This is a genomic window from Prevotella sp. HUN102 (genome assembly GCF_000688375.1).
In the GTDB taxonomy this organism is placed as follows: Bacteria; Bacteroidota; Bacteroidia; order Bacteroidales; family Bacteroidaceae; genus Prevotella.
On record NZ_JIAF01000004.1, the window covers coordinates 1,152,249 to 1,266,472 of the forward strand.

General features: G+C 45.5%; 117 protein-coding genes, 5 tRNA genes and 3 pseudogenes (2 of these 125 cut by a window edge). 98 read left to right on the plus strand and 27 right to left on the minus strand.

Going from position 1 to position 114,224, the window contains the following annotated elements:
- Both P150_RS0109810 and P150_RS0109815 read right to left on the minus strand, forming a co-directional pair.
- On the minus strand, positions 1-363 hold the beginning of the coding sequence (locus P150_RS0109810; protein WP_028897527.1) for a S8 family peptidase. The gene continues 1,872 nt to the left of window position 1, outside the view; only the first 363 of its 2,235 coding nucleotides appear in the window; it begins with the start codon at positions 361-363; the stop codon falls past the left edge of the window.
- A gap of 878 nt (positions 364-1,241) precedes the next feature.
- Positions 1,242-3,293 (minus strand): HD family phosphohydrolase, encoded by a 2,052-nt coding sequence (locus P150_RS0109815; RefSeq protein ID WP_028897528.1) that lies wholly within the window; start codon positions 3,291-3,293, stop codon positions 1,242-1,244.
- Between the two features lie 102 nt (positions 3,294-3,395).
- Between P150_RS0109815 and gltX the strand changes: the two genes are divergently transcribed.
- Genes gltX through trpS form a run of 4 tightly spaced genes read left to right on the plus strand, consistent with a single transcriptional unit; the run spans position 3,396 to position 7,926 of the window.
- Positions 3,396-4,913 (plus strand): glutamate--tRNA ligase, encoded by a 1,518-nt coding sequence (gltX, locus tag P150_RS0109820; RefSeq protein WP_028897529.1) that lies wholly within the window; start codon positions 3,396-3,398, stop codon positions 4,911-4,913.
- 40 nt (positions 4,914-4,953) lie between these two features.
- Positions 4,954-6,189: a 3-deoxy-D-manno-octulosonic acid transferase gene (locus tag P150_RS0109825; protein ID WP_028897530.1), complete on the plus strand. Its 1,236-nt coding sequence runs from the start codon at positions 4,954-4,956 to the stop codon at positions 6,187-6,189.
- Positions 6,186-6,794 (plus strand): hypothetical protein, encoded by a 609-nt coding sequence (locus tag P150_RS16925; RefSeq protein ID WP_051617621.1) that lies wholly within the window; start codon positions 6,186-6,188, stop codon positions 6,792-6,794. Before P150_RS0109825 ends, P150_RS16925 begins: the two co-directional genes overlap by 4 nt.
- Positions 6,795-6,840: 46 nt before the next feature.
- Positions 6,841-7,926: a tryptophan--tRNA ligase gene (gene trpS / locus P150_RS0109835; RefSeq protein ID WP_028897531.1), complete on the plus strand. Its 1,086-nt coding sequence runs from the start codon at positions 6,841-6,843 to the stop codon at positions 7,924-7,926.
- A 489-nt stretch (positions 7,927-8,415) separates the two neighbouring features.
- Here the strand turns inward: trpS and P150_RS0109840 are convergent, their stop codons facing one another.
- The 4 genes from P150_RS0109840 to P150_RS0109855 all read right to left on the minus strand — a co-directional run bounded on the left by P150_RS0109840 (position 8,416) and on the right by P150_RS0109855 (position 13,742).
- Positions 8,416-8,640: a hypothetical protein gene (locus P150_RS0109840; protein WP_028897532.1), complete on the minus strand. Its 225-nt coding sequence runs from the start codon at positions 8,638-8,640 to the stop codon at positions 8,416-8,418.
- 34 nt (positions 8,641-8,674) lie between these two features.
- Positions 8,675-11,461: a TonB-dependent receptor gene (locus P150_RS0109845; RefSeq protein WP_028897533.1), complete on the minus strand. Its 2,787-nt coding sequence runs from the start codon at positions 11,459-11,461 to the stop codon at positions 8,675-8,677.
- A 246-nt stretch (positions 11,462-11,707) separates the two neighbouring features.
- A complete protein-coding gene (locus P150_RS0109850) occupies positions 11,708-12,871 on the minus strand; it encodes a MalY/PatB family protein (RefSeq protein WP_028897534.1) in 1,164 nt (387 codons plus the stop codon).
- A 25-nt stretch (positions 12,872-12,896) separates the two neighbouring features.
- Positions 12,897-13,742: a DUF3737 family protein gene (locus P150_RS0109855; RefSeq protein WP_028897535.1), complete on the minus strand. Its 846-nt coding sequence runs from the start codon at positions 13,740-13,742 to the stop codon at positions 12,897-12,899.
- Between the two features lie 770 nt (positions 13,743-14,512).
- Between P150_RS0109855 and P150_RS0109860 the strand changes: the two genes are divergently transcribed.
- From P150_RS0109860 to P150_RS0109875, 4 genes are all read left to right on the plus strand, one after another.
- On the plus strand, positions 14,513-15,139 hold the full coding sequence (locus tag P150_RS0109860; protein WP_028897536.1) for a hypothetical protein: 627 nt from the start codon (positions 14,513-14,515) through the stop codon (positions 15,137-15,139).
- Positions 15,140-15,172: 33 nt separating this feature from the next.
- On the plus strand, positions 15,173-15,724 hold the full coding sequence (locus P150_RS0109865) for an RNA polymerase sigma-70 factor (RefSeq protein ID WP_028897537.1): 552 nt from the start codon (positions 15,173-15,175) through the stop codon (positions 15,722-15,724).
- Positions 15,721-16,659, plus strand: a complete 939-nt coding sequence (locus P150_RS0109870; protein WP_028897538.1) for a FecR family protein — start codon at positions 15,721-15,723, stop codon at positions 16,657-16,659. Before P150_RS0109865 ends, P150_RS0109870 begins: the two co-directional genes overlap by 4 nt.
- A gap of 90 nt (positions 16,660-16,749) precedes the next feature.
- Positions 16,750-19,449, plus strand: a complete 2,700-nt coding sequence (locus P150_RS0109875; protein WP_028897539.1) for a carboxypeptidase regulatory-like domain-containing protein — start codon at positions 16,750-16,752, stop codon at positions 19,447-19,449.
- A 679-nt stretch (positions 19,450-20,128) separates the two neighbouring features.
- On the opposite strand, the gene P150_RS0109885 is transcribed toward P150_RS0109875, so the two are convergent.
- The 3 genes from P150_RS0109885 to P150_RS0109895 all read right to left on the minus strand — a co-directional run bounded on the left by P150_RS0109885 (position 20,129) and on the right by P150_RS0109895 (position 22,529).
- Positions 20,129-20,518, minus strand: coding sequence for a hypothetical protein (locus P150_RS0109885; protein WP_028897541.1), 390 nt, complete (start codon positions 20,516-20,518; stop codon positions 20,129-20,131).
- A gap of 280 nt (positions 20,519-20,798) precedes the next feature.
- On the minus strand, positions 20,799-21,185 hold the full coding sequence (locus tag P150_RS0109890) for a hypothetical protein (RefSeq protein WP_155952994.1): 387 nt from the start codon (positions 21,183-21,185) through the stop codon (positions 20,799-20,801).
- A gap of 351 nt (positions 21,186-21,536) precedes the next feature.
- The gene (locus P150_RS0109895; protein WP_028897543.1) at positions 21,537-22,529 is read right to left on the minus strand and encodes a malate dehydrogenase; all 993 of its coding nucleotides are present in this window, start codon (positions 22,527-22,529) and stop codon (positions 21,537-21,539) included.
- Between the two features lie 322 nt (positions 22,530-22,851).
- On the opposite strand from P150_RS0109895, the gene P150_RS0109900 reads away from it, so the two are divergent.
- The 19 genes from P150_RS0109900 to rpoC all read left to right on the plus strand — a co-directional run bounded on the left by P150_RS0109900 (position 22,852) and on the right by rpoC (position 44,101).
- Positions 22,852-24,633 (plus strand): aminopeptidase P family protein, encoded by a 1,782-nt coding sequence (locus P150_RS0109900; protein WP_028897544.1) that lies wholly within the window; start codon positions 22,852-22,854, stop codon positions 24,631-24,633.
- Positions 24,634-25,005: 372 nt separating this feature from the next.
- Complete coding sequence (locus tag P150_RS0109905; protein WP_028897545.1) at positions 25,006-28,224, plus strand: S41 family peptidase; 3,219 nt, start codon at positions 25,006-25,008, stop codon at positions 28,222-28,224.
- A 1,177-nt stretch (positions 28,225-29,401) separates the two neighbouring features.
- A complete protein-coding gene (gene rpsU / locus P150_RS0109920; RefSeq protein ID WP_009012368.1) occupies positions 29,402-29,593 on the plus strand; it encodes a 30S ribosomal protein S21 in 192 nt (63 codons plus the stop codon).
- A 72-nt stretch (positions 29,594-29,665) separates the two neighbouring features.
- Positions 29,666-30,550, plus strand: a complete 885-nt coding sequence (xerC, locus tag P150_RS0109925) for a tyrosine recombinase XerC (protein WP_028897547.1) — start codon at positions 29,666-29,668, stop codon at positions 30,548-30,550.
- A 23-nt stretch (positions 30,551-30,573) separates the two neighbouring features.
- Positions 30,574-30,873 (plus strand): ribosome hibernation-promoting factor, HPF/YfiA family, encoded by a 300-nt coding sequence (gene hpf / locus P150_RS0109930; protein WP_028897548.1) that lies wholly within the window; start codon positions 30,574-30,576, stop codon positions 30,871-30,873.
- A 98-nt stretch (positions 30,874-30,971) separates the two neighbouring features.
- Positions 30,972-31,045, plus strand: a tRNA-Thr gene (locus tag P150_RS0109935).
- Positions 31,046-31,066: 21 nt separating this feature from the next.
- Positions 31,067-31,148: transfer RNA gene (locus P150_RS0109940), tRNA-Tyr, on the plus strand.
- 71 nt (positions 31,149-31,219) lie between these two features.
- Positions 31,220-31,292: transfer RNA gene (locus P150_RS0109945), tRNA-Gly, on the plus strand.
- Between the two features lie 9 nt (positions 31,293-31,301).
- Positions 31,302-31,373 (plus strand) — tRNA-Thr (locus tag P150_RS0109950).
- A gap of 77 nt (positions 31,374-31,450) precedes the next feature.
- Entirely contained in the window at positions 31,451-32,641 is a 1,191-nt protein-coding gene (gene tuf / locus P150_RS0109955) for an elongation factor Tu (RefSeq protein WP_028897549.1), read from the plus strand.
- A 55-nt stretch (positions 32,642-32,696) separates the two neighbouring features.
- Positions 32,697-32,769 (plus strand) — tRNA-Trp (locus tag P150_RS0109960).
- 15 nt (positions 32,770-32,784) lie between these two features.
- Positions 32,785-32,976 (plus strand): preprotein translocase subunit SecE, encoded by a 192-nt coding sequence (secE, locus tag P150_RS0109965; RefSeq protein ID WP_028897550.1) that lies wholly within the window; start codon positions 32,785-32,787, stop codon positions 32,974-32,976.
- Between the two features lie 12 nt (positions 32,977-32,988).
- Positions 32,989-33,534, plus strand: a complete 546-nt coding sequence (nusG, locus tag P150_RS0109970) for a transcription termination/antitermination protein NusG (RefSeq protein WP_028897551.1) — start codon at positions 32,989-32,991, stop codon at positions 33,532-33,534.
- A 56-nt stretch (positions 33,535-33,590) separates the two neighbouring features.
- Positions 33,591-34,028: a 50S ribosomal protein L11 gene (gene rplK, locus P150_RS0109975; RefSeq protein ID WP_028897552.1), complete on the plus strand. Its 438-nt coding sequence runs from the start codon at positions 33,591-33,593 to the stop codon at positions 34,026-34,028.
- Between the two features lie 24 nt (positions 34,029-34,052).
- Positions 34,053-34,745, plus strand: coding sequence for a 50S ribosomal protein L1 (gene rplA, locus P150_RS0109980; protein WP_028897553.1), 693 nt, complete (start codon positions 34,053-34,055; stop codon positions 34,743-34,745).
- An 18-nt stretch (positions 34,746-34,763) separates the two neighbouring features.
- Entirely contained in the window at positions 34,764-35,282 is a 519-nt protein-coding gene (gene rplJ, locus P150_RS0109985; protein WP_028897554.1) for a 50S ribosomal protein L10, read from the plus strand.
- A gap of 57 nt (positions 35,283-35,339) precedes the next feature.
- On the plus strand, positions 35,340-35,723 hold the full coding sequence (rplL, locus tag P150_RS0109990; protein WP_028897555.1) for a 50S ribosomal protein L7/L12: 384 nt from the start codon (positions 35,340-35,342) through the stop codon (positions 35,721-35,723).
- Positions 35,724-35,903: 180 nt separating this feature from the next.
- Entirely contained in the window at positions 35,904-39,713 is a 3,810-nt protein-coding gene (gene rpoB / locus P150_RS0109995; RefSeq protein ID WP_028897556.1) for a DNA-directed RNA polymerase subunit beta, read from the plus strand.
- A gap of 26 nt (positions 39,714-39,739) precedes the next feature.
- Positions 39,740-44,101, plus strand: a complete 4,362-nt coding sequence (gene rpoC / locus P150_RS0110000) for a DNA-directed RNA polymerase subunit beta' (protein ID WP_028897557.1) — start codon at positions 39,740-39,742, stop codon at positions 44,099-44,101.
- A 249-nt stretch (positions 44,102-44,350) separates the two neighbouring features.
- On the opposite strand, the gene P150_RS0110005 is transcribed toward rpoC, so the two are convergent.
- The 4 genes from P150_RS0110005 to P150_RS0110020 form a co-directional block, all read right to left on the minus strand.
- Positions 44,351-44,944 (minus strand): hypothetical protein, encoded by a 594-nt coding sequence (locus P150_RS0110005; protein ID WP_231477599.1) that lies wholly within the window; start codon positions 44,942-44,944, stop codon positions 44,351-44,353.
- Positions 44,934-45,347, minus strand: a complete 414-nt coding sequence (locus tag P150_RS0110010) for a protein-export chaperone SecB (protein ID WP_028897559.1) — start codon at positions 45,345-45,347, stop codon at positions 44,934-44,936. Before P150_RS0110010 ends, P150_RS0110005 begins: the two co-directional genes overlap by 11 nt.
- Before the next feature lie 9 nt (positions 45,348-45,356).
- Positions 45,357-45,620, minus strand: a complete 264-nt coding sequence (locus tag P150_RS0110015) for a hypothetical protein (RefSeq protein WP_028897560.1) — start codon at positions 45,618-45,620, stop codon at positions 45,357-45,359.
- 161 nt (positions 45,621-45,781) lie between these two features.
- Complete coding sequence (locus P150_RS0110020; RefSeq protein WP_028897561.1) at positions 45,782-47,866, minus strand: hypothetical protein; 2,085 nt, start codon at positions 47,864-47,866, stop codon at positions 45,782-45,784.
- Positions 47,867-47,905: 39 nt separating this feature from the next.
- Here P150_RS0110020 and P150_RS17625 point away from each other — a divergent pair, with 39 nt between their 5' ends.
- Positions 47,906-48,079, plus strand: coding sequence for a hypothetical protein (locus P150_RS17625; RefSeq protein ID WP_155952995.1), 174 nt, complete (start codon positions 47,906-47,908; stop codon positions 48,077-48,079).
- Between the two features lie 200 nt (positions 48,080-48,279).
- Here P150_RS17625 and P150_RS0110035 read toward each other — a convergent pair whose 3' ends face one another.
- Positions 48,280-49,014: a helix-turn-helix domain-containing protein gene (locus tag P150_RS0110035; RefSeq protein ID WP_028897562.1), complete on the minus strand. Its 735-nt coding sequence runs from the start codon at positions 49,012-49,014 to the stop codon at positions 48,280-48,282.
- A gap of 589 nt (positions 49,015-49,603) precedes the next feature.
- Here P150_RS0110035 and P150_RS0110040 point away from each other — a divergent pair.
- From P150_RS0110040 to P150_RS0110220, 37 genes are all read left to right on the plus strand, one after another.
- Positions 49,604-49,795: a hypothetical protein gene (locus P150_RS0110040; protein ID WP_028897563.1), complete on the plus strand. Its 192-nt coding sequence runs from the start codon at positions 49,604-49,606 to the stop codon at positions 49,793-49,795.
- A gap of 174 nt (positions 49,796-49,969) precedes the next feature.
- Positions 49,970-51,907, plus strand: a complete 1,938-nt coding sequence (locus P150_RS0110045; RefSeq protein ID WP_155952996.1) for a hypothetical protein — start codon at positions 49,970-49,972, stop codon at positions 51,905-51,907.
- A 410-nt stretch (positions 51,908-52,317) separates the two neighbouring features.
- A complete protein-coding gene (locus P150_RS0110050; protein ID WP_028897565.1) occupies positions 52,318-52,641 on the plus strand; it encodes a DUF3467 domain-containing protein in 324 nt (107 codons plus the stop codon).
- A 269-nt stretch (positions 52,642-52,910) separates the two neighbouring features.
- On the plus strand, positions 52,911-53,294 hold the full coding sequence (gene rpsL, locus P150_RS0110055; RefSeq protein ID WP_004335835.1) for a 30S ribosomal protein S12: 384 nt from the start codon (positions 52,911-52,913) through the stop codon (positions 53,292-53,294).
- Between the two features lie 233 nt (positions 53,295-53,527).
- Positions 53,528-54,004, plus strand: a complete 477-nt coding sequence (rpsG, locus tag P150_RS0110060; RefSeq protein ID WP_028897566.1) for a 30S ribosomal protein S7 — start codon at positions 53,528-53,530, stop codon at positions 54,002-54,004.
- A gap of 35 nt (positions 54,005-54,039) precedes the next feature.
- Positions 54,040-56,157 (plus strand): elongation factor G, encoded by a 2,118-nt coding sequence (gene fusA, locus P150_RS0110065; RefSeq protein ID WP_028897567.1) that lies wholly within the window; start codon positions 54,040-54,042, stop codon positions 56,155-56,157.
- 94 nt (positions 56,158-56,251) lie between these two features.
- Positions 56,252-56,557, plus strand: a complete 306-nt coding sequence (gene rpsJ / locus P150_RS0110070; protein ID WP_028897568.1) for a 30S ribosomal protein S10 — start codon at positions 56,252-56,254, stop codon at positions 56,555-56,557.
- 53 nt (positions 56,558-56,610) lie between these two features.
- Positions 56,611-57,225, plus strand: a complete 615-nt coding sequence (gene rplC / locus P150_RS0110075; RefSeq protein WP_028897569.1) for a 50S ribosomal protein L3 — start codon at positions 56,611-56,613, stop codon at positions 57,223-57,225.
- Positions 57,225-57,854: a 50S ribosomal protein L4 gene (gene rplD, locus P150_RS0110080; protein ID WP_028897570.1), complete on the plus strand. Its 630-nt coding sequence runs from the start codon at positions 57,225-57,227 to the stop codon at positions 57,852-57,854. The genes rplC and rplD overlap by 1 nt, the downstream gene beginning before the upstream one ends.
- Positions 57,855-57,875: 21 nt before the next feature.
- The gene (rplW, locus tag P150_RS17140; protein ID WP_028897571.1) at positions 57,876-58,319 is read left to right on the plus strand and encodes a 50S ribosomal protein L23; all 444 of its coding nucleotides are present in this window, start codon (positions 57,876-57,878) and stop codon (positions 58,317-58,319) included.
- 7 nt (positions 58,320-58,326) lie between these two features.
- Positions 58,327-59,154 (plus strand): 50S ribosomal protein L2, encoded by an 828-nt coding sequence (rplB, locus tag P150_RS0110090; RefSeq protein ID WP_028897572.1) that lies wholly within the window; start codon positions 58,327-58,329, stop codon positions 59,152-59,154.
- Between the two features lie 22 nt (positions 59,155-59,176).
- Positions 59,177-59,443 (plus strand): 30S ribosomal protein S19, encoded by a 267-nt coding sequence (gene rpsS, locus P150_RS0110095; protein ID WP_028897573.1) that lies wholly within the window; start codon positions 59,177-59,179, stop codon positions 59,441-59,443.
- 32 nt (positions 59,444-59,475) lie between these two features.
- Positions 59,476-59,883 (plus strand): 50S ribosomal protein L22, encoded by a 408-nt coding sequence (gene rplV / locus P150_RS0110100; RefSeq protein WP_028897574.1) that lies wholly within the window; start codon positions 59,476-59,478, stop codon positions 59,881-59,883.
- Between the two features lie 11 nt (positions 59,884-59,894).
- Positions 59,895-60,632: a 30S ribosomal protein S3 gene (gene rpsC / locus P150_RS0110105; RefSeq protein ID WP_028897575.1), complete on the plus strand. Its 738-nt coding sequence runs from the start codon at positions 59,895-59,897 to the stop codon at positions 60,630-60,632.
- A 14-nt stretch (positions 60,633-60,646) separates the two neighbouring features.
- Positions 60,647-61,075 carry a 50S ribosomal protein L16 gene (gene rplP, locus P150_RS0110110; RefSeq protein ID WP_028897576.1) on the plus strand — a complete coding sequence of 143 codons (429 nt, stop codon included), beginning with the start codon at positions 60,647-60,649 and terminating at the stop codon, positions 61,073-61,075.
- Positions 61,076-61,080: 5 nt separating this feature from the next.
- Positions 61,081-61,275, plus strand: a complete 195-nt coding sequence (gene rpmC, locus P150_RS0110115; RefSeq protein WP_028897577.1) for a 50S ribosomal protein L29 — start codon at positions 61,081-61,083, stop codon at positions 61,273-61,275.
- Between the two features lie 2 nt (positions 61,276-61,277).
- Positions 61,278-61,544, plus strand: a complete 267-nt coding sequence (gene rpsQ / locus P150_RS0110120; protein ID WP_036932187.1) for a 30S ribosomal protein S17 — start codon at positions 61,278-61,280, stop codon at positions 61,542-61,544.
- Positions 61,545-61,546: 2 nt separating this feature from the next.
- Positions 61,547-61,912 (plus strand): 50S ribosomal protein L14, encoded by a 366-nt coding sequence (rplN, locus tag P150_RS0110125; RefSeq protein ID WP_028897579.1) that lies wholly within the window; start codon positions 61,547-61,549, stop codon positions 61,910-61,912.
- A 21-nt stretch (positions 61,913-61,933) separates the two neighbouring features.
- The gene (rplX, locus tag P150_RS0110130) at positions 61,934-62,251 is read left to right on the plus strand and encodes a 50S ribosomal protein L24 (protein WP_028897580.1); all 318 of its coding nucleotides are present in this window, start codon (positions 61,934-61,936) and stop codon (positions 62,249-62,251) included.
- A complete protein-coding gene (gene rplE, locus P150_RS0110135; RefSeq protein WP_028897581.1) occupies positions 62,251-62,805 on the plus strand; it encodes a 50S ribosomal protein L5 in 555 nt (184 codons plus the stop codon). The genes rplX and rplE overlap by 1 nt, the downstream gene beginning before the upstream one ends.
- 6 nt (positions 62,806-62,811) lie before the next feature.
- Positions 62,812-63,114: a 30S ribosomal protein S14 gene (gene rpsN, locus P150_RS0110140; RefSeq protein ID WP_028897582.1), complete on the plus strand. Its 303-nt coding sequence runs from the start codon at positions 62,812-62,814 to the stop codon at positions 63,112-63,114.
- A 115-nt stretch (positions 63,115-63,229) separates the two neighbouring features.
- Positions 63,230-63,625, plus strand: coding sequence for a 30S ribosomal protein S8 (gene rpsH / locus P150_RS0110145; RefSeq protein ID WP_028897583.1), 396 nt, complete (start codon positions 63,230-63,232; stop codon positions 63,623-63,625).
- A 14-nt stretch (positions 63,626-63,639) separates the two neighbouring features.
- Entirely contained in the window at positions 63,640-64,206 is a 567-nt protein-coding gene (gene rplF, locus P150_RS0110150) for a 50S ribosomal protein L6 (protein WP_028897584.1), read from the plus strand.
- Between the two features lie 20 nt (positions 64,207-64,226).
- Positions 64,227-64,571 (plus strand): 50S ribosomal protein L18, encoded by a 345-nt coding sequence (gene rplR, locus P150_RS0110155; protein ID WP_028897585.1) that lies wholly within the window; start codon positions 64,227-64,229, stop codon positions 64,569-64,571.
- 6 nt (positions 64,572-64,577) lie between these two features.
- The gene (gene rpsE / locus P150_RS0110160; RefSeq protein WP_028897586.1) at positions 64,578-65,090 is read left to right on the plus strand and encodes a 30S ribosomal protein S5; all 513 of its coding nucleotides are present in this window, start codon (positions 64,578-64,580) and stop codon (positions 65,088-65,090) included.
- Between the two features lie 20 nt (positions 65,091-65,110).
- Entirely contained in the window at positions 65,111-65,287 is a 177-nt protein-coding gene (gene rpmD, locus P150_RS0110165; protein ID WP_028897587.1) for a 50S ribosomal protein L30, read from the plus strand.
- A 25-nt stretch (positions 65,288-65,312) separates the two neighbouring features.
- Positions 65,313-65,759, plus strand: coding sequence for a 50S ribosomal protein L15 (rplO, locus tag P150_RS0110170; protein ID WP_028897588.1), 447 nt, complete (start codon positions 65,313-65,315; stop codon positions 65,757-65,759).
- Positions 65,760-65,763: 4 nt separating this feature from the next.
- On the plus strand, positions 65,764-67,095 hold the full coding sequence (gene secY, locus P150_RS0110175; RefSeq protein ID WP_028897589.1) for a preprotein translocase subunit SecY: 1,332 nt from the start codon (positions 65,764-65,766) through the stop codon (positions 67,093-67,095).
- 23 nt (positions 67,096-67,118) lie between these two features.
- Entirely contained in the window at positions 67,119-67,919 is an 801-nt protein-coding gene (gene map, locus P150_RS0110180; RefSeq protein ID WP_028897590.1) for a type I methionyl aminopeptidase, read from the plus strand.
- A gap of 3 nt (positions 67,920-67,922) precedes the next feature.
- On the plus strand, positions 67,923-68,141 hold the full coding sequence (gene infA, locus P150_RS0110185; RefSeq protein ID WP_004335772.1) for a translation initiation factor IF-1: 219 nt from the start codon (positions 67,923-67,925) through the stop codon (positions 68,139-68,141).
- Between the two features lie 12 nt (positions 68,142-68,153).
- Entirely contained in the window at positions 68,154-68,270 is a 117-nt protein-coding gene (rpmJ, locus tag P150_RS0110190; RefSeq protein WP_004335771.1) for a 50S ribosomal protein L36, read from the plus strand.
- Positions 68,271-68,367: 97 nt separating this feature from the next.
- Entirely contained in the window at positions 68,368-68,748 is a 381-nt protein-coding gene (gene rpsM, locus P150_RS0110195; RefSeq protein ID WP_004361628.1) for a 30S ribosomal protein S13, read from the plus strand.
- A gap of 79 nt (positions 68,749-68,827) precedes the next feature.
- Complete coding sequence (gene rpsK / locus P150_RS0110200) at positions 68,828-69,217, plus strand: 30S ribosomal protein S11 (RefSeq protein WP_028897591.1); 390 nt, start codon at positions 68,828-68,830, stop codon at positions 69,215-69,217.
- 37 nt (positions 69,218-69,254) lie between these two features.
- Positions 69,255-69,863, plus strand: coding sequence for a 30S ribosomal protein S4 (gene rpsD / locus P150_RS0110205; protein ID WP_028897592.1), 609 nt, complete (start codon positions 69,255-69,257; stop codon positions 69,861-69,863).
- Positions 69,864-69,877: 14 nt separating this feature from the next.
- Complete coding sequence (locus P150_RS0110210; RefSeq protein WP_028897593.1) at positions 69,878-70,876, plus strand: DNA-directed RNA polymerase subunit alpha; 999 nt, start codon at positions 69,878-69,880, stop codon at positions 70,874-70,876.
- 29 nt (positions 70,877-70,905) lie between these two features.
- Positions 70,906-71,391, plus strand: coding sequence for a 50S ribosomal protein L17 (rplQ, locus tag P150_RS0110215; protein WP_028897594.1), 486 nt, complete (start codon positions 70,906-70,908; stop codon positions 71,389-71,391).
- Positions 71,392-71,538: 147 nt separating this feature from the next.
- Positions 71,539-72,354 (plus strand): hypothetical protein, encoded by an 816-nt coding sequence (locus P150_RS0110220; RefSeq protein ID WP_028897595.1) that lies wholly within the window; start codon positions 71,539-71,541, stop codon positions 72,352-72,354.
- Positions 72,355-72,792: 438 nt separating this feature from the next.
- Here the strand turns inward: P150_RS0110220 and P150_RS0110230 are convergent, their stop codons facing one another.
- Positions 72,793-74,229 (minus strand): hypothetical protein, encoded by a 1,437-nt coding sequence (locus P150_RS0110230; RefSeq protein WP_028897596.1) that lies wholly within the window; start codon positions 74,227-74,229, stop codon positions 72,793-72,795.
- Between the two features lie 733 nt (positions 74,230-74,962).
- Here P150_RS0110230 and P150_RS0110240 point away from each other — a divergent pair.
- From P150_RS0110240 to P150_RS0110260, 5 genes are all read left to right on the plus strand, one after another.
- A complete protein-coding gene (locus tag P150_RS0110240) occupies positions 74,963-76,456 on the plus strand; it encodes a dynamin family protein (RefSeq protein ID WP_197018082.1) in 1,494 nt (497 codons plus the stop codon).
- 59 nt (positions 76,457-76,515) lie between these two features.
- On the plus strand, positions 76,516-78,561 hold the full coding sequence (locus P150_RS0110245) for an ankyrin repeat domain-containing protein (protein WP_028897598.1): 2,046 nt from the start codon (positions 76,516-76,518) through the stop codon (positions 78,559-78,561).
- 2 nt (positions 78,562-78,563) lie between these two features.
- On the plus strand, positions 78,564-80,792 hold the full coding sequence (locus tag P150_RS0110250; protein WP_028897599.1) for a dynamin family protein: 2,229 nt from the start codon (positions 78,564-78,566) through the stop codon (positions 80,790-80,792).
- Entirely contained in the window at positions 80,789-81,445 is a 657-nt protein-coding gene (locus tag P150_RS0110255; RefSeq protein WP_028897600.1) for a hypothetical protein, read from the plus strand. Before P150_RS0110250 ends, P150_RS0110255 begins: the two co-directional genes overlap by 4 nt.
- 103 nt (positions 81,446-81,548) lie before the next feature.
- Positions 81,549-82,076 (plus strand): hypothetical protein, encoded by a 528-nt coding sequence (locus tag P150_RS0110260; protein ID WP_036932357.1) that lies wholly within the window; start codon positions 81,549-81,551, stop codon positions 82,074-82,076.
- Positions 82,077-82,139: 63 nt separating this feature from the next.
- On the opposite strand, the gene P150_RS0110265 is transcribed toward P150_RS0110260, so the two are convergent.
- The 4 genes and pseudogenes from P150_RS0110265 to P150_RS18025 form a co-directional block, all read right to left on the minus strand.
- Positions 82,140-82,802 (minus strand): septal ring lytic transglycosylase RlpA family protein, encoded by a 663-nt coding sequence (locus P150_RS0110265; protein WP_028897602.1) that lies wholly within the window; start codon positions 82,800-82,802, stop codon positions 82,140-82,142.
- 77 nt (positions 82,803-82,879) lie between these two features.
- A complete protein-coding gene (gdhA, locus tag P150_RS0110270) occupies positions 82,880-84,223 on the minus strand; it encodes an NADP-specific glutamate dehydrogenase (RefSeq protein ID WP_028897603.1) in 1,344 nt (447 codons plus the stop codon).
- A gap of 824 nt (positions 84,224-85,047) precedes the next feature.
- Positions 85,048-85,809 carry a cytochrome c biogenesis protein CcsA gene (ccsA, locus tag P150_RS0110280; RefSeq protein WP_028897604.1) on the minus strand — a complete coding sequence of 254 codons (762 nt, stop codon included), beginning with the start codon at positions 85,807-85,809 and terminating at the stop codon, positions 85,048-85,050.
- A pseudogene (locus P150_RS18025) lies at positions 85,806-86,075 on the minus strand (cytochrome c biogenesis protein ResB); the annotation flags it as partial. The pseudogene P150_RS18025 and the gene ccsA, both read right to left, overlap by 4 nt.
- Before the next feature lie 331 nt (positions 86,076-86,406).
- Here P150_RS18025 and P150_RS16380 point away from each other — a divergent pair.
- Positions 86,407-86,651, plus strand: a pseudogene (locus P150_RS16380) (hypothetical protein).
- Between the two features lie 388 nt (positions 86,652-87,039).
- Here P150_RS16380 and P150_RS0110295 read toward each other — a convergent pair.
- Both P150_RS0110295 and P150_RS0110300 read right to left on the minus strand, forming a co-directional pair.
- Positions 87,040-87,732 (minus strand): hypothetical protein, encoded by a 693-nt coding sequence (locus P150_RS0110295; RefSeq protein ID WP_028897606.1) that lies wholly within the window; start codon positions 87,730-87,732, stop codon positions 87,040-87,042.
- A gap of 13 nt (positions 87,733-87,745) precedes the next feature.
- Positions 87,746-88,390 carry a S24 family peptidase gene (locus P150_RS0110300; protein ID WP_028897607.1) on the minus strand — a complete coding sequence of 215 codons (645 nt, stop codon included), beginning with the start codon at positions 88,388-88,390 and terminating at the stop codon, positions 87,746-87,748.
- Positions 88,391-88,542: 152 nt separating this feature from the next.
- Here P150_RS0110300 and P150_RS0110305 point away from each other — a divergent pair, with 152 nt between their 5' ends.
- The 15 genes from P150_RS0110305 (at position 88,543) to P150_RS0110375 (ending at position 96,730) form a co-directional block, all read left to right on the plus strand.
- Complete coding sequence (locus P150_RS0110305; RefSeq protein WP_028897608.1) at positions 88,543-88,914, plus strand: hypothetical protein; 372 nt, start codon at positions 88,543-88,545, stop codon at positions 88,912-88,914.
- 12 nt (positions 88,915-88,926) lie between these two features.
- On the plus strand, positions 88,927-89,520 hold the full coding sequence (locus P150_RS0110310; RefSeq protein ID WP_028897609.1) for a hypothetical protein: 594 nt from the start codon (positions 88,927-88,929) through the stop codon (positions 89,518-89,520).
- A gap of 9 nt (positions 89,521-89,529) precedes the next feature.
- A complete protein-coding gene (locus tag P150_RS0110315) occupies positions 89,530-91,521 on the plus strand; it encodes a hypothetical protein (protein WP_028897610.1) in 1,992 nt (663 codons plus the stop codon).
- Between the two features lie 25 nt (positions 91,522-91,546).
- A complete protein-coding gene (locus P150_RS0110320) occupies positions 91,547-92,422 on the plus strand; it encodes an AAA family ATPase (protein ID WP_028897611.1) in 876 nt (291 codons plus the stop codon).
- A 2-nt stretch (positions 92,423-92,424) separates the two neighbouring features.
- A complete protein-coding gene (locus P150_RS0110325) occupies positions 92,425-92,658 on the plus strand; it encodes a hypothetical protein (protein WP_028897612.1) in 234 nt (77 codons plus the stop codon).
- The gene (locus P150_RS0110330) at positions 92,655-93,290 is read left to right on the plus strand and encodes an ATPase AAA (protein WP_028897613.1); all 636 of its coding nucleotides are present in this window, start codon (positions 92,655-92,657) and stop codon (positions 93,288-93,290) included. The genes P150_RS0110325 and P150_RS0110330 overlap by 4 nt, the downstream gene beginning before the upstream one ends.
- Positions 93,291-93,310: 20 nt before the next feature.
- Entirely contained in the window at positions 93,311-93,544 is a 234-nt protein-coding gene (locus P150_RS16385) for a hypothetical protein (RefSeq protein ID WP_051617622.1), read from the plus strand.
- A gap of 5 nt (positions 93,545-93,549) precedes the next feature.
- Complete coding sequence (locus P150_RS0110340; RefSeq protein ID WP_028897614.1) at positions 93,550-93,786, plus strand: hypothetical protein; 237 nt, start codon at positions 93,550-93,552, stop codon at positions 93,784-93,786.
- A gap of 18 nt (positions 93,787-93,804) precedes the next feature.
- Positions 93,805-94,104, plus strand: a complete 300-nt coding sequence (locus P150_RS0110345) for a hypothetical protein (RefSeq protein WP_036932360.1) — start codon at positions 93,805-93,807, stop codon at positions 94,102-94,104.
- Positions 94,062-94,535, plus strand: a complete 474-nt coding sequence (locus tag P150_RS0110350; RefSeq protein WP_028897616.1) for a hypothetical protein — start codon at positions 94,062-94,064, stop codon at positions 94,533-94,535. Before P150_RS0110345 ends, P150_RS0110350 begins: the two co-directional genes overlap by 43 nt.
- Positions 94,536-94,728: 193 nt before the next feature.
- Positions 94,729-95,292: a host-nuclease inhibitor Gam family protein gene (locus P150_RS0110360; RefSeq protein ID WP_028897617.1), complete on the plus strand. Its 564-nt coding sequence runs from the start codon at positions 94,729-94,731 to the stop codon at positions 95,290-95,292.
- Positions 95,289-95,483, plus strand: a complete 195-nt coding sequence (locus P150_RS18030) for a YuiA family protein (RefSeq protein WP_076169408.1) — start codon at positions 95,289-95,291, stop codon at positions 95,481-95,483. The genes P150_RS0110360 and P150_RS18030 overlap by 4 nt, the downstream gene beginning before the upstream one ends.
- Before the next feature lie 14 nt (positions 95,484-95,497).
- Positions 95,498-95,779 (plus strand): hypothetical protein, encoded by a 282-nt coding sequence (locus P150_RS16390; RefSeq protein ID WP_014708767.1) that lies wholly within the window; start codon positions 95,498-95,500, stop codon positions 95,777-95,779.
- Complete coding sequence (locus tag P150_RS0110370; RefSeq protein ID WP_028897618.1) at positions 95,739-96,296, plus strand: phage virion morphogenesis protein; 558 nt, start codon at positions 95,739-95,741, stop codon at positions 96,294-96,296. The genes P150_RS16390 and P150_RS0110370 overlap by 41 nt, the downstream gene beginning before the upstream one ends.
- Positions 96,293-96,730 carry a hypothetical protein gene (locus P150_RS0110375; RefSeq protein ID WP_014708769.1) on the plus strand — a complete coding sequence of 146 codons (438 nt, stop codon included), beginning with the start codon at positions 96,293-96,295 and terminating at the stop codon, positions 96,728-96,730. The genes P150_RS0110370 and P150_RS0110375 overlap by 4 nt, the downstream gene beginning before the upstream one ends.
- A gap of 152 nt (positions 96,731-96,882) precedes the next feature.
- On the opposite strand, the gene P150_RS18035 is transcribed toward P150_RS0110375, so the two are convergent.
- From P150_RS18035 to P150_RS0110405, 6 genes are all read right to left on the minus strand, one after another.
- Complete coding sequence (locus P150_RS18035) at positions 96,883-98,148, minus strand: phage minor head protein (protein ID WP_231477600.1); 1,266 nt, start codon at positions 98,146-98,148, stop codon at positions 96,883-96,885.
- A 122-nt stretch (positions 98,149-98,270) separates the two neighbouring features.
- The gene (locus P150_RS0110385; RefSeq protein WP_028897619.1) at positions 98,271-99,602 is read right to left on the minus strand and encodes a DUF935 family protein; all 1,332 of its coding nucleotides are present in this window, start codon (positions 99,600-99,602) and stop codon (positions 98,271-98,273) included.
- Between the two features lie 5 nt (positions 99,603-99,607).
- On the minus strand, positions 99,608-100,027 hold the full coding sequence (locus tag P150_RS0110390) for a phage protein Gp36 family protein (protein WP_028897620.1): 420 nt from the start codon (positions 100,025-100,027) through the stop codon (positions 99,608-99,610).
- Between the two features lie 13 nt (positions 100,028-100,040).
- Positions 100,041-100,271 (minus strand): hypothetical protein, encoded by a 231-nt coding sequence (locus tag P150_RS0110395; protein ID WP_028897621.1) that lies wholly within the window; start codon positions 100,269-100,271, stop codon positions 100,041-100,043.
- 68 nt (positions 100,272-100,339) lie between these two features.
- Positions 100,340-101,902: a hypothetical protein gene (locus P150_RS0110400; protein ID WP_028897622.1), complete on the minus strand. Its 1,563-nt coding sequence runs from the start codon at positions 101,900-101,902 to the stop codon at positions 100,340-100,342.
- A 9-nt stretch (positions 101,903-101,911) separates the two neighbouring features.
- Entirely contained in the window at positions 101,912-102,385 is a 474-nt protein-coding gene (locus P150_RS0110405) for a terminase (protein ID WP_028897623.1), read from the minus strand.
- Between the two features lie 162 nt (positions 102,386-102,547).
- Between P150_RS0110405 and P150_RS0110415 the strand changes: the two genes are divergently transcribed.
- The 12 genes and pseudogenes from P150_RS0110415 to P150_RS16405 all read left to right on the plus strand — a co-directional run.
- On the plus strand, positions 102,548-103,495 hold the full coding sequence (locus P150_RS0110415) for an HK97 family phage prohead protease (protein WP_028897624.1): 948 nt from the start codon (positions 102,548-102,550) through the stop codon (positions 103,493-103,495).
- A gap of 37 nt (positions 103,496-103,532) precedes the next feature.
- On the plus strand, positions 103,533-104,594 hold the full coding sequence (locus P150_RS0110420) for a hypothetical protein (RefSeq protein ID WP_028897625.1): 1,062 nt from the start codon (positions 103,533-103,535) through the stop codon (positions 104,592-104,594).
- A 28-nt stretch (positions 104,595-104,622) separates the two neighbouring features.
- Positions 104,623-104,907 carry a hypothetical protein gene (locus P150_RS0110425; RefSeq protein WP_028897626.1) on the plus strand — a complete coding sequence of 95 codons (285 nt, stop codon included), beginning with the start codon at positions 104,623-104,625 and terminating at the stop codon, positions 104,905-104,907.
- Positions 104,900-105,367, plus strand: a complete 468-nt coding sequence (locus P150_RS0110430; protein ID WP_028897627.1) for an N-acetylmuramoyl-L-alanine amidase — start codon at positions 104,900-104,902, stop codon at positions 105,365-105,367. The genes P150_RS0110425 and P150_RS0110430 overlap by 8 nt, the downstream gene beginning before the upstream one ends.
- 20 nt (positions 105,368-105,387) lie before the next feature.
- Positions 105,388-105,718 (plus strand): annotated as a pseudogene (locus P150_RS18205) (hypothetical protein); the annotation flags it as partial.
- Between the two features lie 252 nt (positions 105,719-105,970).
- Positions 105,971-106,201 (plus strand): hypothetical protein, encoded by a 231-nt coding sequence (locus P150_RS18045; protein ID WP_231477602.1) that lies wholly within the window; start codon positions 105,971-105,973, stop codon positions 106,199-106,201.
- Positions 106,198-106,701 (plus strand): hypothetical protein, encoded by a 504-nt coding sequence (locus tag P150_RS0110445; protein ID WP_014708782.1) that lies wholly within the window; start codon positions 106,198-106,200, stop codon positions 106,699-106,701. The genes P150_RS18045 and P150_RS0110445 overlap by 4 nt, the downstream gene beginning before the upstream one ends.
- The gene (locus P150_RS0110450) at positions 106,701-107,180 is read left to right on the plus strand and encodes a hypothetical protein (protein WP_028897629.1); all 480 of its coding nucleotides are present in this window, start codon (positions 106,701-106,703) and stop codon (positions 107,178-107,180) included. Before P150_RS0110445 ends, P150_RS0110450 begins: the two co-directional genes overlap by 1 nt.
- Positions 107,181-107,218: 38 nt before the next feature.
- Positions 107,219-107,410: a hypothetical protein gene (locus P150_RS18210; protein WP_028897630.1), complete on the plus strand. Its 192-nt coding sequence runs from the start codon at positions 107,219-107,221 to the stop codon at positions 107,408-107,410.
- Between the two features lie 4 nt (positions 107,411-107,414).
- On the plus strand, positions 107,415-111,782 hold the full coding sequence (locus P150_RS0110460) for a hypothetical protein (protein ID WP_028897631.1): 4,368 nt from the start codon (positions 107,415-107,417) through the stop codon (positions 111,780-111,782).
- 2 nt (positions 111,783-111,784) lie between these two features.
- A complete protein-coding gene (locus P150_RS0110465; RefSeq protein WP_028897632.1) occupies positions 111,785-112,249 on the plus strand; it encodes a hypothetical protein in 465 nt (154 codons plus the stop codon).
- A 20-nt stretch (positions 112,250-112,269) separates the two neighbouring features.
- A protein-coding gene (locus P150_RS16405) for a hypothetical protein (protein WP_036932189.1) crosses the window boundary here: on the plus strand, positions 112,270-114,224 show its 5' portion. The gene runs 877 nt beyond the window's last position; only the first 1,955 of its 2,832 coding nucleotides appear in the window; its start codon is at positions 112,270-112,272; its stop codon lies beyond the right edge, outside the window.

Consider the following 114,224-nt stretch of genomic DNA (forward strand, 5'->3'; position numbering starts at 1 on the left):
AAAAGCCTCTTGCGACACATCTATGTTTCTAACTTCCTTGAAAGAAGCGATTGTACGAACATAGTTTAAAGGAACTTCGGCTGTAACCATCTCGCCGGAATGTATTACAGACGTGATTCCCAAAGTGATAAAATGCTGCTGAACGGCTTTACTGTCGGTACAAGAGATGAGCACGTGTGCCGTTTCAGCCGATATTCGTCCACGCATCTGGGGAGAACGCCGACATCTGTCGTCTTGCTTTTTCAGCAAGGCATTCATTCCGATACCGATTTTCGAGGGTTTGGAAACGCTGTAAGTACGCTGTCCGAATCCCGACAAGTTCATACTAAGACAAGCCAATAGTAGATAAAATTTAGTCTTCATACATTATTATATTATCAGGGTTAATCTATGCTTTTGCCTTTTTCCATCAGTTTTTCATTGCGTTTGTATTACTACAAATCAAACAATAAATCGCCTTTTCAGTTTAGGTTTTCAACAAGTAAGCAGATTATTTATATTTTTTTAGCTATATTCTCAATCGCAGATATAGTGATTATTCCTAACAACATATCCCATTTTATCCTTTTTAACCTGCAAAAAGTTGTTTTTAACCCATTTTTAACACAACAATGTTATTTATCCTAACCTGTCGAACGTTGAAACTGTTTGGCTTCAATGTTTATAAATACAGCTTTTAAATATTGATTCTATAAAAGAGGTATGAGTGAATATGAATTTGCTTTCCCTGATTTTACGTAGCAAATACACATAGAAGAACTGACATTTTATCTTATCAGTTTCCGATAAAATCATAATTCATTTTTATACAATAATTCAATTGCCAACCATTTTATAACCACCTGATAATCAGAAGATAAAAATTTAACTTTCAAATATGTGAAGAATGCTCTCTAATCTTGCGAAGAATGCCAAACAATCTTCGCACAAACGCAATGCAAAATAGCGAAGATTGAAACACATCCTTCGCAAGATTGGAAAATAGTCTAAAGGAGGGGGGAGCGAGGGGATAAATAGATGAGGAAATAAGTGGACAAATTATGAGAGGAAACAAAAGGACAAGTGGGCGGGAAGACAAAGGAAACGAGGAAGCAAGAGGGCTTGTTCTTTCGGCATACCACAGCGACTTACTTGTTCGTTGTTTGGCTGAATATGCCGGGATGGCTTGCTTGTTTCCTCGTTTCCTTTGTTCCCCGTCCACTTGTTGGACAGTAGGGGTTCTGAAAATTCCCAATCAGGAATTATGATTTCAGTTCCGGATATTGTATTCTGGTGTGGTACATAGCCTTCAGACGTTCGATGAGCACCATCTTTGCCACGCTGATGTCGCGGAAGTTGATAGGACAGTCGCCGAAGAAACCTTCCTCCACCTGACAGTCTATCAGCCTGTTCACGAGATTGCTGATGCTCTCCTCCGTATATTCTTTCAGAGAACGTGATGCCGCTTCCACGGTGTCGCTCATCATCAGAATGGCCTGTTCCTTGGTATAAGGATTGGGGCCGGGATAACGGAACGGTGCTTCGTCCACCTCTTCATCGGGATGCTCGTTCTTGTAGGTTATATAGAAGTATTTCACAAGTCCTGTGCCGTGGTGGGTTCTGATAAACATCTTGATTTCCTTGGGCAGATTGTATTCCTCTGCCATTCTAAGGCCTGCCGACACGTGATTGATAATAATCTTTGCGCTCTCCAATGGCGAAAGTTTGTCGTGAGGATTCACGCCAGCTTGGTTTTCGGTAAAGAACACCGGATTGTCCATCTTGCCGATGTCGTGGTACAATGCGCCGGTTCTGACCAACTGGCTCTTTGCACCAATCTTGTTTGCAATCTCAGCAGCAAGGTTGCCCACCGTGATGGAATGCTGAAATGTGCCCGGAGCAACCTCGCTGAGCTTTCGCAGCAATTCGTTGTTGGTGTTCGACAGCTCGAACATCGTAACCGTGGATACGAATCCGAAGGTCTTTTCTATCACGAGCATCAGGGGATAGGTAAAGAGAAAGAGGAAACCGTTCACGGTGAAATGGTAGTAGATGGTACGGTCGAGCTTCGAGAAGTCATCGGTCTGAATGAGTTGCATACCCAGATAGATGGCAGCCGAACCAATCGTAACGAGCAGAGCTGTGAGGAAAATCTGGCTGCGTTTGGACAGTTCTTCCAAGGAATAGATGGCTATCCATCCTGCCACGAGCTGAACGATGATAAATTCGTACTGGTATTTCACGGCGAGTGCACAGATGAGAATCATCGTAACGTGGGCGATGAACGCCGTTCGGGAATCCATAAACACTCGGAAGAATATCGGTGCCATACTGAACGGTATGATGTAGATGCTCAGAATATTGTGCTCCATCATTACCGAAGTGAGGATAGGGAAGATGATCATCAGCGAATAGAGCAGGGAAGTTTCGCGCGGCTTCTCAAACTTTTCCTTACGGCTGTGCGCCATATAGTAGGTAAAGAGGCCTATGAGTATGAAAACGTAGAGGGCTTGTCCGAGAATCGTGGAGGTTATTTCGTCCTTTCCCTCGTTGCGCTTCTCCATTGCCTGCTCGAAAGAGTTGAGCACACGGTAGGTCTTGGTGTCCACGATGTCGCCACGGTCGATGATTCGCTGTCCTTCGAGCACCATTCCCGAAGCCTGCGGCACGAGGCTGAGCATATCGTTCATTTCGCTTTCGCTGCGTTCCTTGTCGTAAACGAGGTTCGGCTCAATATAGTCGTTGATGTTGCATTGCTGAAGTTCGGTGCGTTTAGGGCCGAGCACGGGATCCATAAAGAAGTTCTCGTAGGCTCCCATCGTGGTGTATATCTTGCTCACAGGCTGCGAAACGGCCTGTTTGCCCGAGATGATATGGATAACGTTGTCGCTGTCTTTCAGCAAGGTAGTGAATTGCGTGGAATTGACGATACCCGACTGGTAGATTTCGTGCAGTCTGTTTGCCACGGCATCCACGTATTTGGGCGGTAATCCCGGTATTCCGTTGGCATAAGCCTCCCTGAACTGCTTGATTTTGTTCTTTTCAACGCTCGGATTGATGTTGAAGTAGGGATTGAAGGTGCGCATAATCGAGTCGCGCTCGTTCTTCAGAGCCTCTTCAGACTTGAAAATCGGGAAGTCGAATTTCGCAATGAGCTGTCCGTAGAGCCAAGGTTTGCCTTGGTCGTAGTGGAACATCTTGCCCTCGTTTCGCGGCAGGAAGGTTACAATGAGAATTACTGAGAAGACCACAAGCAATGATTTCATTGCAAAATTGTGCCAGTAGTTGTCTCCAAGGTTCTTGAATTTTATCATATTCGTAAACTTGTTGAATCGGTTACAGTATGCGAAAATACAAAAAAAATGGCGTATAGTCGAAAAAAAACACTAATTTTGCACAAAATTTACATTATCGCTATGGCAGAAAGAAAAGTCAGAGTGCGCTTTGCGCCAAGCCCGACAGGAGCTTTACACATTGGTGGTGTCCGTACCGCATTGTTTAATTATCTCTTTGCCCGTCAGAATGGTGGAGAAATGATTTTCCGTATCGAGGATACGGACTCCAATCGTTTTGTACCCGGTGCTGAAGAATACATTCTGGAATCATTCAAATGGCTTGGTATAGAGTTCGACGAGGGAGTAACTTTTGGCGGAGAGCACGGTCCTTACCGTCAGAGCGAACGCCGCGAAATCTATAAGGAATACGTAAACCAACTCCTTGACAACGATAAGGCGTATATAGCATTCGACACTCCCGAGGAATTGGATGCCAAGCGCAGTGAAATTGAGAACTTCCAGTACGATGCGAAGACGCGTATGCAGATGCGCAATTCGCTTACACTCTCGAAAGAGGAAGTGGATCAGTTGATAGAAGACGGACAGCAGTATGTGGTTCGTTTCAAGATAGAACCCGGACAGGAAATCCACGTTGAGGATATGATTCGCGGAGATGTCCGTGTAAAGAGCGAAATACTCGACGACAAGGTGCTTTACAAGAGTGCCGATGAATTGCCAACCTACCATCTTGCCAACATTGTGGACGACCATCTGATGGAAATCAGCCATGTAATCCGTGGCGAGGAATGGCTGCCGAGCGCGCCGTTGCACGTGCTGCTTTACCGTGCTTTCGGCTGGGAAGACACGATGCCCCGCTTTGCCCATCTTCCGTTGCTTCTGAAACCGGAAGGCAAGGGTAAGTTGAGTAAGCGCGACGGCGACCGTCTCGGCTTCCCCGTTTTCCCATTGGAGTGGCACGACCCTAAGACCGAAGAAGTAAGTTCGGGCTTCCGTGAGAGCGGATATTTCCCTGAAGCAGTTGTGAACTTCCTTGCGATGCTCGGTTGGAATCCCGGAACCGAACAGGAACTCTTCACGCTCGACGAACTGGTGCAGGCGTTCGACATCACAAAATGCTCAAAGAGCGGTGCGAAGTTCGACTATCAGAAGGGTATATGGTTCAATCACGAATACATTCTGAAGAAGAGCGACGAGGAAATAGCAAAGCTCTTTGCCCCGATAGTAGCCAACAACGGCGTGGATGCAACGATGGAAGAGATTACGACCGTGGTTCATCTGATGAAAGACCGTGTGAACTTCGTGAAGGAGCTGTGGCCATTGTGCTCTTTCTTCTTCATTGCTCCGACCGAATACGATGAGAAGACTGCCAAGAAACGATGGAAGGAATATTCCGGAGAACAGATGGCAGAGCTGTCGAAGGTATTGGCAGACATCGAGGACTTCTCCATAGAAGGTCAGGAACCCGTCGTGATGAAGTGGGTAGAGGATAAGGGCTACAAGCTCGGCGACATAATGAATGCTTTCCGTCTTGCCCTCGTCGGCATCGGCAAAGGTCCCGGAATGTTCGACATTACGGCATTCCTCGGAAAGGAAGAAACCCTGAAGCGTCTCCACGCTGCAATAGAAGTGTTGGGATAGTATCGGCTGTTCCAACGCTTGTGTCGCAAATCCACCGGCTATGCTATATAATATTATAATGTATGCGATACAGATGGGTGTCGCCGTTTACAGTCTGTTCAGCGAGAAGGTTCGCAAGATGTGGCTGGGCGAGAGAGCTTCTTTTGGAGTTCTCCGCGAACAGGTAGACCCGGATGCACGTTACATTTGGTTTCACGCCGCTTCATTGGGCGAGTTTGAGCAGGGGCGGCCGCTCATCGAGGCGATACGCAGGGATTATCCGGAGTACAAAATACTGCTTACATTCTTTTCTCCGTCGGGATATGAGGTTCGGAAGAACTATGAGGGGGCAGACATCGTTACTTATCTTCCGATAGACACGGTAACGAATGCACGCCGTTTTCTGCGCACCGTAAGGCCGGTAATGGCCTTCTTCATCAAATATGAGTTTTGGTACAACTATCTTCACGTGCTGCGCCATCGTGGAGTGCCCGTATATAGTGTGTCGAGCATCTTCCGAAAGGATCAGGTTTTCTTCAAATGGTACGGACGCAGCTACGGCCGTGTACTGAAATGCTTCACTCGTTTCTTTGTTCAGAACGATGAGAGCAAGAGACTCTTGGCATCCATCGGTATCGGCGATGCGATGGTGGTGGGCGATACGCGGTTCGACCGTGTGCTGCAAATAAAGGATGCCAGCAGGCAACTTCCCTTGGTGGAGAGCTTCGTAGGTGGAAGCGAGAAGCAGCGTCCGGTTTTCGTTGCAGGCTCTTCGTGGCAGCCGGACGAGGAAATATTCCTGAAATATTTCAATGAACACAGGGAATGGAAACTCATCATTGCGCCTCACGTAATCGGAGAAGAGCATTTGAAGCAGATTCTCTCGCTCATTCACGACAGGAAGGTGGTGCGCTATACAGAGGCAAATGGGCAGCAGGCATCCGAGGCCGACGTAATGATAATAGACTGCTTCGGACTTCTTTCCTCCATCTATCATTATGGCGATGTGTCTTATGTGGGAGGAGGATTCGGTGTCGGCATCCACAATGTGCTCGAGGCAGCCGTCTGGAACTTGCCGGTTATCTTCGGTCCGAACAACAGACGCTTCGACGAGGCACAGGGATTGCTGAAGTCGGGTGGTGGTTTTGAAATCACAGACTATGATTCTTTTGAACAGATAATGACCCGATTGGCAGCCGACAAAGCATTATTGGAGAAGTCGGGCAGAGCTTCGGCGGACTTCGTGGCGAGCCTTTCGGGTGCAACGGATAAAGTAATTTCCAACATTAAACTATGAAATATCAGATAACTTGCGATAACTGTGGCACACAGTTTTTGATAGAATCAAAGGAAAGACAGACCATCGAATGCGCCTGTCCTCATTGCAAGGGGGTAATGGAGATTACATTGCCCATCGTTTCCGGTGCAAAGCAGTTCGGCGAACAGCAGGTGCGCACGATAGGCGACAATATCGGACAGGCGACGGCAAAGCAGCCGGATGCCTTTCCGGACGGCAATGCGCCGCAGAAAGGCGACAGTCGCGGGCGCGTAATGCTCGCTCTGCTGAGTTTCCTCATAGGATTGGTGCTTGTCGTCGGAGCTTATTTCTTCCTTTTCCGTTCTGCCCCCGAAGCCGAAGTGGAAACTTATCAGGTGGATGTGGAAAACACAGCGAATGATTCTGTTTCAGAGGCTGAACCGATGGAAGAAGAATCCAATGCGGAGGATGCCTCCACGCTGAACCTTGTTGATACGGCCGTGGTGCCGCAAACCATTGAGGAGGAAGCACCTCTCGAACCCGAAGTTGTGGAAGAGCGTGCTCCCGAAGACACAACGCACAGACACGCTGCCCCCTCAGCCCCTTCCGTGGTGGAAATAGGCAACGATGTCCCGATGGAATAAAGAGCGTTTCAGGACAGGAACAATAAAAATAAAGACATAAAAATATATGGGAAAGATTATTTTGACGGGCGACCGCCCGACAGGCAAGCTCCATCTCGGGCACTACGTTGGTTCGCTCCGCCGCCGTGTAGAGTTGCAGAATGCCGGCGACTACGATAAGATGTTCGTGTTTATGGCCGACGTGCAGGCACTTACAGACAATGCCGAGAATCCGGAGAAGATTCGTCAGAACATCATCGAGGTGGCACTGGACTACCTCTCGGCAGGGCTTTCTCCCGAGAAGTGCATACTCTATATCCAGAGTCAGATTCCGGAACTGGCAGAACTTACCACTTATATGATGAACCTCGTATCGGTGAGTCGTGTTCAGCGAAACCCAACCGTGAAGACTGAAATCAAGATGCGCAACTTTGAGTCAAACATCCCGATGGGCTTCTTCTGCTATCCTGTTTCGCAGGCTGCCGACATCGCTGCTTTCAAGGCCACGACGGTGCCGGCCGGCGAGGATCAGGAGCCGATGCTCGAGCTGACGCGCGAAATCGTGCGCCGTTTCAATCAGATTTACGCACCGGTGCTCGTGGAACCGAACATAATGCTTCCCGAGAATGCCACGGCGCGCCGACTTCCCGGTACTGACGGCAAGGAGAAGATGAGCAAGAGCCTCGGAAACTGCATCTATCTTTCCGACGATGCCGATACGGTATGGACGAAGGTAAAGGGAATGTACACCGACCCGACCCATCTGAACGTCTCCGATCCGGGACACGTGGAGGGCAATGCCGTGTTTACCTATCTCGACGCATTCTCAACCGATGCCGACTTTGCGGAGTTCTGGCCCGAGTTCAGCAATCTCGACGAGCTGAAGGCAGCCTACACGGCAGGCGGCATCGGCGATATGAAGTGCAAGAAGCTGCTCAACAGCGTGCTCAACAAGATGCTCGAGCCTATCCGTGCACGTCGCCGTGAGTTTGAACAGGACATTCCGGAAATCTACAACATCCTCAAGAAGGGCTCGGAAGCGGCGCGCGAGGCTGCTGCCGCAACGATGGACGAGGTGTGTTCGGCTATGCAGATAAACTATTTCGACGATGCAGAGCTGATCAGAAGTCAGGCAGAGAAGTTCAGGAAGTAGTAGTTTTCGGCCTCATTGCTCGGGCAGTCTCCCTGCCCCGCTGCGTGTGAGGCGGGCAAACCGTCAGCCCGGTCTTCCTTTCGTATCGGTCAGAATGCTGAAAGCGTTGAACAGGAGCAACGAGAAACAATATGGAATCGCAGCAATCCCAAACGGGATTGCTGCGATTTTGTATTATTCCATATCTGCGTATATAGGGAGAATGAATTGCTTTCCTTAGCTTTCGCATTTGTTAATATTAGGTATCTGTGTAAGTTTCATAATTATGAGACAACTGTCTCAAAGCTATGAAACAATAGTCTTAAAGCTATGAAACTAATATCGTTTCCCTATATTCAGCATTGTAAGTCCTATATAAGGGAAGATATAGTTCCTATTGTGGAGCAATGGAAGCCCTAAGCTCGGAGAATGGTTCACGTTTCGCTCTTAAAAAGGAAAAGGGACGTGCCGTGGCACATCCCTTTTTGCTATCTTCTTCTTTTCGTCTTCTTATTGATTCATCTTTTTGTGGATTGGTTTCCTTTGCAGACTTGTCTCTTCGTTCACTCGTCCTCTCGTAAACTTATTTCCTCGTCCACTCGTTTCCTTGTAAACTTGTTTCCCTGTCCACTTGCCCTCTCTTAAACTTGTTTCCTCGTCCACTTGTTTCCTTGTAAACTTGTCTCCTTGTTCACTTGTCTTCTCGTTCTCTCGTAAACTAATCCACTTGTCCACTCGTCCCCTTGTAAACTTGTTTCCTTAGATTCTCTCATTCCTTCTTGCCTTTCGCATCGAAGTGATAATTGAAGGTGAGTTTCACGAAGTGGTGCATACTCTCATTCCAGTCTTCCTTGTGCTGCGAGGAATCTATGATGGCAGAATAGTCGCGCTTCTGGTTGAGTATGTCATCGAAGCTGATGCCAATCCAACCCTTTTTCTTGTTGAGGAGGTAACGGACGGTGGCGTCCCAGAGCAGCCGGTGTCGGTTCAGTTCGGGTGCGAGATAGCCTGTTGCGGCCTTGTCGTATATCTCCGTGTTGAACTCCCAATGCTTCAGTTTCGCCGTTGCGTTCAGTCCGTAGGTGTATCGGATGGGCGTGCTGTTGTACTGGCTCGCAAGAGAGTATCGGTTGCGTTGGAGATTCATATTTCCGGAAAGCTCCAGTTGCAGCCAGTCGCGCTCGTAAGAGAGTTTTGGGTCAAGGTTCAGGCTGAACACTTTCATTTGGTTCTGCTCCTGAACGATGTTTCTGTCGAATGCGGCAAGATAGCCATACGACTTGCTGAAGTTGGCAGCAGCCTTGGTTGATAGGTTGATGTAGTCGCCGAAGCTCTTGTCGTAGACCATTTCCATATACCACGTGTTGCCGCTTTTCACGTTCTCGCTGTGGCTCCGGTAGATACCTGTCTGCGGATCGAAGTTATAGACGGTTGCTATCGGGTGGATATTATACGCGTATATCACTTTGAAGAGCATCATTGCCTGCTGTTTGTCGAGCGTCCGTGTGTAGGTGAGCGAGGTGCTGTGCGAATGGCTGCGGTGGAGCCTCGGATTTCCCTCCACTATCCAGAACGGATCGGTGTCGTCTCGGTAGTTCAGCGTTGAGAGCAGGTCGGGCAATTCGGTGTTGTAGAGGAATTTAAAGTCCAGTCGGTTGGATTTGTCCATCTTCCACTTCACTTCCATCTGTGGTATGAATTTGGTGCTGTTCCGGTTGGCAATTGTGTCGAGCTGCCCGCGCTGATAGTCGAGCTTCTCCTGTTCGAGGGTCAGCCACATTGTGGGAGTGAACTGCCAGTTGCCGGTCTTGTAGATAACGCTTGCGTTGGTTCGTCCTTTTGTATGCTGTTTTCTGCTGCTGAAGCTGTTGGCTTGGTCTATCGTGCTTTCAGGGTCGGTCTCTATCCTCGATTCCACGTCGGAACGATAGGATTGCTTTCGCACCTTGTCGTTTATTATCCCGAACTCTTGGCTTGCCTGAAACAGGAGCGCGTCGCTGATGTTGTATTTTATGAGTCCGTATCCACTGAAGGTCAGGTTGTGATGGGGTGAGCGGCTGTACTGATAGAGTGGCGAAGCGATGTTCTGCCTGATGTATTCCAATTCACGGTGCGAACTGAAACGGTCGTTTCCGTTGGAATATGCAAGGTTGGTATTGAAGACGAGTTGCCCTTTCTTGCCCAAGAAGTGCGTCCAATACACTTTGAAGTCCGTTGTCGTTCCCTCCTGAATGTTCTGCTGATAGGTGCGTTCCCTGTTGATGAGGTGCCGGTAGGCAGCATCGCTTGCGCCTGCCGAGAGCAAAAGGTCTAAGGGAAAGTCGCCGTATGGCTTGGTCTCGGTATCCAGACGCACGCTGCCGCTCTCCGAGTTGTTTCTTTTCTGTGAATAGTTGAACGTCAGGGATGACAAAATAAAATCCTTCTCGGTGAGATAGGTATAGAGATCGAGTGAAAGCTTTGGCGTAATTTCGTGTTTGTAGTGGCTGTTTCGGTTCAGGCTCCACGTAGTAACGTTGTTGGGCGAGAAGTATTGTGCGGCGGAATAGTCGGTTCCCCATCCGTCAATGTGGTTGAAGTTGGAAGTCGCGGCGACATAGTTGTTGTCCTTTCCGCCTGACTTGAAGTTGTGCTGATAGCCCAGCGAGGCGTTCTGCGCCTTGCCGAAATAGTCTATGTCGCCGTTGCTCATCCAGTTGGTTCCCATCTTCTCATACCGGTTGATGTTGTTGGTGTCGAAGCTGAACATTACGGGATTCCTGTCGCTGAGGCGCGATGCCTTGATGCTTGCCTGATAGCCTTTGGGCGATTGCAGGGAAGTTCTGATGTCGCCGTACCATTTGTCCATAAAGCCCGCCTTTATCTTGATGTCGAGCACTTGGTCTTCGTTGCCGTCGTCCTTGCCTGTATGCTTGGCAAATTCGGTCGCCTTGTTGTAGCTCTTGATGTTCTGCACAGCCTCTGCCGGCAAGTCTGCCACTATTCCGCTGCCCCCGAAGATGTCGCGTCCGTTCATCTGGAGGCGCAGCGGCTTGTCGTTCCAGTAGAGTTTACCGTCTTTCTGCACCACGCCGGGCAGCTTTTCTATGAGTTCCTTGAGCCTTGCGCCCTCTTGGAGCTTGAATGCGGCGGGGTTGAACACGATGGTGTCGCCCTGCATCGTGAAGCGTTTGGCCTTTGTGGAAACCACAACTTCATTGAGCAGCACGTCGGAAGGCTTCAGTCTGAACTCTCCAAGGCGTATCGTGTCGGTAGCGTTTCCACTCCCGCAATAGGTTCTTTTCTTTGCGTTGTGGTAGCCAATCATACTCACCGTAACCACTGCTCTGCCCTCGTGGTAGCTCCGCACGGCAAAGTTGCCCAATGAATCGGTGGAATAATTGCTGATGTAAGTGGAACCATCCATCTTCGTTTCCACCTTGACGGATGCCATTGCGAGCGGCTCGCCCGTCTTTTCGTCCACGGCCTTGCCGGTAAAAATGTCTGCACGTGCGCCAATCGGCACGTATGCCAGTATGGCAGTGAGAATGGTGAATAGGATTTCCTTTGCTTTCATAGGCTCATAGTTGTTTTAGGACGGTTATTATTACATTTGTTTTGCAAAGATACGATTTTTAACCAAAATGTTTACCCCCCCCTATTAAATTATAACAAATTAACATATTTATTCCCTTTGAAGTCCGAAAGCAGGCGAGAGGGGGAATATTAAGGAATAGATTGATAAAATACAAAAGGTGCTAACCTTGTCGGCTTAGCACCCTTTGATGAGTTTCAGTCAGCATTCTGCCCTTTATGGCAGCTTTTATTTCAGCGTCTGAACAATTCGTTGAAGTCCTTCCTTCAGCGTAGCGCGAGGGCAGGCAATATTGATTCTGATATAGCCTTCGCCGTCTTTTTCGCCGTATAGCGTTCCGCTGTTTATCTGCACCTTTCCTTCTTTAAGCAATTTGGCTGTCAATGCCTCGGAAGTAAGCCCGGATGAAGTGATGTTTACCCATACCAGATAAGTTCCTTCCAGTTTCAGAACCTCAAATTCGGGCAATTCGCTGGCGAAAGTTTCCTTCAGCAACTTGTAGTTGTTGTAGAGATATTCGTTGAGTTCGTCCATCCAGTCTTCACTTTCGTTGTAGGCGGCTTCGAGTGCCACCGGTCCGAAAGGATTCACGTCGCAAACTTCAAATATGTTGATGGCTCTGTTGATTCTTCTGCGCCAAACGGCGTCTTCGCAAATCACGTTTGCAATCTGCAGGCCTGCGATGTTGAAGTTCTTTGTAGGCGAGTTGAGCGTAACGCAGTTCTGCGAACAGGCTTTGCTCACGCTTGCAAAAGGTGTGAACTTATGGCCCGGCATAATGAGTTCGCAATGAATCTCGTCGCTCACTACGGCAACATTGTGGCGCAGGCAGATTTCGTTCATCCGTTCCAACTCGTCCTTTTGCCATACACGTCCGCTCGGATTGTGGGGATTGCAGAGGAGGAAAACCGTTGCTTTCTCGTCGGCACACTTCGCTTCAAAGTCGTCCCAGTCCATCACGTAGGTGTCGTTCTCACGCTTCAACGGGCTTTCGAGAATCTGACACCCCTGATTGATGATGCTCGAGAAGAAACAGTTGTAGACCGGTGTCTGGATAATCACTTTCTCGCCGGGCATTGCCAACGCCTTGATAGATGCGCTGATGGCAGGGATGACGCCGGTGGTGTAGATAATCCATTCGCTGCTGATTTCCCAGTCGTGGCGACGCCTGAACCATTTGGTTATGGCGTCGTAGTAGCTGTCGGGAACTATCGCATAGCCGAAAACGCCGTGCCGTGCCCTGTCTTCAACGGCTTTGCGTATGGCGGGCGCAGCGGAGAAGTCCATATCGGCCACCCACATCGGGATAATGCCGTCTTCCTTCTCCTCGTCCCACTTTACGCTGTTCGTGCCGCGGCGCACGACTGTCTCGTCGAAATTATACTTTCCCATAGATTTCTTGTTTCCGTTCAGATGCTTATTCCTTGCTTTCGATGATGCAGTCCTTGCCTTTTGCATATTCGTCGTAAGTGATTCTGCCCACCTTGTCGGCAACGATCTTGCCCGAAATAGGATTCTTTATCTCTGTGATTGCGCCTTTAATCGTGGCGTTGATGTTGCGGCTGTCCTCAAATGCGCGGTCGCATTCGGCATCGAACGTACAGTCTTCGAGCGTGATGCCGTCGAGATAGCACAATGGCTGCTCGCCGCTGATGTGGCAGCGCACGAGTTTCACGTTCTTGCTGTGCCAAGCAAGGTATTCGCCGTTGAGTTCGGAGTCGTAAATAGTAACGTTCTCACATTCCCAGAATGAGTCTTTGGTTACGATTTTCGCATTGTGAACCTCAACGTTCTCGCAATACTGGAAGACATACTTAGCGTCTGACGTCAGTCCGTCTACGTAGATATTCTTTGAGAACATAAACGGATAGGTGCCTTCGTGTAGTTCCACGTTCTTGAGCTTCAGTCCGTCCACCTTCCAGAATGTTTCGTCAGCATCGTTAATCTTGACGTTCTCCAGTTCAAGGTTCTTCATTTCGCGGAAGAACTTCGGACCGTCTATAACGCAGTCTTTCATTACCATATCGTTGGCATACCAGATGGCCGAACGGGAGCTGGGTGCAAAGTAGCAGTTGGTGATGAGGCTCTTGTCCACGTGCCACCAAGGATATTTACCATAGAATTTGGAATTGTCGCATTCCAGATTTTCACAACACTTGATGCCCGATTCGCCATCAACGATTTCAATATTCTCCAGACGCATGTTCTTTGCGCCGAACAGAGGACGTTCGCCTCCGAATTTCTTGTCTTTTATTATTTCCATATAGTCAGTTGGTTTCCTGTCCGGAAAACCTGTATTTATAGTTTTTGTCTGTTATCACTATTAACAAAGACAGTGCCAAACGCGAAAGGTTTAATGCTGTGTTGTTTAAAATTCTATAATTGTCAGCCTTCGGAATAAGCCTGCCCCGGTAGCCGGCAAGGCTGCAAGCGAACAGGGTTGCAAGGATGTTCAAGATGTGCGTGTGGCTGTCTTTGCGTGCGCTTTTCGCTTGTTTTTTTTAATGAGTTTCAGTCGGTTCGGAAGAGGGGTAAATGCGAACGGTTTGCAATCTTGCGAAGATTGCATTCCATTCTTCGCAAGATTGCGTTGCGTTTTTGCGAAGATTGCGCTGCATTCTTCGCAAGAATGAAAACCGATAAAATAATGCTTGATTATCAGGTATTTGCGAGATGAGTTGGAACCGATGGGCAGAAATGTTGCAGCATCGCAGCTATTGCTTCCATTACAGGCAATGCAAGCATCTCAGAAGGGCACGTATTACCTATTATATATGTATAACGGCTGAAAAGCTGTGGGAAGACAATCGCTGCGCTTCGGCGAAATCTGTGAGAGCATTCTTTGTAATCTTATCCCAAACTGAGGTAAATACTCTGTTTGTATTTGTCATTTTTACGGATTCTGCCCAATAAAGCAGTATTTGGCATTGATGGAATAGGGGTATTTTCGGACGAAGGCGTTATAAGTGAAATAAATATTGGTTGATATGTAACGTGTGAAGCGAATATAAACCACTTAAAAAAGAAAAGACTATGAAGTTTAAAGTATTTGCACTATCTTTGTGCTGCCTAATAGGCTTAGGACAAGCAGACGCACAGACTGGCAAGTATGCTTCGGAAAATCTCAATGAAATCCGAATAGGATATAGCGATGGGCTGACACTTGGAACGGCAAGTTCCTGGGGAATGGGCATCAGCGATGCGCTGACCGGAACAAAACATACGGACGAAAGATGCAGCGGCGTGATGGGAATAGGCTATCGCCGACACGTCAGACGCTGCCGGTTGGGCGTTGATTTAGGGTTCGCCACGGCAAGTGCAAAGTGGATCGACAATACAAAGGACGCATTGCCCGAAGTGGAAAAAACACAACTCAATTTCCTCGTGATGCCCGTTGCCGAAATGGTTTACTACAAAGGTGGACTGATAGAGATTTATGGCTCGCTTGCCGCAGGCGTTGATATTACGAGTTTCAGCAAGAAAGGGCTGACCGATGCAGGCAGAAAGCGTGCAAAAACGGAGCGTAGCAACTCGGCAGAATTTGCATTTCAGGTAAATCCGGTGGCAATGCGCGTGGGAAACGACCGTATCGGTGGTGTGCTCGAAGCTGGCGTTGGCTATAAAGGCTTTGTTACGGCAGGAGTGAGTGTTAGGTTATAGCATTCGCTGCTTCCTGAAAACCTCTCTCTGTATATGGACAATAGAAGAAAAGAACAATTTAGAAAAAGATTCGAGAAATACTATCCCAAGCTGTGTAGGATAGCAAGTGGATATATTCCTGACGATGACGATTGCGAGGATGTCGTGCAAGACCTTTTCGTGAATGTATGGAACAAGGGCAAGGATGAACTTCCTGAAGAGGAGTTTGCCGCTTATCTGAATATGTCCGTCCGAAATAATTGTCTTACCTTCTTGCGCCGACGGAGATTTTTTGACACAGTGTCAGTAGATGACAAACCGACAGCACTTGCAGATGTGAGCACCGAAGAAGACAAGACTGCCGATTACCGGCAGATGCTCGATGGGCTGCTTGAACAGCTTCCACCGAAGTGTCGTGAGGTGTTTATGATGAGCAAGCTCCAGAAAATGCGCTACAAGGACATTGCCGCAGAGCTTGGAATATCGGAAAAGACGGTTGAAAACCACATGGGGAAAGCCATCAAGGTACTGCGTTCGTTCGTTGCTGAACACCCAATACTAATGATAATTATCACACTTTCAAACTTTATTGCAACAAAATTATGACCAATCTAAAAGACATAGACAACATATTAGCTCGCCACTTTGCCAATGAACCGCTCTCCGATGCTGAACTATCGGCATTGGAGGAATACCGAAAAGACAATCCGAAAGATTACGGACAGCTTTCAAGTCTGCTTGGCGGCATACGTGAGGAACGCCTTGTAGGCGTGGACACGACGGCTGCGTGGGAAAAGGTTGAGGCGCAATTACAGGCTGAGGAAAGCCGTCCTCTGCTGCGTCGGCTCTATCCTGTCCTTGCCGTTGCGGCCTCGTTGCTGCTCCTTCTGGGCGTAGGTCTTTTTGCTTACAATAACCTTTTCGGTACGATTGAAAAGCAGTTCGCCAACAACTTGGAACAGAAGAAGGAGATTTCTCTGCCCGATGGCTCGCGTGTGGTGCTCTATCCTTATGCCTCTCTCGCCTATACGGAGAGCGAGGGAGCGAGAAAGGTGGAACTGAACGGTGATGCTTTCTTCGACGTTACGCACGATGGCAAGGATTTCGTGGTGGAGTCGGAGGATTTGAAAGTGGAAGTGCTGGGCACATCGTTCACGATTGGAGGCGATTCGCAAGGAAACCGGTCGGTAACTGTGAGCGACGGACGTGTGAAAGTGTCTACCAATTCAGAGGAAATCGTGCTCGTTAAGGGCGAAAAGGTAACTGTTTCGGATGGAAACTTGGGAGAAAAAGAAGTGCTCGATGACAATAAAAAGGTGCAGACCTTCGTTTTCGACAAGACACCTATCGCCGATGCAGTCAAGAAGATAGAGAAGGATATGGACGTTAGAATTGAAATGGGAAGTGGTATTTCCGACAATACCGTTACCACCAAGCTCAACATATCTGCTCCGATAGACGCTGTCAGGGAGCTTTCTCTGCTCTGCAACTGCACCTACGACTCTATTTCGCCCCTGCACTATCGCATCTATAAGAAATAGGTGTGTGCCGGTTGGCGCGGGAACGGCTCGCGGAAGTATATAGACAAACGAATTTAAGGGAGTTTCTTTATCACAACTCCATTGGCTTTGATGCTGAAGTATATATTGACATTACTGCTTATGTTTGCCACACTGGCGGCGAACGGGCAAAAAACAGTGGCAGAAGAGGTTGTCCGGGTGGACGCTTCTCCTGCTACTGTGCATTTATGGTTCGGCAGAATTGAGAAGCAGGCAAATATTGTGCTGTCCTATAACCCTTCGATGATAGACCTCAGCAAGAGGGTTTCATTGGGTGTGAAAGGGAAAATGACGGTGGAGCAGTTGCTGAAATTCCTGTTGTCGGACTATGATTACCGGCTGATTCCGATGGAGGGTCGCAAACTCCTGATTCAGGTGCAGAGAAAATCCGTGCCGACTGCCGAAAACACGGCTGCGAAAGCCGTTCCGTTGGAGCAAACTGTTATCAACGTGGACGACAACCCTGCAACGATTAAAACTTGGTTCGGCAGAATCGAGAGCCAAGGAAAGCTGTCCTTGCACTACACACCTGACGTTATCGACTTTGAGGAAACCGTGAAGTTCGAGCGGAAAGGACAGATATTGCTGAAAGACCTTGTGGCAGTTCTGCTGAAGCATTACGACTACAAACTCTCCCGACAGGGCAACCGGACGCTTTTTATCAATATTCTGCGCAAGCGCACTTGCAATCTTACGGGCATAGTAGAGGAAGAAGGCAGTGGCGAAAAGCTGATGGGAGCCACTTTGATGGTTACGGACAAAGACGGAAACTACCACTATGCAGTAACAGATATCAACGGTTTCTTCAACATTAATCTTACGCCCGGCTCCTATCACTTGTCTGCAAGCTATATGGGATACAATGCTTCGAGTCAGGAAATAGCCTTGCAGTCCGACAGGGTAATGACCATTCCGCTTGTAGCCATCCCTTATGAAATCAAGAATGTGCAGGTGCAGCGTCGTAAAAGTAAGGAGGAACTCGACGAAGTGGCACCTTCCAACCTGATCACCTTCAGCAATGCCGACCTGTTTTCTCAGATAAAGGTGTTGCCGGGTGTGTCAAAAGGTGCCGTAAACGTAGGCTTCAGCGTGTCCGGTGGTGCGGTAGACGAGAACCTTATGCTCTTGGAAGGCTTTCCGTTGCACAATACCAACCATCTCAACACGATGCTGCCCACCTTCAACGGCGATGCCATCAAGAGCGTTTCTTTCTACAACAGTTTTATTCCCACCCAGTACGAGGGCCGCCTTTCGTCGGCAACGGATGTCCGGTTGCGCGATGGAAACAAGACCACCTTCGTGAATACGCTCTCCTTGTATATGCCGGCGGCATCGGCTGTGCTTGAAGGTCCGATAGTGAAAGACAAGGTTTCCTATCTTGTTGCAGGCCGTAGGAGCTGGCTGGATTTCTTCGATGGCTTTGTTTCCGACGAAGAAAGAATCAACCATACCTTCTATGATTTCAACTTGAAATTGGCTTGGGACATTGATTCTGTCAGTTCGCTGAAATTCTCGGCATACAATTCTACGGACGTCTATCGGTTTCCCGAACAGGACAGGCACAATGCAATGCTGCATTGGAACAATCAGCTCTACGCCGTTCATTTCAATACGCTGCTCAGTCCGAAGATGTCTTTCAATGCCTCTATGGCATACACCCGACACCTGAACCGTGCCAATGCCGAAGATTATGGCGTGGACACGATTCCCGCCTTGCGAAGCGGCAGCAAGGCTTTCTTCCTGAAAACGGAGTTCGATTACAATCTCGGCAATCGTTTTCAGATGCGTTGGGGATTGAAGGGGAACTACGAGCGATACGAACTGGCAGCCTTCGGAATGGGAATGGGCAACAAGTACAGACCCGTGAAGCAGTTTGCCGTGTTCTATGACACACGTCTGCGTCTTATTCCGTGGCTTTCCGCGCATATTGGCTTCAACAGCGTTCTGTATAAGCCGAACAACTATCAGAAATATTTCAGTTTTCAGCCCCGTCTTTCGCTGAAAACTTCCTTGGGAAACAACGACCTTCTTTACCTGAACCTCGGCAGAATGGAGCAGTTCCATCATCACGTTCTCGTGTCTGACGTTGCTGCATCGTTCGATTTCATAATGCCGAGCATCGGTAAATTTGCTCCGAGCAAAGCCTATCACACCGAGTTCGGATGGAAACACTATTTCAGGCAGGGCGCATTGGAGGTGCTCGCATATTACAAGCACCGCCACAATCTGCTTGCCCTGCGCCCCGATGTGATGCTGGAAGACAGCGAATGGTCGAAGTACATAATGTCAGGAAACGGCAACAGCTTCGGTCTGAGCCTGTATTTCTATAACAGGTGGAAACGGCTGAACTGGCAGTTGTCCTACACCTTGTCGAAGACGCACGAATGGTTTTCCGAACTTCCCGAACGGGGAAAGATGCCTTCGCTCTATGATGTCCCACACGTGCTGAACGCTATCGTTTCGTATGATTTCTGCAAGCATTCGGCAGTAACGCTGGGAGCCAATCTCCATTCCGGAAAAGTGCGCTACGACAGTTTCTATTACGACATAGGAAACTCCGTTGAAACGTTCCGAACTGAGCGCGAACCATTCCGTTACCGTATAGATGCAAGCTATTCGTTCCGTAAGGAATACAAGAACAAGAAGCTGCTGCTGCGTTTCGGCTTGTTCAATATCCTCGGAAATCCGTCGGACGACGAGCTGTTCTATTATTTTTCTGTGAAAATCAAGAACCATTGCATCCCTTACGGCAGCATTACCTTCAAGTTTTAGCCGGTCTTCCATCGCAGTTATTCACTTGCAGCCCTGTATTTTCGGGTTCTGAGTAAGTCCGAAGTTTGGTGTTTTTGTAAATTTCGATTACCAAAAAACGCATAGTTTTTTTTCACAAAATAGAGAATATTACGCCCTGTTTGGATGCTTGAACTTGATTTTTCGGACGAATTGGATGTGTTTTTCCGAAGAATGTTTTGCATTCTTGCGAAGATTGCAATGCGTTTATCGCAAGAATGCAGGGCAAAAGTGCGAAGAAAAATGCCCCCAAACAATCCGTTTCGTACGGTTTATTGGTCTGTTTGCGAAGGGTTGAACGCAGTTTTCTATGCACATATCCGTTAGAAAAGCTATATTTGTCTGGTATTCTGCTCTTAATGCTTGCACACGCATAACTTGCGTATTTGAAAAATAAAAATCCTTTGTCGAAAATAATCAAGTTATGGAGCGTGTTTTGTCAAGTTTATTCACAGCGTCAATTCCTTTGTATGAATGAAATTCAGCCCATTTTTACAAAACCACAATGTCTTTATGAATAATTTGATGGTATGTAAAGTAAAGATGCTTTTGAAATAAACAATAAAGCTCGTTTGGCATTTGCCAAACGAGCTTTATTAATATGTAAGCCGCAAAGAGATTTTGCGTTTCTTATTCCATTTAGAGCTGTATTGCGGGAGTGTTAGAAGAGGTTCAGAATGTTCTTGGCTTCATCGCCTTCAAACCATAATACGTCCGTTACGGGCTTGTAGCGCAGTTGGTCGAAATGATAGAGTCTCAAAACTGCCAGTTGGGAGTCGTCAGACGCACCCATTTCAAGCAGGTAGTTGCCCAAACCGGTGTCTTGGAATCTGTCAGCAGCCGCAGCTTTCTTTGCAATCTCGGCAGTACTGCCCTTCAGTATCTGTTCGATTTTCTGACCTGTTTCCATTGTATATTCCTTCTTTGTGAACTTAACGTTGCTCTGTGAAGGGTTGTAGATGGTCTTTGTGCTGAACAGCGATTTCTTAACTGTAAGACGTGCATCACTTAAAAGAACTGAACTCATTTCTACGCTATTGATATTTGCCATTGTTGTTTTGCTTTTTTTGTTTGGTTTGCAAGTGGAGAACATCACGAGCCGATAGCCTGCCCATAGCTCTGGATTAGAGTTTAGTCGGAGTTAGGGGCTATGCGGGGTTGTTCCCACTTGATTGTAAATTAATGAAATAACCCGAATTTGGGGTGTTTTGACAAGGGTACGGGCGGACAAGTTTGTAAGTGGATGAGTAAACAAGAGAACGGGTGGACAAGGTAAATTGCTTGTCTCTCTATGGTTTTCTCCTTGTTTCCTCCTTGAAGAGAGGAAAACGCTAAACAACAATGTGCCTTAGCCGGTAGACGTAATAGTCCGGAGAAGGCACGAGCATTATCCTGCTTGTGGCATTCGTCTGCACGCCGGGATAATGTCGGTAGAATATGTTTTTAAAGGTGTAAGACAATCTTCGCCCGGAATTGTCCTTGAACTCTGCCGTCTGAACCGGCACAACTCTTTCGGGGCGCGAACTGCATATTCGGAGAAGCTGCGACGAATCTGTGAGCACAGCCTGATGCTTGTGCTTGCTTTGGCAAAAAGAGAGCCATTGCTCGGCCTGCTGCCGTTCGTCTTCCTGTGCGTGCGACGTAGCATTTGCCTGCTGAAGTCCGCCTAAGGACATCAGCAGAAACAATAGAATGGTATGTAGCCAACGTTGCCTCATCTGTTCTTGATGCTCTGAAAATTGCGCAAAGATAATCATTTACTTTGATTCCACGTTATTTTCCGTGAATTATTTAAGGAGGAAAGATAAAACCAGTTTACGAGTGGACAAGGGAACGAGTGGACAAGCAAATTACTTTGGAAGGATAGAAAGAAGTAAGGTTCAAATGACGGAGGCGCAAGCAAACCTCCTTGTCCACTCGTTCCCTCGTTCTCTTGTCTCCTAATCTCCTTGTCCACTCGTTCCCTTGTTCCCTCGTCCACTTACAAACTTGTCCTCTCGTCCACTAACAATAAAGGCAATCAACGGAAGTTGATTGCCTTTATTGTATAAAGCAAATGCTCTGTTGTATTAGAGATTTGCGTTGTCCTTCTTCCAGTCAGCAACTGCCGGAACGATACCAAGGCCGATGATTTCCTCACGCATCTTGCAGAGGTGCTCGTAAGAAGCCTTGAGAGATGCCATTTCCTCTTCTGTACCGGTTGGCAAATCGTAGTGAACGCCGTCGGTGTCGATAACTGTCGGCATAGCCATCATTACATTGTGGAATCCGAGCTCGTCGTTGTTCACGTAGCAACCTGCCGGCAATGTGAACTTCTCGCCACCCATAGCAGCTTCAATCATCTTCACAGCGTTGTGAGCAGGGCTCTGGAATGAGCTGCGGCCGCGAAGTTTGATGATTGCCGAGCCACCCTGAACGGTGTTGTGCTTGATTTCGGCCCAACGCTCTTCAGAAAGACCCATTTCAGACAATGGTTTGCCGTCGATCTTTACCTTAGAAGCGAATACTGCCATCTGCTCGCCGTGCCCGCCGTAAGTGTGCGCACCTGTTACCTTGTCTTGCTGAACGCCGAACTCCAATGCGAGTGCCTGCTGCAAACGGGTTGAGTCGAGCGCAGCCAAAGAGGTAAGTTGGTTTGGCTTCAGGCCTGAATGGATGAGGGCTGTAAGCGCAGTTACGTCAGCCGGGTTGAAGATGACAACGACGAACTTAACGTCTGGGCAATACTTCTTGATGTTTTCGCCGAACTCAGCAGCAATCTGGCAGTTGCCTTTGAGCAGGTCCTCGCGTGTCATACCTTCCTTACGTGGAGCACCACCAGAAGAAATGATGTACTTGGCACCTGTGAATGCTTCCTCAGGGTTGGTGGTCCAAGTAACGTTTGCGCCCGGGAAACCACACTGCGCAATTTCGTTTGCCACGCCGTGGAGGCCCGGCTCGAAGATATCATAAAGGCATACGTTTGGAGTAAGACCAAGCGTCAGAACGCTCTGAGCCATATTAGAACCGATCATACCGCCTGCACCGACGATAACGATTTTCTCATTAGTTAAAAATCCCATAACTTTTATATTGTATTAAAAATAAAATTGCTTTTTAAATTTCGGTACGGCAAAGTTAGGAAAAAATGCGAACAAAATAGAATATCTTTTGCTTATTAATTGTTATTTATTTTAAAATCATTGGTCATTGCAAAGTCGAAATTGCATTTTTTGTTTAATTTAGTGCCGAAATAGAAGAATGGAGGAGGATTGCAGGGTTAATTCCTTTGAGGAATCTTGCTTTCTGCGCAGTCTTCAATGCGTTCGGAAAGCCCCGTACAAGAGGGTCTCGATGCCGGTTCTGCATATTTTAAAACCATAACAAAACAACTTTGAACAACCTATGAACACAATCAACGAAAGAATCTCGGCTCTGCGCGAGCTGATGCAGCGCGAACATCTGTCTGCTTTTATATTTCCCAGTACCGATCCGCACAACAGTGAGTACGTGGCCGACCATTGGAAAGGTCGCGAATGGATATCGGGCTTCAACGGTTCTGCCGGTACGGCAGTCGTAACGATGACGGGTGCCGCCCTGTGGACCGACTCACGGTATTTCATCGCTGCCGCCGAACAGCTCGACGGTACGGGGTTTGAACTGATGAAACTGCGTATGCCCGGTACGCCGAGCGTTGCCGAGTGGCTTGCAGCGGAACTCTCGGAAGTGAGAAGTCCCGAGATCGGCGTAGACGGGAGCGTAAACTCATACGCAGAAGTTGAAGCACTGATTGGGGAAATGCGAAAGAGCGGCGGCATCACCGTGCGCACGAATCTTGACCCATTGGAAGAATTGTGGACCGACCGGCCTGCAATTCCGCAGAACGAAGTGGTGGTGCATCCTATGGAATACGCCGGCGAGACGGCATCCTCGAAGATTGAACGCATCAGAAAGGCTCTACGGGCGCAGCACGCCGACGGAATCCTCGTTACAGCACTCGACGATATTGCGTGGACGCTGAATCTCCGCGGCAGCGACGTGCATTGCAATCCCGTGTTCGTGGCTTATCTGCTGATTTCAACCACGAAGGCAACGCTGTTTGTTGATGGCGCGAAACTCACTTCCGACGTGGAAACCTATCTGAAGGACGAAGGAATAGCCATTCGAGGATACGACGAAGTGAAGCAGGGACTGGCGAATTATGAGGAATACAACATTCTGCTGGATGCCGATGCCGTGAACTACACACTGGCAAAATGCCTGAAGTGTCCGGCAGTCGTCTACGGCTCGTCGCCCATCCCTGCGCTGAAAGCCGTGAAGAACGAGACCGAAATAAAGGGATTCCGTAATGCAATGATACGCGACGGCGTGGCTATGGTAAAGTTTCTGAAGTGGCTGAAGCCTGCCGTTGAGGCCGGAGGAGAAACGGAAATGTCGCTCGATGCGAAGCTGACCGGCCTGCGCGCCGAACAGGCATTGTTCAAAGGCATCTCGTTCGACACTATCGTAGGCTATGAGGCGCACGGCGCAATCGTGCATTACGAGGCCACTCCCGAAACCGACATTCCCGTATTGCCGAAAGGACTGGTGCTGATAGACAGCGGCGCACAATATCTGGACGGCACGACGGACATCACACGCACCATCGCCCTCGGACCGGTAACCGACGAGCAGAAGAAGATTTACACGCTCGTGCTGAAAGGCCATATCCAATTAGACCTGTGCAAGTTCCCCTCGGGGGCTTGCGGCTCGCAGATTGATGCTTTCGCACGCGGCGCAATGTGGCGCGAGGGCTACAATTTTATGCACGGAACGGGGCACGGCGTGGGCAGTTACCTGAACGTTCACGAAGGACCGCACCAGATTCGTATGGAATGGCGACCTGCGCCGTTGGTGGCTGGAATGACGGTAACCAACGAACCGGGCATCTATCTCGAAGACAAGTTCGGCGTCCGTATCGAAAACACGCTGCTCATAAAGCCCTACAAGCGCACCGAGTTCGGCGATTTCCTCCAGTTCGAATCGCTCACACTTGCTCCGATAGACCTTGCTCCGATAGATTTCTCTATGCTTACGGACGAGGAAATACAGTGGTTGAAGGCCTATCATCAGCGCGTTTACGACACCTTGTCGCCACATTTGACAGCCGAGGAAAGCGAATGGCTGAAGGCATATTGCCGATTATAGGCAGCCATTTCCGATGCTTTCGGGAGCAATGCTGCTGCCGATGTTTTATTGATGTTTGAAAGTTCATTCAGAAACAGTCGACTGATTTCAAAATTAGTTGACTGTTTTCTTGTATTCTGTCTACTGATTTCGGGCTATATTCCGACCGATATTCAAAATATCACGTAATATTTGCCGAAATATCACGTAATATTTGCCGGAATATCACGTAATATTTGTCGAAATATCACGTAATATTTGTCGAAATATCACGTAATATTTGTCGAAATATCACGTAATATTTGTTGGGATATAATATCATATTTTCTTCCAACTGCATTAGAAATCTCAAAAAAAATCCTTATTTTTGCAATCGAACAAAAATCTATTATGATGAAAAAAATACTGACAACAGTTTTACTTGGACTTTCGCTGTCGGCTGCTGCCGAGGAAAATCCATTGTGGATGCGCTTCAGTGCCATCTCTCCCGACGGAAAAACGATCGCCTTTTCCTACAAGGGCGACATCTTCACGGTGCCGTCCGGCGGTGGAACTGCACGACAATTAACCACCAATCCCGCCTACGACGCCTATCCGGTATGGAGCAGGGACGGACAGAAAATCGCCTTTGCCTCATCGCGCGAAGGCAGTCTGGACATCTACCTGATGGGAAAGGACGGGGGAGTGCCCAAACGATTGACCACCGACAGCGGCGACGAGCTGCCTATGGCCTTCTCCAATGACGGAAATATATTGTTTTCTGCCGTGAAGATGCCCACGGCGCAGTCCATCCTTTTCGCCTCAAACTCCTTCCCGCAGACCTATGAAGTGAGCGTGGAAGGCGGTCGTGCAAAGATGGTTTCGGCGATGCCTATGCTCGACGTGAGCGTCAATGCTTCGGGCGATATGCTCTATCACGACCAAAAGGGTTATGAAGACAAGTTCAGAAAGCACCACCGTTCGCCCATTGCACGCGACATCTGGCTCTACCGGAAAGGGCAGTACAGAAAACTTACCGACTTCAACGGCGAGGACCGCACGCCGGTTTGGAGCAACAATGCCGATACCTATTACTACCTGAGCGAGGAAGACGGCACTTTCAACATATATAAACGCAACATAGACGGCAGCGGCAAGACGCAGCTTACCCATCACAAGAACAACCCCGTGCGCTTCCTGACTGCTGCCGACAATGGACTGCTGTGCTACGGCTACGACGGAGAGATTTACACCGTGCGCGACGGCGGGCAGCCTCAAAAGGTGAACATCAGCATCACGACCGACCGGATAGATCAGACGCTCGACCGACAGATCCTCACTTCGGGCGCAACGGAAATCAAGGTGTCGCCAAGCGGCAAGGAAATAGCCTTCGTACTCCACGGCGATATATATGTTACTTCGACCGACTACCGTACCACCAAGCAGATAACCGACACCCCCGAGCAGGAACGCGACATAGATTTCGCACCCGACGGAAAGGGCATCGTCTACGGTTCGGAGCGCAAAGGTCTGTGGCAGATATATCAGACGAAAATCAAGAATGCCGGCGAAAAGAACTTTACTTACGCTACCGAACTCGTGGAAGAACAGCTTACCAAGACCGACAAGACTTCGCAGATGCCGAAATACAGTCCCGACGGCAAGAAGATAGCATTCTATGAAGACCGTGCCGCACTCAAGGTACTGGATCTTGCGAGCAGGAATGTGGTTTCCGTTACCGACGGCAAAGACCTTTATTCCTATCAGGATGGCGACATTTGGTTCTCGTGGAGTCCCGACAGCCGTTGGCTGCTCGTGCCCTATATGGGAAATGCCGGTTGGAACAATCCCGATATATCCCTCGTTGATGCTTCGGGAAAGCAGAAACCTTACAATCTTACCCAGAGCGGATACAGCGACGGCTATGCCAAATGGGCACTCGGAGGCAAGGCTATGCTCTACTTCAGCGACCGTGCAGGCTATCGCAGCCACGGAAGCTGGGGTGCCGAGACCGATGCCTACCTGATGTTCTTCGATTTGGACGCCTACGACAGATTCCGTATGACGAAGGAGGAGAAGGAACTGGCAGATGCTGCCGAGAAGGATAAGAAAAAAAACGAAGAGGAAACCAAGGCAAAGGACAGCAAGAAGAAAAAGACCGACGGCAAGAAGAAGGATGAAGTGAAGCCGTTGCAATTCGATTTGGAGAACTGTCGCGACAGAATTGTGCGCCTCACGGTAAACTCTTCGCGTTTGGGCGATGCCCTTTTGAGTCCGAAAGGCGACACGCTCTACTATCAGACTTCCTTTGAAGGAGGCTACGACTTGTGGAAACGCGACCTGAAGGAAGACAAGACGGAAATCGTGCTGAAGGATATTGGCAGTGGCTCGCTCGAGGCCGACAAGGCATTCAAGAACATCTTCCTCTGCGCACGACGCAACATTAAGAAAGTGGACTTGGGCAAGAACGCCATCAGCAACGTAGACTTCGAGGCTCGTTTCAACTACAAGCCCTACGAGGAGCGTGCCTATATCTTCGATCACATCTGGCAGCAGGTGGCAGACAAGTTCTATGTGGAGGATATTCACGGAGTGGACTGGGCAGGCTATCGCACCACTTACGAACGGTTCCTACCTTATATAAACAACAACTACGACTTCCGCGATATGCTCGGCGAACTGCTCGGTGAGCTGAACGCCTCTCACACGGGTGCCCGCTTCAATCCCGACGGTCCCAGTCTGAACACGGCGGCACTCGGCCTGTTCCTCGATCAGAGCCATACGGGCGACGGATTGAAGATAGAAGAAGTTATAAAGCGCGGACCTTTCGCCGTGAAGAAGACCGGCGTTGAGGCTGGTTGCATCATCGAAAAGATTGATGGTGAGCAGATTCTCAAGGACAAGGACTACAACTATCTTCTTGACGGCAAGGCAGGCAAGCCCATCCGTGTTTCCGTTTTCAATCCGAATACGAAGAAACGCTTCGACGTTACCGTCAAGGCCATCAGCAAGAGTCAGGAACAGGAGCTGCTCTACAAACGATGGGTAGACCGTAACCGTGCTTTCGTAGACAGCATTTCCGGCGGCCGTGTGGCTTATGTTCACGTAAAGGGAATGAACAGTCCGAGCTTCCGTACCGTTTACAGCGATTTGCTCAGTGCCGAAAACCGTGCGAAGGATGCCGTTATCGTGGACGAACGCCACAATGGTGGTGGATGGTTGCACGACGATCTCTGCACACTCTTGAGCGGCAGAGAATACCAGAAGTTCATTCCTCACGGAAAATTCATCGGTACGGACCCCTTCAACAAATGGAACAAGCCTTCGTGCGTGATGATTTGCGAGGACGATTACAGCAACGGACAGGGATTCCCGCAGATCTACAAGTATCTCGGAATCGGAAAGCTCATCGGTGCGCCGGTTGCCGGAACGATGACTGCCGTATGGTGGGAAACGCTCATCAACGGAATGATATTCGGTATTCCGCAGGTGGGCTGCCAGGATATGAACGGTAACTTTGCAGAAAACCAACAGCTCAATCCCGACATCGAAGTCTACAACACCCCCGAAGACTATTTGAAAGGCTACGACCGACAACTGGAAAGAGCCGTAAGGGAAATGATGAAGAAGTAGGCACCGAGACCTATCCGATACGATAGGGCAGTATATAATCTGTCCGTCAGTATCTCATCTTTTATCCGTGTCTTTGGTTTTCATCTGAACACGGGCGAATCTCAGATAAATAAGCGTTGCGAACGCTGTTTCATACTTATCACAATGGCGTATCTTTGGCAAGAAGTTTCAAAGATGCGCCATTTCTGTTTTCGGTTTGTAATTGCCTGTAAACCAGTTGTTAAAAAGTCGATTTCCATTTGTGCGAAGATTGCGTTCCATTCTTCGCACAAATGCGCTGCAAACGTGCGAAGATTGTTCTGCATTCTTCGCACGTTTGAAATTCCCACTTCTGTTCGTCCGCAATGAGATTGTTTTTCCCTTGAATCAGTGGTTGCAAATCCTTTAAGCAGATAAGTTAATCTGTCTTGTAACTTTTCTTGTGCTGTGGGGAATGAAATGGCATTTTTGTGAAAAATAATAAAAACAAACGAGAAGGAGAATATGTTAGAAAAGATGTCTTATCTTTGTAAGATAAAAAAGGCATTAAAGAAATGAAAAGAAACATTATGTGTAGTAAATATTTGTGGTTTAAAATAGGGCTGATAGTTTTTCTTGTGTTATTTGCTTTTGAGCCTGTTATGGGCTTTTCCGATATCTACTTGAATATTATGCTGTTCTTGACAGCATTGATTTTCATAATATTTATAAGTTCCATTATATTGGTATTCAAAGGAAATTTTAAGATGATCAGTAGCTTTGTAGATTCACGGATAATGTCAGCAATATCAATTCTCGGATTAGTAATAAGCCATATATACGACTCAAATTTATTTAAGTTTTGGTTGTTTATATTGGCAATGAATTTGATAGATGCATTTTTTCAATTTTATAGCAAGGAAAGGAAATAGAAAGTGGAAAAGAGTTTACGAGTGAACAAGTGGACGAGTGAACAAGGTTACAAGCAAATTACCTCTCTTTGTTTTAGAGTATAATAAACTAAGGTAACACAGGTGCTGTATAATTCTTGGCCAATCTCCTTGTCCTCTTGTTTCCTCGTCTTCTCGTCTCCTCAAAAATATAAAAACAAGTCAAATATTTGGCAGTTAGGAAAATAAGATGTAATTTTGCACTCGCTAAAGTTGGCTCGTGCCACTTCGGCAAATGTTTAACGTTTAAATAATTAAAACAAAAAGAAATGATTATTGTACCAGTAAAGGATGGCGAGAACATCGAAAGAGCGCTCAAGAAGTTTAAGAGAAAGTTTGAAAAGACAGGTGTTGTGAAGGAGCTTCGCGCTCGTCAGCAGTTCGACAAACCTTCTGTTAAGAAGCGCTTGAAGATGGAGCGTGCCGTTTACGTACAGCATCTTCGTGACGCAGAAGAGTAAAAAAACTTGAGCAAAATTTGGTAGTTTCGATATATTTCCGTAAATTCGTGCCAAGAACCAAATTTTTGTGATGTGCTGACGATTGAAGGATTCTTGAACTATCTGCGGGACGAGCGGAATTATTCGCCTATGACCTTGCAGAGCTACGGGGAAGACTTGAAAGAGTTTGAACTTTTTTTCAGGAATGTCGAAAATCAAATCTCTTGGGAGACTGTCGATTCGGATGTAATCCGAGCGTGGATGGAAGCGATGATGGACAGAGGCAATGCCGCCACGTCTGTGAACAGGAGGCTCAGTACCCTGCGGTCATTCTACAAGTACGCATTAAGAAGGAAACTCGTAAATCGGGATCCTGCCCACAAACTGCAAGGACCTAAAAAGAAAAAGCCATTGCCTCAGTTCCTGAAGGAATCTGAAATGGATCGGCTCTTGGATCTGAAGATGTGGGGCGATGAATATATAGATGTTCTTGCGCGTACATTAATAATAACATTCTACTCGACAGGAATGCGACTTTCGGAATTGACCGGGTTGGACGATAAGGATGTAAATCTCATCACTCGGGAAGTCAAGGTTACGGGCAAGAGAGGCAAGCAACGGATTATTCCTTTCGGCGATGAACTCTTCGAGGCAATCGAGTCTTACAGGCAGAAGCGCGATGAAGATATAGGGAAGCAGTCGGAAGCATTGTTCCTTACTGAAAAGGGAATGCGTATGACGGGGAATCTTGTGAGGAAGCTGGTAAAGATGAGTCTTTCCAGAGTTTCTACATTGAAGAAGAAAACCCCCCACGTGCTTCGCCACACATTCGCCACGGCAATGCTCAATCACGAGGCTGGTTTGGAAAGTGTGAAAAAGCTGCTCGGACACGAGAGTCTCTCCACGACGGAGATTTATACTCACACCACCTTTGAGCAGTTGAAGAAAGTCTATAAAGATGCCCACCCAAGGGCTTAACCTTTTAAAAAGCGGAGGTAATTATGGAAATCAAGATTCAGTCGATTCATTTCGATGCTACCGATCAGTTGAAAGCCTTTATCAACAAGAAGGCTGAGAAATTAGAAAAGTCTTACGAAGACATCCAGAAAGTAGAGGTGCAATTAAAAGTTGAGAAACCGGCTACGGCATTAAATAAAACAACAAGTATCACGGTTGCAGTTCCGGGTAACACATTGTTTGTGGAAAAAACCTGCGACACCTTCGAGGAAGGAATAGACCAGTGCTTGGATGCTATGAAGGTTCAGCTCACTAAGGTAAAGGAAAAACAAAGAAAACATTAAAAAATCTCCGTATTTTTTTGGAGGTTAAAAAATAAAGCATTATCTTTGCAGCCGTTTTACGACAAGTGTAAAAGCGAGTAGCCTACGGCTGCAACCTTGCCTCTTTAGCTCAGTTGGCCAGAGCACGTGATTTGTAATCTCGGGGTCGTTGGTTCGAATCCGACAAGAGGCTCAAAAGACGCTTATGCGCTTCGGGTAGTTTCCAGAGTGGCCAAATGGGGCAGACTGTAAATCTGCTGCTTCTAGCTTCGGTGGTTCGAATCCATCACTACCCACTCAGTTAGAAAACTTAACTTCTGTTACGATTGACTCTTTGCCAAAAGCCAGAAATCGTCTTAAGTGAAATGCGGAAATAGCTCAGTTGATAGAGCACTAGCCTTCCAAGCTGGGGGTCGCGGGTTTGAGCCCCGTTTTCCGCTCTAAGTTTTGCTGTAATAGCTCAGTGGTAGAGCACTTCCTTGGTAAGGAAGAGGTCCTGAGTTCAACTCTCAGTTACAGCTCTACTCTTTTCTTCTTTAAATGGAAGTAAGGAAAAACAAATAAGTAAGATTATTCATTTATAAATAAAAAATAAGCTATGGCTAAAGAGACATTCCAGCGTACCAAGCCGCATGTTAACATTGGTACTATCGGTCACGTAGACCACGGTAAGACTACTTTGACAGCTGCTATTTCAAAGACTCTTCACGATAAGGGTTTCGGTGGCGAAGAAGCTAAGTCTTTCGATCAGATTGATAACGCTCCTGAAGAAAAAGAGCGTGGTATTACTATCAACTCTTCACACATTGAGTACGAAACAGCTAATCGTCACTATGCACACGTAGACTGTCCGGGTCACGCTGACTATGTGAAGAACATGGTTACTGGTGCTGCTCAGATGGACGGTGCAATCTTGGTTTGTGCTGCTACTGACGGTCCTATGCCACAGACTCGTGAGCACGTATTGCTCGCTCGTCAGGTAAACGTACCTCGTTTGGTTGTTTTCTTGAACAAGTGCGATATGGTTGACGACGAGGAAATGCTCGAGCTCGTAGAAATGGAGCTTGTAGAAATCCTTACACAGTACGAATACGAAGAAGATACTCCTATCATTCGCGGTTCTGCTCTCGGTGGTTTGAACGGTGTTGAGAAGTGGGCTGACAAGATTATGGAACTTATGGATACAGTTGATAACTGGATTCAGGAGCCTCCACGCGCTACTGATAAGCCATTCTTGATGCCTATCGAGGACGTATTCTCAATCACAGGTCGTGGTACTGTTGCTACTGGTCGTATCGAGACTGGTGTTATCCACGTAGGTGATGAAGTTGAACTGCTCGGTCTCGGCGAAGACAAGAAGTCTACTGTAACAGGTGTTGAAATGTTCCGTAAGCTCCTTGATGAAGGTCAGGCTGGTGATAACGTAGGTTTGCTCCTCCGTGGTATCGATAAGGCTGAAATCAAGCGTGGTATGGTACTTTGCCACCCAGGTCAGATTAAGCCATTTAAGAAGTTCAAGGCTACAGTTTACGTGTTGAAGAAGGAAGAAGGTGGTCGTCATACTCCATTCGGTAACAAGTATCGTCCACAGTTCTATCTCCGTACAATGGACTGTACAGGTGAAATCACATTGCCAGAAGGCGTAGAAATGGTTATGCCGGGCGATAACGTAGAAATCAACGTTGAGCTTATCTACGCTGTTGCTTTGAACCCAGGTCTCCGTTTCGCTATCCGTGAAGGTGGTCGTACAGTAGGTTCTGGTCAGATTACAGAAGTATTCGAAGATTAATTCGATGTGAAAATAAATAATATTCCCACTTACCTGTGGGTGGGAATATTATCCTACGGGTTTAGCTCAGTTGGTAGAGCACTGGTCTCCAAAACCAGGTGTCGAGGGTTCGAGCCCTTCAACCCGTGCAAAAGAAAGATAATATGTTTAAGAAGTTCATTAATTACTGCAAGGCTTGTTACGACGAACTTGCGCATAAAACTACTTGGCCGACACGTGCTGAACTTACACATAGTGCAATGGTTGTATTATCTGCTTCCCTAGTCATTGCTGCTGTTGTGTTTGTTTTTGATTTTATATTCCAGCACGCTATGGATTTCGTTTATCCGGGTTAAATCGTTAGGAAAATGGCAGATACAAATAAGAAATGGTATGTCCTTCGTGCAATAAGTGGTAAGGAGGCAAAGGTGAAAGAATACATCGATGCTGAACTGCGACAGAATGCGAAGCTTGCTGAGCGTGTCTTTGAGGTTTTATTACCGAAGGAAAGTCACGCATCTTTGCGTAATGGAAAGCGCATAGTTACTGAGAAGCTGAGTCTTCCCGGTTATGTGCTTATTCAGGCCAATATGAATTCGGAAACCGCTTCGGTGCTCCGGTTTATGCCTAATGTTCTGGGATTTCTAGGTGGAATGTCTGAACCTACTCCTGTTCGTCAGGCTGAGGTTAATCGCCTTCTTGGTAATGTTGAAGAAACTGAATTGGAAGATATTCAGGATATTCCTTACACAGTTGGCGAGTCTGTTAAGGTTACTGACGGTCCTTTCAGTGGTTTCCACGGTATCATCGAAGAGGTGAATGCCGAGAAGCACAAGCTGAAGGTGATGGTTATGATTTTCGGACGTCAGAATCCACTCGAGCTAAGTTTTATGCAAGTCGCAAAAGAAGAGTAAGTATTGTTACGAATACTGCTTTCTTTTATAATTTTAAATTTTAAATATTAACAAAAATGGCTAAAGAAGTAGCTGGATTAATCAAATTACAGATTAAAGGTGGCGCTGCAAATCCTTCCCCTCCCGTAGGTCCTGCATTGGGTTCTAAGGGTATCAACATTATGGGTTTTTGCAAGGAGTTCAACGCCCGTACCCAGGATAAGGCTGGTAAAGTATTGCCAGTTGTCATCACTTACTACAACGATAAGTCGTTCAGCTTTATAATCAAAACTCCTCCAGCAGCAGTGCAGTTGATGGAAGCAGCCAAGATTAAGAGTGGTTCTGGCGAGCCTAACCGCAAGAAAGTTGCATCAGTAACTTGGGAGCAGGTCAAGACTATTGCAGAAGATAAAATGGCAGATCTCAACTGTTTTACAGTAGAGAGCGCAATGAAGCTTATCGCTGGTACAGCACGTAGTATGGGTATTACCGTAAAGGGTGACTTCCCCGGTTAATAATTTTAAACTTCAAAAGTAAAAATGAGTAAACTGACAAAAAATCAGAAATCAGTAGCTGAGAAGGTTGAACTAGGAAAGGCATACACTTTACAGGAGGCATCATCACTTGTTAAGGAAATTACCACAACAAAGTTTGACGCTTCACTTGATATCGATATTCGTCTCGGCGTAGACCCACGCAAGGCTAACCAAATGGTTCGCGGCGTGTGTACTTTGCCAAACGGTACCGGTAAGACAACACGTGTGCTTTGCCTCTGTACACCTGATCAGGAAGCTGCCGCTAAGGAAGCTGGTGCTGATTACGTTGGTCTTGACGAATACATCGAAAAGATCAAAGGAGGATGGACAGAAATTGATGTAATCATCACGATGCCATCTTGTATGGGTAAAGTTGGTCCTTTGGGACGTGTACTCGGTCCACGCGGTTTGATGCCAAACCCTAAGAGTGGTACTGTAACAATGGATGTTGCTAAGGCAGTCAAGGACGTTAAGTCTGGTAAGATTGACTTCAAGGTAGATAAGGCTGGTATTATTCACACATCAATCGGTCGTGTAAGTATGACGCCTGAGCAGATTTGCGGTAATGCAAAAGAGTTCATTTCTACTGTTGTTAAATTGAAACCTGCTGCAGCTAAAGGTACATATATCAAGAGTATCTTTATTTCTAGCACAATGAGTAAGGGTATCAAGATTGATCCTAAATCAGCTGAATAACTCTAAAAGTTTTGTAAAATGAAGAAAGAAGTAAAAGATACAATTATCGCTGAACTCGGAGCGAAACTGAAAGAATATCCTCATTTCTACCTTGTAGACGTTACAGGTTTGAATGCAGAGGCTACCAGCAACCTCCGTCGTAAGTGCTTCAAGAGCGAAATTAAAATGGTTGTTGTGAAGAACAATCTTCTCCACAAGGCATTCATCGCATCTGATATTGATTTTGAACCTATGTACGGTTCTTTGAAAGGCAATACTGCTGTTATGTTCACACAGACAGCTAACGTGCCTGCAAAACTCCTGAAGGAATATAAGAAGGAAGGCATTCCTGCACTCAAGGCTGCATACGCTGAAGAGTCTATTTTCATCGGAGCTGACAAACTCGAAGAACTGGCAGCACTCAAGAGCAAGAACGAACTTATCGGCGACGTTTTGGCATTGCTGCAGTCTCCGGCAAAGAACGTTGTTTCTGCTCTACAATCTGGCGCAAACACCATCCACGGTGTGCTCAAGACTTTAGGCGAGCGTCCTGAATAAATTATAAAGTCAAAAGTTACAGTTTATAAAGAATTAAAAATAAATATTTAGAATAAAATGGCAGATATTAAAGCTATTGCAGAAGAGTTGGTAAACCTCACTGTTAAGGAAGTAAACGAGTTGGCAACAGTCCTCAAGGACGAGTACGGAATTGAACCTGCTGCTGCGGCAGTTGCAGTTGCTGGTCCTGCAGCCGGTGCTGCTGCTGGTGGTGAAGCTGCTGCTGAGAAGACTGACTTCGACGTAGTTCTCACAGACGCTGGTGCAAGCAAACTCAAGGTTGTTAAGGTAGTTAAGGAAGCTTGTGGTCTTGGCTTGAAGGAAGCTAAGGACCTCGTTGACGGCGCACCTTCTACATTGAAGGAAGGCGTTGCTAAGGACGAAGCTGAAAACTTGAAGAAGCTCATCGAAGCTGAAGGTGCTAAGGTTGAGTTGAAGTAATAAAACTTCAAGGTGATTTATGATTCAAGCAGACTGCTTTTAGTTTAAATCACGAAAGAAACAATATGGTTAGGATTTACCAAGTAGGTGAGTCCTAACCTTTTTATGTCTTCTGACATTTTATTTCAGGATATTGAGGTCTGTTGAATAGATGCTCGTATTCTTTTTTAAAAACAATTTATGGCAACAGAGAATAAACCCAGAGTAAACTTCGCCAGTGTGCAAAGTCCGTACCCTTATCCGGATTTTCTTGATTTGCAGTTGAAATCGTTCAAGGATTTCTTGCAGTTGGATACACCGCCTGAAGAACGCAAGAATGACGGTTTGTATAAGGTTTTCGTTGAGAATTTCCCTATCACCGATACGCGTAATAATTTCGTTCTTGAGTTCTTGGATTACTATATTGATCCGCCACGCTATACCATTGATGAATGCTTGGAGCGTGGGCTGACTTATAGCGTACCTTTGAAGGCTAAGATGAAACTGTACTGCACGGATCCGGATCACGAGGATTTCGGTACATTTATTCAGGACGTATTCCTTGGCACTATCCCGTATATGTCAAGCAATGGTTCCTTTATTATTAATGGTGCTGAACGTGTAGTTGTTTCACAGTTGCACCGTTCTCCCGGTGTGTTCTTCGGTCAGGGTGTACATGCTAATGGTACCGTACTTTACAGTGCGCGTATTATTCCTTTCAAGGGTTCTTGGATTGAGTTTGCAACCGACATCAACAATGTGATGTATGCTTACATTGACCGTAAGAAGAAGTTGCCGGTAACCACGATGCTTCGTGCGATTGGTTACGAAACAGATAAGGACATTCTCCAGTTGTTCGACCTTTGTGAAGAAGTAAAGGTAAATAAGAAGAACATCAAGGCAGTTCTCGGTAGAAAACTTGCCGGTAATGTGATGAAGAGCTGGAACGAGGACTTCGTTGATGAAGATACTGGCGAATTGGTATCTATTGAGCGTAATGAAGTCGTTATTGACCGTGAAACAGAAATCACGGAGGATAATATTGATATTATTCTTGAAAGTGGTGTATCTTCAATCTTGTTGCACAAGGACGAGGATGCAGCTAATAAGTTCTCTATTATCTTCAACACGCTTGCCAAGGATCCGAGCCACTCTGAAATAGAGGCCGTGAACTATATCTACCGTCAGCTCCGCAATGCTGATGCGGCTGATGATGCAAGTGCGCGTGAAGTGTTCCAGAACCTGTTCTTCTCAGATAAGCGTTACGACCTTGGCGAAGTAGGTCGTTACCGTATTAACAAGAAGTTAGGTCTTGACACGGATATGGATACGCGTGTCCTGACTAAGGATGATATAGTTGAGATTATCAAGTATCTCATTAATCTTATTAATTCAAACGCTACTGTCGATGATATCGACCACTTGTCAAACCGTCGTGTCCGTACAGTAGGCGAGCAGTTGGCAAATCAGTTCTCTATTGGTTTGGCTCGTATGAGCCGTACAATCCGTGAACGTATGAATGTACGCGACAATGAAGTGTTCCAGCCAACGGACTTGATTAATGCGAAGACTATTTCCAGCGTTATCAATTCATTCTTCGGCACAAATCCTCTGAGCCAGTTTATGGACCAGACAAACCCATTGGCGGAGGTTACGCATAAGCGTCGTCTTTCGGCTCTCGGTCCCGGTGGTCTTTCTCGTGAGCGTGCAGGTTTCGAGGTTCGCGACGTACACTATACGCACTATGGTCGTCTTTGTCCTATTGAGTCTCCTGAAGGTCCTAACATCGGTTTGATTTCTTCACTCTGTCTCTATGCAAAGATTAACGATCTCGGTTTTATTGTTACTCCGTACCGTAACGTTGCAGATTCCAAGGTTGATTTGGCAAACGAGAACGTTGTTTACCTCACGGCTGAAGAAGAAGAAGACAAGCTCATCGGACAGGGTAATGCTCCTTTGAATCCTGATGGAACGTTTATCCGTACATTCGTTAAGTGCCGTCAGGATGCAGACTATCCTGTGGTAGCTCCGGGCGAAGTGGATTTGATGGACGTTGCTCCTCAGCAGATTGCATCTGTCTCTGCCGGTTTGATTCCATTCTTGGAGCACGATGACGGACACCGTGCGCTGATGGGTTGTAATATGATGCGTCAGGCAGTTCCATTGCTTCATAATGATGCACCTATTGTAGGTACAGGTCTTGAAAAGCAGGTATGTGAGGATTCACGTACAATGATCACTGCCGAAGGAGATGGTGTTATTGAATATGTTGATGCAACAACAATCCGTATTCTGTATGACAGAACAGAAGATGAAGAATTTGTAAGTTTCGAGCCTGCATTGAAGGAGTACCGTATTCCTAAGTTCCGTCGCACAAACCAAAATATGGTTGTAGACCTTCGTCCAATTTGCGACAAGGGGCAGCGTGTTAAGGCGGGAGACATCCTGACCGAAGGTTACGCAACCGAGAATGGCGAATTGGCACTTGGTAGAAACCTTCTTGTGGCTTATATGCCTTGGAAGGGCTATAACTATGAAGATGCTGTCGTTCTTTCAGAGCGTATGGTTCGTGAAGACGTGCTTACTTCTGTTCACGTTGATGAATACTCACTCGAGGTTCGTGAAACAAAGCGTGGTGTTGAAGAATTTACAAACGATATTCCTAACGTAAGTGAAGAAGCTACAAAGGATCTTGATGAGAATGGTGTTATCCGTATCGGTGCTCGTGTAGAACCGGGCGATATTATGATTGGTAAGATTTCTCCAAAGGGAGAGAGCGACCCTTCACCGGAAGAGAAGTTGCTTCGTGCAATCTTCGGCGACAAGGCTGGCGATGTTAAGGATTCTTCTTTGAAGGCAAACCCATCATTGAGTGGTGTTGTTATTGATAAGAAGTTGTTTGCCCGTGCCATCAAGACACGTGAGAGCAAACGTCAGGACAAGGCGATTCTTCAGAAGATTGATGAGGAGCACGAAGCAAAAATCAATGATTTGAAGGATATTTTGGTAGATAAGCTCCTTTCTTTGACAGAAGATAAGGTATCGCAAGGTATTAAAGACTACTCAAATGCTGAAATCATTACCAAGGGCAGCAAGTTTACTGTTGCGGCTTTGAAGAACCTTGATTACGAAGGTATTCAGTCAAGTGGTTGGACTGAGAACGAACATACAAACTTCCTTATCCAACAGTTGATTATGAACTTCATCCGTAAGTACAAGCAGATGGATGCTGAATTGAAGCGTAAGAAGTTTGCTATTACCATCGGCGACGAACTTCCATCGGGCGTACTTCAGATGGCTAAGGTTTATATTGCCAAGAAGCGTAAGATTCAGGTCGGCGATAAGCTTGCCGGTCGTCACGGTAACAAAGGTATCGTTTCCAAGGTTGTTCGTACGGAGGATATGCCGTTCCTCGAGGATGGTCGTCCTGTCGATTTGGTATTGAACCCGTTGGGTGTGCCTTCACGTATGAACCTCGGTCAGATATTCGAGGCTATCCTCGGTGCTGCCGGACGTACTCTTGGTGTTAAGTTTGCTACACCTATCTTTGATGGTGCGAAACTCGACGACTTGAAGGAATGGACCGACAAGGCAGGCTTGCCACGCCTCTGCTCTACCTATATGTATGATGGCGAAACTGGTGAGAAGTTCGACCAGCCGGCTACCGTAGGTGTAACCTACTTCTTGAAGCTCGGTCACATGGTTGAAGACAAGATGCACGCACGTAGCATTGGTCCGTACTCTCTTATTACACAACAGCCACTTGGTGGTAAGGCACAGTTTGGTGGTCAGCGTTTCGGAGAAATGGAAGTCTGGGCTATCGAGGCATTCGGTGCTTCACACGTTCTTCAGGAAATCTTGACTATCAAGTCCGATGATGTTGTAGGCCGTTCTAAGGCATACGAGGCCATCGTGAAGGGCGAACCTATGCCGACACCGGGTATTCCAGAGTCGTTGAACGTATTACTTCACGAACTCCGTGGTCTTGGATTGAGCATCAAACTTGATTAATTTGAACACCCCAAAATTAAATAAAAATGGCTTTTAAGAAAGATAATAAGGTTAAGAGTAATTTTAACAAGCTCACTATTGGTCTTGCTTCTCCAGAAGAAATCCTTGAGAACTCTTTTGGCGAGGTAACCAAGCCTGAAACTATTAATTACCGCACCTACAAGCCTGAACGTGATGGTTTGTTCTGTGAGCGCATCTTCGGTCCTACAAAGGATTATGAATGTGCCTGTGGTAAGTACAAACGTATCCGTTATAAAGGAATCGTTTGCGACCGTTGTGGTGTTGAGGTTACAGAAAAGAAAGTGCGCCGTGAACGTGCCGGACACATCGAGTTGGTTGTGCCGGTTGCTCACATTTGGTATTTCAGAAGTCTTCCTAACAAGATGGGTTATCTGTTGGGTCTTCCGACAAAGAAGCTCGATGCAGTGGTTTATTACGAAAAGTATATCGTAATCCAACCGGGTGTTGTGGAAGGAATGAAGAACGCCGATTCTGATGAAGAACTGAACGGTTCTCATAAGTTCGACCTCTTGTCAGAAGACGAATATATCGACATTATCGACAACAGACTTCCGGAAGGAAACGAACGTCTTGAAAACAGCGACCCGAAGAAGTTTATTGCCAAGATGGGTGCAGAGGCTATCTATGACCTCCTGATGGACATCGACCTCGACAGACTGGCTGGCGAACTCCGCGACCGTGCTACAACAGATTCAAGCCAACAGCGTAAGACTGAAGCCTTGAAGCGTTTGCAGGTTGTAGAGGCATTCCGTCAGTCGCAGGGCGTAAACCGTCCGGAATGGATGATTATGAAAATTGTCCCTGTAACGCCTCCGGAACTGCGTCCATTGGTGCCGCTTGATGGTGGTCGTTTTGCAACTTCAGACTTGAACGACCTCTATCGTCGCGTTATCATCCGTAACAACCGTTTGAAGCGATTGATGGAAATTAAGGCTCCCGAGGTTATTCTCCGTAATGAGAAGCGTATGCTTCAGGAAGCCGTAGACTCACTCTTCGACAACAGCCGCAAGTCATCTGCCGTCAAGAGTGAAAGCAACCGTCCTTTGAAGTCTCTTTCCGATTCATTGAAGGGTAAGCAGGGACGTTTCCGTCAGAACCTCCTCGGTAAGCGTGTTGATTATTCTGCTCGTTCGGTTATCGTTGTAGGTCCTGAATTGCAGATGGGCGAGTGCGGACTTCCTAAGTTGATGGCAGCCGAACTCTACAAGCCGTTCATTATCCGTAAGCTCATCGAGCGCGGTATCGTGAAGACCGTGAAGAGTGCCAAGAAGATTGTAGACCGTCGCGAACCGGTTATCTGGGATATTCTTGAGAATGTGATGAAGGGTCATCCTGTTCTCTTGAACCGTGCTCCTACACTTCACCGTCTCGGTATTCAGGCATTCCAACCTAAGATGATTGAAGGTAAGGCTATTCAGTTGCATCCGTTGGCTTGTACGGCGTTCAATGCCGACTTCGACGGCGACCAGATGGCTGTCCACCTCCCATTGAGCAATGAGGCTGTTCTCGAAGCTCAGGTGCTGATGCTTCAGAGCCACAATATCCTGAATCCGGCGAATGGTGCTCCTATTACCGTTCCTTCACAGGATATGGTGCTCGGTCTCTACTATATTACCAAAATCCGTCCGGGTGCAAAGGGTGAAGGTCTTTCTTTCTACGGATCAGAAGAAGCAATTATTGCCTACAATGAAAAGCGTTGCGACCTCCACGCACAAGTGAAGGTGGTCGTTGATGACTTGGTAGACGGCAAACTCCAGAAGCGTACCGTGGAAACATCTGTTGGTCGTGTAATCGTTAATCAGATAATTCCGACAGAAGTAGGATTCTTCAACGGCATCATTTCCAAGAAATCTCTCCGTGGTCTTATTGCCGACGTAATCAAGGCCGTAGGTATGGCACGTGCGTGTGCATTCCTCGATGGCATTAAGAACCTTGGTTACCGTATGGCTTACGTTGCAGGTCTTTCGTTCAACCTCGACGATATCATTGTACCTGCCGAAAAGGTAGACATCGTAGGCAAGGGTCAGGAAGAGGTTGATCAGGTAAAGGCTAACTACGAAATGGGTTTCATTACCGACAAGGAACGTTACAATCAGGTTATTGATGCGTGGACACACGTAAACAATAATTTGAAGCAGAGTGTTATGAAGCACATGATCGAGGACGATCAGGGTTTCAACGCCGTGTATATGATGCTTGATTCGGGTGCCCGTGGTTCTGCCGACCAGATTGCACAGTTGGCAGGTATGCGTGGACTGATGGCCAAGCCTCAGAAGGCAGGTGCTGAAGGTGCGCAGATTATTGAAAACCCAATCCTTTCTAACTTTAAGGAAGGTATGTCGGTGCTCGAGTACTTTATTTCTTCACACGGTGCCCGTAAGGGTCTTGCCGATACGGCTATGAAAACTGCCGATGCCGGATACCTCACACGTCGTTTGGTAGACGTTTCTCACGATGTTATCATCACGGAAGAGGATTGTGGCTCACTCCGCGGTTTGGAATGCCGTGCATTGAAGAGCGGCGATGAAATTGTTGCTTCATTGTACGAGCGAATCCTCGGCCGTGTATCTGTTCACGACGTTATACATCCGACAACTGGTGTACTCATCGTTGCTTCAGGCGAAGAAATCAACGAGGCTAAGGCTAAGGCTATCGACGAGTCTCCGCTTGAAATGGTTGAAATCCGTTCTGTGCTCACTTGCGAAAGTAAGAAGGGCGTTTGTCAGAAGTGCTACGGCCGTAACCTTTCTACTGCCCGTATGATTCAGTTGGGCGAAGCGGTCGGAGTCATTGCTGCTCAGGCTATCGGTGAACCCGGTACACAGCTTACACTGCGTACATTCCACGCCGGTGGTGTTGCAGGTAACGCTGCTGCCAATGCCTCTATCGTTGCCAAGAACGACTGCCGTATCGAGTTGGAAGAAGTTCGTACTGTACCATTTATTGATGAAGACGACAAGAACTGCGAAAAGATTGTCAGCCGTCTCGGAGAAATCCGTTTCGTAGACACAAATACTGATATCGTACTCCTCACAGACAGTATTCCTTATGGTAGCACACTCTACTTCAAGAGTGGCGACAAGGTAAAGAAGGGCGAACTCATTGCTAAGTGGGACCCGTTCAATGCCGTTATCGTAAGCGAATATGCAGGTGTTCTGCGTCTGCACGATGTAATCGAAAATGTAACTTATAAGGCTGAAACCGACGAGGCTACCGGTCTTACGGAGCGTATTATCACTGAATCACGCGATAAAACGAAGGTTCCGACGGTAGACGTTGTCAAGATTGGTGCCAAGAAGGGTGCCGACGGTCAATATGCACCTGAAGACATTCTCGGTACATACAACCTGCCGGTGGGCGGGCACCTTGAGCAGATTGTTCAGGACGGTGCAGAAATCAAGTCGGGTACTACACTCGTTAAGATTCCTCGTTCAGTCGGTGGTGCAGGTGATATCACCGGTGGTCTCCCACGTGTAACCGAGTTGTTCGAAGCCCGCAACCCATCCAATCCGGCTGTCGTTTCTGAAATCGACGGTGAGGTAACAATGGGTAAGGTAAAGCGTGGTAACCGTGAGATTATCATAACCTCGAAGACCGGCGAACAGCGCAAGTACCTTGTAAGTCTCGCTAAGCAGATTCTCGTACAGGAACACGATGCTGTGCGTGCTGGTACTCCACTTTCCGATGGTATTACTACTCCGGCAGACATCCTTTCCATCAAGGGGCCTACTGCCGTTCAGGAATACATCGTTAATGAAGTTCAGGACGTGTATCGTTTGCAGGGTGTGAAAATCAACGACAAGCATTTTGAGATCATCGTGCGTCAGATGATGCGCAAGGTTCGTGTCGACGAGCAGGGCGATACCACATTCCTCGAGCAGGAATTGGTTGATAAGCTCGACTTTGCCGAAGAGAACGACCGTATCTGGGGCAAGAAGGTTGTAACAGACCCGGGAGATTCAGAAAACTGCTACAAGGGACAGATTATCTCCGTTCGCAAGCTGCGTGATGAGAACTCCAGTCTCAAGCGTCGCGACCTCAAGCTCGTTCAGGTTCGTGATGCCGTTCAGGCAACGGCAACACAGATGTTGCAGGGTATTACCCGTGCTGCCCTCGGAACAAAGAGCTTTATGAGTGCCGCTTCTTTCCAGGAAACAACCAAGGTGCTCAACGAAGCTGCAATTCGCGGCAAGAGCGATATGCTCGAGGGTATGAAGGAAAATGTCATCTGCGGCCACCTTGTGCCTGCCGGTACCGGTCTCCGCCAGTGGCAGAAGCTCATTGTTGGTTCCAAGGAAGAGCACGTTCGCATCGAAGCAAACAGAAAGAACGTTCTTGACTTTGCCGACAAGGATGTCAGCGAATAATGGAAACGGCTGACTAATATTAGTTGGTACATATAAGAAGGTCCGATTGACACATTGTCAATCGGACCTTTTTTGTTTTCCTTCTCTTCTGAAGTTAAATCAATTAGCATTTGTCAAAATGATAGTCTTGATAAGTCAATGATTCTCTTTTAGAGATATTGTTATAGTCTGATTGTGCAAAATCTGACTTTATAATAATTAGGAATGATCATTAAAAAATCTGATATATATAGAAAGTTTATCAGATATTCATATAGTTTGATTTTCTGCAAAAATATACTTTTCTTCAATCTTGAAAGGCTCTGTAAGTAATGTTTTATCAAAGAAGCATAATTGAATTTTATCAACTTTCCCTAACATCATCTTTTTACCGGGAAATTTTATGTCGATATCTTTGTAGGTTTTTGGATTGGGCCAAGCCCTAATAGCTTTGTATTTAAAGGTATCGAGATTCTTTAAATATGAAAGTACTACTGGAACACTTATTTTCTTAAGTCCTCTTTGTTCCAAAATGTATCTTGCACATTCTACAAATTCATCAAAATGCTTAGAGACGCCTAATAAATCATATAATAATGGAGAGTGTTGGTCGTATGTTGTTTTACAGATAATATACCCTTTTCTCTTATAGACAGAATTCCCCCACCAATGGGCATCTGTTATTCTAGTATCCCAAAAGTAGTAACCCTCACCAAGCCACGGCTCCTTAATTCCATCTTTTAAGGAACCGTCAGGGTTGCATTTGGAACAGAAATATGGTCCGTGGCGTTCAACTTCTGCTTCATTTTCACGGTATTCAAGAGTTTGAAATATTTCCGTACGTAGCATATCGTTATTCTTCAATAACCTCAGTATGTTTTTTCAAATCGTCTGTAAGTCCCATAAGATTGATAGTAGGCAAAACTACTGGTCGCACGTTTGCTTGTAGAGATAGGGTGCTGACGAATGCTCTGATGTATGGAAATATTATGGCAAGGCTATTTGGATAAAAATAATCAGGTATGTCATTTATAGATACGTTTTTATCAAATGTAAAGAAAGCCTTGCACGAAACTTTTACAACCTCTGTATTTGATTCTTTGCATTCTATTACCACGTCAAAGTCTAGTTCATAACACGTCTTCTTCACAAAGAACTTTCCTTTGGGAGTAAAAGATACATTCAACTCGGCTTCATCGGGAATATTGAAATCTAAAGATGCCTTGGTAAAATGATATGAGTCGAATTTAAATGCTGTTTTTTCCATTTTTTTATTTTATGCTGCTAAACAATACAAGGCATCGGCTGCTATTTCATTATTGGTTATAGCTGCTGACACGTCAAATTTATGTGCCTCTGATTTCTTTTCCAAAATTGAATACGATACCTCTATACCAAAACTTTTCCTTACAAAGTTTGCATATTCAAAGACATCAGGACCTATCTCATTAAGATATTCCCTATCTTTCCAATCACTATCTAGTATCTCTTTTGGTGTATTTTCAAAATATTTTTTTAGACTTTCAAGAAGATTTCCCATAACTGAATTCGTTTAATGATTGTTGAAATTTTCTTTATACTGCTATTCAAAGTACAAAAGTACAAAAAATCCATAGTATGCAAGTGCTTTTACTTGTTTTGTTACTTGTGTATATGAAGATTTAACATTAGTGTAGCATAAAATGCCGTCATAATGTTTTTTTATTTACTTTTCATAATCCCTGTTTGCGTATCCCTGTGGTTGAGCCGTCTGTCGATAGCTTTATACTTCCGTCCGTATTCCAGTTTCCACGATACATTGAAGTTGATGAGATTGCCGTAATCGCTCCCACGCATTCTGATGTCCTTCGACACATACCGGTTCAGGATATTCGTGTGCTGCATCTGGGGATGCGCCATCAGGGGATTCTGCCAATAGAGCGAGAGAGTCAGGTTGCCCGTTCTGTAACCTGCTCCTACATAGATGGCTGCTGCCTGATGCGACATCGTTTCTCCCTCCACGAACTTCCAACCGTTGTCGGCGTATGCGCTTACCGACCATTTGCCCAGATACGCCTCGATGCTTGCCGAGAGGTTATAAGCCGTGAGATAATGTTTGTAGTCGAAGCCTTTGTTCAGGAATCTGAAGAGCATAATATTCGTGGAACACGCCAGTTTCTCGGGAATCAGGTCGTATCGGAAATAGTTTCCGGCATAGAACATCTCTATCCTTTTCTGATTCAGTTGTGAATAGAGAAACTGATTGTCCGGAGTCCTTTCATAGTGCGACATATTCGGATTGGAGTTGTTGCGATAGTGAATGCTCAGCATATTCGTCAGTCGTGGCTTGTATAGTTCCAGCGACAGCGTATGGTTCACCACCTTGTTCGGCTCTATGTTCGGATTCCCCACACGCCATTCCCTGCTGTTTTCGCGGATTCTCGTGTTGCTGATCATCGCTATTTTCGACAGATGTTCGTTGATTTCAAAAGTGTAGCGAAGGTTCAGGCTTGGCGTAAGAGAATAGCCCAACGAGAATTTCGGACGGAAAAGCCAGTAGTTGTATCTGTCTTTCGCCTGCCGGTATCGGATGTTTGTAACGCCGAGCCCGGCCACATAAGATAGCTTCTCCCAATTTCCTTTTGCTTCTCCAAACAGATAGTACTGCTGATTGTGCATCTGATTCAGCGAACTCACGTCGCCCGAATATTCATTTCTCGTGTATTTTATGTCGTGTTGCAGACCGAGCGAGAGCGTGAAAGATTTCAACTGGTTTTCGTAGATGGCTTCCGTGTGAAGCGACCACGTTCTGCCGTCCACGGAAAAGCGATAGGGAACACCTTCGTCCTGAAACACCTTTCCTTTGGTTGCAATGCTCGTCCCTACTGCATTCGCCGTAATGCTTTGCCGTTTTCCCAGTTTATGGTAGAAATATAAATCCAGCACAGGCGTGAAACTTCTTTCGCTTTCCCATTGGTTCGTCAGTTGTTTCGTCTGTCCTTCCGTGAGCAGCCTGAGTGCGTCGTCGCCCGGGCTGTTGTTCAAATCCGTTGAGAAAGCAGCCTGAAACACGTAATTCGCAGAATCAGCCAAATTGTATTTCATTTGCAACGAGTTGTTGAAATACCGTGCCCTGTTGCTTACGGTGGTTCTTTCCACCTTGTAATGCGTATTGTCGTTCAGCAGATAGTCGGCTTTCTCGGTATAATCGTTTCCCTTGAAATCCTGATACCCGAAGTTGTAGGTCAGCGCAAATTCGGAATCCTTATGGTTCAGTTTTCCGTAGGCGGTATTGTTGCCATTTACGGCAGACAGCGAATTGCTCAAGTCCACTCCAATCACTCCGCCACTGTCTTTTCTCATCGTCCTAATGTTGATTACATACCCGATGTCCTGACCATAGCGGACGCCCGGATTGTCGATGAAATCGATGTTTTTTACAAGTTTCGGGTCTAAAGTGAGCAAATCTTCCTTGGCTGCAATCGTTCCGTTTATGCGCAACTGTACGCTTCCGTTATTTCCTATTGCCGTGATGGTGTGCAGTACATTATCAACGCGAATGCGGGGCAGAGCCAATTTTGAGAGCAGACTATATCCGTTCGTGGCAGCTTCCCTCTGTGCCGTTGAGGGAATAATCAGTTTTCCGTCGGGCTTTGCTATGATTCTCGCCTGTTCAATGGTAATCTCTTCCATTTCCACCGACTTCTGAACGGTCTTCAGGCTGTCGTTGTTGGAAGGATTCTGGTTTTGTGCATTGACATTCATTGCCATTGCCATAGTGGTAAATAAGATAATCAACTGTTTCATCTTTATCGCTTTTATTGGTTGCGGCAAAGATAAAAAATAGTGGGAAAAGTATTCAAAAATCAGTCTGACAACTGTCTGACATTCGATGAAATCGCAGTTTATTCTCCAATTTGGGATAGGAAAACAATGAAAACTCTCACAGAAAGCACAGGCTCTCTCCTCATTCCTGACCACAGAGAGGGCGAAGCCTTCAAGGATGACACAGATGCCTGATGGAAAGATTGAGCATTTATCCTGCAGCAGACGTTTACATAAAGAAATCTGTGGGTTTCTTGAAGGCTTTGCCTTCTCTGTGCCTAAAGCCTTCTCTGTGCTTCTGTGAAGTCTGTGAGAAGTTTAGAAAAATGAAGGCTGAATATTTTCAGAAGTATCTTGTGCCGCCTTGATTCAGTCTTATCCCGAACGGAAATAGTTTATCGTCTCTCCAGTCTATATTCTTTTCCCCTCTCGTTCACGATGCTTACCTTTCCCCGTTCTTCCAGTATGGGTTTTATTCTGCGAATCAGCGTGTAGAGCGTTTCGGACGCATCGGGCTTCTTAGGCCAGAGGCACTCGCAGATTTCCTGTTTTGAAACCGAATAGTTGCTTTTCTTGAAGAACAGCCGCATCAGCTCGGTCTGCATCGGAGTCAATGAAATAGGAGAGTTGTTCAGGTCGCAGAACACACACGTTTCTTCGTTATAAATCAATCCACCGAAAACGGCCTTTCCCCTATGGTTCTTCTTGACAAAGAAATACGATGCAGATAGCCAGACGAGAGCAAGCAGAAGGAGGAAAGAACTCAGCTTTTGATCGGACAATCCCCATATCGTGGCAAAACTGCAAGTGGAAACGCCCTGAAAGGCAACAGACTGACTGCCGTTTCCTTTCCATTCTATTTTCTCGCTGCACAGAGCCTTCGGCGTGGTGTTCTGTGCATACGATACGAACGATTCGTCTTTCAGGGCTTCTATCTTCAGGTTGTTCCTGTAATTTATGATTGTATCGGGCGTTATCCACCTGTCCTGTTGGCTTTCCATCGTCAGTTCCAATGCCCGGTTCATATCGTCGATGATGCTGACCTTTGCAGCATTGTAGCTGTCGAGGCTTGTAAGGCCTGCCGAAAGCACGAGAATAAGGAATACAATGATAGAATGATAAGGTTTCATAAGCAGTCTCGGTTGAATTGGTTTACGGATAGCAAAGTTAGGAAATATTCCTTTAAATTCCAAGCATTTTTATACAAGAAAATTGTATATGCAGCATTGTTATCCTACTGTGCGATGATTGCCTTGCATTCTTGCGATAACTGCAAGGCGTTTTTACGAAGAATGGAGCGCGTTTTTCGCAAAAATGGAGTGGAGTTATAAATGCTTGATATTCTGATGTTTATAGATTGGAAATCTTTTTCTTTCCCTTGCATATTTATGCAAAGGGAGAAATGGAATCTCTGGCTTTGTAAAAGCTGAAGCCGTAGCTGGGCGGATGATGAGGGAACGATGTAGCAGCAAAAGCGCAGAAATATCAAAGATTTTGCAGTGTCCCTGATTAAAAATATTTAAAAATACATCTTTATTGTTAAAAATGTTAAACGGGGGCGAAGTTAAATAATTACAACTATTTTTACACTCCATTTAACTTAACTTGACTCAATAAATCAGAAAGAAATGATATTTTATCATTGCGAAAACGATTTGAGTGAAAGCGAAATTAGAGAGGATAAGTTTATAGAATTAATCATTATAATATAAAGAAAAGATGAAAAAAAAGTACATTAAACCAGAAGGCAGCTTGACGGTTTTGAAAATGGAGGGATTGTTGTATTCTCATAGTATTGACAAAGTTAATAATGATCCTAATAATCCTAAACCGTCGGACGAAATCGTTGATCCAAATACTGCCGAAGGCAAGCCTTTTAGTGGTTTCGATTATCCGGAATTTGAGGATTAAAGCAGGCGTATCTCTGTTCTTAGTAAATTGGAGTCAGACCATATATCGTATTTCATAGAGAGTAATAAAATAGGGATTCTCTTTCTGCAAATGTCCTGCTGCATCAACTGATGTTTTGGAGTGGGAAAGAGAAAACAAGACTGACATAGAAGTTATAACAAAATCAAATAAGTAATGAATAAAGTATTATCAAGAGCATTTGGAAAAATAATGCTCGCTGTGCTTTTTTTAGGCATATCATATTCTGTTGAAGCTAAATTGCCGGATGGTGTCATCAAATTTGCTTCATCAGCATTGTTGGGAGGAAACTTAGATGAATTCCCAGAAGGAACTACGTGGTATAGAATTAACCTCGACGGCTATCCACTTTCTGCCAAGTATTATGTAAGTATCACGGGTGGTTTTGGACACGCTTTTTCAATGGACGACGATAGATATAGTCAGGATGATAATGACCTTTGGTGTGTTGTGGAATATCAGCCCGGTTCAGGTTACTATTATCTTCTAAATAAGAAAATGGGACCGAAGTTATTTTTAACTTCGTATGGTACATATCAACAAGTTTATCCGAATATGGACAAATATGATAAGAATGCTTCCTGTTTTTATATGGACTATTTTGCACCTTCTGACCAAGATAAACAGCCTACCATCTTGATAGCAAATTATAAGAATTCTTCTGAGTTTTTGGGTAGAATGTCATACCAAAGCAATGCCACGGTCAAGGATTTCTGGTTGGCAAATACGCAGCATGGTATTACGACAGGAGGAGGAGCAAATGCCGCATACAAAGATCCCAAAACCCATTTCCACTTTTTCGAAGTCCCGGTTTTAACCGATAAGGAAAAAAATCAGGCGGAAGCCTATATTTCAAGCCAAAAGATGGTGGGTGGTTTCCCAAGCGAAAATGTGAAGGAATTGGAAATAGCTTATAAGAATTACAAGGACAAGCCAAACAATCCGGAAACGGTAGAGAAGCTGCGCATAGAACTCAAGAAACTGATTGAGGACAAGGAGCATCGCATCAAGTTTGCTCCGGGCTACTATCGCCTCCGCAATGCCGACCGCAGATTCAACGGCAAGACTGGACGTGTGATCTATACCGACTATGAGGGCAAGATTAAGTGGGGACTGTCTGACTCCACAAAGGTAGACAAGTTCTGGGAAGTAAAGCAGGTAAGCGGAACTTCCTATACGGTGCAGAACCCTAACACGGTTACCAACATCACTTCTGCAACCAAGGGTTTGCAGACATCGGGCAACCTCACGATTGAAGAGTTGAGCATCGACGATTATCCCGGCCACTTCAAGCTCTCAGGACAAGGCGAGGTGTTGCACGCTGCGGGTCATTCTACGGGAGAAGGCAAAGCCGGCGAAGTTATTAACTATACATACAATTCTGGGGATATTTCTTTTGAATATGAAAAGGGTGGACAGAAAATCAACATAGATCAGGCGTCTGTTTGGTATCTCGAGCCTATCACGTTTATCAACATTCCTGTAAAGAAACGCTATTCCACATTCTATTTCCCATTTGCTGTGGAAGTGAAGCTGAGCGGCAAACTCACACAGAATGGTTTCTACATCTACAAGCCGGTGAAGGAATATCCATATTTGGTAAAGGTGCAGGCTGTTCCGAGAGAGAGCGTTCTCCCCGCAAAGGTGCCTGCCATCTTCGAGTCGGAAGAGGTTTATCAGTCTGGAGAAGCCAAGACCTTCAGCCTTCCTATCAAGTTCGGTTACACCGAAACGATGGAATCGATAGACGGTGGTATCTGGCAGGGAACGCTCGTGCCATCGCAGCAGCCGGAAGGCATCTATATAATGAAGACCGGCAGTCAGGGCTCTGCTTTCTATCGCACAACGATGGCGGGAAAAGTGCCTGCCAACAAGGTGTTCCTCAAGAATACTGCTGCCGCTGCCGGCGCAAAAGATTATTTGTCCTTCAGTGTGGAAGACAGAAACACAACCGGCATTCAGAGCATCGGTGAGCTGAGTGTTGCCGAAGAAGTGGGCGGGCAGAAATACTACGACCTTACCGGTCGCCGCGTAATGAATCCCCGCAAGGGAATCTACATCAACGCACAGGGCAAGAAAATTATCTTTAAGTAAATAAAGGAGATTTGTTACTTTACAATCAAGAAGCCTGAGTTTGGAATAAGCCTCAAACTCAGGCTTCTCTGTAAATGTACTTTCTTCCTCGCATCTTATATTAGCTACACCTTATGTTATATACTCGACTATTATATACCCGAACTCGAGATAAGATTTCAGGTATATTTCTACATAGGTTCGGGAAAGTGGGTGTGAATCTGGTAAATCTGTGAGCGAGAGCCTTTTCAATTTATCCCGAACTCAGGTAAGGAATACTTATAAAGGGACTTCCTCGTCCCCTTGTCCCCTCGTCTCCTTGTTCCCTTGTCCTCTCGTCCTCTTCTTCAATTATCCTCCGAAAAACCTTGCGGTTTTGATGAGAAAGCATTATCTTTGCAAGAAATTATTACCTAAAATTAATTATAACGATGGACAATAACAATCAGAACCCACAGGGCCAGCAGCTTCAAATAGACTTGAGCCCGGAAATCGCAAAAGGTGTTTACAGCAATTTCCAGATAATTTCCCATTCAAAGACCGAGTTTATTTTGGATTTCATTTCAATGTTGCCCGGTATTCCAAAGCCAACTGTCGGCAGCAGAGTAGTGATGGTGCCGGAACACGCAAAGCGTCTTCTTCAGGCTCTGCAGGAGAATGTGGTGCGCTACGAACAGGAGTTCGGCAAGATAGAATTGGAGAATCAGCAGCCGCGCACTGCAACTCCATTCGGCACCGGACACGGGCAGGCTTAATCTCCGGTATTTCTATTTGCTGACAGGCTAACGCTCAGAGTCTGATAGATACTTGGCGTTAAAGAATTATTTCAAAAGCTATATTTTGTTAAAAACAACAAAGTGTAGCTTTTTCCTTTATATATGTATTAGGTGTTTTCGGATAAAGTTTGTACCTTTGCACCCCGAAATACCTTTAAGTTCGCCATAGTATCCGTAGTCGGCTGTGGGAATGGTATAAAGCGTTGATAATAAACAAAATAAATATATAATAATAAAAGATTAAAATTATGCCTACTATTTCACAATTGGTAAGAAAAGGCCGAAAGGACATCGTAGACAAGAGCAAATCTCCGGCGTTGGACAACTGTCCGCAGCGTCGTGGTGTTTGTGTCCGTGTTTACACAACAACTCCTAAGAAGCCTAATTCAGCAATGCGTAAGGTTGCTCGTGTTCGTTTGACAAACCAGAAGGAAGTAAACTCTTACATCCCGGGAGAAGGCCACAACTTGCAGGAGCACAGTATCGTGCTTGTACGTGGTGGTCGTGTCAAGGATCTTCCCGGTGTGCGCTATCACATCGTTCGCGGTACGCTCGATACCGCAGGTGTTGCCAACCGTACACAGCGTCGTTCAAAATACGGTGCTAAGCGTCCAAAGGCAGCTAAGAAGTAAAATACTCGTAGGTTTCCTTCCTCAATTCGTTGATTGGGGAGAGAAACTTTCTTGAGTTTTCAACCCTGCAAGACTAATCGTCGGAGATGGCGGGTAGCTTGAAGGAAAACAAAAGAAATCAACAAGTTTTGCTGGAGAATTGTTTATCACAAGGTTGAGTAAATGTCCAAGAGTGGACTTTGAAGAACGAAAAAGACGACAGCCTCCGCAGAATTTAAACTTTTTAAATAAAAATGAGAAAAGCAAAACCAAAGAAGCGTGTGATCTTACCAGATCCAAAGTTCAACGACCAGAAGGTCTCCAAGTTCGTTAATCACCTTATGTATGATGGAAAGAAGAATACATCATACGAAATCTTCTATGCGGCACTCGATATCGTTGCAGAGAAGACCAAGGAGCAGGAGAAGTCTGCACTCGAAGTGTGGAAGCAGGCTCTCGACAACATTACTCCTCACGTAGAGGTTAAGAGTCGTCGTATCGGTGGTGCAACCTTCCAGGTTCCAACAGAAATTCGTCCGGACCGTAAGGAAAGTGTGTCTATGAAGAATATGATTGCTTTCGCACGCAAGCGTGGAGGCAAGAGTATGGCTGATAAGTTGGCTGCTGAAATTATGGATGCTTTCAACAATCAGGGCGGTGCTTACAAGCGTAAGGAAGATATGCACCGTATGGCTGAGGCTAACCGCGCATTTGCTCACTTCAGATTCTAAACGACATAACTTAACTTATAAGGTAAAAAAAGAAAATGGCAAATCACGATTTACATTTGACGCGTAACATCGGCATTATGGCGCACATTGATGCCGGTAAGACAACAACATCAGAGCGTATCTTGTTCTATACTGGTAAGACTCACAAGATTGGTGAGGTGCACGACGGTGCGGCTACTATGGACTGGATGGCTCAGGAGCAGGAGCGCGGAATCACAATTACATCAGCTGCGACAACTTGTAACTGGAACTATCTCGGCAAGTCTTACAAGATTAACCTGATTGATACTCCGGGACACGTTGACTTTACTGCTGAGGTGGAGCGTTCACTCCGTGTGCTCGACGGTGCTGTTGCTACTTACTCTGCTGCCGACGGTGTTCAGCCACAGTCTGAAACTGTATGGCGTCAGGCTGACAAGTACAATGTACCTCGCGTAGGTTATGTTAATAAGATGGACCGTTCTGGTGCTGACTTCTTCGAGACGGTAAGCCAGATGAGAGATATTTTGGGTGCTAACCCGATCGCTATCCAGATTCCTATCGGCGCAGAAGAGAACTTCAAGGGCGTTATCGACCTTATCAAGATGAAGGCTATCCTCTGGCACGATGAGACAATGGGAGCAAAGTACGATATTGAGGAAATCCCTGCTGAACTGGCTGACGAAGCTGCTGAATGGCGTGAGAAGCTCCTCGAGGGTGCTGCAAACTATGATGATGAAGTAATGGAACTCTACCTCGAGGGTAAGGACGTTCCTGAAGACAAGATCATCGCTGCAATCCGTAAGGGCTGTATCGCAATGGAATGCTGCCCGATGTTGCTCGGTTCTTCTTACAAGAACAAGGGTGTGCAGACTTTGCTCGACTATGTATGTGCATTCTTGCCTTCTCCGGTAGATACAGTTGTTACATTGGGTACAAACCCTGATACTGAAGAAGAGGAAGAGCGCAAGGCTTCAGAAGCTGAACCAACGGCTGCCCTCGCATTTAAGATTGCTACCGACCCATTTATGGGTCGTCTGGTGTTCTTCCGTGTGTACTCAGGTAAGGTTGTGGCAGGTTCATACGTCTACAACCCACGTTCTCGCAAGAAGGAGCGTATCAGCCGTTTGTTCCAGATGAACTCCAACAAGGAAATCCCAATGGAGTCAATCGACGCAGGTGATATCGGTGCAGGTGTAGGTTTCAAGGATATTCGTACAGGTGATACACTTTGCGACGAAGCACATCCAATCGTACTCGAGTCTATGACCTTCCCTGATACTGTGATTTCTATCGCTGTTGAGCCTAAGAGCCAGGCCGATATTGCTAAGCTCGATACTGGTTTGCAGAAGTTGGCAGAAGAAGACCCAACATTTACTGTTCGTACCGATGAGCAGAGTGGCCAGACCATTATCTCTGGTATGGGTGAGCTTCACTTGGATATCATCATCGACCGTTTGAAGCGCGAATTCAAGGTTGAATGTAATCAGGGTAAGCCACAGGTTAATTACAAGGAGGCTATTACCAAGGCAGCTCAGAGCCGTGAGACATACAAGAAGCAGTCTGGTGGTCGTGGTAAGTTCGCTTGTATCGATGTAACTATCGAGCCAAAGGACGAAGACTACAAGGAAGGCGATTTGCAGTTCATCAATGTCGTTAAGGGTGGTAACGTTCCTAAGGAATTCATTCCTTCAGTAGAGAAGGGATTCAAGGACTGCCTCGGCAATGGTGTGCTCGGCGGTTTCCCTATCACAGGTTTGAAGGTTACTCTGACCGATGGATCTTTCCACCCGGTAGACTCTGACCAGTTGTCGTTCGAGCTTGTAGCTCATCAGGCTTTCAAGAAGCTTTGTCCACAGGCTGGTCCTGTCTTGATGGAGCCTATTATGAAGGTTGAGGTAGTTACTCCGGAAGAAAATATGGGTGATGTTATCGGTGACTTGAACAAGCGTCGTGGTCTCGTTCAGGGTATGGACGAAGCTCGTAGCGGTGCACGTGTTGTTAAGGCAATGGTACCGCTGTCGGAAATGTTCGGTTATGTAACAGCTCTCCGTACAATTACTTCAGGTCGTGCTACTTCTTCAATGGAGTACGACCACCACTCTCCGGTTTCTAGCAGCCTTGCTAAGGAAATCCTTGCAGAGCTGAATGGTAACGCAGACTTGATTAAGTAGAAAATATAAAAGGGTAGGGTGGCGTCCTCATAGCGTATGACTCTTATGAGGACGAACCCCTTGCTTAGTATTCATTTAAATAAATTCATTAATTATGAGTCAGAAAATTCGTATTAAGCTCAAGTCTTACGACCACCAGTTGGTTGATAAGTCGGCTGAAAAGATTGTGAAGGCTGTAAAGGCAACAGGTGCCATCGTTAGTGGTCCTATTCCATTGCCTACACACAAGCGTATTTACACAGTAAACCGCTCAACATTCGTTAATAAGAAGTCTCGCGAACAGTTCCAGTTGCAGAACTTCAAGCGTCTCATCGACATCTATAGCTCAACTCCTAAGACGGTTGATGCGTTGATGAAGCTCGAGTTGCCATCAGGTGTTGAAGTGGAAATCAAGGTGTAAGTTTGCACTAATTACGAAAAAAAGAATTTAATTTATTTTTAAAATTAATTGAAATGCCAGGATTATTAGGAAAGAAAATCGGAATGACATCCGTTTTCAGTGCCGACGGTAAGAATGTACCGTGCACTGTTATCGAAGCTGGTCCTTGTGTTGTAACCCAAGTAAAGACAATCGAAAAAGACGGTTACAAGGCTGTTCAGTTAGGTTTCGGCGAAGCTAAGGAGAAGAGAACTTCTAAGCCACAGCAGGGACACTTCAAGAAAGCCGGCACAACACCAAAGAAGCACTTGGCCGAGTTCAAGTTTGATGAGGAGTACAACCTCGGTGACACTATTACCGTAGATTTGTTCGAAGGCGTTAAGTTTGTTGACGTTGTAGGTACATCTAAGGGTAAGGGTTTCCAGGGCGTTGTTAAGCGTCACGGATTCGGTGGTGTAGGTCAATCAACACACGGTCAGGACGACCGCGCTCGTAAGCCGGGATCTATCGGTGCTTGTTCTTACCCAGCAAAGGTGTTCAAGGGTATGCGAATGGGCGGCCAGATGGGCGGCGACAGAGTTACAACCCAAAACCTTCAAGTGTTAAAAGTAATTCCAGAACACAACCTCCTTCTTGTTAAGGGCAGCGTGGCTGGATGCAATGGTTCAACCCTTATAATTAATAAGTAATGGATATTAACGTATTAGATATCAAAGGTCAGGAGACCGGCCGTAAGGTTACTCTTAACGAGAATATCTTCGGAATTGAGCCAAACGATCATGTACTCTATCTTGACGTTAAGCAGTATCTTGCTGACCAACGTCAGGGAACAGCTAAGTCAAAGGAAAGAAGTGAAGTTAAAGGTTCTACACGCAAGCTCGGTCGCCAGAAAGGCGGCGGTGGCGCACGCCGTGGTGATATTAACTCACCGGTTCTCGTAGGTGGTGGTCGCGTTTTCGGTCCGACTCCACGTGATTATAGCTTCAAGCTAAACAAGAAAGTTAAGGTTCTCGCTCGTAAGTCTGCATTGGCTTACAAGGCACAGGAAGCTGCTGTCGTAGTTGTTGAAGATTTCAATTATGACGCTCCAAAGACGAAAGATTTTGTAAACTTTACTAAAAATCTTAAAGTTGATGGCAAGAAAGTGCTTCTCGTTTTGCCAGAAGTAGAGAAAAATGTATATTTGTCAGCTCGTAATTTGAAGAAGGCGAATGTAACAACGGCTGCTCAGGTAAATTCATACGCGGTTTTGAATGCTGACGTGCTTGTTGTGACTGAAAATTCTTTGAAGATTATCGATGAAATCTTAATCAAGTAAAAATAGGAGACAGTAAGAATTATGGGATTTATCATTAAACCAGTGGTCACTGAAAAGATGACCAAGATTACAGACAAGTCTTCTGAGGACAAGACAATCATAGCTCTTAACGAAAAGGCGGCTAAGGCGCATAATGCTACTGCTGAAACTCGCAGCTATGTTGTAAAGAATAAGCGCAATCCTGAAGGTTTGAAGAAGGAGAAGACTGTTTATTCTTATGTTAAGCCTGCACAGCCAAAGTATGGCTTTATCGTTAAGCCAGAGGCCAACAAGCTTGAGATTAAGAAGGAAATCGAGAGCCTGTACAATGTTACAGTAATTGATGTGAATACCGTTCGTTACGCAGGTAAGCGTCAGGCACGCTATACCAAGGCTGGTCTTGTGAAAGGTCAGAAGAACGCATTCAAGAAGGCAATCGTCACTTTGAAGGCTGGCGATACAATTGATTTTTACAGCAATATTTAAATAAAAAATGGCAGTACGTAAATTAAAACCGGTTACTCCGGGACAAAGACACAAGGTTATTGGCACGTTCAAGGAAATTACTGCATCCGTGCCAGAGAAGTCTCTCGTTTACGGTAAGCGTAGCACTGGTGGTAGAAATAACACCGGTAAGATGACCGTTCGCTATATTGGTGGCGGTCATAAGAGGAAGTATCGCTTAATCGACTTCAAGCGTGAGAAAGATGGTGTTCCAGCTGTAGTAAAGACAATCGAGTATGATCCTAACAGATCTGCTCGCATTGCCCTTTTGTACTATGCTGATGGTGAAAAACGTTACATTATTGCTCCTAACGGACTGCAGGTTGGTGCAAAACTGATGTCTGGTGCTGAGGCAGCACCGGAAGTAGGTAACACACTTCCACTTGCAAACATTCCTGTCGGTACTGTGATTCATAACATTGAATTGCGTCCGGGACAGGGTGCTTTGCTCGTTCGTTCGGCTGGTAACTTTGCTCAGCTTACTTCTCGTGAAGGCAGTTATTGTGTCATCAAGCTCCCTTCTGGCGAAACTCGTCAGATTCTTTCAGCTTGTAAGGCTACAATTGGTAGTGTAGGTAACTCTGACCACGCACTTGAGCAGTCTGGTAAGGCTGGTCGCTCACGTTGGTTGGGCCGTCGTCCTCACAACCGTGGTGTTGTTATGAACCCTGTTGATCACCCAATGGGTGGTGGTGAAGGCCGTCAGTCTGGTGGTCACCCACGTTCACGTAAGGGCTTGTACGCTAAGGGTCTCAAGACTCGTGCACCTAAGAAGCTTTCAAACAAGTACATTATTGAAAGAGCTAAAAAGAAGTAATTTAAGTAATTAAGAGTAAATTATGAGTCGTTCATTAAAAAAGGGTCCATACATCAACGTATCACTCGAAAAGAAAATTCTCGCTATGAATGAGAGTGGTAAGAAGACAGTCGTAAAGACTTGGGCCAGAGCATCAATGATTTCCCCTGATTTTGTGGGGCACACTGTTGCAGTTCATAACGGAAATAAATTTATCCCTGTTTACATTACTGAGAATATGGTAGGTCATAAGCTCGGAGAGTTCAGCCCTACACGCCGTTTCGGTGGTCACTCTGGTAATAAAAGGTAACAGGTCATAACCCTTAGAAATTAGAAATTATAATGGGAGCAAGAAAACATATTAAGGCTGAGGCTCGTAAAGAGGCCTTGAAAAGCCAGTATTTTGCAAAGCTCAAGGACTGCCCTTCTTCTCCACGCAAGATGCGCTACGTTGTAGACATGGTTCGTGGTATGGAGGTGAATCGTGCCCTTGGCGTGCTGAGATTCTCTAAGAAGGCAGCTGCTCAGAATGTTGAGAAACTTCTGCGTTCAGCTATTGCTAACTGGGAGATGAAGAATGATCGCAAAGCCGAAGACGGTGAACTTTATATCTCTAAGATCTTCGTTGATGAAGGTGTTACAATGAAGCGCATGCGTCCTGCACCACAGGGCCGTGGCTACAGAATTCGCAAACGTTCTAACCACGTCACACTTTTCGTAGATGCAAAGTCTGGCGCTAACAATGATTAATAAATAGTAGAATGGGACAGAAAGTTAATCCAATAAGCAACCGTCTCGGTATTATCCGCGGTTGGGAGTCAAATTGGTTCGGTGGCAAGAATTTTGGCGATAACCTCCTTGAGGACAAGAAAATTCGCACATACTTGAACAAGCGTTTGGAAAAAGCAAGCGTTTCTCGTATTGTCATTGAGCGTACATTGAAGCTCGTTACCATCACTATTTGCACTGCTCGTCCAGGTATCGTTATCGGCAAGGGTGGTCAGGATGTTGACAAACTCAAGGAAGAATTGAAGAACCTTTTCAAGAAGGAGATTCAAATCAATATCTTTGAAGTTAAGAAGCCTGAACTTGACGCTAACATCGTGGGTAACAACATCGCTCGCCAGGTAGAAGGTAAGATTGCTTACCGTCGTGCTATCAAGATGGCAGTTGCTAATACAATGCGCGCAGGTGCTGAAGGTATCAAAGTTCAAATCACAGGACGTCTGAACGGTGCCGAGATGGCACGTAAGGAAATGTTCAAGGAAGGACGTACTCCTCTCCATACATTCCGTGCAGACATCGATTATTGTCAGACAGAGGCTCTTACTAAGGTTGGCCTTCTGGGTATCAAGGTGTGGATTTGCCGAGGTGAAGTTTACAACAAGGTAGATCTTACTCCTAACTTTACTCAGGAAAAGGGTAATGCACGTTCCAACAACAATGGTGGAAATGCTCGCTCTGGACGTGGTAATCGTAGAAGAAACAATAACCGTTAAAAGTAAAAGCTATCATGTTACAGCCAAAAAGAGTAAAATATAGAAGACCTCAAGATGGGCGTGGCAACAAAGGCAACGCACACAGAGGTACACAATTGGCTTTTGGTTCTTTTGGTATCAAGACACTTGAGCCAAAATGGATCGACAGCCGTCAGATTGAGGCCGCTCGTATAGCATTGAACCGCTATATGAATCGTCAAGGTCAGGTCTGGATCCGTATATTCCCTGACAAACCAATTACTCGCAAGCCTGCGGACGTACGTATGGGTAAGGGTAAGGGTGATCCAGCAGGATGGGTTGCACCGGTTACACCAGGTCGTATCCTCTTTGAAGTAGAAGGTGTAAGCTTTGATATAGCTAAGGAGGGACTTCGTCTCGCAGCTCAGAAGCTACCTGTTAAGACAAAGTTTGTTGTAAGACGTGATTTCGATAAAAACGCTTAAGAAAGATGAAGATTAACGAAGTAAAACAGCTCGATACCAAAGAATTGGTAGAGAAAATCGAGAATGCTCAAGTAGCACTCGACAAGATGAAACTGAATCATCAGGTTACTCCACTTGAGAATCCATCTCAGATTAAGCTTGCTCGTCGTGATATAGCACGTATGAAGACTGAACTACGTCAGAGAGAACTTAATAAATAACAATGGTCCAGATGGAAACAAGAAATTTAAGAAAAGTAAGACAGGGTGTCGTAACTAGCAACAAAATGGATAAAACCATCGTTATTGCTTCTAAGTTCAAGGAAAAGCACCCTATATATGGTAAGTTTGTCCAGAAGACAAAGAAATACCATGCGCATGATGAGAAGAATGAAGCTAACATCGGCGACACAGTGCTCATTATGGAAACTCGTCCTTTGAGTAAGACAAAGAGATGGAGATTAGTTCAAATAGTAGAAAAAGCTAAGTAATTATGATACAGTCAGAATCAAAACTTACAGTATGTGATAACAGCGGTGCCCGCGTAGCGAAGTGCATCCGCGTTCTCGGTGGTACCCGCCGTCGTTATGCAAGTGTTGGTGACGTTATCGTAGTTGCTGTACAGAGCGTCATCCCATCTAGTGATGTTAAGAAAGGTACAGTATCAAAGGCTTTGATCGTACGCACTAAGAAAGAAATTCGTCGTGCTGATGGTTCATACATCCGTTTCGATGATAACGCTTGTGTGTTGCTTAACAATGCTGGCGAAATCCGTGGTAGCCGTATCTTCGGTCCTGTTGCACGTGAATTGCGTGCAGTGAATATGAAGGTCGTTTCTTTGGCTCCTGAGGTTCTTTAATTATTTAAACAGAATAATAAAATGGCAAAATTCCATATAAAGAAAGACGATCAAGTTATCGTTCTTGCTGGCTCTGATAAGGGCAAGACTGGTAAGGTGCTCAAGGTTATCGTTGATAAGCAACGCGTCCTTGTGGAAGGAATCAATATGGTTTCCAAGAGCACAAAGCCATCTGCAGCAAGTCCTCAGGGAGGTATTGTGAAGCAGGAGGCTCCTATTCATATCTCAAATTTAAGTCTGATCGATCCAAAGAGCGGCAAGGCAACACGTATCAGAATCGAGCGTGAGGGCAAAACCGTTAAGCGAATCGCTAAAAAATCAGGGGAGGAAATTAAGTAATGAATACAGCACAATTAAAAAAGCAGTATAAGGAGCAGATCGCTCCAGCATTGCAGAAGCAGTTCAACTATACTTCAGCTATGCAGATTCCTGTTCTGAAGAAGATTGTTATCAATCAGGGTTTGGGCGATGCAACACAGGATAAGAAAATTATCGAAGTTGCTATCAACGAAATCTCTGCAATAACTGGTCAGAAGGCAGTTGCGACATATTCTAAGAAGGATATTGCAAACTTCAAGCTCCGTAAGAAGATGCCTATTGGTGTTATGGTAACTTTGCGTCGTGAGCGTATGTATGAGTTCCTCGAGAAACTTGTGCGCGTTTCATTGCCACGTATCCGTGACTTCAAGGGTATTGAAAGCAAGTTGGATGGTCGTGGTAACTACACACTCGGTATTACTGAGCAGATTATCTTCCCAGAAATCAATATCGATCAGGTAGACCGCATCCAGGGTTTGAACATTACTTTTGTAACTTCAGCAAAGACTGACGAAGAAGGCTACGCGCTCTTGAAGGCATTTGGTCTTCCATTCAAGAATGCTAAAAACGATTAAAGAGATATGGCAAAAGAATCAATGAAAGCTCGCGAGGTTAAGCGTGCAAAGCTCGTTGCTCGTTACGCTGAAAAGCGCGCAGCTCTTAAAAAGATTATCGCTACTTCTGACGATCTGGGTGAAGCTTACGAGGCTGCTCGTAAACTCCAGTCTATTCCGAAGAATGCAAACCCAATCCGTCTTCACAACCGTTGCAAGATGACTGGCCGTCCAAAGGGTTATATCCGTCAGTTCGGTCTCTCTCGTATTCAGTTCCGTGAAATGGCTTCACAGGGTCTCATTCCTGGAGTAAAGAAGGCAAGCTGGTAAATCATTTCCTGCGTTATGCGTTTCATTCCGAATGAAATGCGTAACGCTTGAATGCTACAAGCATTTTTTTTAATATTGTCGGGGAAGTCCCGATTAATTAAACATTTATATTTTTATGACAGATCCAATAGCAGATTATCTGACAAGACTCAGAAACGCAATCATGGCTCATCACCGTGTTGTTGAAGTTCCTGCGTCTAACTTGAAGAAGTCTATTACAAAGATTCTCTTCGAGAAGGGTTACATCTTGAACTACAAGTTTGTAGAAGATGGTCCTCAAGGAACAATCAAGGTCGCACTCAAGTACGATCCTGTAACAAAGCAGAACGCAATCAAGAAATTGAAGCGCGTTTCTACACCAGGTCTTCGCCAGTATACTGGTTACAAAGACATGCCGAGAGTAATTAACGGACTTGGAATCGCAATCATTTCAACGTCTAAGGGTGTAATGACTAACAAGGAAGCAGCTGCAGAGAAAATCGGCGGTGAAGTTCTTTGCTACGTATATTAATTGGAGGATTTACTATGTCAAGAATTGGAAAATTACCAATTAGTATTCCTGCGGGTGTTACAGTAACATTCAAGGACAACGTTGTTACAGCCAAAGGACCGAAGGGTGAACTTTCACAGTACGTTAACCCATCTATCAAGACTATAATCGAAGAAGGTCAGGTAACTTTTGAGGTTGATGAGAATAGCCCGGTAAATTACAAGCAGAAGCAGGCTTTCCACGGTTTGTATCGTTCACTTGTTAACAATATGGTTGTTGGCGTAAGCGAAGGCTACGAGAATACTTTGGAACTTGTTGGTGTAGGTTACCGTGTTTCTAATCAGGGCAACTTGGTTGAATTCTCTCTTGGTTATACACACCCTATCTTCATCCAGCTTCCTAAGGAAGTTAAGGTCGAGACAAAGAGTGAGCGTAACCAGAATCCTATCATCATTCTCGAATCAGCTGATAAGCAACTGCTTGGTCTCATCTGTGCTAAAATCCGTTCTTTCCGTAAGCCTGAACCTTATAAGGGTAAGGGTATCCTGTTCCAGGGTGAGGTTATTCGCAGAAAGTCTGGTAAGTCAGCTTCAGCTAAGTAACTTTAAAAATCATTACGATTATGACAACTAAGAAAGAACAAAGAAGACTTAAGATAAAGTTCCGCATTCGCAAGAGTGTGAACGGTACTGCTGAACGCCCACGCTTGAGCGTTTTCCGTAGTAATAAGCAGATTTATGCACAGGTTATTAACGACCTTACAGGAACTACACTTGCTTCAGCTTCTTCAGCTGGCCTCGAAAAGATGGCTAAGATTGAACAGGCAAAGAAGGTTGGTGCTCTTGTTGCTGAAAAGGCAAAGGCAGCTGGTATAGAACAGGTTGTTTTCGACCGTAACGGTTACCTTTATCACGGACGTGTTCAGGCTTTGGCTGATGCCGCTCGTGAAGGAGGTCTTAATTTCTAAACGATTATGGCAATGAATAAAGTAAAAGTAAATAGTGACGTTGAACTGAAGGACCGTTTGGTTGCAATTAACCGCGTAACCAAGGTTACAAAGGGTGGTCGTACTTTCACATTCGCAGCTATTGTTGTTGTAGGTGACGGTAAAGGTGTTATCGGTTGGGGGCTTGGCAAAGCAGGTGAAGTTACAGCAGCTATCCAAAAAGGTACAGACGCAGCTAAGAAGAACCTTGTAAAGGTTCCTGTGTTGAAGGGAACTGTTCCTCACGAAGTTGAAACACATTTCGGTGGAGCACAGGTGCTCATCAAGCCGGCTGCTGCCGGTACTGGTCTTAAGGCCGGTGGTGCTATGCGTGCTGTTCTTGAGAGTGCAGGTGTTACTGACGTGATTGCTAAGTCAAAGGGTTCATCAAACCCTCACAACCTCGTAAAGGCTACAATTGCCGCTCTCGCATTGATGCGCGATGCTTATACGGTAGCTGGCGAGCGTGGAATCAGTATGGATAAAGTTTTTAACGGTTAATTATAAGGAGGTTTTTATTTATGGCAACTATTAAAGTAAAGCAGATTAAGAGCCGTATTAACGCTCCTAAAGACCAGAAGAGTACTTTGTTGGCCCTTGGCCTTCGCAAGATTTCTCAGGTTGTAGAGATTGAAGATACTCCAAGCAACCGTGGTATGATCCGCAAGGTTCACCATCTGGTATCAGTTATTGATTAATTAATCTTATAAAAGAAACAGAATTATGAAATTAAATAATTTGAAGCCAGCTGCTGGTTCTACTCATTCACGTCGTCGTATTGGCCGTGGTCCGGGTTCTGGTCTCGGTGGTACTTCTACACGTGGACACAAGGGTGCTAAGGCTCGCTCTGGTTACAAGAGAAAGATTGGTTTCGAAGGAGGTCAGATGCCTCTCCAGCGTCGTGTACCAAAGGGTGGATTCAAGAATATCAACCACAAGGAATACCTCGCAGTGAACTTGTCTACACTTCAGGCTATTGCTGAAAAGAATAACCTTACTAAGATTGGTATTGCAGAATTGAAGGCTGCTGGATTTACCAATGGCAAGGAATTGGTTAAGATTCTCGGCAAGGGAGAATTGAAGGTTAAGGTAGACGTAGAAGCTAATGCGTTCTCTAAGACTGCCGAAGAAGCTATCAAGGCAGTAGGTGGTAACACAACTATAATCTAAGTTAATGAAAAAGTTTTTTGAGACACTGAAGAACTGTTGGAAGGTTGAGGATTTGCGTCAGCGACTCCTCATTACCATTCTGTTTACAGCTATTTACCGTTTTGGCTCGTTCGTAGTGCTTCCGGGCATTAATCCGAGTATGTTGGAAAAATTGCAGTCACAGACGGCAGGCGGCCTTATGTCGCTCTTGGACATGTTCTCCGGTGGTGCATTCTCCAATGCGTCAATCTTCGCATTAGGAATTATGCCATACATCTCAGCTTCTATCGTGATGCAGCTCCTCGCTGTTGCGGTGCCTTATTTCCAAAAGATGCAGCGTGAAGGCGAAAGTGGTCATAAGAAGATAAACTGGTATACTCGAATCTTGACAGTAATTATATTGCTGTTCCAGGCTCCGGCGTACCTCATAAATTTGAAAGCACAGGCAGCTGGCGCCCTTGCAACGGGCGTCGACTGGACTGCTTTCATCATCCCTGCTTCTATTATCTTGGCAGCAGGTTCTATGTTTATCTTGTGGCTCGGAGAACGCATTACTGATAAAGGTGTAGGCAACGGTATTTCAATCATTATTATGGTTGGTATCATCGCCAGACTTCCACAGGCTTTCTTCCAGGAAGTAACAAGCCGTTTTACGGCAATCACAAGTGGTGGTTTGGTAATGTTCATTATCGAAATCGTTGTTTTATATTTGGTTGTATGTGCAGCAATTCTTCTCGTGCAGGGTACACGCAAGGTTCCAGTACAGTATGCTAAGAGAGTTGTAGGAAACAAACAATACGGTGGTGCTCGCCAATATATTCCTTTGAAGTTATTTGCAGCCAACGTAATGCCTATCATCTTTGCTCAGGCTTTGATGTTCATTCCTTTGACTCTTGTTCAGTTCTCAACTGAATCTACCAGCCCTGTGCTCCAGTCTTTGATGGATACAAAGAGTTTGTTGTATAATGTGATTTATGTGATTTTGATAATTGCATTTACATATTTCTATACAGCGATTACTCTGAACCCTACTCAGATGGCTGAAGATATGAAGCGTAACAATGGTTTCATTCCCGGTGTTAAGCCTGGTAAGGATACGGCAGATTATATTGATACAGTAATGTCTCGTATAACGCTCCCCGGTTCGCTTTCAATTGCATTCATCGCTGTTATGCCTGCACTTGCTGGATTGTTGAATGTTCAGGATTCATTTGGTCAGTTCTTCGGTGGTACATCACTGTTGATTCTTGTTGGTGTTGTTATCGACACACTCCAGCAGATTGAATCACACTTGATGATGCGTCACTATGACGGATTGCTCAATTCCGGACATACTCGCAACAACGGTGCTGCTTAATAATTAAATCTTTTTCTTAAGAAGTGAAAATATTTCTCAAGACAGAAGATGAAATAGAACTTATGAGGGAGGCCAACCTGCTGGTGGGAAAGACACTGGCAGAGGTTGGCCGCCACATTAAACCAGGAATTTCAACTTTAGAGTTGGATAGAATTGCTGAAGAGTTCATTCGTGATCACGGAGCAACGCCAACCTTTAAAGGATTTCCCAATCATCTTGGAGAACCATTTCCCGGAAGCATTTGTACCTCGGTCAATGACGTTGTTGTTCACGGAATACCAAGCAGCAAGGTTATACTAAAAGAAGGAGATATAATCTCGGTAGATTGTGGAACTTATTTGAATGGATTCAATGGCGATAGCTGTTATACATTTGCGGTAGGTGAAATAGATGCTGAGGTGCGAAAACTCCTTGAGATTACAAAACTTTCTTTATATAAAGGAATTGAACAAGCTCAGGCAGGTAATCACATTGGCGACATCGGGTCGATAATTCAAGATACTTGTCAGGCTGAGGGCTACGGAATTGTAAGAGAACTGACAGGGCACGGCATAGGGCGTGAAATGCACGAAGATCCACAAATACCAAATTACGGACGCCGTGGGAATGGTACAATGTTGAAGAGTGGAATGTGTATTGCAATAGAGCCAATGGTAACTTTAGGCAGTCGATATATCGGAATGCTTCCAGACCATTGGAATATCGTAACACGTGATGGAAAGCCCGCAGCTCATTTTGAACATACGGTAGCAGTTCGAAAAGGCAAAGCTGAAATTTTATCTTCTTTTGAAGAAATTGAACTTTTAGAAAGACAAAAATTTTAAATTATGGCAAAACAAACTGCTATTGAGCAGGACGGAACAATACTTGAAGCACTTTCAAATGCAATGTTCCGTGTTGAATTGGAAAACGGTGTTGAAATTATAGCACACATATCTGGAAAGATGAGAATGCACTACATCAAAATCTTACCCGGCGACAAGGTAAAGGTTGAGATGAGTCCATACGACTTAACCAAAGGCAGAATAGTTTTCAGATACAAATAAACAACAAGAGATATGAAGACAAGAGCATCATTAAAGAAGCGTACAGCGGACTGCAAGATCGTGCGTCGTAAGGGCCGTTTGTTCGTTATCAACAAGAAAAACCCTAAGTTTAAATTACGTCAGGGTTAAGGTTAAAAAAGCATAAAAGGTAATTTTTAAGCCAAATAATGATTACCTTTGCGTGCTTTAAAACGTAAAGTTACATTTTTTTAATTAATTACATTCAATGGCAATAAGAATTGTTGGAGTAGATTTGCCCCAAAACAAGCGTGGCGAAATCGCATTGACCTATATCTATGGTATCGGTCGAAGTAGTTCAGCAAAGATATTGGATAAGGCAGGCATTAGCCGCGACCTGAAAGTTAGCGAATGGTCTGACGACCAGGCAGCTAAGATCCGTGAAATTATCGGTGCTGAATTCAAAGTTGAAGGTGATCTCCGTTCAGAGATCCAGATGAACATCAAGCGCCTTATGGATATTGGCTGCTATCGTGGTGTCAGACATCGTAATGGTCTTCCAGTTCGTGGACAGAGTACAAAGAATAATGCTCGTACCCGTAAGGGAAAGAAGAAGACTGTTGCTAATAAGAAGAAGGCTACTAAGTAAAATTTAGTTGAGAGTTGAGAGTTGAGAGTCTGCGACTCATTAACTTATAGACTTAAGACTTTTAAACTAAAAAGAAATTATGGCAAAAAAATCAGCAACATCTAAGAAAAGAAACGTACGAGTTGACGCATTGGGCCAGCTCCACGTACACAGTTCATTCAATAACATCATTGTATCTTTAGCAAATAATGAAGGTCAGGTTATCTCTTGGTCTTCTGCTGGTAAGATGGGATTCCGTGGTTCTAAGAAGAACACTCCTTACGCTGCTCAGATGGCGGCAGAGGATTGTGCTAAGGTAGCTTTCGACCTCGGTCTGCGTAAGGTAAAGGCATTTGTGAAAGGTCCGGGTAACGGTCGTGAGAGCGCAATTCGTGCTGTCAATGCTGCGGGGATTCAGGTTACAGAGATTGTCGATGTAACTCCATTACCACACAACGGTTGCCGTCCTCCAAAGCGTCGTCGTGTATAATCACATCTTATAACAATTTAAAGAATTAAATTTTATTATGGCAAGATACATAGGTCCAAAATCAAGAATTGCACGCCGCTTTGGTGAGCCAATCTTCGGTGCAGATAAGGTACTGGCTAAGAGAAATTTCCCTCCAGGTCAGCACGGTAACAACCGCCGTCGCAAGGTTTCTGAGTATGGTGCTCAGCTCGCTGAAAAGCAGAAAGCAAAATATACTTATGGTGTTCTCGAACGTCAGTTCCGCAATATGTTTGACCGTGCTGCAAAGGCAGACGGTATTACTGGTGAGGTGCTGCTTCAGAACCTTGAGAGCCGTCTCGATAATGTAGTTTATCGTCTTGGCCTCGCTCCTACACGTGCAGCAGCACGTCAGCTCGTATCTCACAAGCATATCGTAGTAAATGGTAAGGTCGTAAACATTGCATCTTTTGCAGTTAAGGCCGGCGATATTGTTGGTGTTCGCGAGAAGGCAAAGTCTCTCGAGGTAATCGAAGCAGCTTTGGCAGGTTTCAATCACAGCAAGTATCCTTGGATTGAATGGGACGAAAACTCTAAGAGTGGTAAGTTCCTTCACAAGCCAGACCGTGCTGACATTCCTGAGAACATTAAGGAGCAATTAATCGTTGAGTTGTACTCTAAACAATAAAAATCATTAAATTAATGGCGATATTAGCATTTCAAAAACCTGATAAAGTCGTGATGCTGGAGGCCAATGACCAGTTCGGCAAGTTCGAATTTCGTCCTCTTGAGCCTGGCTTTGGTGTTACCATTGGTAACTCCCTGCGCCGCATCCTCCTTTCATCGCTGGAGGGTTATGCTATCAACACTATTCGCATAGCAGGTGTTGAGCATGAGTTTTCTTCAGTGCCGGGTGTAAAGGAAGATGTTACCAACATCATCTTGAATCTGAAGCAAGTTCGATTCAAGCAAGTAGTAGAAGAATTCGAGAATGAGAAAGTTAGTATTACCGTTGAGAATTCCACAGAGTTCAAGGCAGGTGATATTGGCAAGTATCTGACTGGATTTGAAGTGTTAAATCCTGATTTGGTGATTTGTCATTTAGACTCAAAGGCTTCATTGCAGATTGATTTAACTATCAACAAGGGACGTGGTTATGTTCCTGCTGAAGAGAATCGTGAGTTCTGCACTGATGTTAACGTACTCCCAATCGATTCGATCTACACCCCAATCAGAAACGTAAAGTATTCAGTTGAGCCATATCGTGTTGAGCAAAAGACCGACTATGACAAACTGGTTATTGAAGTTTCTACAGATGGTTCCATCCACCCGAAGGATGCACTGAAAGAGGCTGCTAAAATCCTCATTTATCACTTTATGTTGTTCTCTGATGAGAAGATCACTCTCGAGAGTCCGGATCAGGAGAGCAATCAGGAGTTCGATGAAGAGGTGTTGCACATGCGCCAGTTGCTCAAGACTAAGCTCACAGACTCCAGTCTGAACCTTAGCGTTCGCGCACTCAACTGCCTCAAGGCAGCTGATGTCGAAACATTGGGCGACCTCGTGCAGTACAACAAGACTGATCTCTTGAAGTTCCGTAACTTTGGTAAGAAATCGCTTTCCGAGCTTGATGATTTGCTCGAGAGTCTGAATCTGTCATTTGGAACCGACATTACAAAGTATAAACTGGATAAGGAGTAATAGACTTATTCAAAACAAGAAAAAACAAAATGAGACATAATAAGAAATTCAACCATTTGGGTCGTACTGCCGATCATCGTGCAGCCATGCTCGCTAACATGGCTATATCGCTGATTCAGCACAAAAGAATCACTACGACCCTTGCAAAGGCTAAGGCTTTGAAGAAGTATGTAGAACCGCTGATTACAAAGGCAAAGGAAGATACAACCAACTCACGTCGTGTTGTTTTTCGTTATTTGCAGAATAAGGAAGCTGTTACAGAACTCTTCAAGGAAATCTCAGTTAAGGTAGGCGACCGTCCGGGTGGATACACACGTGTTATCAAGCTCGGTACTCGTCAGGGAGACGCTGCTCCTATCGCTTTCATCGAGTTGGTAGACTATGATGAAAATATGGCTAAGACTCCTAAGGCTGAAGTTAAGAAGACCCGCCGTAGCCGTCGTTCAACAAAGAAGGCTGAAGAAACTGTTGTTGAGACTGCAACAGAGGCTACTGAAGAAACAAAGGCTGAATAATTTAAGAGTATCTCTTATCAAGATAAACCTCGGTACGTTCGTGCCGAGGTTTTTTCGTATAGGGAAAATCCTCCTACAAATAGGGAATTTATTTCCTCTTGTTTTCCCTTTATTCGTATTTTTGCAATTAAGTTAAGATAGATAGTTATGAGAAAGAATATAGTTTTAGCGTTTGCTGTATTGATTTTGTTGAGTAGCTGTGGAACGTTTACCGGTTCAGGAGCGTTCACTGGCAGTTCCATCGGCTCGGTTCTCGGTAGTGCGATAGGGGGCATAGCAGGTGGTCAGCGTGGTTCTGATGTTGGTACTATCATAGGAATGGCAGGTGGAGCCGTTATTGGCGCAACAGTTGGCGCGCAGGCCGACAAGAAGGAAAAGGAACGCATCCACGACCGTTATGAGCAGATCCAGCATAATAAGTCGATAGGCTACAATCCCTACGGCTCCAATGTTTCCGTAATTGATGAGAATGGTTTTGATTCAACCAATTCGGGAGACGACAGGATGTATGATTTTCAGAACAGCAACCACTCCGGCAACTATTCCATTGCTCCATCAACTCGCATTGTCCCTTCTCAATCCACGGTGGGAAGCACACCGGAAGCCTACGGAGGAATGCCTAATGTAGAAATATCAAACGTTAGCTTTGTCGATGACAATCAGGACGGAGTATTATCACGTGGCGAAATCGGTAAGATTGTTTTTGAAATCAGAAACTTGGGAAGTCAGACCTTGTATAATGTTGAACCTTCTGTTGTAGAAATTGGTAAGCACCGACGCATCAATATCAGTCCTTCAATTCATATCGGACGATTCGATTCTGGAAGCGCAGTAAGATATACTGCCATTATACAGGCTGACAAGAAATTGAAAAATGGCGAATGCACGTTTGCATTGACTGTACTTCAAGGACAAAAAAGTATCAGCAGAGTGATAGAATTTAAGATTCCTACACGGAAGTAGAACTTTTATCCGGGTTTGAGGCAAACTTGAACTCGAGTTTAAAAGATGGTAGATAAACAAGGCAAAGCCTTCAAGAGCGGCACAGATATCTTTGTATAAACGATTATTGCGGGCTAAATGCCTCAATCGTTTTGAATTAAAGTTCTGTGCCATCCTTGAAGGCTTTGCCCTATCTGTACTTGCTGCTCCGGAGCTGTTTTGTGATTCTGTGGCATCCTTTAGTCATTCCGAGGATTTGTAAATGGCTGAAATTCAAAAGGAAAACTATCAGTTTTCATTCTTGCGAAGAGTGCGTTCCCATCTTCGCAAGAATGGAAAGCAAATGACCGAAGAATGCACTGCGTTCTTCGGTCATTTGCAATATGGGCATTCAGCTCATTGAAACTATAAACCTGAATGCAGAAAAATAAAGTTATTCTGTGAATCGGTAAGAAGTTGCTATTCCAAGATTATATTTTTGTTCTCAACTATGATAATCTCGCTTTCATCACAATCCTTTTTTGAGGTTACATCAATGTAGAGATTCAGATTCTGGAAGCCGATGTATCTCTTATCTTTTAACTTGATAATGCCGATAATGTCATCTATATTACAGTCTTCTATTTTCGGATAAAGCTCTACCGGCACTTTGTATGTGCATTCCTTTTCGTCATCTTCCACATATACATATCGATGCGTGATTGCAGCGACGGAGATAGTGAATGAATAGTCATCATCTGCAAATTTGTCAGTATAGTTTGCAGTCGTTCTTTTTAGATATTCTATCTCTCCTTCGTCAGTTACTCTTCTTAATTTATTGATATTGAACCAATTCTTCTTTAGCATAAATGGCGAGATGGTAATCAGGTCTGGCGTATCTATGTTGTCCATATCAATGCTGAGATACATCATATACTCCCGATTGAATTGCTTTTTTTCAATGAGTTCCTTTATGTTTTTAGGATGAGATATATACATTTTGAGGCTATCTGCTTCAAAGTATATTGATGCTGCAAACGATTCCTTCTTCTTGTCTTTTGCGAAATGTGTGAAGACATACGCATCGCATCGCTCTTCTATAAACCACGCATCGCCATCGCCGGCTTTATGGTTGTCGGAAAGCCAATAACCATCCATCTGAGGGTAGAGCATATTATCCTCCATCCACTTCGTTACGTCTTTGAAATCTTCAGAACTTGAAATAGTCTTTAGATTAAAAATAACCTCCCGACAGAGCCTTATCAGGTCGAGCCTGCAAATGCTTTCGTCTTTGTTTTCTATAATCTGTTTCAGCAAGTCCAGTCTTGGAGGTTCCTTTATGAGCATTCTTTCTTCTTCATAAGGCAGTTTGCGGAAAAAGTTGTAGAGCTTCCCGCAATCGCCAACAATGTCCTTTACATCTCCGTTTTGTCCTTTGTGCGGTATGATTCCCAAAAGCAGAAGAATCAGCATTGCAATGTCTGCGTTTATTATGCCATTCTCTTCGTCAAAGGCTTTCTTGCAGACTTCTTGTATTTCAGGTTCTTCAATATCAGCTATCGGTTTGTTGTAAATGCAAACAGCACAAAGTGTTTCGCACATTTTTACGTTGAACTCGTATTGCGCTTTGCTCTTGTTCTTCTTCAAGTGGCAATCAAACAGGCTGTTTATCTCTTCGTAGTCGTCCAGCACTTCGTCTATCTGCATCCCTGTCCTTTCTAACGCCTCAAACGCAAGTTCGTGGTAGATGGCACGTTTCAGAAACTGGTCATTGCCACCCTTTCTTGCAAGAGAATTGTTGTTGTTGGGGTTTATGCCAACAAAGTTGTGAAGCTCCTCCTTTGTATTGTAAAGAAGTCTGAGGTTTTCGATGGTCTTCAGACGCTCTTCAATCGTAAGAGTTTTCTGTTCCTCCATTATCTTTTCGTATTATATTACTAAAAGTGCCATAAAATTATAGCGTAAACAAAATTACATAAAAAAAGTAAGTTCCTACTCTCTTTTTTTTATTTTCTTTGCAGACAAGCCGATAAAGTTTGCCTTTGAATAGGCAGTTATTTCTTGTCGGCAACAAAAAACAATTCATATAGTTGAAAAACAGAATGAAAAATTTTGATAATTGCTATATTTATGTTAATTTTGCGAATACAAGCAGATGGATATTTATTCCTCTGCTTCGTATGAGCAAAACTTGCAAACGCGATTATATCCCGGTTAAATCTGGAAAATTCAACGAGGAGTCAATAATCGAGTTTAGGCAGGTTCTGTGCTCTCATTCTTATATGGGAGCGCGGACTGTCTTTACTTTATTTAGACTCCACGGTTATTTCCAGAACCTTACCGGATAAATAGAGATAAAGCGGGACCGTGTTCCCTTTTTCCGTATCTTGGAATCTGGTAAGCCCAATCTGTACTTTCGCAAATTCGATAGGGAACTTGCGAGCTGGAAAGGAAGTTTGGAGCATCCCTGTCTAATAGTAGAAACACGAAACATTAATCTTATAATATATTATTTATGAACAACTTATTGAAATTTTCAACAGCTTTAGAAAAGGTTACTGAAGTATCATCTTTGCTTGTAGGTGAAGCAAAAGTTGAATTTGAGAAAAAATCACAAGCATTTCTTAAAGAACTGCAAGATTCTCAATATATGAAGGTGCCATTGATTGGCGTATTCAGTGCGGGGAAGAGTTCGTTGTTGAACGTCTTTACTGGAAAACCCGGAATGTTGCCGGTAGATACTATGCCGGAAACTGCCGTGGCTTATGAACTGTATTTCAGCGAAATGGAAGTTGTGGAGTTGTTTCGCGACGGGACTAAGGTAGACTCCAAACCTTTAGCCGATATAGCTAAATTGGATACGAAGCCCGGTGATATAGCCAAAGTTTTCTGTAACAGCATTCCGGTAAAGAAACTTCAGGAAAGAGGAATCATCCTGGTTGATATGCCCGGTATCGGTTCAGGTATAGAGCGGCACGATGCAGCTATTGCAAATTATATTGACACAGGAACTGCATTTGTTTTGGTTGTTGATGTTGAACAGGGTTCTTTGCGTGGTAATACATTGGCGTTTATGAACGAACTTATCGACTACAAGATGAACCTTGCGGTGGTAATATCAAAAACTGATAAGAAGCCTGAAACTGATGTCAATGATATTGCAGAATATATTCGCTATCAATTGACAAAGCTGGGACATCAAAATCCTTACGTTTCAACTGCCTGTGCTGTAAACGGCAATTTAAGTGGTTTGACACAATATCTTGAAAGTCTCGATGCAAACCAAATTCTGGCTGAAAAACTTAGTGCTCAGTTTAAACAGATTGTTAAGTCTGTTACGAGTCAGCTTAAGACACGTATTGATGTGAGAACAAAGGATATTGCTGATGTTGATGAGAAACTGAAGGCAATAGAGGAGGAAATTGAAAACGTCAAGGCTGAATTGCCTACAACAAACAGCACTGCCGATACACCAGAGAAGTCTACTCAGGACATCTTGGACAACGTGCGTGCTGCGTTGGAGGCCAAGGCTACGGATATTGCTCAAATGATAATCAACCGAGAGAGTCAAGAGAGCATCAAGGCTTTTATTATTAGTATAGTAAGAAAAGAGATTGTAATCTCCATACAGGAGGAAAGCAAGCAGTATTCTGCTGCTTTAGGGCAGGCGGTTCAGGAATCTATAAAGAACTTATCTGTTATTGAAGTTGATGGTGGTTTTATGGATGACTTTGGAGATATGTATGGCTTTTTGTATTCTTTCTTGGGCAAGTTTTTAAATATAGGTGGAATATGGGGTAAGATTATCGGTTTTATCCTTCCTGTGCTTCCAAAAATTCTTAATTGGTTGTTTGGTAAATCTGATGATGAAATTCTTGAAGAGGTTCGTGCAAAGGTAATAGGTCAGGGTGTAAATCAGCTGATAGAAGGTTTGCATCCAACTGTTTTCAAGATGGTTGAGGATAATCAGCAGAAAATTAGAAATAAGATTCAGGAAGAACTTGTTGCCAAGATGGAGAAAGTGAAGGAAGGTCTCCGTGAGAAGATTGCCGATGCAACCAGAACAAAGGAAGATGTTCAGAGCGAACTGAATCAATTGAATACTGCGATTTCCGAGTTGAACGCTATTGCAGAGAATCTCTGATGATACATTAACGTGGGAGGATATGTCAGATTGCCATATCCTCCTTAAAACTTTTGAATATGGCATTAGTGCGTAAGCAGAAAAAAGATGCTGGCAAGCATTCTTCAATAAATAGGATCATAAAAGTAAACCCTTATGAAAATCCGGAAACCGTAATGGGGTTAATGGCAAAAATATGTTCTGTCAGACCTTCTGCGGAGACAGATATCTTTTGGAAGATTATTAACGATGCCTATGCAAAGAAATTAAGAGGATTATCATTTAGCGAATATTTGCAAGAAAATAGATATAGCTTATATGATAAGGATTTTCAATATGATTTGGAGAATTATTTACAGCAAATTTCTTGGACGCTGTCCGAGAGAGAGAATACTGGATACACCCAGATTGTTGTTGCTGGTGGATTCTCTTCGGGAAAATCTTCTTTCTTGAATCGTTTAACATCCAGTTCAAGTCTTTTGCCTACGGGAGTGGAGCCGGTTTCTGTTGTAAAAACCTATTTGTATTGTTCCAAAAATAATAAATCTATAAAGGTAAAAGGCATAAATCTGAAGAATGTCTTGGTAGATTTGGATTTAGGGGTATTGCAGGCTATTCAGCACGCTAAGGAATCGAATATCTATCTTGCCTCTGTTCTTGATAAACTTTTCGTAGAAATCCCAAATAAAGAGTTGGATGGAATTGTTTTTATCGATACTCCGGGGTATAACAATTCGGAAAAGGCTAATAAGTCTAATGGAAAAACAGATAAGGAAACTGCATTGGAAGCGATGTCGGAAGGAAATGTGCTGTTTTGGCTCATTGACTGTGAACGGGGTACAACTGTTTCCGATGATATTGAACTTATCAAGCAATTCAAAGGCAGGAAGGTTATAATCTTTAATAAGGCTGATAAAAAAGGAGAAGCTGAATCGGCAAAGATTGTAGAGTCCGCCGCAAAAACATTATACAAGGAATTTTCTAAAGAAGAAATCATAGATATAATAGCTTTCTCAACCTTGGATAATAAAATCTATTATTCCAAGAATCGTATGCGGTTTGCTCAAATTCTTAAGAGTGCAAAATCTTTTGGAAATGGAATTAATGAGCAAAAGAGGTTGAGAGATTTGGTTGGTATGCTTTTTGATCTTGAAATACTTGAAAGCGAAAAGTATATCAGTAGTATAGAAGAAGATTATAAGAAAAAGGTAGAAGATAAGAATATTCTTGAAAAATCTTATAGAGATTACAAAAATGCAGGGAATAAGTTATCGGATGAATTAGCAAATCATTATAAAGAATTATCTGATGTACTGGATAGTTGTTGTGCCTCTTCTTCCAACATTCTTAGTAGATTTATAGAGTTTTATAATGGTGTTTGTAATTTTGAAGAGAATGACCATTGGGGGAGTTCCAGTATATTGGATAGGGCTATAAGTCGAGCTAATAATACTATAAAAAATTGCAGAAGAGATAATGATACGATAAAGTATTCTGTTTATAAAAAAAAATATAGGGGCGACTTGGTGCAAAGAGCTAAAGAAATGGAAAATCTTTTGGAAGAGAAGGCGAAAGAATGGTATGAAAATGCAATTGAGGAATGTGAGGAATTGTTAAAATCAAAGGAGAGTGAGGAAATGCTTATAAAAGATATGCGAGAATACAAGCGAAATCTTATGGCTGCCATTGATTTAGGAATTGCGCAGTATAATAAGAAGAATAGAGCCGCGACAGTATATGTTGCCGACACTGCTCCCTATATCTATGATTGCATTCGTAAAGATGATTATAAATCATTTCTTCGCAGCTTTGAAAAAGGGGTTGATGTAGCTCAATGCAATGCTGACGGGTATAATCCCCTGACGTATGCAGTGGAATCGGGCAATAACAATATGGTTAAATTTCTGTTGAATAATGGTGCCGATCCTGCCATAAAGGACAATAGAGGATACAATGCTTTTCATACAGCGGTGGAAAATCAGTATCGAGATATCTGTAAAATGCTTCTTGATTTTGATGAAGACCTTATCTATACAAAAACAAGTAAAGGGGAGAGCGTAGAGGATTTGGCAACGAGGCAGACATTCTCTAAGTGGATAGAAAATGAAATTTATAATGCTTTATAATTATGAATAAAGAACAGTTTGGTTACTTAATAAGTAATTCTGAATCAAAATTAGATTCCCTTCGAGCAGTAGGTTACGATGGCTTGAAAGGCTATGTAACACAGCTTGAAAGTACGTTTAAAGAATTTAAAGAGGGAGGAAATGAATTGTTTGATAATAACAATACCTTGCAAATTGGTATTGTCGGACAAGTGAAAGCCGGAAAGTCGTCTTTTCTCAATTCATTGTTCTTCAATGGAGAAGACGTGCTTCCAAAGGCGTCCACTCCTATGACGGCAGGGCTTACCATTATTGAATATGCTGATTCAAATGTTTTCGTTGTGGAATACTTTAATGAAAATGATTGGGAGGTTTTTGTAAGACAGGATGAAGATTATAAGCTGATTGAACAGGAAGTAAGAAAACAGGAAAAAGGAGCACCTGAAAGTATTATAAGGAAAGAAATCGACAGTAGAACCAGTGAGAAAGTAAGGTCTGCGCACGAAATGGTTGCGGCGTGTGGTGCCAATGCCAGACAGAAGATAGGCAGCAAGGAAGAGGCTAAGTCTTTTTCTGACTTGAAAGACCTGCAAAACGTATTGGAACGGTATGTTGGAGCCAGTGGAGAATACACGTCGGTGGTGAAGAGCCTTTATATAAAGATGAATGATGCTCGGTTGAAGGGACTGCGAATCGTGGATACACCTGGAGTGAACGACCCGGTTATCTCACGAGAAAACAGAACACGTACATTCCTTCATTCCTGTCACGGTGTTTTTCTCTTGAGTGCATCTACTGATTTTATGGGAAGCGGTGATGTCGGTTTCTTAAATTCCCGCATAGGAGGCTCCGGCATTGGCAGTGTGGTTATTCTTGCCAGTAAGTTCGATTCTGTTTTGCAGGATATTGGTGCGGACAGGGAAATGAAGAATGAGCCAAAGGGCGACTTGGTTGATACCGTGGAATTGCAAACCAAAAAGTTTAAGCAGAGGCTTCGACAGTTGTCTGACACAATAGATGAAAATCTTCGTGGCAAGATGAAGCTCGACACCACTGCCGGCATAGGATATTCTATTGCTGAGAAGCCTTCAGATAAATGGGATGATGTAGAGAAGCAAATAGTAAAGCAGATGAAGCGTTACTATCCGGATTATTTCTCTACCGAAGCCGATGTTAAGGAAACTTTCAAGGGATTGGCGAATATCTCAGATATCAAAGATAAATATCTTGATGGAGTTTTCTTGAACAATAAAGAAACTATTATTCAGGAAAAGGTAAAGAACTTTTTTAGTAGAAACGGTGAACAGGTTGCTGATGAAATAGAAAATATTCTTCGCGAATTTAAGGAAAGACGCGAGGAGTTGAATGCTACTTCCGTAGCCGAAATCCAACAGCAGAAAGAGATACAGGGCAGGCTTTTCAAAGAGCTTGATGATGAGTTCAGACATATTTTCAAGAATTTCCAGGAAAATCTTCAGGATAATGTTAAACAGATATCTAATGATATTGAATTTAATGAGATTAGGGACATTCCACTTGAAAAAACAACGTCAGATATCACTCATAAAGGTTGGCTTTGGGGACACAATACAAATGAATTTGATTATTATCAGATTAATTGTTTAAAGTTGGGAGCAAATTTTGAAGGTGCAGTAAAAACTTATGCTGAAAGTTGGAATCAGAAATGGGCTGAACTCTTTAATGCAACATTGAATAAAATTTCTGAACGCCTTACTAACAGTATAAGTGAATTTGAGGTCAAAATAATGAGTAGTTCTTTTAATGATTCATATTACAGAAAACTTATTGGTTATTGTTTGGAGGATATTGGGCATAAGAGAATTCTGTCAATTGGAGAAATAAAGAAAGACTACACAAATAAAGGGTATGCTGAAGCAACCCGTTTTGTAATCCCCTCTTCAACTTATAATGTGTCTAAAGGTCGTGTAATACCAATATTGAATTCTGCTTTGGATAATCATATAAAGTTTTTAAAAACGAGATATATAACCTTAGCTGAGTCAATTCGTATTGACATTAGGAAAGAGATTGATAAGAAATTAAAAGAAGTCGTTGAGCAAATAGAAGGTTTGAAATTAAATTTCTCAGGCAATCTGAAGAAAGAAGGAGAGCAATATCTGAACCAACTTGAGAAAGACCTTTTGGATAAGGTTACGGTTCTCAATGATATAGATGAGATAATAAAATATTTAACGGAATTATCAGTTCTTTATAAAAACAAAGGATTATGAAAGAAAGAATATTGAATGCCAATAGCGAGATAGAGGCTAAAGGCGCACGCTTGAAGCAGAAAGTTGAAACATATTTTGCAGGGATGAACTTTGGAACATCTGCAAATGCAGGCAATCATCTTGAAGATAAGCAGACTGAATCTTCGTCGGCACCGTATATATTGTATGGTGTTGCCGGTGTTTCCTTGTTAGGTGTAATTGCATCTTCTTTTAAGTTGGTGTTTCTGGGTATATCAGCTGCCTGCGCTTATGGTGGATTCAAATTATCAAAGAAATCATCTGGCACAAATGCCTCGGCATTTGTATCTTCATCCGACATCAATGTTGTAAGGAATTATATTACTGATAGAGTTGTAGAAACTGTAAAAAAGATTACCAGTGATTGGCAGGAGTTTATGGAACTGAAACAGAGAGAGATAAGGTTGGCTATTGATAATCTTGAAATCTCTGACAACGAAAAAGATGAATTATACTCTAAAATTTATCTGTATGAGATTATAGACATTGCTATGTCTGAGTTCTACACAATGACTTCTTCATCAACAACGTCTTCACAGTTACGGGAACAAACTATGCTGTACAAGAAGAATATTATCACTGCGATAGAGAATGCGGTAAATTCTCAAATACAGAAGTATTCCGCTTTAATATAGAAGGTTGATATGTTATTTGAAGTTTTATGATTTGTATTAATGAGATTTTTCTGCAACCAGGAGTTTCTAATATATTGTAATGAACCTGTTGGATAAAATGAATATGTTTGGAAGTAACATTAAATGCAATATCTCCGACTCTGATATTCCATCTGGCTCAGGTGGAATTAACGGAGAGGGATATACATACGGCGAGCTGCGCCATCAGCCGATAATCAATGAAGTGTTGGCACGGATTAGCAATCCGAAGATAAGACAGATGGCAGAGGAATGCAATGAGCGCAACAGGCGTGAGGGATTCGAGATGTACAAGGTAGACGGCGAATACAGCTTTGAAGGGTTGAGAGTTGGGCCGAAAGTGAAAACACCCGGCAAAGAAGAACTGTTGCGAATGATTTCCGAACGGCCCATCACGGCTGCTGCCATTCGCAATATTACCTATGATATTCTGCGCGAAGCTATTGCAAAAGAGTGTGGAGTTTCTTTGCGTGAGGCAGCAGATATAATAGGCAATCAGTTGGACTGTGCGCCGCACGAAGACATATCGGGCTATATCTTTATGGTTCCAAACTGGGCGCACAAATGGTTTCGCCACAACGGATATGTTTCAAAGATGTTGGCATCCGTTTGAAACAATTTTATTGCTTAATGTTGATGAGTTAGAATCGAGTTCGGGTTTGTCCCGAACTCTTTTTTATTTGTCAGAAGAGTGGGCAGCTTCTTCTTCAATCGTAGAGAAAAAATCAGTCCATCGGGCTGCTGCACCTTTGTAATGTGGAGTTTCATTGAGTGTTGTTGGTTCAGCATTCCTTTTCTTTTCTTTCTTATTGTGTGAAGCTGTCTTGATGCTTGAAACCTTGCGGGCTATTCTCTTCGGCTCTTCTATCTTGCCTAAATCCTCCCATTCCGGGATAAATTCATAGCATACGCCTGCCAAGCCGTATTCAATTTCAGCCATCTTGATGTTTGCAGGTTCGGTTGTTATAAAGGGATCAACGTAGTCTGCACCGAGCACTTCAATTCTTATGGAACCGACACCACTGGCAATCATTCCAATCTGTTTGGCAGCGGCATACGAGAGGTCGATCAGTCGGCCTCTCACGAACGGCCCTCTGTCTGTAACGCGGACAACAACCTCTTGTCCGTTTCTCGTATTTATCACTCTTAGTTTTGTACCGAAAGGCAACGATCTGTGGGCACAAGTGAAGTCGTTTCTGTCGTAGCGTTCTCCATTGCTCATTTTTCTGCCGTGGAGACTGTTACTATAATAAGAGGCTTTACCACTCGTTTGTGCAAACGAGGTGGTAAAGCCTGTAAATGTTAGAATAACTATCAGGAGCGTTCTGATTTTTTTCATAAAGTTATTTTTATCAGTCTTCCCCCTTTGTTATTTTAAATCTCGCCCACAATGGAGTGGGCGAGAGGAGAAAACTTTTAGATTACGCCTTGTTCGAGCATAGCCTGTGCAACCTTCATAAAGCCTGCGATGTTTGCACCCTTTACGTAGTCTACAGAACCGTCTGGCTGTGTACCGAACTTAACACACTGCTCGTGGATGCTTTCCATAATCCAGTGGAGCTTGCTGTTTACTTCGTCGGCTGACCAGCTCAAGTGAGCGGCGTTCTGTGTCATTTCAAGACCAGAAGTAGCAACACCACCAGCGTTTACAGCCTTACCCGGAGCGAAGAGCATACCGTTGTTCTGGAAGAAGTGGATAGCACCCGGCTGGCAACCCATATTTGAAACTTCGCAGCAGCACCAGCAGCCGTTAGCCTTCAATTCCTTAGCATCTTCTTCGCTAAGTTCGTTCTGGAATGCGCAAGGAAGAGCGATGTCGCAAGGAACGCTCCAAGCCTTCTTGCCTGCTGTGAACTTAGCCTTACCCGGGAACTTGTCTGCCATGTCCTGAACCTTGTTACGGTTAGAAGCACGCATATCAAGCATATAGTCGATCATCTCTGTTGTGATGCCTTCAGGGATTTCGCAAACGCCGTCAGGACCAGAAATAGCAACAACCTTACCACCGAGTTCTACGGTCTTCTTTGCAGCACCCCAAGCTACGTTACCGAAACCAGAGAGGGCAACCTTCTTGTCCTTGATGTCCTTGCCTGCCTTCTTGAGGAGGTGTTCTGTGAAGTAGAGCGCACCGTAACCAGTAGCTTCAGGACGGAAGATTGAACCACCCCAAGTCATACCCTTACCTGTGAGTACACCTGTGTGATACTGGCGTGTGAGCTTCTGGTACATACCGTTCATATAACCGATTTCGCGACCACCAACACCAACGTCGCCTGCCGGAATATCCTGATCAGGGCCGATGTTGTGTCTCAATTCGAGCATAAATGCCTGGCAGAAACGCATAATTTCAGCGTCAGACTTGCCAACTGGGTCGAAATCAGAACCACCCTTACCACCACCCATAGGGAGTGTTGTCAATGCGTTCTTGAATGTCTGTTCGAAACCGAGGAACTTCAGCATTGAAGGTGTAACAGCCTTGTGGAAGCGGAGACCACCCTTGTATGGGCCAATCGCGCTGTTGAACTGAACGCGGTAACCGAGGTTTGTCTGTACCTTACCGTTGTCGTCAATCCAAGTTACACGGAATGTGAAGATACGTTCTGGTTCTACCATTCTTTCGATAATCTGAGCTTTCTCGAACTCAGGGTGCTGGTTGTAAACCTCTTCGATAGATTCAAGCACTTCCTGCACTGCCTGCAAGTACTCAGACTCTCCTGGATGCTTCTGCTCCAGTGTTTGCATAATTTTTTTGACTTCCATAGTAATTATGAATTAAATGTTTATGTTAGTATCAGTTTTTCAAATTGATACTGCAAATATATCCATTATAAATCAAACTTCCAAAGAAAATCAAGTCTTTTTTCTATAAAAATGCTTACACTTTGTAACTGCTGTTGCTTACTTTTTGGCATTGTTGCTTGCAAAAGAATAAAAAAAAACTGAATTTTGCAACTAAAAGGGATGCAGTCAAGTAATTATTTGGTATTTTTGTCGAAAATTAAGTTTTAAAAATGGCGTGTAAAAATCCCCAAAATTACGCAAATTCTGTCTTGAGGATGTATGTTTTGTCTGTTTGATGATGTGGCGATTTTGCAGTATTCACACTATTTCTATCTTTATATTATTGTATCTGAATGGAAATGTTAAAATTGATAATAATAATTTACAATATCATTTTCATATTTCCCATATTTGGGCGTAATGGACATTTGGAGCTTTTCAGCCTACCAAATGTCCATTACGCCGAAATCTTACTTCTTATTTTTCTGTAACTGCTTCTCCTGAAATGTTAAAATATGGGTGTTTTCTTTACAAGCGGAATGGGGGGGAGTGGACAAGTGGACGAGTGAACAAGTAAACAAGTAGGGGAGTAGACAAGTGGACGAGTAAGTAAGTGAATGGGGGAAGGAGGCAAAACAAATTTACTTGCTGAATGGTTTTCTTGTGGTTTTGTCTGTTTATCCTAAACTCGGATTTATAAATAATCCCTCTGAGTTTGAAACGGTTTCGAACTCAGAGGGATGTTTATGGCTATTGGCAATTTTCGTGTCGCAATATGTTATGATATAAAGTATAGCCTTGCTTTACTGCATATTATAGGTGTGTACGCTCATTCCCTGTGCTGAAGGAAGGTAATTGATTCCCCACCAACACATCTGAAGGAGCGCAAAATTGACAATCAGCATCCACATAGCCACTTCGATCCTGCCGTTCTTGCGCAAACGATAGTGGATGTAGGTAAGATAGGCGAGCCAAGTGGCAGCAGCCCACGTTTCTTTCGCCCAAAGAGCACCCGTGAGCATTCCGAGAGAAAGGAAAGCCCATCCTATATATACGAGGTTGTCGGTTATATCCAGTTCCTTTTGGGCTGCCGTCTTGTTTCTGTTGAAGAACAGGAGATATGCTGCCATAACGAAGGCTGCGCCAAGGAGCGCATAGGCGAACATATAGATAATGACGTGTGGGGCAAACCACGGACTCTGAAGAGCCGGCATAAGGGGCTTGCTGTGTATCTCCGGTTTCAGAAGGTTCACACAGATGAACACCAATGAGAGCACGGTGGAGAATGAAAGCAGCCACTTGTAGTTCCAACGGCTGTACACGATGATGCCTGCCAGAGGCAGGAAGAAAGAATACCACAGACGGGTTTCGCCCATCGTGCGCATAGGTGGACGGTCGAGCGTTATCCACATCGTGAGAATATAGCTGAAGAATACTGCCAGACCTGCAACCGTGGCAGCGTAAGCCAGTGTTTTCCTGTCTTTCCAAGCTGCATAGGCACCAACTGCCCACAACAATACGGAGGCGATGGCGAAGTATATAAAGTTATTCCCAAATGCTGTCATTTTTCGTTCTCCTTATATTTGTTGCGACCGGCAGTAATAAACATCAGCACAGCTCCTGCAAGCAAGAGATAAATACCCACATATACGGAGGGAAGCCAAGGGTCGCTGATGAGTTCGTAGACACTGAGCGTACTCCATTTTCCCTGTTCTTTGTTGAAATCAAGCTGATAAATCTTTCAAGTGCCGAATGTGTATGGCTTGTTTACTTCTATGTGAGCCGGAGTGGCTGTGCCTTCCTGACTATATATAATAATGTCGGAGGCATATATGGGGCACAGAACGAAACGTATAAAATGAATTGAGGATAAAAACAACGTATCTCTATATGTTTCAAAGAGTTATACGGTTTATTGATTAATGCGCCTGTAAAACGAAACGTTTACATTGGTTTAATTTCGGTTTACATCTGAGGCTCGTTGAGGCTCATAGGATTTACGAGAGGTTTACATTGGTTTACAGAAGGCTTACATAGACCAATGAGGGAAATAGTGAGGGCAGGAAATCCGCTCTTTTTTTATTGCTTTATATAAAAAATAAAATGCTATTTTATTCCATATAATTATTATTTGGTATATTTGCAATATAAAATAATAGATTATGGCAAAGGTTATACACGTACATTTGATACACGGATTAAAGGAAAGGAAACGAAGCGGAAAGACTGGTATTTCAGCAGTATTTCTGCCGTTTATACAGTATTTACGCCTGAACAGGTAGGTGCTACACGTAGTTATTTGCTCCATGCCGGGCTTTCAGGCAATGGTACGATTATCACGAAACGGGCTGTAATAAAGCAATCTACGCTCATTTCTGGCGGTTCTGGGGCAACGTATAAAGACTAAGGAAGAAAAGGCTTAGAACGGCATTAAAACGCCGTTTGAGAGGGTGGTAAAATCAGGGTGGTTTTATCACCCTTTTTCGTACAAAATAAGCTGTTTTTTTGCAGTGGTATTAGGGCTGCTATTGGAAAGTGGTATTAGTTTCTGTAACAACTGGTATTAGTAAAGTAGGTTTTGATGGGGTGCAATACAATGGGGGGAAGATACTACTTTTTTTATGATATGCACGTTTTTTGTACCGATAGCCCCCCCTAAATGCCACCACTTTTTGTAGTTTCACATTATTAAATAACGCTATATCAGGCTGTTTACTGTTTTTTCTGGTGTAAAACAGGGGGGGGCAGAGGAAGTGAGAGGGACTGAAGGAGTGCTGGGGGTACTTCTCGTTGTTTTATGAATGCAGTATATCATTGTATTGCTGTTGCATCTGGTCTATTCGACTTAGAATAATCGGATACGGTTGCAGCTCTTTCATCTCCCTAATATTTGCCAATTCCTGAATGAGGTAGTTTATACGATTAGTCCGCGCAGATGGTCGAACATAAGAGTCGAGAACCTCTTTCCAATACATCTCGAAAGAAGTAAGGACATTGTTCAATAGTTCCTCTTCATTAATATTCAGTTCTCTCCATTTATATAAGGATTGAATATCATTATCTGTAAGTTTGTGATCACAAGTTTCATAAAAGTATTCCATACGGCAAAACCTAATGGCTGTGTTTAATGCGTTTGTGTCCGGATGCCTTTTACGCATTTCTCCTTTTGCTGTCTTAAAGGCGGCGTAATTATCCCTAAATTGATAGAAATTTGTAGTTTCAGCCATCAGAGACTTGTATGTAACCATGAAACGTAACACTCTCCAAATGATATGCTTTCTCTCACGTCTTTTATCTCTCAATTTCATTTGTTCTCGATGAGATTTATAGTCGATGTCTTTGGATTCATGAAAAGTTTCGCCATCAGTTGAGGTAAGAATATGCACCTTTATATTTGCATCATCTTTATGCGTAAGACCTTTCGCTTTGAAATTCTTGTATACGACATACAAAATCAAGCAACCGATGATAATAAAAATTATAGCCATAAAATAGTTGTATTTAGAAAAATTTACTGATGCTACCAATAACTTCAAATACATTTATGATGCGGCTGACAGCGAACTCCTGCTCATCGAAATTAGGATTTATGGGAACATATCGGAGGAAGCCCTTAGAGGAGCCTTTGCGAAGAATCTTGATGGTGCGGATGGTATCGAGAATCACTGCATACATCTCGCCGTATTGAATGTCGTCTACAGTGCATGGGCGGAGAGCTATAATATCACCGTGGCTTATTCTTGGTTCCATAGAATGTCCGGTAACATTACACCAAAGATTGGCTCTGTCAAAACTGGGTACGATGATATTATGGGCTGGCAATGAGACTTGCGAATTATAAACCTCGCTGAAACCACCAAGAAAATCAACATCGTAATAAGGTTGTCCCATTTTGGGGTCATGGCTGACTATTGGTGCGGAGACATCTTCTTTTTCCTCCTCTTTAAGCATATTCCCTTTGCCTGTGAGAAGCCAGTCGGGAGATACGTTTAAACATTTTGCATAAATAATATCTATATCAAAGGTATTGCGGGTGATCCAAGTGTTAACTGCTTGTGGAGATACCCCTATCATCCGAGCAAATTCAGACTTATTACCACCAGAGTAATGGTCTATTAGGCTTAATAATCTATCTTTTTTCTCCATAATTAAACATTTCGAGTAAAATAATTACCAAAACATTTGGTTTGTTTATGCAAAACGTTTATCTTTGCAGTGTGTTCCAATGGAACGTGCGGCCAAAAATACGAAAAATAGCCGAGATTAGCAAATATTAAGTCTTAAAAGTAAGTGAGATTATGGCACGTAAGATTCAAACGACAATGGACGTGAAAAGGATGCTTATGAAAGCGTTCGGAGTAACAGAACGTATGGTTAACAGGGCACTGAGCTTTGACAGCGACAGTGAGCTTGCCCGTAAAATCCGCCATACGGCCAGAATGAAAGGTGGTTGGATAGAGGCTTCTGTACCTGAGGAAGAAATCTTCTATGATGTTACCGAAAACGGCATGAGGCTGATGCGCCAGTATTTTAGCAATGGTGCAGTCTTGGAAGCCAACATGACAACTGGCAGAGGAATCATCTTGTACAAGGGTTCCAAAAGAAAGGATTACAACAAGGTCTATCTGAGTGAGATTCCTTCCATGCAGGAATTTGCAAAGGCATTGTAAGGGGGGCACAGTATGGAGTATTACGGCAAGAAACTTTGTATATCCTACGGGGAACTTGTAGATGGTGGCATTATGACAGCCTCTAACTACAAAAGCCTAACCTATCGAAAGAAAATGGATGTCGTGCGCCATGGAGGTGGTGCGAGGGGCAAATGTGCTTTGATTGCCATAGAAAGTTTGCCAAGTAAATATCGTATTAGGGTTTACAAGGCTTATCCTCATGGTGAGGATGCACTTGTGAAAGAGTGGATAATATCTAACTATCATATTGACCGAGATGCCATTTCTTTTTTCTATGACTGTGATAAGATCGGTTTTGAAATGTCGGACAGAAAGAAATGGGAGTACATTGTCAACGCCTCTGTGCTGAACACTTGCATCAAACTCTATGGACGTGCGGGAGATTGCCAGCAGCTGTTCGGAGGTAAGTACAATTGGGGGATGATGGCCAAAGCTATCGAGATACTGCGCAATGAACTGGAACACACGCTCCCTGCCAGTACATCTCGCTTCAGACAGAAAGTGAACGACTACAAGCGCAATGGTTACGGCTGCCTTATAAGTGGCAAGTTTGGAAATCAGAATGCAAGGAAAGCGAACATTTAATTTTAGACTATGGAGTATTACGGTAATAAACTTTGCGTATCCTATCACGAGCTTGTGGACAGCGGTATTATGACTAATTCCAACTATTGTTACAAGGCTTGGAAAGGTCAGATAGACGTTGTCCGTCGTGGAGGTGGTGCGAATGGCTGTTGTGCTCTGATTGCCATAGACAGTTTGCCGGCAAAATACAAGGAGGCTGTCGAGGAAATGTATCCCGGTGGCGACGAGGTTCGCATCAAGACGTGGGTACTTTCCAATTATGAGATGGACCAAGCTGCCGTTGCCTTCTTCCATGATCGCAGCAAGACAGGTATCGACCTTGACGAGAGAAAGAAACGTGAGTATATCATCAACGCCTCGGTACTGAACTGCTGCATCAAGCTCTATGAACGCGCACGGGACAGCCAACGCCTGTTCGGTGGTAGATACAACTGGGATATGATGGCTAAGACCATCGAAACCCTGCGTGAGGAACTGGGACACACTCTCCCTGCCAGTACGCTGCGCTTCAGGAAGAAGGTAAACGACTACAAACGCAACGGCTACGGCTGTCTTATCAGCGGCAAATTCGGAAACCAGAGTGCAAGGAAGGTGGATTATAAGACCAAGCAGCTGGTCCGTGGCTTGGCAGTCTTGCCTAACAAGCCCTACAACAGTAACGTACACGAGATGTATATCAGCTTTGTCTGTGGAGAGCTTGATGTTTACGACCCGAAGACCGGAGAACTGTTCAATCCCGATGATTTCACGGATAAGAACGGCGACCCGAAGTTCCTGAGCGAGAGCACCATCAACAATATACTGAACGAGCCGGCAACGAAAATGCTGATAGAGAAGTCGCTGTCAAGCTGGAGTACCTTTATGCACGAGCAAATGCCTTATATGCACCGCCATAACGGACGCTTTTCGCTGAGCCAAATCACAATGGACGACGTGGACTTGACGCGCAAGCTGAAGGACACGAAGCAGCGTGTTCATGCCTACTATGCCTACGATGTGGTGAGCCAGTGCGTGATAGGCGCAAGCTACGCGAGAAAGAAGGACGAGCGGCTCGTGGTGGACTGCTTCCGCGATATGTTCCGGCTGATAGCCCGTAACGGCTGGGGTATTCCTGCCGGCATCGAGGTGGAGAACCACTTGATGAGCCAGTACAAGGAGGGGTTCCTGAAAGCCGAGACTGTGTTCCAGTTCGTGAGATTCTGCGCCCCTTTGAACTCACAGGAGAAATATGCCGAACCTCTGAACGGTGCGAAGAAGCGCAGCGTGATACACAAGAACCACGAGGGTATCGGCCGTTTCTACGGCAAGGGCAAGTGGCGTCAGGAGTATCAGAAAATCAGCGACGAGACCAACGAACTCTACGAGGACAAGGAATATTTCACTTGGGAGCAGCTGGTCGCCGATGACCGCAAGGACAACGAGGAATGGAACAACACGCTGCACCCCAACCAGAAGATGTATCCGGGTATGACGCGCTGGCAGGTGCTGGAGGCAAACATCAACCCGAACCTGCTGCCATACGATGCGAGAACACTTGCCTACCATATCGGCGAGCGGGTGGAAACAAGCATTCGCAGAAACTCTACCGTAAGGATGGCACACGAGGACTGGTGGCTGAGCAGCACGAGCGTACTGGAACGGCTGGAGCCGAACAATTACAAGGTTACCGCCTGTTATCTGCCGGATGATGAGGGCGCACCACAGGAAGTCTTCATCTATCAGAAGGGCAAGTACATCGACACAGTTGAGAAAGTGAACACCTACAGCCGTGTGATGGCCGAGCAGACGGAAGAAGACCAAGCAGCGTTCGTGGAGCAGCAGAAGAAAATAGCGAAATTCAACAAATACGTTGAGGACAACACCATCGACAGACTGGGAGTGATGAAACCGAGCCAACAGGCACAGCAGGAGGTACAGGAACTAAAAGCCTCCGTTCCTCCGGAATACAGGCCCCAAATGCCATTGCCAAGCGCATCGGACAGAGCGGTCGCAGACATATAGAATAACGTTAAAATGCCATTAGAATATGATTAGTGAGACTCAAAAACAGCGGATACTGGAGGCGATAGCAGCCAACCGCCGGAATTATCCAAGCGATGCGAAACACGCATCGGCACTGGGTATCTCCCCAAGTGTCTATAACGGGTTGAAAAAAGGCCAGACGGAGAAAGCACTGAGTGATGCCAACTGGGTGAACATCGCCCGGAGGCTGGACGTGAACCTCCGAGAGACGATAGAGTGGAAAGGCGCACAGACGGAGACATTCAAATATATCAGTCTGCAGATGGAGGCGTGTCAGGAGCGCAGCCTGAGCGTGATACTCTGCGACCTGCCCAACATCGGTAAGACCTATACGGCACGCTGGTATGTGAACGAACACCGTAATGCCGTGTATGTGGACTGCTCACAGGTTAAAACCAAACGTGCGTTGGTCAAGAAGATAGCACGGGAGTTTGGTGTAGGCATAAGCGGCAAGTATCAGGACACCTACGAGGATCTCGTGTATTACCTGCGCTCTATGGAACGCCCGTTGGTAGTGCTTGACGAAGCCGGAGACTTGCAGTACGAGGCGTTTTTGGAACTGAAGGCATTGTGGAACGCCACTGAAATGTGCTGTGGCTGGTATATGATGGGAGCCGACGGGCTGCGTGCCAAGATAAACAGGATGGTGGAACATCAGAAGGTGGGCTATGCCGAGATATTCTCACGCTATGGCGGTAAGTACAGCCGTGTAACCCCCGATCAGGAAGATGACCGCCGTCAGTTCCTTATGGAGCAAGCCCGTGCCGTGGCAAGCGTGAACGCACCGAAAGGCACGGACATTGGTCAGATAGTACGCAAGAGCGGAGGCGGTTTGAGAAGAGTATATACTGAAATAGAAAAAATAAAGAGAGGAGCATAATTATGATGACTAAGATAGAAATGCAGTATATGGATGCGGTCATACAGATGAACCGTAGGCAAAGAGACCACGAGATAGATTGGGAGCAACGCCGTTACGAGCTGGCTAAATCAGCCTTATTTGTGGCACCAATGATACAAAAAGAAGAAGGTCCAATAACAGCAGAACTTATTGCCAAGTATGCAGTAGAAATTGCAGACGCAACTGTTATGGAACTTATCAAAACGGAAAAATGACCAAACGAGCGTACAGTCCGAAAGAGATTGCTGCCAAGAAATGGGTAACATTGCCTTGGGGTGAGCAGTGGAGTGAGCCGTTCGGCTTCCCTGCCGAGAACGCCTCTTGGTTCATCAGTGGGGCGAGTGCGCAGGGCAAAAGCTCATTCGTGATGCAGTTGGGCAAGGAACTGTGCAAGTACGGTCCCGTTCTCTATATGAGCTACGAGGAAGGTGTAAATCAAAGTTTCCAACGCCGCATGAACTATCTGAATATGCATGAGGTACAAGGGCATTTCAGAGTTGTAACCGACGAGTCGATAGATGAACTTGCCAAGAGGCTTGCCAAGCCAAAATCTCCAAAATTCATCATTGTGGACTCCTTTCAAGTAGGTTGTTGGGACTATGGTTGGAGTTACTCTTCTGCCGTTGCACTGATGAAGAGGTTTCGTCGCAAGTGCTTCATCTTCATTAGTCAAGAACACAAGAGCGAACCAATGGGAAAACCTGCTGTAAGTCTGAGATATATCTGCGATATGAAGGTTCGTGTGATGGGTTATAAAGCCTACTGCTTGGGCAGGTCGATTGGCGAAGCCGGAAACCATTATGTTGTCTGGAAAGAAGGTATATTGAAAACGAGTAACAATCTGTGATAATTTAATTTTATATACAAATGAAAATAGAAGATTTATATGTTAAGGTAACCTACCATGTCGGTTTGAGTGATGTGGAAGTCAGCAATCAGTTATATGAAGCACTGCAACACTTGGCTGATCATGGAAAGGTACGTGGCGACTTAGTACATTCAGACAAACAGTTAGACACAGCCATAGAATGGCTTGAAGACAACATTGAGGAAAGTGATGCCTGCGACTGGGAATATGAAATTGAAAACATAGAAAACTAATTAAAATGAGCAAGGAAAGACGAATGATTGAAATTGCTCCGGGACGAATGAGTCCGGGCGGGCGTATGACAGAACATCTTGATAGCTGGGGGCACAGTTGCCCATACTGCCAAGGTAACGGCTTCTTTTGGCAAGAGGATGAGTTCAGGGATCGCTATAAAGAGCCTTGTCCCATTTGCAAGGGAAACGGAAAGCTGGATGCCATGGTAACTATTGAGTGGAAAGCGTCAGAGAATGTATAATCTTTAATTAATATGACAATGAGCAATTTTTTAGACGAAATCAAGAAGCGTATTCAAGTATGGCACGAACAACGTGCAGAACGGATCGAGACAGAGCGTCAGGCAATGCTCGACGCAGAAGCACGCAAGGCTGTGCAGGTAATGGAGTTTAACGGGGAGCTGTATGCTTGTGTGAATGGTGTACCCCTGTTTGGTGTCAGCGACATCAACGGCACTTTGCCGGAGGCTGTTGCCAAAGCAAGACAGAATTATAAAGACTGGAAGGAGGAAAAACTATGGGAGCGGAACGGAACTATGCGCGTTTCTACTGTCTTCTGAAGAAACTGACCGGCGCAGATAAGGAAACGCTTGTGGAGCAATACACCCACGGTCGGACGGTCCACCTGCACGAGACCACCATACAGGAATATGATGCGATGTGCAACGCTATGGAACGAGTGGCAGGTTTTGATGAGCGCAAGGAGGCAATACGAAAGGAACTCCGCCGAAAGCGCAGCATGTGCCTGAAGCTGATGCAGCAGCTCGGTGTGAATACAACAGACTGGGCGCGGGTGGATAACTTCTGCCAACATCCCCGTCTTGCCGGCAAGCCTTTCAGGAATATCAGCATAGAGGAACTTGAGGACCTCTCCGTAAAACTGAGGACGATCAAGCGCAAGGGTGGCCTTAAGCCACGGCAAGCACGAGAAGAGCAGAAGAATACGACCTCATTTGTTTATGTCCCGATGGGGAATATCGCAGAAAGTTAATGAATATGACACCAAGAGAATTTGTAAAGCGTGCGATGGAGCACATCAAGGAACTCACGGAGGGCTTAAGCGAAGCGGAGTATGACAACTGCCTTGAGTAGCTTTCCTTTGAGATAGAGGAGGAACGCCAGCAACTGAACTGGTCGCCCGACATAGAAGATTAGTTTTATCAACCCTATAAAAAGAAAAGACAATGGCAACAAGAAAGAAAAAAGTAATCATTACCGGCGTGAGCAGAGAAGCCGCCGATGAAGCGTTTGCAACCTACGCTAAAAGCGATGCACAGGTACAGAAAATCAATGCGGACATCGAGCTGCAGTGTGCCAAGATCCGTGAGAAGTATGCTGACAAGCTGGCGACTCTCACTGAGGAGAAAGACAAGGCTTTCGACACCCTGCAGGCATTCGCCACAGAGAACCAGGCTGAGTTGTTCTCCAAAAAGAAAAGTCTCGACATGGCTCATGGTACCATCGGTTTCCGCACTGGGACACCGAAATTGAAGACGTTAAAAGGCTTCACGTGGGCAAGCGCATTACAACTTGTTAAGCGTTTTCTGCCAGACTATATCCGCCAGACAGAAGAGATTGCCAAGGATAAGCTGCTTACTGATCGTGATGGTAACGTGTCAATGGAGGTTTCGGACTCTCCGTCACTTGTAGAAGTTCCTATACGGCAGGCTATGACGGAATGTGGTATACAGGTTACGCAGGATGAAACCTTCTATGTCGAGCCCAAGAAGGAGGACACCAGCGTATGATCAGAGAAATATCTAAAACGCCCAAGGTAGCCCTGTGCCGTGAATGTCATGGCACGGGCTTCCAAAAGGTAAGTATAGACGGGACACAGACACATGTCCGGTGTCCCCAGTGTGAGGGAAGCGGCAGGGTGCTGGTAAGTTGCAAGATGAGCCTTGACATCCGCCCGTACAGAAACAGTCAACAATCCTAACAAATCCCACAGCTGTGAACAAAAGGAAAGGAAAGAGTTATGCCAAACGCGTTGCCGACATCAACCATATCTATGACACTTACGTAAAGACCGGTCTTCCGAACCGTGAGATATGGAAGCGTTATGTCTACCCCAAGTACGGCATCAGCGAGCGCACCTTCTACAATCTGCTGAAGGCATCGGGCAGTCCTGGAATCGAGGACAGCTCGGAGCTTTCAGCAGAGGGCTTTTTGTTCCCTGAGCTGTTTATAGAAGATGAAACCAGAGACCCGTCGTATTTTAGGAAGAATCCTTAATGACATCCGCGTGGAGATGACGGACGAGTTCGACCGGAACTTCGAGCGTCAGTCCTTCTTCGGCGAAGCGTGGCAGCGTCGCAAGAGCCCCACGCGCCCGGGTGGCCATATACTGGTCGATACCGGACGGCTCCGCAGAAGCATACAGAGCCGGACAACGGAGAACAGCATAACCTTCTTCACCGAAGAACCCCACGCAGCCATTCACAATGAGGGCGGCGAGATTGTGGTGACAACGAAGATGAAACGGTACTTCTGGCACAAATACTACGAGGCGACCGGCTCGCTCGGCAGGAAGAAGGACGGCAGTCGCAGGAATGACAAGCGCACGGTGCAGCTTTCCGAGGAAGCCGAGTTCTGGAAGTTCATGGCCCTGAAGAAAGCCGGTACGACCATCAAGATACCGCGCCGCCGTTTTCTGGGCACCAGTCCGGAAGTGGAGAAAGCCGTCCGGGAAATCATTGAGGAGAATATCACCGAGTATATCAACTTTGAATTCGAGATTAACGAGAAATGAGAAAGGAACTGTACAAGATGCTCTGCGATAAGCTGAAGACAGTAAGCGGCGGGGTCATCAAGCATATCGACCTGTGGAACCACAACGTCGAGTTCATCGAGCAGGAGGAGCAGTGGGAACGTCCCGCTGTGTTCGTGGAGTTCGCCCCCATTCAATGGCAGGCTGTTCAGAACGGTGTGGAATACCGTGCCGAGCCGATAGTGAACCTGCATGTGGTGACTGATTGGACGGGCAGCGTCAGTGCCGGCAGCGAGTTCCAGGAGGAAAGTCTGAAGGTATTCGACCTGCTGGAGGAAATCCACAAGGCACTGACCTGCATGGAAGGCGAGACTTTCATGGAATTTGACCTGGTGGAAAGCCGGACAAACCACAACCACGAGGAAATTGTCGAGAACATAGAAAGCTACCAGTGTGTGGCCATCAAGAGCCTCTGAACGAAAAAACAAGGCTAAAAACAAAAAATCCGCTGCTTTTGTTGGAAGTAACGGATTTTTATTGTATATTTGCAGTGCGTAGAGATACGTAGGGACAGGGTCGAAGTAATGACCGTGTACCGCCCCAAGGTCGCTTTTCAGCGGCCTTATTTTTATATCTTCAGTTCCTTCAATACCATTTCGTCTGCTATATAGAAGAAAATTCTACCAGTACACTTTCGTCGTGCCTCTGTCAGAGCGGCATAGTATTTCGCATCATGTGTGGGTATCTCGAAGACAACCGCCTCGCCTCCTTGCTTTGTGAGTGCCTTCTTGGCATACTTCACGATATTGCCGGCTCCACCGGTTACGCATTTCAAGTCAGCCTTTACCTTGTCGAATCTAATATCGTAGGTCTGTCTGGCGGGTCTGTTCACGCCTTGCAGGTATTCGACATCATGCCCATTGTCGGCAAGAACCTTGCACATTCTCATTTCCTTGTTGAACTTGCTCCTTTCTGCATTGCTGGCCGTAGCTTCCGCAATGCGTTCCAATTGCGTAGCCACAAGTCCGATGTCCTTTGGTGATACATAGGTTCTTTCCCATGTCTTCTCATCATATTTCAGGATACGCTCTGCAGCCCCTATGTTCTCGTGTTTTTGAGCCCTTATAAGCCGGCAAGCAGCGCAAAGTTCATTGTCAGGAATGAAAGCAAGTTTCAGTTTACCTTTGGCAATATCGCAGTCCCTGCAGCGGCGTATGGTGTAGGGGTTGTAGTCGGGTACAGACTTCTGCTCCAGTCCAGCATTGAAACGGAATATCCCCTTTGTGTCCTTGCCCGTTGCCTCTTCTCCGAGAGCCATCGCCTCGTCGTGTGGTGTGACGGGATATTTCGACTTGCGCACCTGTACAACCGTGCAGCGACAGTTCCATCCGTTCGGCGGGTAATATTCTTCCCAGAACGGGTCAGTGATGGGCAGCGTTACACGGTCAAGAGCGGCATGTTCAGGGCGTACCTTATCGTCTCCTGCAGTACGGTACTGGAGGTTGTACCGGTCGCCATCCTGCATGAAGTCCTCCCACTTGGCAGCCATCTGTGCGGAGGCCTGCACAAAATTATACTCCGCACGGAGATAGTTCCGGTTGTATGTACTGTCAATGCTTTGAACGTCATTCAGGAACTGTTCGAATGACTTTCGATTGCCGTCCTCATCGAGTAGCGACGGGAACGCCTCGTTCAGTTCGTGGAAGGTCTTCATGCCGGAGAATATGTAGTCAGACCGTTGCAGCCGCTTTCGCATCGTATCGGACATCGCTACTTTCTCAAAGGAAGAGTCCAATGCAGCGGCATGCGCCTCAATGAAGTTCCGCATTTTAGGCGTCTCCAGAATCTCAATGCGGAACTGTGCCCCCTCCACCTTGTAAAGTGTCCGCATCATTCCCTCAAAGAGCGTGGAGAGTTCTTTCCTTATATCCTCTTCACGGTTGAAAGTGGCTTGCAGTGCGGACTTGTCCAGTAGATGGGTATAGCGTTCGTGTAGCCCCTCGTAGTCAGAGGGGCTCAGTCGAAAAAAAGGCGTTTATTTTGTCCCTGTCGCTTCTTTTTGCCCGGCTTGGGTGTTTTATCGCCCTTGGGCTCTTCACCGCCACCGTCGGGGGGTGTGGGGCCAAGAACGGGAACCTGCTGCCTGCGCTCGCCTACGGGCATGTTGTATTTCTCCTCGAAGTAGGATGGATCCACCTCGTAATTGTTCAAGACGAGCTGCTCGTAAGCCACTTGTTGCTCCGGCGTATAGTCCGCACTGTAATCCCAGTCGAAGCGAATACCTTGCAATGGAAATCCATGCTGTATCATACGTGGGATTAACTGATTATTAATGACATCACGGAGCATGTCGCAGTCAGAATCTACAAGGTTTTGGAATACCTCGAGGTGAGTTTCTGATTGTGATAGTGAAGAGCCGTCCTCGATGGTCATTGTCTGTCCGATAATGAGTTTGGAGAGTTCAGAGTTTGCCCGATCGATACGGCGGTCATAGACATTGAAGGAATCTCCTTTGGTAGACTCTACAACTTCGATATCCGTTCCCTGCTGGAAGATACCCCAGCCTTCTGTCCCCATATCAGCCATCATCTTTTCCATTTTAGAGAGTTCCTTGTCATCACGGGTAGTTGTGCGTGCTATACGCATCGGCATGCCAAAAATCTCGGCAAAGGTATCCCAAAAAGCTAATGCATTCTTCTTAGGTATCGTTTGTGTAGCCGCTTTAAGATAAAGACCGAGAGCATCAGGCTGCCCTACTTCAATGAGCCAATCAACAAATGGAGGCTCGTGATAGTTGATACCCGACTGCCATTCGTCGCCTAACTGTTTAACGACTCTACTATATTCAGGAATAACGTGTTTTCTCGGAATAAGCTTTACGCCATTATAATAAAGCATATTATTGGTATCAGTCATCAATTCGCCAAGTTCAATGAGCGAATGGCCCCAATAATTGGCGTCCAATGCATATTTCATAAGCTGTTTGAACCATGACTTATTGAAATAATCAACTGCTTGTTCGTCTTCGTCGCCTTTTTCATTAACAAGTTTAAAGGAACGAGCTAACACAAAGCCCTCTCGTTGCTGAATACAGCCCGAAAGATGTAAGTCTACCTCCACATCACGATAAACGTCATAGAGACGCTGGCGGTTCGGATTGTCGGCGTTGATGGCCATCTGCCAAGCCGTACGCCAGTCGCCGATGTCCTTGCGTGTGAGAGAGTCCGTGGTGCGCTGCAGTTCCATCACCGTCTTATGGAACCGCTTTGCGTCATTCTTTGCCAGCTGGAGCGTGCCGAAAGGTGTATGCACCAGCATCTTGTTGTTTTTATTCCTGTTTCTTGCCATAGTAGTCACCAGTTATATCTTTGCTTCTTTTGGCTTCCGTACTTCATCGGGAGACCGATGGTGTCGCCATTCTCATCGATTGCGAGTGGCAGGTCCAGCACAATCTTTCCGGCCTGTACTCCCTCCAGCCACTTGATGGCTCGTTCATAGCGTTCCTTGCGTATTTCCATACCCATCTTCTGCGGCGTAGACGCTGCCATGTGGTAGATGGCAATATCGCAGGCGCGCATTACCACGAGCTTGTTACGTTGGTTGCCCGTGGCACTGAATACAGCCTCCGTGTCGTATTTCGGGCGGAGATATCCGGCTATCTCTTCTATAGCTTCTGTCTCGGCGTTGCTTCGGTTCTCTTCGCTGACCTGTGAAATCACTTTCAACGCCTGTTCTCCGATAACGACCTTGTAATCTTCATTCGTGATAAACATACCTATTCATTTATTATAATGTGATGTATAAAGCCTTCTTTTCCAAGTCAGCTATGGTTGTGCCTTCTTTGAAAACACCACCCCTGATAAACTTCTTCAGTTCCTGTTTGGAAAGTACTTCCAATTTTTTGTTGATAACAAGCACCATATACTTTTTATGGGTGGTATGGTGGCAGTAGTCTGCCTTTTTTACGGCACGCTTGAATCTTATGCCGAAAATGATGTCTTTAATAAGTCTGTACATAATTAACTTTATTGAAGGTAGGCGCGTTCGGCACAGCTCAAGCAAGCTTGGCTTTGCACTCACTTGCGCTACCATTGGTTTTTTGAGGTCGGCCGACGGCCGAATCTCGGTGAAAACATTTGTTGTCTTGTATTCCTCTGAAGGATATAGATAGCTCCTTCATCGGCATCCGGTGCATCGTCGTTGCCTGCCATGCCTTTCTCGAAGGCGAGCGTCTGCTCAACTCCAGCCTGCATGTCGGGGTCTTCTTTCTGTGATATGTCATAATAGACAAAGCCTCGTTCCCAGAGCGGGCTGATGGCTTCGACGCGCTGGAATTTGTCTGGTTTTTTGCGCATGTCTCCCGTGATGGGCAGTTGGAAGCCCCGAAGATTACCTTCAACGGTAAAGTCGTCAAGGATGATGTCCTGCATGAAACTTGCCTCCATCATGAAGCGGATAGGCAGGCCGATTCCCAAACTCCACTCATAGAGGTCGTAACACCATCGGACAAGCTCGGCCACGGATGCCTTTCGCACGAAAGCCCGCAGGTGCCACAGCTGTGATCTACACTTGCCCCATAGCTTCGCCGCCTTGGTGTCATTTGTTTTCTTTGATTTCCACGACGGGTCGATGTAAAGTACCAGTTCGTCGAACTCCCACCATGCCGGACGCTTGGCATATTTAATCCACTCTTGCTTGAAGACTGTACCCTCGACAATTGGATTATGCATCATCTCCTTGTTCCAGGCACGATAGCCTACAAAGTCGGCATATTCTTGTGCTTCCTCCTTGGTCCATTTCTCGCACCATACGGGATTGCCCTCGTTGTCCACGGCATATATGGTTGAGACATGCACACTTTTTATCTTGCAGATGTTGGCCAACACCGAAGTCTTCGAGATAAGGTTGCCCACCATGATGAAGCGTCCGCGTCCCACGTCAAGGGCTCCGAACAGAGCTTCCTTCACCCAGTCGGTGAGTTCGCGCACACGGCGTTCATTACGGCAGAGCTCGTCGTCATCAAGGTCATCGATGACGATATAGTCCGGGCGTGCCTCTCGTTTGCGCAGTCCACGTGGCGACTGTCCACGACCGCATGCAAGGAAATAGACACCCTCCTTGGTGGAAAACTCACCCTCCGTCCAGCTGCCCATTGACATCTGCTTTCCGAAGTCGGCTATGATGCGTTTGTTGTACTGGAGTTCGGCCTGAATATCACCGAGGAGTCTGTTTGCACTATCCTCGGACTTGCCGACGAGTACCATGAAATTGATAAGCCTCTTGGGCTGGAACATGAGCCACAGCGGAGTGAAGATGTCCATGTGCGTAGACTTGGCATGCCCGCGAGGCCACTTGAAGACAGCTTTCAGGTTCGGAGTGTTCTTTACCTTATTAGCTGCGGCGTTGTGGAACGACGCATTGTGGATGGTACGGATAACCTCACCCGTAACCTTGTCGCGCAGCTGCAGGAAATGAGGGAAATAGTATTCGCAGAATGCGGCATAGTCCTTCTGCAGCCTGCGAATGCGCTGCTCTTTCTGCACGGAACTCTCGCGGACAAGACTTTTCGTGTCCGTAATGCTTTGTATCAACCGGCAGTGTTCCTGCCACTCCTGCTGTATCTTCTTGAGCTCCGATATTGTTGCCATAGCGTGATACTATAATGTGGACGGGTTTTGCATGCGCTCCATGAGGAACTTGTTCTGGTACTTGTTGATGGCCTTGATAAGCTCCGGCGTAATCTCTGGGTCGAAGGACGCCTGATCCTGAATCCAGCGGTTGAAAGCCATGAACACCTCTATGGCGTCGATGACGTTCGCCTTCTTGTCGAGCTTCTCTATTGTTGCTGATAGTTTGGAGAGCTTGTCGGCCAGCGAGCCGATGAGCGCCGGGTCTTCTGACTTGTTCACACTCTCTATCAAACCGTCGATGGTAAGCAGGAGCTTGTTTACCAGTTCCGGGCGTGATATGTTCTTTGCGGCGCGCGCCTCCTTCCATCCTTCAGAGGTGCACCATTTGGAAACGGTAACGCGCGACACGCCCAGTTGGTCGGCAATCTCCGTCTGCTCCATTCCGGAGAGGTACAACGACCTCCCGATGGTCTTTTTCTGTTCAATTTCTGCCTTTGTCATAAAAACGTTTTTATGGATTGTATTAAAAACTACTGCAAAGATGCCCTTTTTCAGGCAGGCAGGAAAAGAAGTGTGCAATGCTTTCACAGATGTGTGCAACCGTTTCACACTTTCTTTGAAGGCTGTCTTAAATACCGCAACTTTGCATCAAAAAGCGATGATATGAGTAAGACAAAACGAGTAAGAATCAGCAACGAGAGCCTGAACAGCTATGGTACGCGTGTCCTGACAGCCGGAATGAATGTCGAACAGTACAACCGCAACCCCGTATTGCTGTACATGCACGAGCGCGGTCAGATTATCGGTCTGGTGAAAGACCTGAAGGTCGAAGGAGAGGAAGTTACCGGCGAACTGGTGTTCGACGAGGCGACCGAGCTGAGCCGACGTTGCAAGAAGCAGTGGGAGTTCGGCTCGTTGAAAATGGTGAGCGTGGGCATTGACATCTTGGAGTTGAGCGAGTCCCCAGAACACCTGGTACAGGGGCAAAGCAGCCCGACGATTACCAAGAGCAAGCTCTTCGAAGTATCGCTGGTAGACATCGGCGCGAATGACGATGCCATCGTGCTGCAGAAAGACGGGCAGCGCATAGAGTTAGGTAAGGATGGCGGCACAGTACTGCCGCTGCTGTATAGTAACAACAATCAAAAATCAAAAGAAATGGATCAAGAGAAATTAGCCCTTGAGTTAGGTCTTCCCAAAGATGCCGACGAAGCTGCCATCAGTGCAGAATTGGCAAAGCTGAAGACCAAGGGTGCGGAGGCGGACAGTCTCCGCACGGAATGCGACACGCTGCGTGCCGCACGTATTGAAACCCTCGTGAACGCCGCCGTGGCCGAGAAGAAAATCGGTGAGGACAAGAAACAGCAGTTCCTGGAACTGGGAAAGAAGCTCGGTGCCGAAGACCTGAAGGCAACCTTTGATGCCATGTCGCCACAGGTGAAGCTGAGTTCCATCGTAGGCAATCAGGGCGGAGCCCCGTCTGGAGGAAATGCCGAATACAAAAAGCTGAGCGAGGTTCCTGCAGAAGAGTTGGAGAAGCTCCGTGAAGAGAGCCCCGCACAGTACAAGAAGCTGTACAAGGCAGAATACGGTATTGAATGCGAGATTTAACATGTATAACAACAAAAATCAGAAAGCAATGACAAGAATGATTGCAATGTTTATGGCGGTTCTCATGAACTGCCTGGTAGGCGGCACCCTTGCCGTCGCTGCCGGTCTGTCTCCCATGACGGGTGCCGTCGGCATGAACGTACTTGCTGCCGTCATCGGACAGGCGGTTCCCGCCGGCAGTCTCCGTGTGGGCGTCTATACCGAGATATGGACTGGTGAGTTGGTGAAATACCTGCGCCGTGGTCTGGAGGCGACTTTCCTTGACGGCATTCCGGACAGTTCGAGTATCGTGAACAACGATGTCATCCACCTTGTAGAGGTCGGTGTTGATCCCGATGTATTGATCAACAACACGACCTATCCTATTCCCCTTCAGGCTTTGGAGGACAAGGACATCGCCATCAAGCTGGACAAGTTCCAGACGAAGGTAACACCCATTACCGATGACGAACTCTACGCATTGAGCTATGACAAGATGGCACGTGTGAAGGAAAGCCACGGCAATGCAATCGGCGACTCGAAGTTTGCCAAGGCTGCCCACGCCCTGTGTGCAAAGGAAGACACTGCCACCACGCCCGTACTGAAGACTACGGGCAAGTGCGATCCGGTAACGGGACGCCTGAAGATGACGCCGACCGATTTGCTGGACCTGAAACGTGCGCTGGACAAGCTGAAAGTTCCTGCCCAGGGACGTCGCCTCGTGCTTTGCAGCGATCATGCGAACGACCTGCTGGAAGTATCCCAGGTGTTCAAGGAACAGTACAACATCAACCGCAATGACGGCACGGTAGGCAGGCTGTACGGCTTTGACATCTATGAGTTTGCTAACAATCCGCTGTACACCACTGCCGGCAAGAAAAAGGATGTCGGTGCCAGTGCTGCGACCGGTGAGTTCCAGTGCTCTTTCGCCTTCTATGTACCTCGTGTCTTCAAGGCTACAGGTTCCACGAAGATGTACTACAGTGAGGCATCGACGGACCCGCAGAACCAGCGTTCACTCATCAACTTCCGTCACTACTTCATCTGCATGCCGAAAAAGACAGATGCCGGTGCAGTGATGATGAGTGGCTACAAGGACCCCAGCCTTCCTGAGGGATAAATCAAACCATAAAACAGATAACAAGCGTATGAAACTGAAAGTAACAAGTGCGTTCCGCGACAGGGACGATCATGTAACAGTGTATGACCCGGATACCATTCTGGAGGTGAAAGACAAAGACCGCGCCCAGTCGCTCATAGACCGTGGCCTGTGCAAGGAGTTCAAGGGCAAAACTGCCCCTGCATATATCCTCGGCACAGAGGAAGATGGCAGCCAACCGGACGAAAGTGAGGCCGGTACGGACGAAAATCCGGATACCGGCGCAGCAGGTCAGGAACAGAACCCTAACTCCAATCCTGAAGGCGATGAGTAAGCCGATAAAGTATCTTGTAATCCACTGCACCGCCACGCCGGAAGGCCGTGAGGTAAGCTCTGCGGAGATACGCCACTGGCACACCGACCCGGTAAGCAAGGGAGGGCGTGGCTGGAAGCAGGTGGGTTACACGGATATGGTGCACCTCGACGGTCGCGTGGAACGGCTGGTGGACAACAACGAAGACGCCTGCGTCGATCCCTGGGAGGCTACCAACGGTGCCGCAGGCTTCAACAGCATAAGCCGACACATCGTATATGTAGGCGGCTGCGACAAGGCCATGAAGCCGAAGGATACCCAGACGGCAGCGCAGCGCGAGGCTTTGAAACGCTATGTGCAGGACTTTCACCGCCGCTTCCCCCAGATACGCATCGTGGGACACCATGAGCTGAACCCGGGCAAGGCCTGTCCTTCCTTTGACGTGCAGAAGTGGCTGCGCGAGATAGGAATCAGGCAGTAGGCCCATAATATATTTAAGGTATGGAACTCAGTGAAATTATCAATCTGGTGCTGGGTGGCGGCCTGGTGGCTACGATAGCAGCCATCATCACATTGAAATCGACCGTGAGGAAAGCGAAAGCGGAAGCAGAGAAAGCGGAAGTAGAAGCCGAGACAGTCCGGATTGATAACACTGAGAAAGCCACCCGGGTGCTTATCGAGAATATTGTAAACCCATTAAAGGAAGAACTCAATGAAACAAGAAAAGACCTCAACGCGACCAAGCGCGAGATGGCACGTCTCCGCAAGGCCATCGACGATGCTAACAGCTGCCGTTATAGCGATGACTGCCCTGTGCTTCACCGCATGCGCATCGAGCAGAAAAAGCGTGAGCCGGGAGACAGCCACGAGCCAAGAGGCGAACCGCCTCGACGTGGACAGCACGGTGAGCGTCGTAGAAACCTGGCGAACGCCCGTGAAGGTCCCGATGTCAGCGGTGAGCCTGACGCTCAGCATGGACAGTCTGCGGCTGCTGCCGTCCGGGGCGGGCTACACAGCCCGGAAAGGACAGGCGAATGTGAAGGTAACGCGGAGGGCACCGACGGAGAAGGAACCGGAGCAGCTGGTGATTGAAGCCGGCTGCGACAGCCTGGAACTGGTGTGTGCCGGATATTCCAAGACCATCAGCACTCTGAAACGCCAGCTGAAGGAGGCCAGAAAGTCCAATAGCGAGCTTAGGGAAGAGACAAAGGAAAGTTCCGGAAACACCTTCCTCATGAGGCTCAAGTATTTTTGTGCTGGGCTTCTGTCCGGGATAATCGGAATAGTATTCACTTTTATAAAACTTAGAAAATGAGCAAGAACAAGAAATTCATCTACGGCATCGCAGCCGTGAAGAAAGGAACCACGCTGATAGGTTACATCGAGAAAGGCAGCTGGGACTGGGGCGGCACGAAGCCGGAGAGTGTGGACGTGGAAGCCGAGCAGGTTCCCGATGCGCCTGTGCTGACCCTGCTCCAGAAGAACGGACAGGTCAGTCCGACTTTCAACCTTATCCAGTTGGATTACGAGAACCTGAAGAACATTCTCGGCGGTGAGCTGGTGAAGACTGGCAGTGGCGGCAATGAGAAGGTGACTGGCTGGAAAGCTCCCTCCTCCCTTGTGGAACTGAGAGACAAGTGGACCATCGACTTCGTGAGTGGCCAGACTATGACCATTCCCAACGGTACCATTCTGGCCAACCTCGGCGGCAAGCTGACACTGACCGAAGTGTCGAAGGTAGAATGCCAGCTGAAGGTGAACAAGCCCGAGGATGGTGGTGCGCCTTATGAGATCAATGATACCACTGAAGGCTGATGGACGAGCAAGTAATCAGGAAGATCCAGAGAGAGGGAGCGGAAGCCTTGCTTGATGCGGGCGTTTCCCTCCCTCTCAAGGATTTAAGGATACCTTTCAGGAAAGAGCCGTTGCGGTTCCGGCTGACGATGAAGCGTCCCACACTTTCAAGACAGATAAAGATAGCGCATGCTTATCTGTCAATGGACACGACGGCGGCTGAACTGGAAGCGATGGATCATAAGGAACAGATGCAGTTCCTTGCCAGGCATGGCAGGACCTTGAGCCGTATCATCGCCCTGACGATGGAACGCTGGTGGCTGCCGGTATGGTTGCTTTCGTGGCTCGTGTTGCACTCGATGAAGTGGGAGTACCAGAAGGCAGCCTTCAGCCAGTTCGTATTGCTGATGGGCACGCAGTCTTTTATACCTATTATCAGATCAGCAGAGATGACGAATCCGATGAAGCTGAGACTGAGCCAACGAAAGAAGGGGAGTTAAAGAGCCATTGGGAAAGCTCCCATAGCCCTTTCGGATTTATCTGGCAAATAGCCAGCGCTACGGGATGGAGCGTGGACTACATTCTGAATGGCGTAAATTTTCAGACACTTATCATGATGCTGAGTGATGCACCACGTTATGTTGATAGCCGTGAACAGAAGAAAGATCAGACTGAAGAGGAGGAAGCTGAGGATATAGTAGGCTTTTTTCAAAGTAATTTAAACCAATAAGACAATGAAACCAGTAGAGATAGAATTCCTTATGCGTGATAACCTCACGGCAGGACTTGACAAAAGCAAGATGAGTGTTGAGCAGCTCTTAGGAGCAGCTCGACGTGCTTCGCTCTTTATCAATGCTAAGATCAACGACCAGCATAAGGTAATTGATAGTGTCAATACTGACCTTGACCGTATGCAGCGTAAGTTGCAGACTATGAAACCAGGGACAGGACAACAAGAACTGCTTACGGAAATTAGTGCTTGCAAGAAAGTACTTGCCGAAGAGATGGGTGTGCTTGAGGGGTTGGAAAAAGAATATCAGCAGGCACGGCAGGGCGTCAGTCAATTGGAGCAGGAATATAAGAAAATATCTGTATCAGAAGAGCAAGCAGCAGCTGCCAGCAAATCGCTCACCGAAAAGATAGCTGAGCAGAAGAGTGTCATCAAGCAGGTGGAGGCTGACGTGAAGGCTCTACAGAAAGCTTATGAGTCCGCAGCACCTGGCAAAGCACAAAATGAAGTAGCAGCCGATTTGAATGCAGCCAAACAAGCCTTAGAAGAAGAAAAGGGAATTCTAAATAGCCTGACAGAAGCACAGAATCGCAACAAGGAAAGCAATCAACGATTGTCGCGTCAACTACGTGAGCTGCAAAACGACATGGCACGTATGCGTCTGAACGGCGAGCAGAATACCGAAGAGTACCAGAAGATGGCACAAAAGGCAGCTGAGTTCTCCGACACCTTAGGAGACTTGCGTGCACAGACAAGTATTCTCGCTAATGACGATGCGAACCTTCAGGGCTTCATCTCGGGAGTTAATGGTCTGTCTGGTGCATTCACCACAGCTACAGGTGTAATGTCGTTATTCGCATCAGAGAACGAGAATCTCGCAAAGATACAAGCTCGCGTGCAGAGTGTCATGGCTATCACCATGGGCTTGCAGCAGGTGTTTAATACTCTTAACAAGGATAGTGCCTTCCGCCTTGTAACGCTTACAAAAGCAAAGGAGTTCCTTGCAGCTGCTAATTATCGGCTTGCAACATCGTTAGGTATATCTAATGCTGCTGCAACTGCACTTATGGCAACTCTTACTCTTGGATTATCTGTAGTTATTACAGGTGTAATTGTAGCTTGGAATAAACTTTCAGATGCTCAGGAAGAAGCTGCGAAGAAAGCACAAGAACGTGTAGAAATTGAATCTCAGGGCAGAGCCGAGATGATTAAGACTCGATTCGAAATTGATACTATCCGTGAGAGTCTCAGGAATTTCAGTGGTACGAAGGAAGAAGAAAAGCAGAAGTGCGAGGAAATGAACCGTAAGTACGGTGAAGCCTTCGGATATTATGACTCTGTAGCAAAGTGGTATGATGTTCTGACACAAAAAGCAGAACAATATATACAGATGCTCTTTCTGCAAGCTAAGGCACAGGCACTGGTGAATAAGGCTGTAGAAGCTGACGAAAAATTAGCTAAACACAAAGCCACTAACCCAGATAATGCAGATACATCTATGGGGTGGTTTAAGAAGGCTTTATTGAGTTTTGGTTCTGCTACATCTAATGGAATCATTGATTCTCGTAAGATTATAAAAGATAGTAACAAGAAGGCTCATGATAAACGGACCAAAGAATTAGAGGCTGAGCGCGACAATAATCTAAAGAACGCAGCTGATTTAACAAAGCAAGCTGCAAATATTGGAAAGAAGAATAATATTGGTGGGCATGCAGCACCTACAAAAAACAAAAAGAAAAAAAAGAAAGAGAAAGACGGGACAAAAGAAGCTGAGCAGCTTGCCAAGGAACTTCTTGCATTACAAAGAAAGAACCGCCAGGAGGAGATAGACCTTATTAAGGAAGGTTCTGACAAGAAAAGAAAGCAGATAAAAGAGAATTACGACAATGAACTTGCTGATTTGAAAGTACAGGAGAATAAATGGCGTAAGGCGCAAAAGGGTAAACTGACTAAAGCACAGGAAGATGCACTTACAGAATCTCGCAATCTTGCCACACAGAAAAAGCAGCATAACGAAGATGAGATAAATAAAGAAGAGCAAAAGAAACGCTTAGAGCAGCAGAGAAATGAAGTGCAGGCTATGAGTGAATATCTCAAGACTTATGGCTCTTTTCAGCAGCAAAAGCTTGCGATTGCTGAAGATTATGCCCAACAGATAGCGGATATAGATGCTTCGGAAGTGAGCGAGACAACAAAGAAGTGGCAGAAAGCAAAGCTTCAGAAGGAATATCAAGAACGCCAGGCAAGTATGTCGTTCGAGGAAATCAGCCGTGGTATCGACTGGAATGCGCTCTTCAGCGGTGTAGGCAATCTGACCAAGGAGATGATGCAACCGATGATGGAGCAGCTGCGTGCCTACACAGAAACTGACGACTATAGGAACGCTTCAGCAGATACACAACAGAAAGTGACAGAGCTAATTCAGCAGATGAGACAGTATATCGGTACTGACCAGAGTGCGACATGGCAGAAGTTGGACGAAGCCATCAAGCGATTTGCTGATAGCGTGGCTGTATACGACCAAGCTAAGAAAGATGAAGCTGCTGCCGTTGCTGCCGTGGAAGCAGGAAAGGTAGGACTCCGTGAAGGGAGAATCAATAAGGAAAGATACGATGAACTTGAAGCACGTGCTGAAGAGCTGGGGAGGACAACAGTACAAGCACGCGAGGATATGGACTCCTTCGGCAAAGCATTAAATAGGACATCTGAAGAAGTTGCTAACTTTACGTCTGGATTAACAACGGCTCTCAATAACGCTAAGGCATGGCAGGGTGTAGATGGATACGGAGGCATACAGCAGTCAGTAGGACAGGTTGATGCACTCAAAGGTACGCTTGATTCTATTCTTCCAACCATGGGAGACGGCATAGCAAAGAGTGTTGGCAGTGCTGTGTCAGGAGCAATGGGAAATGCGTTGTCCTCTCTTGGTGGCACGATGTCGGGCATTCTATCAAGCGGCATAGGAAGTATGGTTGGCATTATTGCACAAATACCCAGAATGATACTTGACCTTGCCAATAGTATCAAAAGCTTTGTTACTGGTGTTCTGAACTCACTGACGGAACTTATATCTTTGCGCTGGATAGACGATCTTGTAAATAGCATCTTGGAAGCTATCGGTAATCTTATCAATGCTATTTTTGACTTGCCAGAGAATTTATTTAAGGTACTTGAGTCTATTATAGTAAAAGGTATTGGAGGTTTGTTGGATACTGTTGTCGGACGTATCGGTAACGTTCTTTCCTTCGGACTGCTCAGTCATAAAGGTCCCAGCAGCTGGTTTACTAACAGTAACGAGGAGGAAGTGGCAAAATCAACTGATCGCCTGACAAAACGTAACGAACTCCTGGAGCAGGCAATTGAGGACCTAACGGACGAGATGAAGACGGCACGAGGTGCTACGGCTATTCGCATATCACGCGATGCAGAGAAACTGCAGCGTGAAACGAACGAGAACTACAAACGTATTGCACAGGAACAGGCAGGCTATCACTCGGCACATCATAGTTTCAACGCCTACTGGAAAGGGTTTAGTCAAGAGCAAATAAATCGTTTCAGCTCTCAAATAGGCAGAAAATGGGACGGCAACTTGTGGAATCTCACTCCCGAAGAAATGAAGATATTACGTTCCAATGTCGATATGTGGGAAAAGATTCAGAATACAGGTAAGGGAGACTATGGTGGTCGCGTAGCTGATAAGCTTAATGACTACATCGCACAAGCCGGCAAGCTGAAAGAAATAACAGATGCTCTCTATGAGAACCTGACTACAACAACAAGGCAGAATGTCTTTGACGACTTCCTTAACTCACTTTATGCTCTCGCCAGTGGTTCGAAAGATGTCTTCAAAGAGATAGAAGAGAACTGGCAGACGATGGTAAACAAGATGGCAGTGAACAATCTTGTTGGTGCGAAGTTTCAGAAAAATCTTGAGAAGTGGTACGAAAGTCTTGCAAAACTTAATGAAGAACGTGTTGATGGAAAGATAACTGATGCAGAATTCCGCAAGCGCCTCGATGCACTGAAAGAACAATACGAAAGTTATGTCAATAGTGCTAAGAATGACATAGAACAATTGCGTAATGAAGGTATTATTAAGGAGACAGACAAAGGTACAACCCAACAAGGCAAGAGTGGCGCATTCACAGCAATGAGTCAAGACCAGGCAACAGAGCTTGAAGGGTTGTTCGTTAGTGGTCAGATGCATTGGGCAAGCATTGATGACCGCGTTGAAGATGTCACAAAAAAGATGAGTGCAGCACAAGAGCATCTACGGAAGATTGAAGAGAACACAGGCAATAGTGCTGCTTCATTGAAAGAGATAGGTGCTGATGTGAAAAAAATGATTAGGGACGGAGTAAAAGTTAGATAAGTATGACGAAGATATTGGAAGGACAAGTGCTTATCAATGGCACGGATATATATAAGGAGTATGGTGTGTTCTTAACCGAAGAACGAAAAGGTGGCAGAGATAATCTCAATGCTATCCTGGCACCAAGCAAGGCAAAGGACCATGTAGGTGTAGACATACGTGAACATAACGGAAAGAAGTATTCCAAACAATTATTTCCTGCCAATGCTGAGCGTGACGTTACTTTGCACTTCGCCCAGTATGCACCTACACGCCAGCAGTGGCTTGAACGATACATGTCGTTTATCCGCTTTTTAAAATCAGGCAACAATGGCTGGCTGACAATTACATTCACGACACTGAACCTTACAATCAAAGTATTCTATCTTGACAGTAGTGCCTATCGCTCACTGACGTATCTATGGACCGAAGGCATACAGGCAAGTAGCTATAAGGTGAAGTTCCGTGAACCCGAACCAATCATATAACGTTTAAACGCCATTTGAATATGCTTCTAACACTATTTGATAGCAGCGGACAAGTAAAGGCTACGTTCTCACCGAACGACAGCAGCACACAGGATAAGGAAATACAAGGCGACAATCTGCTGAAACTCTCCTTCATCCTGTACGAGTGTATCTCCATTGACGTGAATGATTACCTCGACTATGATGGTGAACGTTACTGGGCAACGGAAAAGTATAAGCCAGCACAGAAGAGTACAATGGAATGGGAGTACTCTTTTCAGCTGCGTGGCATAGAGAGTCTGATATCTCGCTTCTTAGTACTGAACAATACCGATGGTGAGAACGAGGCGGTGTTTGCTCTAACGGCACGCCCAATAGACCACATGCGCCTTATTGTGAAGAATATCAATGCAGGTATGGACGGACTGCAGAACTTCAAGGTGGGTATTGTTGAGGGTACAGATAACGTGGTAATAGACTATACTGGCAAATACTGCCAGGAGGCACTGAAGGAACTTGCCGACGCTGTACATACTGAATGGTGGTTTGACGGTCAGACGCTAAACCTCTGTAGGTGTGAGCATGGCGAAGAAGTTACACTGGGTTACGGCAATGGCCTTACATCGCTCGACAGAGATTTAGCCGATAATGTGAAGTTCTACAGTCGACTGTTCCCGATAGGTAGCTCACGCAATATAGACCCTGAAAAGTATCACCACTCCCGACTGATGCTGCCAGGTGGCGCAAAGTATGTTGATGTGAATGTAGAGAAGTACGGCATTATTCATCACTATGAGCAGGCTGCCTTCTCCAATATCTATCCACGTCGTACGGGCACTATCAGCGAGGTGCGACACGAAGAAGTAAAGGATAAGGACGGAAAGCCCTTCACCATCTACTACTTCAAAGATAAGAACCTGCCGTTCAACCCGAATGACTATGAGATAGGCGGACTTGTAAAGCGTGTGTCGTTCCAAGAAGGAAGTGAGTTGGCTGGATTAGGAACTGACACGGAGCATTACTTTGAAGTGAACTACCATAGCGATACTAAGGAATTTGAGATTATCACGATTTGGCCCTACAACGACGGTACCCAACTGCCAGGTGGTACACTCGTGCCAAAGGTTGGCGACAAATACATACTTTGGAACCTGCGCATGCCTGATGAGTACTATGGTATAGCAGAGAAAGAGTTCCTGGCAGCTGTTGAGAAGTACAATAAGGAGCACGCCTTGGACGTATCGCGCTATAAAGCCCCGACAGACCATGTATGGATGGAAGACACAAGTACCGACCTATTCATCGGCAGACGTGTCCGGCTGGAGAGCAATAAATACTTCCCCGATACGGGCTTCCGCAAGAGTCGGATCACACGCCTTAGTCGGCAGGTAAACCTGCCTGGTAAGATGAACCTTGAGAAAAGTGATGCGCTATCGACGGGGATGATGCAGAAGGTGGACGACTCCATCAAGGATGTAAAGAAGTACACGGGAACCTTAGTGGGAGCACTGAATGTTCCGGACATCATACAGAGCGGAGACACAACGATGCCTGCTGATACGAATATCTTTTCTGCACGCCGCTCGCAGAAGGAATTCATCAGCAAGAATTCAGCTGATATTGCGCAGGGGTTAATTACCTTTTTGATGGGTATAGGATTCAAGGACGGCGCGGGCATAGACGGTTTTGGCAACGCCATATTGAAAGCCATTCAGACGCTCGGTTTTGAAAAGACCATCAACGGCTTTGGCGTATGGCTTGATGAGAACGGGCGTGCCCACGGGCAAATAGATTATTTGGAGGTGATTGGCAAGGCTGTCTTCCGTAGCCTTCAGATAGACGAATACAAGCACATTGGCGGCAACATCGTGCTTTCAGGCGCAAATACCATCATAAACAAGGTTGTGCCTGTTGTGGGTGGCTGGAAATGCTACCTACATACGGATGATGGAGATAAGGCGATTACTAACGACTGGAAGGCAGGCGATCAAGCCCT

Excerpts from the sequence above, each read along its gene's own strand:
- P150_RS0109815 (WP_028897528.1), bottom strand. The coding sequence starts at position 3,293 with ATGATAAAATTCAAGAACCTTGGAGACAACTACTGGCACAATTTTGCA.
- gltX (WP_028897529.1), top strand. The coding sequence starts at position 3,396 with ATGGCAGAAAGAAAAGTCAGAGTGCGCTTTGCGCCAAGCCCGACAGGA.
- P150_RS0109825 (WP_028897530.1), top strand. The coding sequence starts at position 4,954 with ATGCTATATAATATTATAATGTATGCGATACAGATGGGTGTCGCCGTT.
- P150_RS16925 (WP_051617621.1), top strand. The coding sequence starts at position 6,186 with ATGAAATATCAGATAACTTGCGATAACTGTGGCACACAGTTTTTGATA.
- trpS (WP_028897531.1), top strand. The coding sequence starts at position 6,841 with ATGGGAAAGATTATTTTGACGGGCGACCGCCCGACAGGCAAGCTCCAT.
- P150_RS0109845 (WP_028897533.1), bottom strand. The coding sequence starts at position 11,461 with ATGAAAGCAAAGGAAATCCTATTCACCATTCTCACTGCCATACTGGCA.
- P150_RS0109850 (WP_028897534.1), bottom strand. The coding sequence starts at position 12,871 with ATGGGAAAGTATAATTTCGACGAGACAGTCGTGCGCCGCGGCACGAAC.
- P150_RS0109855 (WP_028897535.1), bottom strand. The coding sequence starts at position 13,742 with ATGGAAATAATAAAAGACAAGAAATTCGGAGGCGAACGTCCTCTGTTC.
- P150_RS0109860 (WP_028897536.1), top strand. The coding sequence starts at position 14,513 with ATGAAGTTTAAAGTATTTGCACTATCTTTGTGCTGCCTAATAGGCTTA.
- P150_RS0109865 (WP_028897537.1), top strand. The coding sequence starts at position 15,173 with ATGGACAATAGAAGAAAAGAACAATTTAGAAAAAGATTCGAGAAATAC.
- P150_RS0109870 (WP_028897538.1), top strand. The coding sequence starts at position 15,721 with ATGACCAATCTAAAAGACATAGACAACATATTAGCTCGCCACTTTGCC.
- P150_RS0109875 (WP_028897539.1), top strand. The coding sequence starts at position 16,750 with ATGCTGAAGTATATATTGACATTACTGCTTATGTTTGCCACACTGGCG.
- P150_RS0109885 (WP_028897541.1), bottom strand. The coding sequence starts at position 20,518 with ATGGCAAATATCAATAGCGTAGAAATGAGTTCAGTTCTTTTAAGTGAT.
- P150_RS0109890 (WP_155952994.1), bottom strand. The coding sequence starts at position 21,185 with ATGAGGCAACGTTGGCTACATACCATTCTATTGTTTCTGCTGATGTCC.
- P150_RS0109895 (WP_028897543.1), bottom strand. The coding sequence starts at position 22,529 with ATGGGATTTTTAACTAATGAGAAAATCGTTATCGTCGGTGCAGGCGGT.
- P150_RS0109900 (WP_028897544.1), top strand. The coding sequence starts at position 22,852 with ATGAACACAATCAACGAAAGAATCTCGGCTCTGCGCGAGCTGATGCAG.
- P150_RS0109905 (WP_028897545.1), top strand. The coding sequence starts at position 25,006 with ATGAAAAAAATACTGACAACAGTTTTACTTGGACTTTCGCTGTCGGCT.
- rpsU (WP_009012368.1), top strand. The coding sequence starts at position 29,402 with ATGATTATTGTACCAGTAAAGGATGGCGAGAACATCGAAAGAGCGCTC.
- hpf (WP_028897548.1), top strand. The coding sequence starts at position 30,574 with ATGGAAATCAAGATTCAGTCGATTCATTTCGATGCTACCGATCAGTTG.
- tuf (WP_028897549.1), top strand. The coding sequence starts at position 31,451 with ATGGCTAAAGAGACATTCCAGCGTACCAAGCCGCATGTTAACATTGGT.
- secE (WP_028897550.1), top strand. The coding sequence starts at position 32,785 with ATGTTTAAGAAGTTCATTAATTACTGCAAGGCTTGTTACGACGAACTT.
- nusG (WP_028897551.1), top strand. The coding sequence starts at position 32,989 with ATGGCAGATACAAATAAGAAATGGTATGTCCTTCGTGCAATAAGTGGT.
- rplK (WP_028897552.1), top strand. The coding sequence starts at position 33,591 with ATGGCTAAAGAAGTAGCTGGATTAATCAAATTACAGATTAAAGGTGGC.
- rplA (WP_028897553.1), top strand. The coding sequence starts at position 34,053 with ATGAGTAAACTGACAAAAAATCAGAAATCAGTAGCTGAGAAGGTTGAA.
- rplJ (WP_028897554.1), top strand. The coding sequence starts at position 34,764 with ATGAAGAAAGAAGTAAAAGATACAATTATCGCTGAACTCGGAGCGAAA.
- rplL (WP_028897555.1), top strand. The coding sequence starts at position 35,340 with ATGGCAGATATTAAAGCTATTGCAGAAGAGTTGGTAAACCTCACTGTT.
- rpoB (WP_028897556.1), top strand. The coding sequence starts at position 35,904 with ATGGCAACAGAGAATAAACCCAGAGTAAACTTCGCCAGTGTGCAAAGT.
- rpoC (WP_028897557.1), top strand. The coding sequence starts at position 39,740 with ATGGCTTTTAAGAAAGATAATAAGGTTAAGAGTAATTTTAACAAGCTC.
- P150_RS0110010 (WP_028897559.1), bottom strand. The coding sequence starts at position 45,347 with ATGGAAAAAACAGCATTTAAATTCGACTCATATCATTTTACCAAGGCA.
- P150_RS0110015 (WP_028897560.1), bottom strand. The coding sequence starts at position 45,620 with ATGGGAAATCTTCTTGAAAGTCTAAAAAAATATTTTGAAAATACACCA.
- P150_RS0110020 (WP_028897561.1), bottom strand. The coding sequence starts at position 47,866 with ATGAAACAGTTGATTATCTTATTTACCACTATGGCAATGGCAATGAAT.
- P150_RS0110035 (WP_028897562.1), bottom strand. The coding sequence starts at position 49,014 with ATGAAACCTTATCATTCTATCATTGTATTCCTTATTCTCGTGCTTTCG.
- P150_RS0110040 (WP_028897563.1), top strand. The coding sequence starts at position 49,604 with ATGAAAAAAAAGTACATTAAACCAGAAGGCAGCTTGACGGTTTTGAAA.
- P150_RS0110045 (WP_155952996.1), top strand. The coding sequence starts at position 49,970 with ATGAATAAAGTATTATCAAGAGCATTTGGAAAAATAATGCTCGCTGTG.
- P150_RS0110050 (WP_028897565.1), top strand. The coding sequence starts at position 52,318 with ATGGACAATAACAATCAGAACCCACAGGGCCAGCAGCTTCAAATAGAC.
- rpsL (WP_004335835.1), top strand. The coding sequence starts at position 52,911 with ATGCCTACTATTTCACAATTGGTAAGAAAAGGCCGAAAGGACATCGTA.
- rpsG (WP_028897566.1), top strand. The coding sequence starts at position 53,528 with ATGAGAAAAGCAAAACCAAAGAAGCGTGTGATCTTACCAGATCCAAAG.
- fusA (WP_028897567.1), top strand. The coding sequence starts at position 54,040 with ATGGCAAATCACGATTTACATTTGACGCGTAACATCGGCATTATGGCG.
- rpsJ (WP_028897568.1), top strand. The coding sequence starts at position 56,252 with ATGAGTCAGAAAATTCGTATTAAGCTCAAGTCTTACGACCACCAGTTG.
- rplC (WP_028897569.1), top strand. The coding sequence starts at position 56,611 with ATGCCAGGATTATTAGGAAAGAAAATCGGAATGACATCCGTTTTCAGT.
- rplD (WP_028897570.1), top strand. The coding sequence starts at position 57,225 with ATGGATATTAACGTATTAGATATCAAAGGTCAGGAGACCGGCCGTAAG.
- rplW (WP_028897571.1), top strand. The coding sequence starts at position 57,876 with ATGGGATTTATCATTAAACCAGTGGTCACTGAAAAGATGACCAAGATT.
- rplB (WP_028897572.1), top strand. The coding sequence starts at position 58,327 with ATGGCAGTACGTAAATTAAAACCGGTTACTCCGGGACAAAGACACAAG.
- rpsS (WP_028897573.1), top strand. The coding sequence starts at position 59,177 with ATGAGTCGTTCATTAAAAAAGGGTCCATACATCAACGTATCACTCGAA.
- rplV (WP_028897574.1), top strand. The coding sequence starts at position 59,476 with ATGGGAGCAAGAAAACATATTAAGGCTGAGGCTCGTAAAGAGGCCTTG.
- rpsC (WP_028897575.1), top strand. The coding sequence starts at position 59,895 with ATGGGACAGAAAGTTAATCCAATAAGCAACCGTCTCGGTATTATCCGC.
- rplP (WP_028897576.1), top strand. The coding sequence starts at position 60,647 with ATGTTACAGCCAAAAAGAGTAAAATATAGAAGACCTCAAGATGGGCGT.
- rpmC (WP_028897577.1), top strand. The coding sequence starts at position 61,081 with ATGAAGATTAACGAAGTAAAACAGCTCGATACCAAAGAATTGGTAGAG.
- rpsQ (WP_036932187.1), top strand. The coding sequence starts at position 61,278 with ATGGTCCAGATGGAAACAAGAAATTTAAGAAAAGTAAGACAGGGTGTC.
- rplN (WP_028897579.1), top strand. The coding sequence starts at position 61,547 with ATGATACAGTCAGAATCAAAACTTACAGTATGTGATAACAGCGGTGCC.
- rplX (WP_028897580.1), top strand. The coding sequence starts at position 61,934 with ATGGCAAAATTCCATATAAAGAAAGACGATCAAGTTATCGTTCTTGCT.
- rplE (WP_028897581.1), top strand. The coding sequence starts at position 62,251 with ATGAATACAGCACAATTAAAAAAGCAGTATAAGGAGCAGATCGCTCCA.
- rpsN (WP_028897582.1), top strand. The coding sequence starts at position 62,812 with ATGGCAAAAGAATCAATGAAAGCTCGCGAGGTTAAGCGTGCAAAGCTC.
- rpsH (WP_028897583.1), top strand. The coding sequence starts at position 63,230 with ATGACAGATCCAATAGCAGATTATCTGACAAGACTCAGAAACGCAATC.
- rplF (WP_028897584.1), top strand. The coding sequence starts at position 63,640 with ATGTCAAGAATTGGAAAATTACCAATTAGTATTCCTGCGGGTGTTACA.
- rplR (WP_028897585.1), top strand. The coding sequence starts at position 64,227 with ATGACAACTAAGAAAGAACAAAGAAGACTTAAGATAAAGTTCCGCATT.
- rpsE (WP_028897586.1), top strand. The coding sequence starts at position 64,578 with ATGGCAATGAATAAAGTAAAAGTAAATAGTGACGTTGAACTGAAGGAC.
- rpmD (WP_028897587.1), top strand. The coding sequence starts at position 65,111 with ATGGCAACTATTAAAGTAAAGCAGATTAAGAGCCGTATTAACGCTCCT.
- rplO (WP_028897588.1), top strand. The coding sequence starts at position 65,313 with ATGAAATTAAATAATTTGAAGCCAGCTGCTGGTTCTACTCATTCACGT.
- secY (WP_028897589.1), top strand. The coding sequence starts at position 65,764 with ATGAAAAAGTTTTTTGAGACACTGAAGAACTGTTGGAAGGTTGAGGAT.
- infA (WP_004335772.1), top strand. The coding sequence starts at position 67,923 with ATGGCAAAACAAACTGCTATTGAGCAGGACGGAACAATACTTGAAGCA.
- rpmJ (WP_004335771.1), top strand. The coding sequence starts at position 68,154 with ATGAAGACAAGAGCATCATTAAAGAAGCGTACAGCGGACTGCAAGATC.
- rpsM (WP_004361628.1), top strand. The coding sequence starts at position 68,368 with ATGGCAATAAGAATTGTTGGAGTAGATTTGCCCCAAAACAAGCGTGGC.
- rpsK (WP_028897591.1), top strand. The coding sequence starts at position 68,828 with ATGGCAAAAAAATCAGCAACATCTAAGAAAAGAAACGTACGAGTTGAC.
- rpsD (WP_028897592.1), top strand. The coding sequence starts at position 69,255 with ATGGCAAGATACATAGGTCCAAAATCAAGAATTGCACGCCGCTTTGGT.
- P150_RS0110210 (WP_028897593.1), top strand. The coding sequence starts at position 69,878 with ATGGCGATATTAGCATTTCAAAAACCTGATAAAGTCGTGATGCTGGAG.
- rplQ (WP_028897594.1), top strand. The coding sequence starts at position 70,906 with ATGAGACATAATAAGAAATTCAACCATTTGGGTCGTACTGCCGATCAT.
- P150_RS0110220 (WP_028897595.1), top strand. The coding sequence starts at position 71,539 with ATGAGAAAGAATATAGTTTTAGCGTTTGCTGTATTGATTTTGTTGAGT.
- P150_RS0110230 (WP_028897596.1), bottom strand. The coding sequence starts at position 74,229 with ATGGAGGAACAGAAAACTCTTACGATTGAAGAGCGTCTGAAGACCATC.
- P150_RS0110240 (WP_197018082.1), top strand. The coding sequence starts at position 74,963 with ATGAAGGTGCCATTGATTGGCGTATTCAGTGCGGGGAAGAGTTCGTTG.
- P150_RS0110245 (WP_028897598.1), top strand. The coding sequence starts at position 76,516 with ATGGCATTAGTGCGTAAGCAGAAAAAAGATGCTGGCAAGCATTCTTCA.
- P150_RS0110250 (WP_028897599.1), top strand. The coding sequence starts at position 78,564 with ATGAATAAAGAACAGTTTGGTTACTTAATAAGTAATTCTGAATCAAAA.
- P150_RS0110255 (WP_028897600.1), top strand. The coding sequence starts at position 80,789 with ATGAAAGAAAGAATATTGAATGCCAATAGCGAGATAGAGGCTAAAGGC.
- P150_RS0110260 (WP_036932357.1), top strand. The coding sequence starts at position 81,549 with ATGTTTGGAAGTAACATTAAATGCAATATCTCCGACTCTGATATTCCA.
- P150_RS0110265 (WP_028897602.1), bottom strand. The coding sequence starts at position 82,802 with ATGAAAAAAATCAGAACGCTCCTGATAGTTATTCTAACATTTACAGGC.
- gdhA (WP_028897603.1), bottom strand. The coding sequence starts at position 84,223 with ATGGAAGTCAAAAAAATTATGCAAACACTGGAGCAGAAGCATCCAGGA.
- ccsA (WP_028897604.1), bottom strand. The coding sequence starts at position 85,809 with ATGACAGCATTTGGGAATAACTTTATATACTTCGCCATCGCCTCCGTA.
- P150_RS0110295 (WP_028897606.1), bottom strand. The coding sequence starts at position 87,732 with ATGGCTATAATTTTTATTATCATCGGTTGCTTGATTTTGTATGTCGTA.
- P150_RS0110300 (WP_028897607.1), bottom strand. The coding sequence starts at position 88,390 with ATGGAGAAAAAAGATAGATTATTAAGCCTAATAGACCATTACTCTGGT.
- P150_RS0110305 (WP_028897608.1), top strand. The coding sequence starts at position 88,543 with ATGGCACGTAAGATTCAAACGACAATGGACGTGAAAAGGATGCTTATG.
- P150_RS0110310 (WP_028897609.1), top strand. The coding sequence starts at position 88,927 with ATGGAGTATTACGGCAAGAAACTTTGTATATCCTACGGGGAACTTGTA.
- P150_RS0110315 (WP_028897610.1), top strand. The coding sequence starts at position 89,530 with ATGGAGTATTACGGTAATAAACTTTGCGTATCCTATCACGAGCTTGTG.
- P150_RS0110320 (WP_028897611.1), top strand. The coding sequence starts at position 91,547 with ATGATTAGTGAGACTCAAAAACAGCGGATACTGGAGGCGATAGCAGCC.
- P150_RS0110325 (WP_028897612.1), top strand. The coding sequence starts at position 92,425 with ATGATGACTAAGATAGAAATGCAGTATATGGATGCGGTCATACAGATG.
- P150_RS0110330 (WP_028897613.1), top strand. The coding sequence starts at position 92,655 with ATGACCAAACGAGCGTACAGTCCGAAAGAGATTGCTGCCAAGAAATGG.
- P150_RS16385 (WP_051617622.1), top strand. The coding sequence starts at position 93,311 with ATGAAAATAGAAGATTTATATGTTAAGGTAACCTACCATGTCGGTTTG.
- P150_RS0110340 (WP_028897614.1), top strand. The coding sequence starts at position 93,550 with ATGAGCAAGGAAAGACGAATGATTGAAATTGCTCCGGGACGAATGAGT.
- P150_RS0110345 (WP_036932360.1), top strand. The coding sequence starts at position 93,805 with ATGAGCAATTTTTTAGACGAAATCAAGAAGCGTATTCAAGTATGGCAC.
- P150_RS0110350 (WP_028897616.1), top strand. The coding sequence starts at position 94,062 with ATGGGAGCGGAACGGAACTATGCGCGTTTCTACTGTCTTCTGAAGAAA.
- P150_RS0110360 (WP_028897617.1), top strand. The coding sequence starts at position 94,729 with ATGGCAACAAGAAAGAAAAAAGTAATCATTACCGGCGTGAGCAGAGAA.
- P150_RS18030 (WP_076169408.1), top strand. The coding sequence starts at position 95,289 with ATGATCAGAGAAATATCTAAAACGCCCAAGGTAGCCCTGTGCCGTGAA.
- P150_RS0110370 (WP_028897618.1), top strand. The coding sequence starts at position 95,739 with ATGAAACCAGAGACCCGTCGTATTTTAGGAAGAATCCTTAATGACATC.
- P150_RS0110375 (WP_014708769.1), top strand. The coding sequence starts at position 96,293 with ATGAGAAAGGAACTGTACAAGATGCTCTGCGATAAGCTGAAGACAGTA.
- P150_RS18035 (WP_231477600.1), bottom strand. The coding sequence starts at position 98,148 with ATGATGCGGACACTTTACAAGGTGGAGGGGGCACAGTTCCGCATTGAG.
- P150_RS0110385 (WP_028897619.1), bottom strand. The coding sequence starts at position 99,602 with ATGGCAAGAAACAGGAATAAAAACAACAAGATGCTGGTGCATACACCT.
- P150_RS0110390 (WP_028897620.1), bottom strand. The coding sequence starts at position 100,027 with ATGTTTATCACGAATGAAGATTACAAGGTCGTTATCGGAGAACAGGCG.
- P150_RS0110395 (WP_028897621.1), bottom strand. The coding sequence starts at position 100,271 with ATGTACAGACTTATTAAAGACATCATTTTCGGCATAAGATTCAAGCGT.
- P150_RS0110400 (WP_028897622.1), bottom strand. The coding sequence starts at position 101,902 with ATGGCAACAATATCGGAGCTCAAGAAGATACAGCAGGAGTGGCAGGAA.
- P150_RS0110405 (WP_028897623.1), bottom strand. The coding sequence starts at position 102,385 with ATGACAAAGGCAGAAATTGAACAGAAAAAGACCATCGGGAGGTCGTTG.
- P150_RS0110415 (WP_028897624.1), top strand. The coding sequence starts at position 102,548 with ATGAGTAAGACAAAACGAGTAAGAATCAGCAACGAGAGCCTGAACAGC.
- P150_RS0110420 (WP_028897625.1), top strand. The coding sequence starts at position 103,533 with ATGATTGCAATGTTTATGGCGGTTCTCATGAACTGCCTGGTAGGCGGC.
- P150_RS0110425 (WP_028897626.1), top strand. The coding sequence starts at position 104,623 with ATGAAACTGAAAGTAACAAGTGCGTTCCGCGACAGGGACGATCATGTA.
- P150_RS0110430 (WP_028897627.1), top strand. The coding sequence starts at position 104,900 with ATGAGTAAGCCGATAAAGTATCTTGTAATCCACTGCACCGCCACGCCG.
- P150_RS0110445 (WP_014708782.1), top strand. The coding sequence starts at position 106,198 with ATGAGCAAGAACAAGAAATTCATCTACGGCATCGCAGCCGTGAAGAAA.
- P150_RS0110450 (WP_028897629.1), top strand. The coding sequence starts at position 106,701 with ATGGACGAGCAAGTAATCAGGAAGATCCAGAGAGAGGGAGCGGAAGCC.
- P150_RS0110460 (WP_028897631.1), top strand. The coding sequence starts at position 107,415 with ATGAAACCAGTAGAGATAGAATTCCTTATGCGTGATAACCTCACGGCA.
- P150_RS0110465 (WP_028897632.1), top strand. The coding sequence starts at position 111,785 with ATGACGAAGATATTGGAAGGACAAGTGCTTATCAATGGCACGGATATA.